103 protein-coding genes and 2 pseudogenes (2 of these 105 cut by a window edge) are annotated in these 115,343 nt (G+C 49.8%); 30 read left to right on the forward strand and 75 right to left on the reverse strand.

Annotated elements, in window-relative coordinates:
- The 3 genes from rpiB to GI364_RS23445 all read right to left on the reverse strand — a co-directional run.
- Positions 1-191, reverse strand: partial view of a ribose 5-phosphate isomerase B gene (gene rpiB, locus GI364_RS23435; protein WP_198851569.1) — the 5' portion only. It extends 268 nt beyond the left edge of the window; only the first 191 of its 459 coding nucleotides appear in the window; the start codon lies at positions 189-191; the stop codon falls past the left edge of the window.
- A gap of 30 nt (positions 192-221) precedes the next feature.
- Positions 222-716 carry a low molecular weight protein arginine phosphatase gene (locus tag GI364_RS23440; protein ID WP_198851570.1) on the reverse strand — a complete coding sequence of 165 codons (495 nt, stop codon included), beginning with the start codon at positions 714-716 and terminating at the stop codon, positions 222-224.
- Between the two features lie 186 nt (positions 717-902).
- Positions 903-1,460 carry a manganese efflux pump MntP gene (locus tag GI364_RS23445; protein WP_233095933.1) on the reverse strand — a complete coding sequence of 186 codons (558 nt, stop codon included), beginning with the start codon at positions 1,458-1,460 and terminating at the stop codon, positions 903-905.
- 122 nt (positions 1,461-1,582) lie between these two features.
- Here GI364_RS23445 and GI364_RS23450 point away from each other — a divergent pair, with 122 nt between their 5' ends.
- A complete protein-coding gene (locus tag GI364_RS23450; RefSeq protein WP_198851571.1) occupies positions 1,583-3,205 on the forward strand; it encodes a GDSL-type esterase/lipase family protein in 1,623 nt (540 codons plus the stop codon).
- Positions 3,206-3,283: 78 nt separating this feature from the next.
- Here the strand turns inward: GI364_RS23450 and GI364_RS23455 are convergent, their stop codons facing one another.
- Positions 3,284-4,330 carry an L-threonylcarbamoyladenylate synthase gene (locus GI364_RS23455; RefSeq protein WP_198851572.1) on the reverse strand — a complete coding sequence of 349 codons (1,047 nt, stop codon included), beginning with the start codon at positions 4,328-4,330 and terminating at the stop codon, positions 3,284-3,286.
- Positions 4,331-4,455: 125 nt separating this feature from the next.
- The gene (gene spoIIR / locus GI364_RS23460) at positions 4,456-5,277 is read right to left on the reverse strand and encodes a stage II sporulation protein R (protein ID WP_233095934.1); all 822 of its coding nucleotides are present in this window, start codon (positions 5,275-5,277) and stop codon (positions 4,456-4,458) included.
- A 260-nt stretch (positions 5,278-5,537) separates the two neighbouring features.
- Here spoIIR and GI364_RS23465 point away from each other — a divergent pair, with 260 nt between their 5' ends.
- On the forward strand, positions 5,538-6,737 hold the full coding sequence (locus GI364_RS23465; RefSeq protein ID WP_198851573.1) for an aminotransferase class I/II-fold pyridoxal phosphate-dependent enzyme: 1,200 nt from the start codon (positions 5,538-5,540) through the stop codon (positions 6,735-6,737).
- A 1,267-nt stretch (positions 6,738-8,004) separates the two neighbouring features.
- Here the strand turns inward: GI364_RS23465 and prmC are convergent.
- From prmC to rpmE, 3 genes are all read right to left on the reverse strand, one after another.
- Entirely contained in the window at positions 8,005-8,916 is a 912-nt protein-coding gene (gene prmC, locus GI364_RS23470) for a peptide chain release factor N(5)-glutamine methyltransferase (RefSeq protein WP_198851574.1), read from the reverse strand.
- 138 nt (positions 8,917-9,054) lie between these two features.
- Entirely contained in the window at positions 9,055-10,125 is a 1,071-nt protein-coding gene (prfA, locus tag GI364_RS23475) for a peptide chain release factor 1 (protein ID WP_198851575.1), read from the reverse strand.
- 192 nt (positions 10,126-10,317) lie between these two features.
- Complete coding sequence (gene rpmE / locus GI364_RS23480) at positions 10,318-10,536, reverse strand: 50S ribosomal protein L31 (protein WP_198851576.1); 219 nt, start codon at positions 10,534-10,536, stop codon at positions 10,318-10,320.
- Positions 10,537-10,891: 355 nt separating this feature from the next.
- On the opposite strand from rpmE, the gene GI364_RS25215 reads away from it, so the two are divergent.
- The gene (locus GI364_RS25215; protein ID WP_255524530.1) at positions 10,892-11,020 is read left to right on the forward strand and encodes a hypothetical protein; all 129 of its coding nucleotides are present in this window, start codon (positions 10,892-10,894) and stop codon (positions 11,018-11,020) included.
- Positions 11,021-11,265: 245 nt separating this feature from the next.
- Here the strand turns inward: GI364_RS25215 and rho are convergent, their stop codons facing one another.
- The 3 genes from rho to GI364_RS23495 form a co-directional block, all read right to left on the reverse strand.
- Entirely contained in the window at positions 11,266-12,597 is a 1,332-nt protein-coding gene (gene rho / locus GI364_RS23485) for a transcription termination factor Rho (RefSeq protein WP_198851577.1), read from the reverse strand.
- 208 nt (positions 12,598-12,805) lie between these two features.
- Positions 12,806-13,771 (reverse strand): class II fructose-bisphosphatase, encoded by a 966-nt coding sequence (gene glpX, locus GI364_RS23490; protein ID WP_198851578.1) that lies wholly within the window; start codon positions 13,769-13,771, stop codon positions 12,806-12,808.
- Between the two features lie 107 nt (positions 13,772-13,878).
- The gene (locus GI364_RS23495) at positions 13,879-14,205 is read right to left on the reverse strand and encodes a hypothetical protein (protein WP_198851579.1); all 327 of its coding nucleotides are present in this window, start codon (positions 14,203-14,205) and stop codon (positions 13,879-13,881) included.
- A gap of 305 nt (positions 14,206-14,510) precedes the next feature.
- Here GI364_RS23495 and GI364_RS23500 point away from each other — a divergent pair, with 305 nt between their 5' ends.
- Positions 14,511-15,662 carry an aminotransferase A gene (locus GI364_RS23500; RefSeq protein WP_198851580.1) on the forward strand — a complete coding sequence of 384 codons (1,152 nt, stop codon included), beginning with the start codon at positions 14,511-14,513 and terminating at the stop codon, positions 15,660-15,662.
- Positions 15,663-17,035: 1,373 nt separating this feature from the next.
- Here the strand turns inward: GI364_RS23500 and GI364_RS23505 are convergent.
- The 15 genes from GI364_RS23505 to GI364_RS23575 all read right to left on the reverse strand — a co-directional run bounded on the left by GI364_RS23505 (position 17,036) and on the right by GI364_RS23575 (position 32,733).
- A complete protein-coding gene (locus GI364_RS23505; protein WP_370541813.1) occupies positions 17,036-18,157 on the reverse strand; it encodes an N-acetyldiaminopimelate deacetylase in 1,122 nt (373 codons plus the stop codon).
- A gap of 13 nt (positions 18,158-18,170) precedes the next feature.
- Positions 18,171-18,881, reverse strand: a complete 711-nt coding sequence (gene dapD, locus GI364_RS23510) for a 2,3,4,5-tetrahydropyridine-2,6-dicarboxylate N-acetyltransferase (RefSeq protein WP_198851582.1) — start codon at positions 18,879-18,881, stop codon at positions 18,171-18,173.
- 89 nt (positions 18,882-18,970) lie between these two features.
- Entirely contained in the window at positions 18,971-19,618 is a 648-nt protein-coding gene (gene fsa / locus GI364_RS23515) for a fructose-6-phosphate aldolase (RefSeq protein WP_198851583.1), read from the reverse strand.
- Between the two features lie 102 nt (positions 19,619-19,720).
- Positions 19,721-20,584: a 3-keto-5-aminohexanoate cleavage enzyme gene (locus GI364_RS23520; protein WP_198851584.1), complete on the reverse strand. Its 864-nt coding sequence runs from the start codon at positions 20,582-20,584 to the stop codon at positions 19,721-19,723.
- Positions 20,585-20,628: 44 nt separating this feature from the next.
- A complete protein-coding gene (locus GI364_RS23525) occupies positions 20,629-21,060 on the reverse strand; it encodes a 3-aminobutyryl-CoA ammonia lyase (RefSeq protein ID WP_198851585.1) in 432 nt (143 codons plus the stop codon).
- 104 nt (positions 21,061-21,164) lie between these two features.
- A complete protein-coding gene (locus GI364_RS23530; RefSeq protein WP_198851586.1) occupies positions 21,165-21,527 on the reverse strand; it encodes a response regulator in 363 nt (120 codons plus the stop codon).
- A 250-nt stretch (positions 21,528-21,777) separates the two neighbouring features.
- Positions 21,778-23,406, reverse strand: coding sequence for a CTP synthase (locus GI364_RS23535; RefSeq protein ID WP_198851587.1), 1,629 nt, complete (start codon positions 23,404-23,406; stop codon positions 21,778-21,780).
- A 147-nt stretch (positions 23,407-23,553) separates the two neighbouring features.
- Positions 23,554-24,114 carry a DNA-directed RNA polymerase subunit delta gene (gene rpoE, locus GI364_RS23540; protein WP_198851588.1) on the reverse strand — a complete coding sequence of 187 codons (561 nt, stop codon included), beginning with the start codon at positions 24,112-24,114 and terminating at the stop codon, positions 23,554-23,556.
- A 162-nt stretch (positions 24,115-24,276) separates the two neighbouring features.
- The gene (gene meaB, locus GI364_RS23545) at positions 24,277-25,224 is read right to left on the reverse strand and encodes a methylmalonyl Co-A mutase-associated GTPase MeaB (RefSeq protein ID WP_198851589.1); all 948 of its coding nucleotides are present in this window, start codon (positions 25,222-25,224) and stop codon (positions 24,277-24,279) included.
- 81 nt (positions 25,225-25,305) lie between these two features.
- A complete protein-coding gene (locus GI364_RS23550; RefSeq protein ID WP_198851590.1) occupies positions 25,306-26,451 on the reverse strand; it encodes an acyl-CoA dehydrogenase in 1,146 nt (381 codons plus the stop codon).
- A gap of 103 nt (positions 26,452-26,554) precedes the next feature.
- Positions 26,555-27,694 carry an acyl-CoA dehydrogenase gene (locus GI364_RS23555; protein WP_198851591.1) on the reverse strand — a complete coding sequence of 380 codons (1,140 nt, stop codon included), beginning with the start codon at positions 27,692-27,694 and terminating at the stop codon, positions 26,555-26,557.
- A gap of 50 nt (positions 27,695-27,744) precedes the next feature.
- Complete coding sequence (locus GI364_RS23560) at positions 27,745-28,527, reverse strand: enoyl-CoA hydratase/isomerase family protein (protein WP_198851592.1); 783 nt, start codon at positions 28,525-28,527, stop codon at positions 27,745-27,747.
- Positions 28,528-28,599: 72 nt separating this feature from the next.
- On the reverse strand, positions 28,600-29,454 hold the full coding sequence (locus GI364_RS23565) for a 3-hydroxybutyryl-CoA dehydrogenase (protein ID WP_198851593.1): 855 nt from the start codon (positions 29,452-29,454) through the stop codon (positions 28,600-28,602).
- 26 nt (positions 29,455-29,480) lie between these two features.
- The gene (locus GI364_RS23570; RefSeq protein WP_198851594.1) at positions 29,481-30,665 is read right to left on the reverse strand and encodes an acetyl-CoA C-acetyltransferase; all 1,185 of its coding nucleotides are present in this window, start codon (positions 30,663-30,665) and stop codon (positions 29,481-29,483) included.
- Between the two features lie 76 nt (positions 30,666-30,741).
- A complete protein-coding gene (locus GI364_RS23575; RefSeq protein WP_198851595.1) occupies positions 30,742-32,733 on the reverse strand; it encodes a heterodisulfide reductase-related iron-sulfur binding cluster in 1,992 nt (663 codons plus the stop codon).
- 850 nt (positions 32,734-33,583) lie between these two features.
- Between GI364_RS23575 and GI364_RS25555 the strand changes: the two are divergent.
- Both GI364_RS25555 and GI364_RS23590 read left to right on the forward strand, forming a co-directional pair.
- A pseudogene (locus GI364_RS25555) lies at positions 33,584-35,449 on the forward strand (hypothetical protein).
- 26 nt (positions 35,450-35,475) lie between these two features.
- Positions 35,476-36,192: a hypothetical protein gene (locus GI364_RS23590; protein ID WP_198851598.1), complete on the forward strand. Its 717-nt coding sequence runs from the start codon at positions 35,476-35,478 to the stop codon at positions 36,190-36,192.
- A 769-nt stretch (positions 36,193-36,961) separates the two neighbouring features.
- Here GI364_RS23590 and GI364_RS23595 read toward each other — a convergent pair.
- The 4 genes from GI364_RS23595 to ltrA form a co-directional block, all read right to left on the reverse strand.
- Positions 36,962-38,449, reverse strand: coding sequence for an IS66 family transposase (locus GI364_RS23595; RefSeq protein ID WP_198851599.1), 1,488 nt, complete (start codon positions 38,447-38,449; stop codon positions 36,962-36,964).
- A gap of 68 nt (positions 38,450-38,517) precedes the next feature.
- Entirely contained in the window at positions 38,518-38,877 is a 360-nt protein-coding gene (gene tnpB / locus GI364_RS23600) for an IS66 family insertion sequence element accessory protein TnpB (RefSeq protein ID WP_198851600.1), read from the reverse strand.
- Positions 38,877-39,197 (reverse strand): IS66 family insertion sequence element accessory protein TnpA, encoded by a 321-nt coding sequence (locus GI364_RS23605; protein ID WP_198850609.1) that lies wholly within the window; start codon positions 39,195-39,197, stop codon positions 38,877-38,879. The genes tnpB and GI364_RS23605 overlap by 1 nt, the downstream gene beginning before the upstream one ends.
- Positions 39,198-39,443: 246 nt before the next feature.
- Positions 39,444-40,880, reverse strand: coding sequence for a group II intron reverse transcriptase/maturase (gene ltrA / locus GI364_RS23610; RefSeq protein WP_255524695.1), 1,437 nt, complete (start codon positions 40,878-40,880; stop codon positions 39,444-39,446).
- Here ltrA and GI364_RS25560 point away from each other — a divergent pair.
- The 3 genes from GI364_RS25560 (at position 40,844) to GI364_RS23625 (ending at position 43,728) form a co-directional block, all read left to right on the forward strand.
- Positions 40,844-41,152: a DUF5372 family protein gene (locus GI364_RS25560; RefSeq protein ID WP_198850774.1), complete on the forward strand. Its 309-nt coding sequence runs from the start codon at positions 40,844-40,846 to the stop codon at positions 41,150-41,152. The genes ltrA and GI364_RS25560 overlap by 37 nt on opposite strands.
- Positions 41,153-41,170: 18 nt before the next feature.
- Positions 41,171-41,533 carry a DUF6788 family protein gene (locus GI364_RS23620; RefSeq protein WP_198851602.1) on the forward strand — a complete coding sequence of 121 codons (363 nt, stop codon included), beginning with the start codon at positions 41,171-41,173 and terminating at the stop codon, positions 41,531-41,533.
- 152 nt (positions 41,534-41,685) lie between these two features.
- Positions 41,686-43,728, forward strand: coding sequence for a recombinase family protein (locus GI364_RS23625; RefSeq protein ID WP_198850776.1), 2,043 nt, complete (start codon positions 41,686-41,688; stop codon positions 43,726-43,728).
- Between the two features lie 20 nt (positions 43,729-43,748).
- Here GI364_RS23625 and GI364_RS23630 read toward each other — a convergent pair whose 3' ends face one another.
- From GI364_RS23630 to GI364_RS23725, 21 genes and pseudogenes are all read right to left on the reverse strand, one after another.
- Positions 43,749-43,958 (reverse strand): hypothetical protein, encoded by a 210-nt coding sequence (locus GI364_RS23630; protein WP_198851603.1) that lies wholly within the window; start codon positions 43,956-43,958, stop codon positions 43,749-43,751.
- 882 nt (positions 43,959-44,840) lie between these two features.
- Positions 44,841-45,221 carry a retropepsin-like aspartic protease gene (locus GI364_RS23635; RefSeq protein WP_198851604.1) on the reverse strand — a complete coding sequence of 127 codons (381 nt, stop codon included), beginning with the start codon at positions 45,219-45,221 and terminating at the stop codon, positions 44,841-44,843.
- Positions 45,202-45,465 (reverse strand): hypothetical protein, encoded by a 264-nt coding sequence (locus tag GI364_RS23640; protein ID WP_198851605.1) that lies wholly within the window; start codon positions 45,463-45,465, stop codon positions 45,202-45,204. Before GI364_RS23640 ends, GI364_RS23635 begins: the two co-directional genes overlap by 20 nt.
- Before the next feature lie 482 nt (positions 45,466-45,947).
- Positions 45,948-46,259: a GNAT family N-acetyltransferase gene (locus GI364_RS25565; RefSeq protein ID WP_370541814.1), complete on the reverse strand. Its 312-nt coding sequence runs from the start codon at positions 46,257-46,259 to the stop codon at positions 45,948-45,950.
- 11 nt (positions 46,260-46,270) lie between these two features.
- A complete protein-coding gene (locus GI364_RS25570) occupies positions 46,271-46,510 on the reverse strand; it encodes a GNAT family N-acetyltransferase (RefSeq protein ID WP_370541815.1) in 240 nt (79 codons plus the stop codon).
- A 103-nt stretch (positions 46,511-46,613) separates the two neighbouring features.
- Positions 46,614-47,126 carry a GNAT family N-acetyltransferase gene (locus GI364_RS23650; protein ID WP_233095936.1) on the reverse strand — a complete coding sequence of 171 codons (513 nt, stop codon included), beginning with the start codon at positions 47,124-47,126 and terminating at the stop codon, positions 46,614-46,616.
- Positions 47,127-47,262: 136 nt separating this feature from the next.
- Complete coding sequence (locus GI364_RS23655; RefSeq protein WP_370541816.1) at positions 47,263-47,994, reverse strand: class I SAM-dependent methyltransferase; 732 nt, start codon at positions 47,992-47,994, stop codon at positions 47,263-47,265.
- A 149-nt stretch (positions 47,995-48,143) separates the two neighbouring features.
- Positions 48,144-48,578, reverse strand: coding sequence for a YybH family protein (locus tag GI364_RS23660; protein ID WP_198851606.1), 435 nt, complete (start codon positions 48,576-48,578; stop codon positions 48,144-48,146).
- A gap of 285 nt (positions 48,579-48,863) precedes the next feature.
- Positions 48,864-49,406, reverse strand: coding sequence for a cysteine hydrolase family protein (locus GI364_RS23665; RefSeq protein WP_198851607.1), 543 nt, complete (start codon positions 49,404-49,406; stop codon positions 48,864-48,866).
- Between the two features lie 344 nt (positions 49,407-49,750).
- Positions 49,751-50,323, reverse strand: a complete 573-nt coding sequence (locus tag GI364_RS23670; protein WP_198851608.1) for a GNAT family N-acetyltransferase — start codon at positions 50,321-50,323, stop codon at positions 49,751-49,753.
- Positions 50,324-50,728: 405 nt separating this feature from the next.
- A complete protein-coding gene (locus GI364_RS23675) occupies positions 50,729-51,271 on the reverse strand; it encodes an alpha/beta fold hydrolase (protein ID WP_198851609.1) in 543 nt (180 codons plus the stop codon).
- 45 nt (positions 51,272-51,316) lie between these two features.
- Positions 51,317-51,694: an NAD(P)H-dependent oxidoreductase gene (locus tag GI364_RS23680; protein ID WP_198851610.1), complete on the reverse strand. Its 378-nt coding sequence runs from the start codon at positions 51,692-51,694 to the stop codon at positions 51,317-51,319.
- A gap of 233 nt (positions 51,695-51,927) precedes the next feature.
- Positions 51,928-52,113: pseudogene (locus GI364_RS23685) on the reverse strand (GNAT family N-acetyltransferase); the annotation flags it as partial.
- A gap of 30 nt (positions 52,114-52,143) precedes the next feature.
- Positions 52,144-52,899, reverse strand: a complete 756-nt coding sequence (locus tag GI364_RS23690; protein ID WP_198851612.1) for an alpha/beta fold hydrolase — start codon at positions 52,897-52,899, stop codon at positions 52,144-52,146.
- Positions 52,865-53,584, reverse strand: a complete 720-nt coding sequence (gene ric / locus GI364_RS23695) for an iron-sulfur cluster repair di-iron protein (RefSeq protein WP_198851613.1) — start codon at positions 53,582-53,584, stop codon at positions 52,865-52,867. Before ric ends, GI364_RS23690 begins: the two co-directional genes overlap by 35 nt.
- Before the next feature lie 70 nt (positions 53,585-53,654).
- Entirely contained in the window at positions 53,655-53,900 is a 246-nt protein-coding gene (locus GI364_RS23700) for an amino acid decarboxylase (protein ID WP_233095937.1), read from the reverse strand.
- 224 nt (positions 53,901-54,124) lie between these two features.
- Entirely contained in the window at positions 54,125-54,841 is a 717-nt protein-coding gene (locus GI364_RS23705) for a pentapeptide repeat-containing protein (RefSeq protein ID WP_198851614.1), read from the reverse strand.
- Between the two features lie 15 nt (positions 54,842-54,856).
- Positions 54,857-55,180 (reverse strand): PadR family transcriptional regulator, encoded by a 324-nt coding sequence (locus GI364_RS23710; RefSeq protein WP_198851615.1) that lies wholly within the window; start codon positions 55,178-55,180, stop codon positions 54,857-54,859.
- Between the two features lie 175 nt (positions 55,181-55,355).
- On the reverse strand, positions 55,356-56,804 hold the full coding sequence (gene odhB, locus GI364_RS23715) for a 2-oxoglutarate dehydrogenase complex dihydrolipoyllysine-residue succinyltransferase (protein ID WP_198851616.1): 1,449 nt from the start codon (positions 56,802-56,804) through the stop codon (positions 55,356-55,358).
- A 2-nt stretch (positions 56,805-56,806) separates the two neighbouring features.
- The gene (locus GI364_RS23720) at positions 56,807-59,704 is read right to left on the reverse strand and encodes a 2-oxoglutarate dehydrogenase E1 component (protein WP_198851617.1); all 2,898 of its coding nucleotides are present in this window, start codon (positions 59,702-59,704) and stop codon (positions 56,807-56,809) included.
- 175 nt (positions 59,705-59,879) lie between these two features.
- Positions 59,880-60,023, reverse strand: coding sequence for a hypothetical protein (locus tag GI364_RS23725; RefSeq protein ID WP_198851618.1), 144 nt, complete (start codon positions 60,021-60,023; stop codon positions 59,880-59,882).
- Positions 60,024-60,561: 538 nt separating this feature from the next.
- Here GI364_RS23725 and GI364_RS23730 point away from each other — a divergent pair.
- The 4 genes from GI364_RS23730 (at position 60,562) to GI364_RS23745 (ending at position 65,786) form a co-directional block, all read left to right on the forward strand.
- Complete coding sequence (locus tag GI364_RS23730; protein ID WP_233095938.1) at positions 60,562-61,173, forward strand: Crp/Fnr family transcriptional regulator; 612 nt, start codon at positions 60,562-60,564, stop codon at positions 61,171-61,173.
- 394 nt (positions 61,174-61,567) lie between these two features.
- Positions 61,568-62,236 (forward strand): DNA-binding response regulator, encoded by a 669-nt coding sequence (locus GI364_RS23735; protein WP_198851619.1) that lies wholly within the window; start codon positions 61,568-61,570, stop codon positions 62,234-62,236.
- 1,153 nt (positions 62,237-63,389) lie between these two features.
- Positions 63,390-63,815, forward strand: a complete 426-nt coding sequence (locus tag GI364_RS23740) for a PaaI family thioesterase (protein WP_198851620.1) — start codon at positions 63,390-63,392, stop codon at positions 63,813-63,815.
- A 207-nt stretch (positions 63,816-64,022) separates the two neighbouring features.
- Positions 64,023-65,786 (forward strand): class I adenylate-forming enzyme family protein, encoded by a 1,764-nt coding sequence (locus GI364_RS23745; protein WP_198851621.1) that lies wholly within the window; start codon positions 64,023-64,025, stop codon positions 65,784-65,786.
- Positions 65,787-65,971: 185 nt separating this feature from the next.
- On the opposite strand, the gene GI364_RS23750 is transcribed toward GI364_RS23745, so the two are convergent.
- Positions 65,972-66,919 (reverse strand): ABC transporter permease, encoded by a 948-nt coding sequence (locus GI364_RS23750; protein ID WP_198851622.1) that lies wholly within the window; start codon positions 66,917-66,919, stop codon positions 65,972-65,974.
- Positions 66,916-68,046 (reverse strand): ABC transporter ATP-binding protein, encoded by a 1,131-nt coding sequence (locus tag GI364_RS25575; RefSeq protein WP_198851623.1) that lies wholly within the window; start codon positions 68,044-68,046, stop codon positions 66,916-66,918. The genes GI364_RS23750 and GI364_RS25575 overlap by 4 nt, the downstream gene beginning before the upstream one ends.
- Positions 68,047-68,614: 568 nt before the next feature.
- On the opposite strand from GI364_RS25575, the gene GI364_RS23765 reads away from it, so the two are divergent.
- On the forward strand, positions 68,615-69,208 hold the full coding sequence (locus tag GI364_RS23765; RefSeq protein ID WP_255524696.1) for a peroxiredoxin: 594 nt from the start codon (positions 68,615-68,617) through the stop codon (positions 69,206-69,208).
- 218 nt (positions 69,209-69,426) lie between these two features.
- Positions 69,427-69,654, forward strand: coding sequence for a hypothetical protein (locus GI364_RS23770; protein ID WP_198851624.1), 228 nt, complete (start codon positions 69,427-69,429; stop codon positions 69,652-69,654).
- 46 nt (positions 69,655-69,700) lie between these two features.
- On the opposite strand, the gene GI364_RS23775 is transcribed toward GI364_RS23770, so the two are convergent.
- From GI364_RS23775 to GI364_RS23795, 5 genes are read right to left on the reverse strand one after another with little or no spacing between them, the layout of a single operon-like run.
- A complete protein-coding gene (locus GI364_RS23775) occupies positions 69,701-70,408 on the reverse strand; it encodes a hypothetical protein (protein WP_198851625.1) in 708 nt (235 codons plus the stop codon).
- A complete protein-coding gene (locus GI364_RS23780; RefSeq protein WP_198851626.1) occupies positions 70,408-70,983 on the reverse strand; it encodes an ATP-binding cassette domain-containing protein in 576 nt (191 codons plus the stop codon). The genes GI364_RS23775 and GI364_RS23780 overlap by 1 nt, the downstream gene beginning before the upstream one ends.
- A gap of 48 nt (positions 70,984-71,031) precedes the next feature.
- Positions 71,032-71,745, reverse strand: coding sequence for an alpha/beta hydrolase (locus GI364_RS23785; RefSeq protein ID WP_198851627.1), 714 nt, complete (start codon positions 71,743-71,745; stop codon positions 71,032-71,034).
- Complete coding sequence (locus GI364_RS23790; protein ID WP_198851628.1) at positions 71,742-72,596, reverse strand: NAD-dependent epimerase/dehydratase family protein; 855 nt, start codon at positions 72,594-72,596, stop codon at positions 71,742-71,744. The genes GI364_RS23785 and GI364_RS23790 overlap by 4 nt, the downstream gene beginning before the upstream one ends.
- 46 nt (positions 72,597-72,642) lie before the next feature.
- Positions 72,643-73,173, reverse strand: coding sequence for a GNAT family N-acetyltransferase (locus GI364_RS23795; RefSeq protein ID WP_198851629.1), 531 nt, complete (start codon positions 73,171-73,173; stop codon positions 72,643-72,645).
- A gap of 132 nt (positions 73,174-73,305) precedes the next feature.
- Between GI364_RS23795 and GI364_RS23800 the strand changes: the two genes are divergently transcribed.
- Positions 73,306-75,351 (forward strand): molybdopterin-dependent oxidoreductase, encoded by a 2,046-nt coding sequence (locus GI364_RS23800; protein WP_198851630.1) that lies wholly within the window; start codon positions 73,306-73,308, stop codon positions 75,349-75,351.
- A 153-nt stretch (positions 75,352-75,504) separates the two neighbouring features.
- Here the strand turns inward: GI364_RS23800 and GI364_RS23805 are convergent, their stop codons facing one another.
- From GI364_RS23805 to speE, 12 genes are all read right to left on the reverse strand, one after another.
- Positions 75,505-76,182, reverse strand: coding sequence for a hypothetical protein (locus tag GI364_RS23805; protein ID WP_198851631.1), 678 nt, complete (start codon positions 76,180-76,182; stop codon positions 75,505-75,507).
- A 277-nt stretch (positions 76,183-76,459) separates the two neighbouring features.
- Positions 76,460-77,311, reverse strand: coding sequence for a lysine 5,6-aminomutase subunit beta (locus GI364_RS23810; RefSeq protein WP_198851632.1), 852 nt, complete (start codon positions 77,309-77,311; stop codon positions 76,460-76,462).
- Positions 77,308-78,894, reverse strand: a complete 1,587-nt coding sequence (locus GI364_RS23815; protein WP_233095939.1) for a lysine 5,6-aminomutase subunit alpha — start codon at positions 78,892-78,894, stop codon at positions 77,308-77,310. The genes GI364_RS23810 and GI364_RS23815 overlap by 4 nt, the downstream gene beginning before the upstream one ends.
- A 184-nt stretch (positions 78,895-79,078) precedes the next feature.
- Positions 79,079-80,803, reverse strand: a complete 1,725-nt coding sequence (locus tag GI364_RS23820; RefSeq protein WP_198851634.1) for a MutS-related protein — start codon at positions 80,801-80,803, stop codon at positions 79,079-79,081.
- Entirely contained in the window at positions 80,800-81,858 is a 1,059-nt protein-coding gene (locus GI364_RS23825; RefSeq protein WP_198851635.1) for a lysine 5,6-aminomutase reactivase subunit KamB, read from the reverse strand. The genes GI364_RS23820 and GI364_RS23825 overlap by 4 nt, the downstream gene beginning before the upstream one ends.
- Before the next feature lie 105 nt (positions 81,859-81,963).
- A complete protein-coding gene (ablA, locus tag GI364_RS23830; protein ID WP_198854191.1) occupies positions 81,964-83,307 on the reverse strand; it encodes a lysine 2,3-aminomutase in 1,344 nt (447 codons plus the stop codon).
- A 138-nt stretch (positions 83,308-83,445) separates the two neighbouring features.
- Positions 83,446-84,489 carry an L-erythro-3,5-diaminohexanoate dehydrogenase gene (locus GI364_RS23835; protein ID WP_198851636.1) on the reverse strand — a complete coding sequence of 348 codons (1,044 nt, stop codon included), beginning with the start codon at positions 84,487-84,489 and terminating at the stop codon, positions 83,446-83,448.
- A 2,352-nt stretch (positions 84,490-86,841) separates the two neighbouring features.
- Complete coding sequence (locus GI364_RS23840; RefSeq protein ID WP_233095940.1) at positions 86,842-88,584, reverse strand: sigma-54 interaction domain-containing protein; 1,743 nt, start codon at positions 88,582-88,584, stop codon at positions 86,842-86,844.
- A 50-nt stretch (positions 88,585-88,634) separates the two neighbouring features.
- Positions 88,635-89,102: a small, acid-soluble spore protein, alpha/beta type gene (locus tag GI364_RS23845; protein WP_198851637.1), complete on the reverse strand. Its 468-nt coding sequence runs from the start codon at positions 89,100-89,102 to the stop codon at positions 88,635-88,637.
- On the reverse strand, positions 89,068-89,616 hold the full coding sequence (locus tag GI364_RS23850) for a YwiB family protein (protein ID WP_198851638.1): 549 nt from the start codon (positions 89,614-89,616) through the stop codon (positions 89,068-89,070). The genes GI364_RS23845 and GI364_RS23850 overlap by 35 nt, the downstream gene beginning before the upstream one ends.
- Before the next feature lie 164 nt (positions 89,617-89,780).
- Positions 89,781-90,656 (reverse strand): agmatinase, encoded by an 876-nt coding sequence (speB, locus tag GI364_RS23855; RefSeq protein WP_233095941.1) that lies wholly within the window; start codon positions 90,654-90,656, stop codon positions 89,781-89,783.
- On the reverse strand, positions 90,653-91,486 hold the full coding sequence (gene speE, locus GI364_RS23860; protein ID WP_198851639.1) for a polyamine aminopropyltransferase: 834 nt from the start codon (positions 91,484-91,486) through the stop codon (positions 90,653-90,655). Before speE ends, speB begins: the two co-directional genes overlap by 4 nt.
- A 134-nt stretch (positions 91,487-91,620) precedes the next feature.
- On the opposite strand from speE, the gene GI364_RS23865 reads away from it, so the two are divergent.
- Both GI364_RS23865 and GI364_RS23870 read left to right on the forward strand, forming a co-directional pair.
- A complete protein-coding gene (locus tag GI364_RS23865; RefSeq protein ID WP_233095942.1) occupies positions 91,621-93,657 on the forward strand; it encodes a transglycosylase domain-containing protein in 2,037 nt (678 codons plus the stop codon).
- Positions 93,658-93,704: 47 nt separating this feature from the next.
- Positions 93,705-94,892 carry a pyridoxal phosphate-dependent aminotransferase gene (locus tag GI364_RS23870; protein ID WP_198851640.1) on the forward strand — a complete coding sequence of 396 codons (1,188 nt, stop codon included), beginning with the start codon at positions 93,705-93,707 and terminating at the stop codon, positions 94,890-94,892.
- A 614-nt stretch (positions 94,893-95,506) separates the two neighbouring features.
- Here GI364_RS23870 and GI364_RS23875 read toward each other — a convergent pair.
- Positions 95,507-95,722 carry a hypothetical protein gene (locus GI364_RS23875; protein WP_198851641.1) on the reverse strand — a complete coding sequence of 72 codons (216 nt, stop codon included), beginning with the start codon at positions 95,720-95,722 and terminating at the stop codon, positions 95,507-95,509.
- Positions 95,723-96,201: 479 nt separating this feature from the next.
- Between GI364_RS23875 and GI364_RS23880 the strand changes: the two genes are divergently transcribed.
- Positions 96,202-96,966 (forward strand): SDR family oxidoreductase, encoded by a 765-nt coding sequence (locus tag GI364_RS23880; protein ID WP_198851642.1) that lies wholly within the window; start codon positions 96,202-96,204, stop codon positions 96,964-96,966.
- A 189-nt stretch (positions 96,967-97,155) separates the two neighbouring features.
- Positions 97,156-98,115, forward strand: coding sequence for a hypothetical protein (locus GI364_RS23885; protein ID WP_198851643.1), 960 nt, complete (start codon positions 97,156-97,158; stop codon positions 98,113-98,115).
- Between the two features lie 99 nt (positions 98,116-98,214).
- Here the strand turns inward: GI364_RS23885 and GI364_RS23890 are convergent, their stop codons facing one another.
- The gene (locus GI364_RS23890) at positions 98,215-98,667 is read right to left on the reverse strand and encodes a hypothetical protein (protein WP_233095943.1); all 453 of its coding nucleotides are present in this window, start codon (positions 98,665-98,667) and stop codon (positions 98,215-98,217) included.
- Positions 98,668-98,776: 109 nt separating this feature from the next.
- Positions 98,777-99,805, reverse strand: coding sequence for a CapA family protein (locus tag GI364_RS23895; RefSeq protein WP_198851644.1), 1,029 nt, complete (start codon positions 99,803-99,805; stop codon positions 98,777-98,779).
- Positions 99,806-99,958: 153 nt separating this feature from the next.
- On the opposite strand from GI364_RS23895, the gene murF reads away from it, so the two are divergent.
- The 4 genes from murF to GI364_RS23915 all read left to right on the forward strand — a co-directional run bounded on the left by murF (position 99,959) and on the right by GI364_RS23915 (position 106,554).
- Positions 99,959-101,065, forward strand: a complete 1,107-nt coding sequence (murF, locus tag GI364_RS23900; RefSeq protein WP_198851645.1) for a UDP-N-acetylmuramoyl-tripeptide--D-alanyl-D-alanine ligase — start codon at positions 99,959-99,961, stop codon at positions 101,063-101,065.
- A 171-nt stretch (positions 101,066-101,236) separates the two neighbouring features.
- Positions 101,237-101,860 carry a uridine kinase gene (gene udk / locus GI364_RS23905; RefSeq protein WP_198851646.1) on the forward strand — a complete coding sequence of 208 codons (624 nt, stop codon included), beginning with the start codon at positions 101,237-101,239 and terminating at the stop codon, positions 101,858-101,860.
- A 71-nt stretch (positions 101,861-101,931) separates the two neighbouring features.
- Positions 101,932-103,167 (forward strand): aminopeptidase, encoded by a 1,236-nt coding sequence (locus GI364_RS23910; RefSeq protein ID WP_198851647.1) that lies wholly within the window; start codon positions 101,932-101,934, stop codon positions 103,165-103,167.
- A 174-nt stretch (positions 103,168-103,341) separates the two neighbouring features.
- Positions 103,342-106,554, forward strand: a complete 3,213-nt coding sequence (locus tag GI364_RS23915; protein ID WP_198851648.1) for an MMPL family transporter — start codon at positions 103,342-103,344, stop codon at positions 106,552-106,554.
- 200 nt (positions 106,555-106,754) lie between these two features.
- On the opposite strand, the gene GI364_RS23920 is transcribed toward GI364_RS23915, so the two are convergent.
- Complete coding sequence (locus tag GI364_RS23920; RefSeq protein WP_198851649.1) at positions 106,755-107,822, reverse strand: Kelch repeat-containing protein; 1,068 nt, start codon at positions 107,820-107,822, stop codon at positions 106,755-106,757.
- A gap of 341 nt (positions 107,823-108,163) precedes the next feature.
- Here GI364_RS23920 and GI364_RS23925 point away from each other — a divergent pair, with 341 nt between their 5' ends.
- From GI364_RS23925 to GI364_RS23950, 6 genes are all read left to right on the forward strand, one after another.
- Positions 108,164-110,053 carry a glycerophosphodiester phosphodiesterase family protein gene (locus GI364_RS23925; RefSeq protein WP_198851650.1) on the forward strand — a complete coding sequence of 630 codons (1,890 nt, stop codon included), beginning with the start codon at positions 108,164-108,166 and terminating at the stop codon, positions 110,051-110,053.
- A gap of 178 nt (positions 110,054-110,231) precedes the next feature.
- Positions 110,232-110,426, forward strand: coding sequence for a DUF3311 domain-containing protein (locus GI364_RS23930; protein ID WP_198851651.1), 195 nt, complete (start codon positions 110,232-110,234; stop codon positions 110,424-110,426).
- A gap of 6 nt (positions 110,427-110,432) precedes the next feature.
- Complete coding sequence (locus GI364_RS23935) at positions 110,433-111,902, forward strand: sodium:solute symporter family protein (protein WP_198851652.1); 1,470 nt, start codon at positions 110,433-110,435, stop codon at positions 111,900-111,902.
- Between the two features lie 229 nt (positions 111,903-112,131).
- A complete protein-coding gene (locus GI364_RS23940) occupies positions 112,132-112,527 on the forward strand; it encodes a GntR family transcriptional regulator (protein WP_198851653.1) in 396 nt (131 codons plus the stop codon).
- Entirely contained in the window at positions 112,524-113,243 is a 720-nt protein-coding gene (locus tag GI364_RS23945; RefSeq protein WP_233095944.1) for an ATP-binding cassette domain-containing protein, read from the forward strand. Before GI364_RS23940 ends, GI364_RS23945 begins: the two co-directional genes overlap by 4 nt.
- Positions 113,240-114,979 carry a hypothetical protein gene (locus GI364_RS23950; protein ID WP_198851654.1) on the forward strand — a complete coding sequence of 580 codons (1,740 nt, stop codon included), beginning with the start codon at positions 113,240-113,242 and terminating at the stop codon, positions 114,977-114,979. The genes GI364_RS23945 and GI364_RS23950 overlap by 4 nt, the downstream gene beginning before the upstream one ends.
- A gap of 18 nt (positions 114,980-114,997) precedes the next feature.
- Here GI364_RS23950 and GI364_RS23955 read toward each other — a convergent pair whose 3' ends face one another.
- Positions 114,998-115,343: the end of a hypothetical protein gene (locus tag GI364_RS23955; RefSeq protein ID WP_198851655.1), read on the reverse strand. 602 nt of this gene lie beyond the right edge of the window; 346 of the gene's 948 nt are visible here — the last part of the coding sequence; its start codon lies beyond the right edge, outside the window; it ends in the stop codon at positions 114,998-115,000.

Consider the following 115,343-nt stretch of genomic DNA (forward strand, 5'->3'; position numbering starts at 1 on the left):
ATCAAAACACCTCTATCGTACTCACCTGAGGCAACGCCCTTCGCAACCTGAACCGCAAAGTCAGGATAATCAACGGAATCTTCGGAGTAGGTTCCGACATCAGTGAGTTCAAAACCTTCCTTTTCCAACATGGGCAGGAGTAGTTTTTTCAATCTATAGCCTGCGTGATCGCTGCCAATTCCCACTTTCATCGATTCCATCCCCTTACTGTTATTTGCTTTTTACTTTGTACCTGTGTCGGGCCCTGTCCCGTTCAGTCTATCAATCAGCAAATCAATGTATTTATTGAGCTCTGCGGCACACTGTTTATACTCCTGCTTGGAACCGCCAAATGGGTCTACGATATCATATCGTCCCGCGTTCTCACTGTCCGTATCCGCACCCATCGCGAACTTAGCGAGTTGATGAATTTTGGATGAAAACTCGGGAAAGTGTGCCAGAAGGTCGGCGCGGTGACCTGCTGTCATTGTAAACACGTAAGATGCGGAAGCAATCAATTCGGGGCTCAATTGCTGTGAATAATGGGCCGATCCGTTAATCCCCAGTTCATCCAGCGCCCCAACCGCGTGTTTTGACATAGGCATCCCCGGGGCAGCAAATAGTCCTGCTGACGTTACCGTCCAGCTCAGGCCCTTCTGTTGTAACTTTTGCTGCAGTAAAAAAGCCGCCATCGGACTGCGGCAAGTATTACCCGTACATACAAACACAATATGCATAAGGGTCAGACCCTCCTGTCTCAACCAAGCCCGTTTCAACTAAAATTGTCTAAACCAAACGAGACGCAAGCTCCTAGTCACAAAGCGCAGCAGGCTCATGACCAAAGCCACTCTATCCAAGTCATTTCCGCAAGACTTTTGCTGTCTACAGTATAGCCCTTGTCAAAAACACCATGCAACAGCCTGCTACTTTATAAGAAAATGGATTCCGAATCCAATCAGAATTGCAGCACCAAGCAGTTCTCCGTATTTTCCCGCCAATGAAGTTACTCTTTTCCCCAACCACAGTCCAAGCAGGCACATCATCGAGCCGATTATCCCGAAGGACAGAACCGAGACAACGCCGAAAGCTGTACTCCGCAGACCAAGACTGAATCCAACTGAGAGTGCGTCAAAAGAAACTGTGAGAGAAAATATAGGAATTGCAAGGGAATGCGGATTAAAGGACTTCTCGCTTTCCCCCGAGAAGAGAGTAGAATAGACCATGTGAAGCCCAAGCCCAATCAGCAATAACGCGCTGAACCACTGGGCAACCTGACCAAGGAGGCCTTGTACGACCATTCCTGCGACAAGCCCAACGGATGCCATAAAGACATGGGCAAGTCCGATATTTGTCACAAGCTGCCAGGCAGTGTCGCGTTTGATACCTTGAAGCCCCAGACCGACGGCGAGGGAAAAGGCATCCATACCTAATGCCAGTGACATCATTAGAATTTCGAGTAAGTCATGTATGTGATTTAGCAACCTTATCCCCCTTCGCCAGCTTTCGGATTGTCAGGGGCCGAATCGACCAAAGAAATGGGCAGCGCCATCCTCTTCCAAAATGTATGCGCCTGTCCACGTGGACATGATTGGGGGAACAAGAAGTGAACAAGAGCCCACACAACTCGACGAATCGTTTTTTGACACACTCTGTGGCGAAACTCCTGTTGGCGTCTGTCGTTGTTTCATTCAGTGTGTCTGCCTGCGGGCAACAAGCAACGCCTCAATCTCTGACGCTGTCCACCAGCCCAAGCAATGCTAAAAATCAAAACGAAGGTGTGAGCCTGGTCAGCCTTGGTGACTCTATTACGTTTGGTGAACATCTGCCAGGGTCAAAGCTTCCTGTTGTACCAGGGAAACAGGGCACGCCGTCAAAATATGCCTATCCGTTTCTAGTGGGCAAAAAAGAAAAGTGGAATGTTCATGATTTAGGGATGGCGGGATATACTTCTACGCAACTCTTGAGGTATATGAAAAATAAGAGAGTGAAGCACGATTTGCGAACTGCGGACGTTGTAACCGTTGATATAGGCAGCAACGATCTCATTGCCGCCGCCTACAATATTCTTGAACAGATGTTTAAAGATCCAAGCAACACTTCGCCTCAGACCCAACAAGCGATATTTGCGAAGGCACTGAACAACTATGCCAAGAAGCTCCCTGAAATTATTACCCAAATTCGAAAACAGACCGATGCTCCGATTATTCTCATGACCTTGTACGATCCGTTCCCCGCCGGCAGCTCGCTCCACGAAATCACGGAACCTCTGCTGGCCAAAGCCAACCATATCGTCCTGCAAACAGCAGTCGAACACAACTGTATGCTCGCAAACATATACAGCCTCATGAACCACCATCAGAACGAACTGGTTCGTGTGAAGAGCAACGACATTCACCCTACGATTGCCGGACAAGAAGCCATTGCCAATGTCGTTGAGAACGTCATTAACAACGCCCAAAACTATCGGCCGGAGCAATATGTCTACACAACTTCAGACCTCAACATCTATTCACATCCGCATCCGTCTACGTCACCCGCCGCAACCGTTACGGCAGGGCATCTGATTCAGGTCATCGGACGCAAGAAAGACTGGCTCCGTGTTAGGACAGCAACCGCACAGGTCGGCTATGTACAAAGGACAAATCTACAATTGATTGACTGGCCCTGGCCTAGACCCAGCCACCTCGGCCCCATTTTAAACAACGCGGCAGACAACAATTCCGGGGCCACAAGTCAACAAACACCGTCTACAGCAGTTGACTCAGGCCAAATCCATGTACAAATGAGTCCTTCCATTAAGGGATTTCGGTTCCATAACACCATTTATGCATCTCTGAGTCAGCTTGCAAAAGCGATTGGGGCCAATCTCCAGGTAGGAACAGAGAATCAGACAATCGATGTTCAGACGATTTTACAGAGCGGAATTAAAGGGTGGGTAGATACACACAAGACACCGCCTGTGCTGCATTACTTTTGGCCGATGTACGAAAGTCCCGACCAAATAACAGGGAAAGGAGATTACAATGTGCATTACACCGCGACCGGCACTACCCAGTTCGTCCAGTTGCAGCAAACGGATTATCTCCTTGAAATAGACGGTGAACCAGTCCGGCTAAACGCTCCAGTCATCCAGTTGGGGCAAGGACAGTTTCTTAATTCCGGGCAGAACCTGTATGTCCCGGTATACGAATTCTGGAAGGCCCTCGGCGGCAACACCAAGCAGTAAGGCTTTCCGATGGGCCTGCGAGGCCGTCCGCTCAGGCTGTCCGCTCAGGGCCGTCATAGAATTCTTTATATGGAGCCGCTATACTTCCTTCACTCTGCCTTCGGCCGCTTTTCCCAAGCGGTTCATTAGGGCAGCCCCCATGTCCGTATTGGGTACACCCTGTACCAAGACATGGCGAACACCCTGTCTGTCAAATTCACGCAGGAGGCGATACAGTTCACGGCTGAGCGCACCTATGTAAGACTCCCCTTCCGGGGGTTTCCACGATTTTACTCGGCCAGTAAAATCCCTCTCCGAAATGACTGCAATTTCCGCGCTGTTATAGTCGTCAATGAACTTCATCATTTCTACCAAGATCCGTCCTGAATCGCCATACCAGACGTGCACCTTTGCTTCAGGAGCATAGTGCCGGTACTTCATTCCAGGTGACTGGGGCGATTCACCTGAATCGCTGGAAGCTAGGTTTTCAGCGTACACGACGGGGATTTGCAGGGCATCCTCCAAAACCTCGCGGGTTATGTGCCCGGGGCGGTAAATGACAGCGTGATCGTCGAAGATCTCAGCCACAGTGGATTCAAGGCCCACGCTGCAGGCACCGCCATCAACCACACCGTCGATAAGGCCGTCCATATCCTCAATGACATCCGCGGCCGTAGTTGGGCTGGGCTTGCCAGACTTATTGGCACTTGGAGCCGCCACTGGACATCCTGCCGCTTCCAGAAGCTTCAGTGCCGCGGGATGGCGCGGAATACGCACACCCACATTGCGCAAGTTTGGATGGACACCTTCGGCCAAGGCGCTGTTTGCGGGAAGGAGCAGAGTGAGTGGACCCGGCCAAAATTGTTCCATTGCGACTTTTGCGGCCTCGGGAAGAGCGGTTTCCTCATCCATCACTTGATGTAACTGTGAAACGTCTGCAATATGTACGATAAGCGGGTTGTCCGCCGGGCGCTGCTTCGCCTCAAAGATTTTCAGTACGGCTCGCTGATGAAGGGCATTGCCTCCCAAGCCGTACACAGTTTCTGTGGGAAACGCTACGAGACCATCGTTGCGCAAGATATCTGCTGCTCGGCTTAGGTCCTCCGCCTTCCATTCCTGTTCTTCGGAAATATGCCACACTTCCACAGTGGGTTTGCCTCCTGAAACGGGACTGCCTGCTATGACAGGATCCCTGTAAAATCATACTGGTTATAAGCTCTATCATCATACTGGCTGTAAGCCTCTATTGTCATAAATCGTAAACATATGCTCTAAAACCATTGCTTAACGGTCTTCCATAGTTCTTCTCCGTAGTCTACGGACGCCAATCGAACGGCTACTTTCGTGGGTTTCCCCTGTAAGTTTGGAACTGTAATTGTTTCGAGCGGCGGCAGGTCCGGAAAACCTCCTGTGTTTGGCACCGCATCTCCATCTGCTATATCTACGAAACACAAGGGCGGAAAGAGCACACACCACCAGTTCTTGCCCTGTCCCTTCCCGAGAATAAAGCGGAGAGCCTTATAGTTCCCAGCAGGATAGACGCGGTTCCCGTAAACCTTTGTGGGAAAGGGGACTTTCCCTACCTTCGCTTTCACATCGTACCGGAAACCGTGCTGATGAACAACCTGTACGGCCAGTGACTTGAGTGAAGGTAGGTGATTGGTAACAATTTTCTGAGCCTGCGCTTCAGTGGTCGCACCTTTTATCAACTTGGCAACTTGAACAACCACGGCGTTTCGCACCTCACGTTTCAACTGCTGGTCTGCCGCGCTGTCGCTGTTGGCAATGATGCGCAGCCGCAAGGCGTTTTTGGGGATGGGGGCGTCGTGTGGAACGGCGGGATCGACCTGGGAACTCACCGTTAAATCCGCCGGCTTGGATGCTTGAGCCTGCGACGATATTTGCTGTTTAGATGTTGGGGGTGTGGCAGACCGGACCTGGCCTGTTTGTACCCGACCAGCAACGCCGGCGGCAGATGACCGCAGCCCAGCGACCGCAGTCTTACTGATATGGTTCATTGTTTCAAGTATATGTCCACCACCCGCCAAAACCGCAACGACAGTTACAAACGCGATGAGCCTCTTCCATCCCATGTGGTTTCCCCTCCTACCATGTCTAGCAAACAGTCTGCCCACGAAATGATAGGTTTAAACGCGTTGATAGAGTTTGTTTTTGGATTATTTTTGGGGTGGTTTTGGCGGTGGTTCTGGTGGCGGTTCTGAGCACGATCTTGGCGGCGGTTGATAGAGTTCATCCGGCTGTTTATAATTTAGTGAATAATTCTGACGACTAGTTTTGCGGGGACATCAAGTTTGCGCAGACACCAAGTGTTTTGAGATTGAGGAGGCTGCATATGAATGTTCCGGTATCGCGCCGTGTTCACCAATTGACAACAGGAATCTTTTCTGAGCTGGCTGAGAAGAAGAGAGCAGCTAAAGCCTTAGGGCAAGATGTTATCGATCTGAGCATAGGCAGCCCGGATCTCCCCCCTCCTGCCGAAGTTCAGAAGGCACTCGTTGAGAACGTCAAGGACGGGTCCCAGTTCGGTTACACGCTGCGAGGGTTACCCGAATTTCATGAGGCGGCAGCAGACTTCTATTATCGCCGGTACGGTGTTCAAGTCATGGCGGAAACAGAAGTACTCCAACTGATGGGGTCTCAGGACGGCCTCGCTCACTTAGCCACCGCACTATTGAATCCAGAAGATGCGGTTCTTGTGCCCAACCCGGGCTATCCTATTTATGAAGCCAGCGTTCATATTTCCGGTGCGCAACTGATTCCTATGCCACTCCAAAAGGAAAATGGTTTTCTGCCTGACTTGAAGTCACTTGCAGAACAGGACCTGAGCCGAGTCAAGCTGATGATTCTGAACTACCCTGGAAACCCCGTGACTGCGCTGGCTAACCGGGAGTTCTTCGTAGAGTTAGTCGCGTTTGCGCGGCGCCACAACATCGTGGTTGCCCACGATTTTGCCTATTCTGAACTTGTTTTCGACGGCAAACGTCCTCTGAGCCTCTTGTCTATCCCAGGCGCCAAGGAAGTAGCTGTTGAGTTCAATTCACTTTCGAAGACATTTAACATGGCAGGATGTCGAATTGGCTATGTGATGGGAAACCAGCATATCATCGGGCTGTTGGGGAGACTCAAGTCCCATATTGATTATGGGATTTTCGAGCCCATTCAAAGAGCGGGAATTGCAGCATTGCGCAGCTCGCATACCGTATTGGATCGACTTGTACAACAGTACGAACAACGGCGCAACACGTTGATAGGCGGGCTGCACGAAGCCGGATGGCCAGTACCGCGATCAGAAGCCACCATGTTTGTCTGGGCACCCATTCCCAACTTGGTCGGGCGACAGGCTCCTTGGACCTCCCGTGAATTTTCCTTCGATCTCCTTGAAACCACGGGAGTCGCTGTAACCCCCGGCAATGCCTTTGGCAGTCTGGGAGAAGGTTATGTCAGAATAGCACTTGTCCAACCGGAGCAACGGTTGGCAGAAGCCGCCGCGCGCATCAATTTGTTTTTGGACAGAGCCCGAGCAGCAAAGTGACGTTGACAAAGGCATCCCCCAACGAGCTGATTGGCGGTGAGCGGAAAGGTCCAGATCCGCTGCGCGAGCGACGTGGGGAGCCGCGGGCCGGCGGATGACGGCAGGACGGGGATAGCTGGTCAGCGAAGAGTCATTGGAGTGCCGAAAACAACTGAACAAGAAGGAGAAGAAGGAAGATAAACGGGATAACCCGTTTATCCACCCTCCAAGGTAAAAAAGCAGCGGAAATGGACCAGATTCCTTTTAGCGCAGAAGCTCACCGCCCAGGCTAGCCAATCTGGAGCCCCGGCCTTCACAAAACAGCCACAAAGCAACCTGCTATCCGACGCGAATGTGGCGGAACTGTGTCGGGAGGCTCAATGAGGGGTGTAGAGCAGAAAATAGCGATCCCACAAGTGCTTATGTGAAATAAACCTGTCGCTCGACGGAAATAAGCATTCGAGAAGAGCTTATCACCCCAAAATCCTCCGAAAACGGGGGCAAAACAACAGATAAGCTTGTCTCAAGCGCTTATTTCGACCGAACAGCTTCAATGTCAGCAAATAAGCTCCTCTCGGATCTCTATTTGACGGCGACTCTTGCCTGCGACTCCTCTGAGATGCCCCTTAGCAGAGAGTCATTGGAGTGCCGAAAACAACAGAACAGGAAGGAAAAGAAGGAAGATAAACGGGAACCGTTTATCCACCCTCCAAGGTAAAAAAGCAGCGGAAATGGACCAGATTCCTTTTGGCGCAGAAGCTCACCGCCCAGGCTAGCCAATCTGGAGCCCCGGCGTTCACAAAACAGCCACAAAGCAACCTGCTATCCGACGCGAATGTGGCGGAACTGTGTCGGGAGGCTCAATGAGGGGTGTAGAGCAGAAAATAGCGATCCCACAAGTGCTTATTTGAAATAAACCTGTCGCTCGACGGAAATAAGCATTCGAGAAGAGCTTATCACCCCAAAATCCTCCAAAAACGGGGGCAAAACAACAGATAAGCTTGTCTCAAGCGCTTATTTCGACCGAACAGCTTCAATTTCAGCAAATAAGCTCCTCTCGGATCTCTATTTGACGGCGACTCTTGCCTGCGACTCTTGCCTGCGACTCCTGCCTGCGACTCCTGCCTGCGACTCCTGCCTGCGACTCCTGCCTGCTCCTCTGCTCCTCTGCTCCTCTGCTCCTCTGCTCCTCTGCTCCTCTGCTCCTCTGCTCCTCTGTTCCTCCCCGCACCACCCGACACCGGGCGCTTCCACACCGCCCACGCCCGGAAACCGAACTCACGGCAGGTCAGATGACACCGCGGCTTCCAGCGACAATTCGCTCAATACCCCGCAAATCTGCCACAGTCCAGAAATGCCAGCCATTCCACTTTCCTGACTCCTTGAAAGAGCGAGATACGACTTCCGCCTGGCCTGCTCCGACTTCCGCAAACAGCGCAGCCGATCCCGGAGCAAACACCCCTTGCCCCATCTCAATAAGCCGGCGGTAAAAGTCCAAACCCTCAACCCCGCCGTCAAGAGCTGTTTTCGGTTCAAAGTCTCTTACTTCGATATCGAGAGAATCTAGTTCACCTGTTGGAATGTAGGGAGGATTGGTGACAAGAACATTGAATTGAATGTTCCCGGAGCGCACCAACTCAATTCCGTCGCCGTAATGAAACGACACCTCTGCACCAAAGGATTTCGCATTCCGTTGTGCGATGTTCAGCGCAGCTTCAGACACATCCACAGCACGCATTTGAATCCCCGGACACTCCAGTTTCAAGGTTACTGCGATAGCACCACTTCCGGTCCCTACGTCGACAACTGCTGCGTTTCTATGGTGATTTGTTATCCACTCTTTAGCGGTCTCCACCAGCCACTCCGTTTCCGGACGAGGAATCAAGCAGCCTTCGTCCACGGCAAACTCTCTGCCGTAAAATCCGGCACTACCTGTGATGTACTGAAGTGGAATACTATTTGCCCGATCTCGTACGGCCTCCGCAAACCTCTCAGCCACACCCGCTGGGATAGGTTCCGAGAGCCGAGACAAGAGTTGTACTCGATTCCAGCTTCCTGCCCATTGCAGTAACATTTCAGCCTCTGAACGCAAAATAGACTGCCGGTGTTCTGTTTCCTGCATGGCAATCTGACTCTCGTTTAACAACAATGAGGAAGCCCAACTGAGGGCTTCCCCGATACTCCAAGTTTCTGCGCTCACAGGAATTCTCCTTACTCAAACGCGATGAAACCGCCGGTTGCTTGAAAGCGCTCCAATCACGGTCCAATCCCGTATACTTCATGCCCTCTCATGCCCTGCAGTACCTCAGCAAAACACAAGTCATGATGGCTTTCTGGCTTATCCTTCAGCTACTTCCAACATTTCTGCCCGATCTGCCACAATCAGACCTTGCACGACTTCCTCCATGTCTCCGTCAAGGAAGCTTTCTAATTTGTGTATCGTCAAACCAATTCGATGATCCGTTACACGGCTCTGAGGAAAGTTATAGGTCCGGATGCGCTCGCTTCTATCTCCCGTTCCTACCTGGCTCTTTCTGTCCGCGGCCAGCTCCTGCTGCTGTTCTTCCTGGAACTTTTCAAAGAGCCTGGCACGAAGTACCTTCATGGCCTTGTCTTTGTTTTTCAACTGTGACTTCTCATCCTGGCACGACACCACAATCCCTGTTGGAATGTGAGTAATGCGAACCGCGGACTGTGTCGTGTTGACACTCTGGCCGCCTGGACCTGTGGCACAAAAAGTGTCGACGCGCAGGTCTTTCTCATACACTTCAACCTGAACATCTTCGACCTCTGGCAGAACAGCCACTGTAGCTGTAGACGTATGAATACGCCCGCCTGACTCCGTAACAGGTACTCTCTGCACCCGATGCGTTCCACTTTCAAACTTCAGACGACTGTAGGCCCCTTTTCCCTGAATCGAGACAGTTACCTCTTTAAAGCCTCCAATGTCTGTATAGTGAGCATCAATCACTTCGAGTTTCCAACCTTGGCGCTCAGCATAGCGGGTGTACATACGTAACAGATCCCCGGCAAACAGTGCCGCCTCGCCTCCGCCTGCTGCTGCACGGATTTCTACAAACACGTTCTTATCGTCATTGGGATCCTTTGGCAGCAAGAGTAACTGCAATTCCTCCTGCAAACGTTCCAATTCTGCTTCAGATTCCTCTATCTCGCTCTTTACAAATTCCTTCATTTCACTGTCCAGTTTTTCCTGAAGCATCTCTTTTGCTTCACTTAACTGATTCTCAACCTGCAAATAGCGTCGATACGTTTCAACCGTAGGCGCTATATCAGATTGTTCCTTCGAGTATTTCCGAAGTTTATCCGTGTCTGAAATGATATTGGGATCGCAGAGCATTTCACTGAGTTCATCATAGCGCTGCGCTATGTTTTCCAATTTGTCGAACAACCCTTACACCTCCCTACCCTCACCGTCCGGACGAGCACAAGGACGCCTTTCCAACAATCCAGAATCATAATTACCCAGCACAACGACCCGGATTGCTGCAGAGCTATCCGGGTTCAGCAAACAGGGATATTACCGAACCGTCACAAATAACATGACGATACCCAGCAATGCCCCTGTAACGTTTTAAGTTGGCTACTCTTGCTCTTCCTCTTGCTTCAAACCGTACTTCTTGTTAAAGCGTTCCACACGACCGCCTGCATCAATAAATTTCTGCTTTCCGGTAAAGAACGGATGGCATTTGGAACAGATTTCGACGCGCAGATTCTCTTTCGTTGAACCCGTTTCGAAAGTCTCTCCGCAAGCGCATGTGACCGTCGTAATATGATAATCCGGGTGGATTGCGGTTTTCATTCGTTTCACCTCGTTCTGGCAAACTTAAGACACTGCGAAACATTATAACACGTAACCGCGACTTTTGCCATCCAAAAAACAAAAATAAAATTAGAATGACACCAGCCGCTCAATTGCCCTAGAAACTGTCCTGCCAAGAAAGCGGCCCCTACCGGGAGCGAACCTCACCGAGGCACCAAACCTCACCGAGTGACCGCCTTATGGCAGCCTCATCCACCTGGCAGTACAGACCGCGTGTCATTAAACAGACACATACAATTCCCCATGCTATATGGATATATTCCGTCCAATGTTGGGATAAAGTCCTCAATCTCTTACTCTAATGGTGAACCATCAGAGAGGGGAGGTGCTGCATTTGAAAGTCAGGTGGATGCCTTTAGCGGGAACTCTGGCAGTCGTTCTCACATTTGCACTAATTCTGGTTGTATCGCCACATCGCTTGGAACAACCTGATTGGCTGGCTGCGTTTGCATTGTTTCAGTAATTCGGCTGTGAAAATGTATCCTTAATACGTTGGGCTTGTACAGCACGACAAGCAGTTCGCCGTTGCGCTTGCGACGGTGCCGCGCTGCAGTGTGTAATCAAGAGAGCAGCCGTGGGCAAAATATCAATCAGCGGCCAGTGATACCGTTTTACAGAGCTGTACGTGGATTCTTGTTGAACATCATACCTGATATGATATTTTGACCTCTGTGAAAAGCGAAGGAGTTGCACAATAATCCAAGCGCTCTATGCCTTTTTTTCTCTGGCGACGGGCGCTTCTTTCTTCTCTCGCTCCTTGTGATTCGCTTCCTTGTGACTTGTGTCCTTGTGATTTGTATCCTTGCGCAATTCCAGACTTTCCAGGAACTCCTGGTTCGTCTTATAATGCCTGAACTTGCGAATGAACATCTCGGTGAAATCCGGGTTTTCTCCCATCGATTTCCGAATGGCCCATACGCGTTCCATTTCTGACTTCTCCTGCAGCAGTTCTTCCCTGCGCGTTCCTGAACGGCGGATGTCCAGTGCCGGGAAAATACGCTTTTCTGCCAAGCGTCGCTCCAGGTGAAGCTCCATGTTGCCTGTTCCCTTGAATTCTTCGTAAATGACATCGTCCATACGCGATCCCGTTTCAATCAAAGCAGTAGCCAAAATCGTAAGACTGCCGCCCTCTTCGACATTTCGCGCGGCGCCAAAAAAGCGTTTGGGCCGGTGGAATGCAGCGGGATCGATACCACCTGACAGGGTTCGTCCACTCGGAGGAACCACCAGATTGTATGCACGTGCCAATCGCGTAATGCTGTCTAGCAAAATCACCACATCTCGCTTGTGTTCTACGAGCCTGAGTGCGCGTTCCAGTACCAACTCGGCAACTTTGATGTGATTCTCCGGAACTTCATCGAATGTCGACGCCACCACTTCGGCCTGTACAGACCGCTGCATATCCGTCACTTCTTCTGGGCGTTCGTCGACCAACAACACAAACATATGGGTGTCAGGATGATTTGCGGCTATGCTGTTCGCAATCTCCTTTAACAGCAGCGTCTTACCCGCTTTTGGCGGAGCCACTATTAACCCGCGTTGACCAAATCCAATGGGAGAAAAAAGGTCAATGATGCGTGATGCGATGTGATCCGGTGCTGTTTCGAGAATCATCCGTTGTTGAGGAAACAACGGTGTAAGAGCGGGGAAGTGAAGTCGTTCCGCAGCTTCCTGTGGACTAACTCCGTTGACGGCTTCGACATGCAACAGTCCGAAGTACCGCTCATTTTCCTTCGGCGGTCTTACCTTTCCGGAGACCAAGTCACCGGTTCGTAAGTCGAACCTTCGAATCTGCGAGGCAGCCACGTAGATATCTTCACCGCTGGGAAGGTAACCAATGGGTCTTAAGAACCCATATCCATCCTGCATAATATCCAGTACGCCTTCTGCAAACATCAGTCCGTCTTTTTCCGCTTGTGCCTTAAGAATTGCGAAGATGAGTTCTCGCTTTTTCATCGTGCCGTAGTATGGTATCTGGAACTCTTTTGCTAGTTTATAGAGTTCCGTCAACTTGAGTGGTTCTAATTCCCTTAAGTCCAATAGGCGTCCCCCACAATCTGCTATGACGCTCGCGGTTCTTCCGCCTAGTTATGTTCGCCCGGTGGGCGTAATAAAAACTGCGAGCCGTCTGCATTATATCATGTTTACCCAGCCAATTCGATTCTATGCCCAAAAAATCTAGCTTGTGCACGATTTTTTTGTACAATTCGAAACAAATTGGCTGAGCCCCATAGAAATTCTACTTGTTTTATCCCTTAATAATGGATTTTCTGTTCAAATCATGAAGTGCTTCGACAAAACGGACGGTTCCTGTCTTCGCACGCATGACAAGCGAGTGCGTTCGCGCCTTGGATTTGCCCATAAAGCGCACACCGCGCAGGAGTTCGCCTTCTGTGACACCCGTAGCGGCAAAGATTGCGTCGTCGCCTTTAACGAGATCGTCCAAACTCAGAACCTTGGTTACATCCGTAATGCCCATGTCCCTGCAGCGCGCAAGCTGGGCTTCGTCTTCGGGGAGCAAACGGCCCTGCAAATCTCCCCCTAGGCACTTGAGGGCTGCTGCAGCAAGTACACCTTCTGGTGCGCCGCCAGACCCAAACATAATATCTACGCCTGTATCCTCAAAGGCTGTATTGACGGCGGCTGCCACGTCCCCGTCAGTAATCAGTTTAATTCTCGCACCCGCTGCTCGAATCTCATCAATTATTTTCTGATGCCGGGGCCTGTCCAAAAGCACAGCAACCACATCCGAGACGTCCTTTTGCCCTGCTGCCGCAACAGCTTCCAGGTTTTCTTTCACAGATGCATCCAGACTGACCTTGCCGCGGGCTTTAGGTCCGACCGCAATCTTGTCCATATACATATCAGGAGCATGGAGCAAGGTCCCCTCCGGTGCGATTGCAACCACCGAAAGTGCGTTCCAGAGACCGTTTGCCAGAATGTTCGTGCCTTCAAGGGGATCGACCGCAATGTCTACTTTCGGCAGCGAACCCGTTCCTAGTTTCTCCCCAATATACAGCATCGGGGCCTCATCCATCTCACCTTCACCAATCACAACCGTCCCGTCAACTTGAATGGTGTCGAACATGAGACGCATCGCTGAAGTCGCAGCATCGTCAGCTTCCATCTTCTGTCCCCGTCCCATCCAGCGTGCGCAACTCAGAGCTGCTAACTCTGTGACACGAACGACTTCGAGTGCGAGTTCGCGTTCCATTCCATCGCATCCTCTCTACGTTGGTCTTAAGAATACTGATAAATACGCCGACAATAGTATATCACGTTTACTTAATTATGCTACACTATTAAGACCGCTTGGTAGCCTCAAATTTCTCTCTTCACGATATCCTTGAAACGCCCCTTGGGAATGCCCTTGCGAATGTCCTTGGGAATGCCCTCGAAGAGGTCTTTGCGAATGTCCTTGGCAACCTCCTTGACAAGGTCCTTGACAGTGTCAAATTTCTCTTTGCGTTTTTGTGAAATGTATCCTAGTATGTTGAATGGAGGTGACCCAAATTGGCACACAGTCATTGGGAGTTTGACAGCGTTTGTCCACATTGTGGCAAAGTGAATCACGGAAAATGCCCTGTTGGTGAAAAGGTAGTTCTCGTTCACTGTGAGCACTGCACGCACTCGTACGACTACGTCCATGTAATTGAAGAGCCGCATGTAGTGGAAGATCAGGACAACAACTGACTCACATTACAAAATGCTCTCAAGATAGAGAGTAGATTGGGTACCTTCGATATGCCTAATACCAAAACTAAGATGAGACCTGGATTTTCATCCAGGTCCTTTTGAGTTTGAGTCGTCGTGGTAACAGCTGTGCTATAATGCCATGAAACAAACACAAGCTATCCAGACGAAGACGAGTTACGGAATGGACGTCCCAACAACTGGCACAAGCACCTGCGGACGCATCTATCTGGACGAGCTGCATTAGGAGGAAATTATCTTTGAGTCCTGCATTCAGCCAAAGGGTAGAACACATAAAAATTTCGGGCATTCGCAGATTCTTTAACCTGGTGCAACAGTATCCAAACGCCTTATCTCTTACAATCGGACAGCCTGATTTACCAACTCCCCTTCACATCAAGAGCGCTGCTAAAGATGCCATCGATGCGGGATTCACAGGCTACACCACCAACGCGGGAATTCTGCCGTTGCGGACTGCTGCTGCACAGTACGTTAGCCGGTACGGATTACGCTACGATGGTAAATCTGAGGTGATTGTGACTAACGGAAGCACAGAAGGTATCGCCATGGCTTTCCACGCTATCCTCGATGCAGGGGATGAAGTCATTCTCCCCGGGCCCGTATACCCGGGCTATGAGCCTCTAATTCGGCTGTGCGGTGCCATACCAATTCACATTGAGACCCGCGATACAGGCTTTCGCCTGCATCCTCGTCGCATCCTCGAAGCAGTAACGCACCGAACCCGCTGCGTAGTCCTCCCCTATCCTTCAAACCCTACCGGCGTACAGCTCGAATATGAAGAGATGGCAGAGTTAGCGGAGGTGCTGAAGAAGCTAGATGTTTTTATCGTGTCTGATGAGGTGTACAGCGAACTTGTCTATGACAAGCCTCATACATCCATCGCAGCCTTTGAAGGAATGCGGGATAAAACCATTGTTGTCAACGGCTTGTCGAAAAGCCACGCTATGACCGGGTGGCGCATCGGACTCACATTTGCGCCCGCAGACATTACCGCGCAGATGCTGAAAGTCCATCAATACCTCACCTCATGCGCCAGCAGCATTAGTCAAAAGGCAGCCCTCGAAGCTTTAACGGAAGGCATCACTGATGCCGTTGCCATGCGCGCCGAATACAGCCAACGCAGAGATTTTGTCTATCATCGTCTCACACAAATGGGCCTCGAACCTGTCCACCCCGGCGGTGCCTTTTACATCTTTCCTTCCGTCGAGAAGTTCGGCCTATCCTCCGAAGCATTTGCTCACAAATTGCTGTCCGAAGCTGGGGTCGCCGTAGTGCCTGGGAATGCCTTTTCTGAAATGGGAGAAGGTTACGTCCGAATATCCTATGCCGTCAGTATGGAAATACTTAAAGAAGCCCTCCACCGGATGGAAAACTTTCTCCGAAAGCTATAAACGCGTAGCGGGAGAGCGGGAGAGCGGGAGAGCGGGAGAGCGGGAGAGCGGAGGCTGAGCGGAGGCTGAGCGGAGGCTGAGCGGAGTCGGCCAAATAAGACTTTCGGAGGAGCTTATTTCGGCGGTTTCCGGTGTAAGTAGCAGAATAGCGATCCGGGAGGAGCTTATCTGTAGCCAAGGCATCCCGAACCGGGGTGCATAGGCGAGATAAGACTTCCGGAGGAGCTTATTTCGCCGGTTTTCGGTGCAAATAGCGGAATAGCGATCCGAGGGGAGCTTATTTGCGGCCAAGGCACCCGAACCAGGGTACGCAGCTGTGCAAATGCTCGCGGCGGCGGGGCCCCGGTCTCGCCATCACTGATGGAGTCGAGGATAAGCGTTTGAAAAACGCTTATCTTCAACATTTGCGGGTACGAATAGTAAATAGCGATCCGGGAGGAGCTTATCTGTAGCCAAGGCATTCCGAACCGGGGTGCATAGGCGAGATAAGACTTCCGGAGGAGCTTATTTCGCCGGTTTTTGGTGCAAATAGCGGAATAGCGATCCCAGACGAGCTTATTTGCGGCCAAGGCACCCGAACCAGGGTACGCAGCTGTGCAAATGCTCGCGGCGGCGGGGCCCCGGTCTCGCCATCACTGATGGAGTCGAGGATAAGCGTTTGAAAAACGCTTATCTTCAACATTTGCGGGTACGAATAGTAAATAGCGATCCGGGAGGAGCTTATCTGTAGCCAAGGCATTCCGAACCGGGGTACGCAGCTGTGCAAACGCTCGCGCGGGCCGATCCTGAATCAGCAGCGATTCGGTTCGGGGGCGACACTCGTTCGTTGTCACGCTGGTTAGTGATCCTTTTGATCCTTATCATGATGGCCTCCACATGATAGTGATCCATTCGATAACTATCATGTGGAGGCCGCCTGACATAGTGATCCCGTTGCTCCCTATCATCCACACTCCATTTTGCCGTTGCCGAGATTAGTGTCCATTTATGACACTAATGCCTCAGCTAAGGGGCCATTAGGGATCATTGCGATCACAATTGCATTGCCTCTCCGACAATAGGGATCTTTCGAGGCACTAACCGCCTTACGGTAACCATAACCGTACCATAATCGTACCGTAGCCTTACATCGCCGCCGGGCAGCCACCTCTACCCGGCATCTTGCAACTGCAACGTCATAAGCGTCCAGTGGAGTCAGTGCAATGGCATCAACAGAGAGAAGAATAAAGGGAACGCATCGAAGTACAAGATGTCGGTTACATCTGCTCCACCGATGAACAAATTCATACACTCTCTCGAACTTGACCTCCTCAATCTCAATCTCAATCTCAATCTCAATCTCAGCGCGACAGCTTAGCAACGGCGGGTCAAGGTCAAGGGTTGCGGCTTAGATGTCGAATGTAGCCGGTGACAACTCGAGCGGCCACTTCCACGGCGTCTTCTGACGGATTCATCTTGGAATGATGCAAACCGTAGGGCGTATCGACGCCAAGCCAAAACATCATACCTGGAATCTCAGCCAAGAAGTAACCGAAATCCTCACCGGTCATAGCTTCCTGGCAAACCACCAACTCGGCTTCGCCTGTATCTTGAAGCCATCTCATGAAGTCATCCGTTACGTTCTCGTGATTGTAGACCTGAACGTAGTTTGAACCATAATCCACCGTGGCTTCGCACTGAAATCCAGCTTCTATGCCCCGAAGAATGCTGTCGATGCGTCCCTTTATTTTTACCATCGAATCTGCTGACAGGGTTCGAATGGTTCCTTCAAGTCTTGCGCGCTCAGCGATGATATTCTGCCTTGTGCCGCCGATAATCTTCCCCACTGTTACCACCGCTGCGTCTAACGGATCGACGTTGCGTGCTACTACGGACTGTAACTGGGTTACAAGATGGGCTGCAGCTACCACCATATCGTTAGACCGGTGCGGATAAGCCGCGTGGCCGCCTTGCCCAACAAGGCTTATCCACAACTCGGACGTGTTGGCAAACAGGATGCCGGGTCTCGTCGCGATGGTACCCACGGGATATTCCGGCGCTACATGAAGTGCCAGCATAACGTCTGGGCGCAAATCAACAAACTCATCACTTTCGAGCATGGGTTTTGCGCCCCCCGGTCCTTCCTCTGCCGGCTGAAACACAAACAGGACATTGTCCTCTACCGGGTTTGTCACTATCTCTGTAAGGATGCGAGCCGCAATGGTCATATGCATGTCGTGACCACAAGCATGCATCATCCCCTCGTGTTTCGAGGCGAATGGGAGACCCGTATGTTCGTCCACAGCCAGTCCGTCCATATCAGTTCTGTATCCGATTGTTTGCTTGGGATTCGTTCCCCGTACGCGAACAAAAATACCAGTGCGCCATGTCCTGATTGTAAGGCGTTCCTGAGGTAACGATTCAATGTAGTTCAGGAGAAAACGCTGAGTCTTAAATTCTTCAAAACCCGGCTCAGGAATTTGGTGCAGCGACCGGCGAAATTGAATCCAATCCACCTGCGCTGTCACCTTATAACTGCCGCAGTTCTTGTTTAATTTCTACTTTTGCCTGCACCCGCGCGTCAATTTTCTTCAGTACACGCGCAGGAACACCGGCTACAACGGTTTGCTCAGGCACATCTTCAGTTACAATGGCCCCAGCAGCAACGACCGACCCTTTGCCGACAGTGACTCCCTCAAGAATCACAGCGTTGGCACCTACCAACACTCCGTCTTCAATAATCACGGGTTTTGCCGAGGGTGGCTCAATCACTCCCGCTATGACAGCTCCTGCACCAATGTGGCAATTTTTTCCGATGGTGCCGCGGCCGCCTACCACAACGTTCATGTCAATCATTGTACCCTCGCCAATTTCCGCGCCGATGTTGATGGAGGCTCCCATCATAATGACGGCGTTATTTCCAATTATTGCACCCTCCCGAATAATTGCTCCGGGTTCGATGCGTGCCTGAATGCCTTTGGTGTCCAACAGGGGAATGGCAGAATTTCGCCTATCACTCTCAACTACATAATCCTCAATCAGGTTGGTGTTTTGGTCCAGGACAGGTTGAACATCCTTCCATTCGCCAAACAGAACACCTGTGTTTCCATTGAAAAATGTCTTGACTTCACTCGGAAATTCCAATCCAGCCAATTCGCCTTTCAAGTAAACTTTGACCGGAGTCTTCTTTTCACTGGTCCGAATGAACTCAATAATTTCGTTCGCGTCCAAAGTCGTCATTCCCCTTTCACCGCTTGCTATCCCGTTTTCTCCTCTTTGCCTTCGCTGCTTCCCAATCCTTCGTACTTCTCAATCCTTCGCAACACTGCCTACTTTTTCTGAACTTTGCTCCAGTCTGCCAGGAAGCGCTCAATGCCTTGATCGGTCAACGGGTGCTTCGTCATTTTGTCCAGGATTGTGTATGGACAGGTGGCAATGTGAGCACCTGCTTTTGCGGCTTCCGTTACGTGCATTGGGTGACGGATACTGGCGGCAATAATTTCAGTATCGATGTCATGAATGTCGAAAATCATGTTGACATCGCTAATCAGCTCTATCCCGTCAAAGCTGATGTCGTCCAGTCGACCAATAAACGGACTCACGAAACTGGCTCCTGCGCGCGCTGCCAGTAAGGCTTGGTTCGCGCTAAACACCAGTGTAACGTTGGTTTTAATGCCCTTCTTGGCAAAGGCGTACACTGCCTTTAAACCTTCCGACGTCATCGGAACTTTGATGGTGATGTTAGGGTGCAATTCTGCCAAGGGAAGTCCTTCTTCGACCATGCCTTTGGCATCCAGACTTACGACTTCTGCACTGATTGGGCCGTCGACGATTTCAACGATTTCTTTGAGAACCTGTACAAAGTCTCTGCCCTCTTTGGCAATCAGGCTTGGATTCGTTGTGACACCGCTTAAAATTCCCATCTCAGCTGCATTACGAATCTCATCTACATTGGCTGTGTCAATAAACAGTTTCATACATGTTCACTCTCCTACTCCTGTTTTTCTGAAAGAATCCGTTTCAAAATTCGAAACGGATTGTAACGGGTACGGGCCAAAATGTATTCTATTGCTGCTTTCTTAGGTGGTACCCTTTCCCCCTATCATACCATCTGCCGTGGTATCTGTAATCCGGGGAATCCCAAGAATTGCTCTTGCTTCGTCCGGTGACGCCACTGGCCGATCCAGTTCTCTCGCGATACGGACAACCCGCTCAACAAGTTGGGCATTACTTTGGGCCAACTCGCCTTTTCGATAGAAAATATTGTCTTCGAACCCGACACGTACGTGTCCACCAAGAGTGACAGCCAAGGCGGCCATGGGCAACTGATGACGACCAATTCCCGCAACAGACCAGGTGGCATCTGACGGAATGGATTCAGTTAAGAAGAGCAGGTTTTTCGCGGATGCCGGCAATGCTCCAGGCACCCCCAACACAAAGTCAAAGTGGAAGGGCGGCTCGACGAGGTCTTCCTTCGCCAACTGCATGGCATTTTTAATCATACCCGCGTCGAAAATTTCAAATTCTGGTCGAACACCAAACGCCTTCATCTCAACAGCGAAATTCTTCAACGTCTGCCAGTCGTTCCGAAAAACCTCATTTCCAAAGTTGACGCTTCCGCACGTTAATGTTGCCATTTCCGGGCGTAATGATACTGGCTGAAGACGTTCCGGAGTGTCCATCCAGACTGCACCGCCCGTTGAGACTTGAACGATGACATCGCAGCGCTTGTGAATGGCTTCAATGGTCTCTTTAAACCGTTCTTTATTTTGCGTAGGTTCGCCGCTGTCAGTCCGTACATGTAAGTGAATAATACTCGCCCCAGCCTGACGACAGGCTGCAGCCGCTTCTCCAATTTCATCTGGTGTTACTGGCAAATGAGGCTGGTCGCTTTTTGTTACTTCCGCTCCGACCATTGCTGCTGTTACAATCAGTTTTTCCAACAGACATCCCCGCTTCCGCTGGTATTTCCCTTTTGACCTGCAATTTACTTTTCTTTAAACCGCTGTTTTTCGGCTGGTACCACGCAAGTTCCCGTGGCTTTTGTAACAATAATCGGCTGAGAGAGTACTTGCGCAGCCGATGGAAAAGCCTCGTCTATGTTGGCCTCAATCACCTTGTAAGCCGTGAATGTCATCTGTCGTGAAGTGTTCCCATAACGTGTAATTTGTCCTCGTGCTTCTATGTAGTCTCCAGCGTAAACAGGAGCTTTGAACTCAACGTTGTCGTAGGCAACAAACAGTCCCTCGTCGCCGTCAGAGTGAATCAGTAATTCTGTTGCCACATCGCCAAACAGAGACAACATTCTGGCGCCATCCACCAGACGTCCTCCGTAATGCGCGTCAGCATCGCTCATACGCAGACGAATCACACTCTCATAACCATCGTGTTCGCTCACACCTATTACGCCCTTTCTCATTTTAAATTTCCCTATTAAAACAATGTTCTCCCAGGCCGCAAGTGCTCATCAGCCCAGTAGAGGGCAACATAAAGAAAAGCGGGTGAAGCTAAGCCGCACCCATTCTACGCATTCAGTTGAGCCTTTACTACCTGTCTCAATTCATCGATGTCAAAAGGCTTTGTAAAATGCGCCACAGCCCCCATCTCCATGGCTTCTTGAATCAGATCCAATTCGCCGTAGGCGGTCATCATCAGCACTTTCGCTGTGATTTCCTTTTTTCTTAGATTACGGAGAATTTCCAGCCCGTCCATACCTGGTATCTTCATATCCAAAAGAATCAAATCAGGGCGTTCTGAAACTGCCAGGTCCAGTGCGAGAGAGCCGTTGTGGGCCTGATATGTCTGATAGCCCTCCTTACTGAGTACTTCTTGAAGAAGCACACGGATACCAAGCTGGTCATCCACAATCAATACTTTTTTTGCCAAGACGTTCACCTTCTCGAAGGAAAAATCTGAGTATGTTATGTAAACAACCTCTACTATGACTAGTAAAGTCTGGCCTTGACCAAGTATTCGCTGTGTGAAATCTGAATTCCTGCAACTAACTTCACGAGAAAGAAAAAGACGCATGGAACGAGAATGTGCTCGAACCATACGCCTGTCCAAAAAAATTTCTATTTATCCCGGAATTGATTGGCCGCCAATTGAGCGACAATGAATTCTGATGAAATACATCTTATAAAGCCGTTTCAGAAGCTTTCAAGGTGCCAAATTGGTAACGCAAGGAAGCTGCTACAAATTCTCGGAACAGCGGCTGAGCACGGTTTGGCCGAGACGTGAATTCGGGGTGGAACTGGACGCCGACATACCACGGATGCTCTGGAACTTCGACAATCTCAACGAGTTTCTTATCGGGGCTCGTTCCGGCAATGTGCAGGCCTGATTCTTCCAACTGAACCCGGTAGTTGTTGTTAAACTCGTACCGATGGCGGTGGCGTTCACTGATTAAATCGGACTGATAAGCTTCTCGCGAGCGGCTTCCTTGGGTAAGGGCACAGCTGTACGCGCCCAACCGCATGGTACCACCCATATCCTCAATGTTCTCCTGTTCCGGTAAGAGTGCAATGACAGGATGAGGAGTAAAGGGATCGATCTCGCTGCTGTGAGCACCAGACAGCTTGGCCACATTCCTGGCATATTCAACGACTGCCACTTGCATACCAAGGCAGATGCCAAAGTACGGAATTTCCCGTTCACGTGCATACTGCGCAGCAACAATCTTACCCTCAATGCCCCTGTCGCCAAATCCGCCTGGTACCAAGATGCCGTCCACACCCGCAAGCATCTCAGGAGCATTGTCCGCAGTCAAGTCTTCAGAATGAACCCACTCAAACTCGACTGACGTATTGTTTTCATAACCACCGTGATTGAGTGCGGCCATAACACTGGCATATGCATCCGGAAGCGCTACGTATTTTCCTACAATTGCTATTTTAACAGTGTGTTTGAGTTCCTTGATGCGGTTCACCATGGCTTTCCACTCGTCTAGACTTGGAGGCGCCGTGTTCATTTCAAAGTGCTGTAGGACAATCTCATCGATTTTTTCTTCATGAAGCATCAAAGGAACTTCATATAGCACCTGTGCGTCTCTCGCTTCGACGACCGATTCAACATCTGTGTCACAGAACAAGGCAATTTTCTTTTTGACATCGAGGGACAGGGGGACCTGAGTTCTGCAAACAACAATATTCGGATTGATGCCGATGCTTCGCAGTTCTGCCACACTGTGCTGCGTTGGCTTTGTCTTTACTTCACCTGTCATCTCCAGGTAGGGAATTAGGGTAACATGGATATAAAGGACGTTTTGTCTGCCTACTTCGTTCTTCATTTCTCGAATCGCTTCAAGGAACGGCAAGCTTTCGATATCGCCAACTGTACCGCCAATTTCTGTAATGACCACGTCTGTTTCGGGATCGGCCGCTTGAATGATACGCTCCTTAATTTCGTTTGTGATATGCGGAATCACTTGGACCGTACCGCCCAGATAATCGCCTCGGCGTTCCTTTGTGATGACTGTCCAATAAATCTTACCGCTTGTAACATTATTGTTAGCTGTTAGGCTTTCGTCGATAAAACGCTCATAGTGCCCTAAATCCAAGTCCGTTTCAGCACCGTCATCTGTTACAAACACTTCACCGTGCTGATATGGACTCATTGTGCCGGGATCGACGTTAATATACGGATCGAATTTTTGAATCGTAACCCTTAAACCGCGATTCTTCAGTAATCGCCCCAGCGAGGCAGCAGTGATGCCTTTCCCTAAGCCGGAAACCACTCCGCCTGTAACAAAAATAAACTTCGCCATGCTCGCTCCTCCTCAAACTTGTCCCAAAAGGGCCATTCCAACGCGTCTGTCTGGCATACAAAAACAGCGTTCTGGCAAATACCAGAACGCAACTGACACACTTAGAAAGCATATCCTAACGGGATGTATCAGATAATCTATGAAGTTTTACAGCGATTCGTCCTCGTCTTCACTTTCATCTTCTTCTTCGTCGTCATCATCGTTGTCTTCATCATCAGAAAACTCACCATCGTCATCATCCGAGAAGTCTTCGTCTGATTCAGAATCGTCGTCCGCGTAATCGTCGTCGTCCGATTCGGAATCATCGTCCAATAATGGCGACAGTTCGTCATCATCGCTGTCGATCTCTAATTCATCCGTGTCATCCAAACCGTCTTCATCGTCATCACTAAAGGCATCCCCGGATTTACGCACAAAGCGCTTGCTGGTGAGCGATTTCTCTTGAGTTCGATCTGCAGGATACCAACGCTTCAAACCCCAGACATTTTGACCCAGGCACAGAAATCGTCCATCAATGTTGAGTTCTGTATAGACGCGTGCGATGACGGCCATAGCCTCGTCTTCAGTCATTCCACGCAGGTCTTGAATTTCCTTCATGAGATCGCGAAAATACATCGGGTCCTTCGATTGCTTAAGAACCTCATAAGCCAACTCGACGAGTGCCATGTTCTGAATCTCATTCTGTGACTTTGACAGCGCAACTGCCATCGAAAACTCCTCCTCAAAAACTGGTCAGAGGGCCTTTCCCTGCCCCTGACTATATCTATCCAACTGGTTCTAAAATAATGGTTGAAGCATGAACACCGAGGTAATTCGTGTGTGTGCAGAATTTTAATACGTGCGACATTATAGCACAATCCTTTTGTTTCGTCACAACTGTTTCCAAGGAAAGTTTGTCAGAATGTTTTCTGCACTTTGATAGGGGTCCTGACTCAAGTCTTCCTCCAGAATCCTCTTCCATTCTGTATCTTCTTTTGCCCGCTTCCTGACATACTCTGAGAGCGCTGCGTCAACCAGTTTCAGCGTCTCATCCCGGTGCCGGTTGCGTCGGCGCTGTTCCCAGAAACCCGACTCATGCAAGTGCTCATAGTGACGTGTCAAAGCCTGCCACAGTTCTTCCATCCCTTCTCCTGCTACGGCCTTCGCTGAGACAATAGGCGGAAGCCAGTTTTCACGCAGGAGTGTTTTCTCGTGAAGCATCAACCGGAGCTCCTGAATCAGTGTATCTGAGCCAGGCAAATCTCGTTTGTTGACAAGAAACAAGTGGGCAATCTCCATAATACCAGCCTTTGCAGTCTGTACATCGTCACCGGCACCCGGGGTCAGTACCAATACAACAGAATCTGCCACCTGCATCACGTCAAGTTCAGCCTGCCCCACGCCGACCGTTTCCAGAAAAATCACGTCACAGCCTGACGCTTCGAGTACATACAGCATTTCGCGCGTGGATTTCCCGATGCCTCCGAGGCCGCCCCGACTCCCGACGCTTCGAATGTACACGCCAGGGTCTGTGCTGTGCTTCGTCATGCGCACCCTGTCTCCGAGCAAGGCACCACCTGAAAATGGACTTGACGGATCGACAGCAAGTACACCCACTCGCAAACCTTGTTTGCGGACAAAATCTATCATTTTGTCTACCAGTGTGCTTTTCCCTGCCCCGGGCGATCCCGTAAAACCAACGACTTGCACCTTCCCGCTGTATGTATACAGGGATTCCAACAGCGCACGTTTGTCTGGGGCATTGTTATCAATCAGAGTCAGAGCCCGTGCCACAGCGCGGGGCTCCCCTCTTAAAATCCGGTTAAGCAGCGGGTGCATATCGCCCGTCACCCTTTCAAATGAACCTGTTGATGAAACTGTTGCTAAAACTGTTGCTAAAACTGTTGCTAAAAAAGTTTATCACGATTCCTTAAGCACGAGACGGGCAATAACCATCCGTTGAATCTCATTGGTTCCTTCGTAAATCTGTGTAATTTTGGCGTCTCTCATCATGCGCTCCACAGGGTACTCGCGAATAAAACCATACCCGCCGAAGACCTGGACCGCTTCAGTCGTCACCTCCATGGCTGTATCAGAAGCAAATACCTTGCTCATGGCAGAGGCTTTTCCGTACTCATGACCGTTTGATTCTCTCCAGGCTGCTTGATACGTCAGCAAACGGGCTGCCTCAATTTTGGTGGCCATGTCTGCCAGTTTGAACTGTATTGCTTGCTGATCTGCAATGGGCTTGCCGAACTGTTTGCGCTCTTTTGCATAGTCCCGCGCCAATTCATAAGCTCCCTGAGCAATTCCCAACGCCTGGGCAGCAATCCCGTTTCGTCCGCCGTCGAGCGTCATCATGGCGATTTTAAAGCCAAAGCCTTCGTCGCCCAGACGATTCTCAACAGGGACCCGGCAGTCTTCGAAGATTAATTCCACAGTGGTGGACGCTCGAATACCCATTTTCTTTTCTTTTTTCCCAATCGAAAATCCTTGCATACCTTTTTCAACAATAAATGCAGTGATTCCGCGCGATCCCATTTCGGGATTGGTCATAGCAAACACCACGTACACATGAGCCGGACCGCCGTTTGTGATGAACACTTTGCTGCCGTTCAGGACATATTCATCGCCGTCCCTGACAGCAGTCGTACGCATCCCTGAAGCATCCGATCCCGATCCGGGCTCCGTCAACCCATAAGCCCCAATCCAACTGCCTTCAGCCATGGGGGTCAGATACTTTTGCTTCTGCGCTTCCGTTCCAAACTTGTAAATGGGCCAGCCAGCCAAGCTAGTATGTGCGGACAATGCGACTCCAGTGGAGGCGCAAACCCTGGACAGCTCTTCGACAGCGATGACATATGCAAGGTAATCCATACCTGCGCCGCCGTATTCCTCCGGCCAGGGAATACCAGTCAGTCCGATATCCGCCATTTTCTGAAACAGAGCTTCATCAAACTTCTCTGCTTCATCGCGTTCCGCCGCCGTAGGTGCTACCTCCTTGTTCGCAAAGTCCCTGACCAATTGACGAATTTGTTCATGTTCTCTGTCCAGCATAAAATCCATGCGATGAACTCCTCTCTCTTTCGCTCTGCAAGCGCTCAGTTTAAGTGGCCGATGTAAGTTCTCGAAATGGTCCACTTACATGGTTGATACAATTGCTTTCAATCTAGTTGTTCAATTGTCTTGCGATGACAATTCGCTGAATCTGATTGGTTCCTTCATAAATCTGTGTGACTTTTGCATCCCTCATCAGCCGTTCAACGTGGAAATCCTTAATATAACCGTACCCGCCGTGCAGTTGAACAGCATCGGTGGTTACCTGCATGGCCGTGTCTGAAGCGAACACCTTTGCCATCGAGGCTTCCTTCGTGCAGTTCTTGTTTTCTCCTCGCAGTATGGCCGCATGATAGACCAGCCACTGTGCTGCCTCCACTTTTGTCGCCATATCTGCCAGCATAAATTGTACACCTTGAAACTGAATGAGTTCGTTGCCAAATTGCTTTCGATTACGCACATATTCGTTGGCTGCGTCAAGACCGGCTCTCGCAATCCCCAGAGCCTGAGCAGCAATGCCAATTCGACCGCCGTCAAGCAGCCTCATTGCAATGGAAAATCCCTGTCCCTCTTCACCTAAACGGTTTGCGACAGGTACTTTTGCGTCTTCAAACAGCAGTTCACAAGTGGCCGATCCGTTTAACCCCATCTTAGACTCTTTCTTACCAACTCTGAATCCCGGTGTATCGCGTTCGACCAGAAACGCAGTAATCCCTCGGTTTCCCCGAGCGGGCTGTGTCACCGCAAAAACGCAGTAGACATCTGCTTCGCCAGCATTGGTGATAAAAACTTTACTTCCGTTCAGCACATAGTGGTCTCCGTCTAGCACAGCCTTTGTGCTGATGGAACTGGCATCAGAGCCTGCGTTCGGCTCTGTCAGTGCAAATGCTCCCAAGAACTCACCGCTGGCAAGTTTAGGAACATACTTTTGTTTCTGTTCCTCCGACCCAAAGTAGAGTATTGGAAACGTACCCACAGAGGTGTGAACAGCTAAAATGACACCCAGTGCGGCCGACGCATAGGAAATCTCTTCAATTGTATTGATGTAAGTCAAAAAATCGGCACCTACGCCCCCGTACTCTTCTGGTATCGGAAGCCCCATAACACCCAACTCACCCATTTGACGAACGAGATCGCGAGGAAACTCGTCTGTGGCATCAATTTCTGCAGCTCGCGGCAGGATTTGCTCACGGGCAAAGTCACGAACCATTTCCCGCATCTGCCGCTGTTCCAAAGTGCGTTCAAAATCCATGTGTTTCCCCACACTTTCTCATGTCTAAACTCTGTTATCTGCTCCGAAAGTTATTTGCCCCTAAACTCAGGTTTCCGCTTCTCCACAAACGCCGTCATACCCTCAGTCTGGTCTTCTGTACCAAAGGCTAGGCCAAACCAAGCAGCCTCCATTGACAGTCCTTGAGTCAGGTCTGCTTCAGCCCCTTCGTAGACGGCTTTCTTCATCCAATTCACTGCCTTAGGAGCAAGCTTTGCCAGTTTTTGAGCGAGTTTTTCTCCCCTCTCATGCAAGTCATCTGGTTCAGCTACCTGTGTCACAAGACCTATGGCAAAGGCTTCATCGGTATCCACCAGATCTCCTGTCAGCAACATGGAAAGGGCTCTGCCCTGTCCGACGATACGGGGCAGACGCTGACTTCCGCCAAACCCGGTAATCACGCCAAGCCCAATTTCCGGTTGTCCGAACTTAGCCCCCTTCGCCGCAATTCGGATGTCACAAGCCATGGCTAGTTCCAGTCCGCCGCCAAGGGCATAACCTTGAATGAGCGCGATGGTCGGACAGTGAAGTTGTTCCAATCCCCGAAAAGCCGTCTGCCCTAACTCTGAGAAACTCTGCGCCTCGACTGCGGTCAGGTCCTGCATTTCCTTAATATCTGCACCTGCAGCGAAAGCTTTTCCTTCTCCACGAAGAATGACAGCCCGTACTTCAGGTGTTTGTTTTAACATTTCCACATGTCTTAAAAGTTCCTCTAAAACCTGCCGGTTGAGTGCGTTCATCTGCTTGGGACGCTGCAACGTCAGGGTTGCTACGGGACCCGCAACCGACAAAGTAACCGCTTGTTCGAGAGCCATCAAACAGCCTCCTTTTCGTATTCAATCTGATGTACCTGTGTGACTGTGACGATTTATGCAGTGCAAACCGGTTTATTCGTAAACGTAGAACCCTCGGCCAGATTTTTTGCCGAGCCATCCCGCTTTAACATACTTGCGAAGCAAGGGACAAGGCCGGTATTTGGAGTCGCCAAATCCCTCATACAGCACTTCCATGATGGCGAGACACGTGTCGAGTCCGATGAAATCTGCCAAAGTCAGCGGCCCCATGGGATGGTTCATCCCAAGTTTCATAACTTCATCAATGGCTTCAGGCTCTGCTACACCTTCATAGACACAGTAAATCGCCTCATTAATCATTGGAAGCAAAATGCGGTTTGAAATAAAGCCGGGAAAATCATTCACTTCCACAGCGGTTTTTCCCATTTTTACAGCCAAGTCATGAACTGCTTGATACGTGTCATCCGCCGTCGCCAAGCCGCGAATCACCTCCACCAGCTTCATGACTGGAACAGGATTCATGAAGTGCATGCCGATGACTTGAGTCGGGCGCTTTGTTACTGCTGCAATTTCTGTTATGGGAAGAGACGATGTGTTAGACGCCAAAATAGCGTGGGCTGGCGCAATCGCATCCAACTGTTCAAAGATCTTCACTTTGATTTCCATGTTCTCAGTTGCAGCTTCAACCGCCAAATCGACGTCTCGACTGTCGTCGAGGGAAGTAGACAGTGTAATGCGCGACAAAACGTCTGCTTTTTCCTGCTCTGTCTTGCGTCCCTTTTCAACATCCCGCGTGAGATTCTTCGTGATTGTTTTCAACCCGCGTTCAGTCAATTCTTCGTTTATGTCATTCAGCACCACAGTCAATCCGGCTTGCGCCGCCACTTGAGCAATTCCGCTGCCCATTTGGCCTGATCCAACTACCAACATTTTCTTAATATCGCTCATTTTCTCCACCTCTTGACGGTATAGTGTTAGGCTTTCGGAACCTCAACCAAAACAGCGTCACCTTGTGCTGCTCCACTGCAGATTGCGGCGATTCCCAATCCGCCGCCGCGGCGCCGAAGTTCATAAATCAGAGTGCTGAGAATACGTGCCCCGCTTGCACCGATAGGATGTCCCAAGGCTACTGCACCACCATTCACATTCACCTTTTCCTCATCCCAGTTCAACATCTTTCCAGCAGTAAGTGCTACGGCTGCGAACGCTTCGTTGACTTCAAACAAGTCGATGTCACTCAGCTTTTTGCCGGTTTTATCCAAGAGTTTTTGGATAGCTAATCCGGGTGTTGTTGCAATATACGCGGCCTCTGCAGCTACCTCTGAATAGCCGAGAATGTAGGCCATAACATCACGATGAGTTGCCCTGGCATACTCCTCCGACATCACCACCAATGCGCCTGCCCCGTCATTGACTCCCGGAGCGTTCCCGGCTGTAACACTTCCGTCTTTTGTGAACACAGGTGAAAGCGCTGCCAGCTTCTCTAAAGAAGTGTCTCTTCTCGGCGCTTCGTCCGTATCCACGACAACAGTCTCTTTCTTCTTTTGCACCTCTACCGGTACAATCTCCTCGCGCATCCTGCCCGAGTCAATTGCAGCAAGCGCGCGCTGATGACTGCGAAGAGAAAACCTGTCTTGTTCCTCCCGGCTAATGCCGTATTCACCTGCAACTCTGCTTCCTAGTACAGCCATGTGAACATTGTGAAAAGCACACTGGAGGCCGTCATGAATCATTAAATCAATGACTGACCCGTCACCCATCCGCTGCCCCCATCGCGCTCCTTGTAGGATATAGGGAGCATTGGACATACTCTCCATTCCACCTGCAACTGCTGTTTGTACATCGCCTGCTCGAATCAAGGCATCCGCCAATGTAACCGCCCGCAAACCTGAGGCGCAGACCTTATTAATCGTGAGACTTGGTGTCTCCCAAGGCAATCCTGCCAGTCTGGCGGCTTGGCGTGAAGGAATCTGCCCTTGCCCGCCTTGCAGAACCATGCCCATAATCACCTGGTTTACCTCTTCTGCGTTCACTTTAGCCCGGGACATGGCTTCCTGAATCACCAATCCGCCGAGTTCGACTGCTTTTTTCGGAGCAAGAGCGCCGCCAAAGCGTCCAAACGGTGTACGAGCTGCACTGACAATTACAGAACGTGTCACTTGTTTATCTCCTTCCTGACATGCCAAGGACACCGCTCCATCGGTGTCCTTGCAGGTTTGTAAACTATTATCGTTGCTACTTATCAATAGACATTGCCAATAGTTCAATGACATCATAGGTACTGATGTTCTCTTCTTCTCCCTTAGCCTTTGTACCGTCAATCATCATTGTCATGCAGTAGGGACATGCTGTGCCAATTACGCTGGCGCCAGTTTCCATGGCCTGCTCTGTCCGCATGACATTAATGCGGGTTCCTGTCTCTTCCTTGAACATTCCTCCGCCGCCTGCACCACAGCACATGCTCTTGTTGCGGCTTCGTTCCATTTCTACAAGCTTGATACCTGGAATGGACTCAAGAATGTAGCGGGGTGCGTCGTATATATCATTATACCTGCCCAAATAGCAGGAATCATGATAAGTAATGGTTTCACTAATCGTTTTCTCTGGCTTCAGCTTTCCTTCCTGAATCAGTTTCGCTGCAAATTGTGTGCTGTGCAAAACTTCTTCAGCTTCGAATCCGAAGTCTGGATATTCATTCTTAATGGTGTTGAAGGCATGAGGGTCTGTAGTAATAATCTTTTTAACTCCGTATTCGTTAAACAAATCGGCATTCGCCTGTGCGAATTCCTGATACAAAAATTCGTTCCCCAGTCTTCGAGCAGAGTCTCCGTCACTCTCTTCTTCTTCTCCCAAGATAGCGAAGTCAACGCCCGCCGCCAACAGAATCTTAGCGAAGGCCTGAGCAATTTTTTGATTACGTTGGTCAAAGGAAGCCGCTGTGCCTACGAAGAACAGGTACTCTGCTTTACCGTCGACTTCTGCCATTGTCTGGACGGGTAGGTCTTTTGCCCAAACCGCACGCTCCTTGCGGCTGACGCCCCATTCGTTGGACTGCCGTTCCAAGTTTGAAAAGACCTTGTTTACGTCAGGGGATGCTTTGCCTTCGGTTAGAACCAGGTAGCGGCGCAGGTCAATGATGTCAGAAACATGTTCATTGGCAACCGGACAAGCCTCTTCACAAGCTCGGCAAGTTGTACAGGCCCAGACCTCCTCTTCACTAAAAACATTGTTAAACAGCGGTTCTGTAGCAGGTTCTGCCATCTCCTCAGCACCAGCTGCCATTTGTGCTAACATCCCGGGTCCTTGGTCTACTGCCGCGTGTTTCATTTTAAGAATCAGGTATTTTGGTGAAAGCGGCTTGCCGCTGAGTGTCGCCGGACAGTTAATGTGACAGCGTCCGCACTCTGTACAAGCAAAACCGTCTAAAAGCTGCTTCCATGTAAACTGTTCAATCCGGCCCACTCCAAACTCCTCAATACTCTCATCTTCCAAATCCAGTTTGGATAAGCGCCCTGGTGAATCGAGACGGCGAAAGTACCAGTTCAACATGGAACCCATCATATGTGAATGCTTGGAACGCGGAATTACATAGAGAAAGGTAAAGATGCTTAATACGTGCAACCAAAATGCAACTTCCTTAATCGCTGTTAAGGCTCCTGTGGACAGTCCGCCAAACCAGGTGGCAATGGCACTGACAACCGGTGAAGCCCAGCCTGGATTATGGTGTGTCAAAACCATATCTGCACCTGTTGCAAACAGATAAGTCAGTACAATAATCATAATCAAAACCAAAATAAAGCCTGCCTCAAAGGATTTCGACAGGCGCATGGGCTTAAACACGTATCTGCGAACCAGCCCTACAACAATGGCCGCAAAGACGAATAGGGACAGAACTTCCTCTATAAACAGATAGACTGGGGACAATGCCCAGGGGAAGTGCCAGTTGGTCAAGTTGTAGACCATAAAATCGAGATCGCCGAAAACCAGAACAAGAAAGCCCCAAAAAATAAAGAAGTGTCCCAGCCCTGACGGTTCTGCCAACACCTTGCGTTGAAATAAGACGTTCGTCACAAAACTCCAGGCCCGCTGTCCCTTGCGGTCAGTTCGACTTGGATCAGGGGCGCCGGCCAGTACGTATTTTCCTCTGTCAAGAACGGCCGATGCAAACAGCCACACAGCCACACCCAGCAACACAACGAAAAGAATATCCTGGATGACATACCACATTGATTGTTCCCTCCTAGCAAAATTATAAAGAGGTGTATGAATCCGCTTCCTTACTGTAAAAACCGCAGTATCTACCAACCGGTCGGTTCATAAAATAACATAGCGATAACCTAGAACAGGATACAACACTAATACAATTCTAACATACCATGAACATCTGCCTCTGTGAACCATGGAACTTGTGGCAAATTCGAGTCACGTCCGTCTTCCGTAACTGAATTCTGGCTAGACTCACAACACGGGTATCTTGTATCCTAAAAAGAACAGCCATGTGCAGACAGTTTATAAATTGTGTAGGCATTTCTTAAACGTTTCAATCACAAGGATGGTAGCATTGGAACTTATTCCCTTTATCCATCAAAAAGTCACAGCTCCGCCCGCAGGATCGGCCATTGTTCCTCGTTCCCGACTCTATAACATGTTGAGCCAAGGGCAACAGAAACTGGTTGCTGTGGTGGCGCCGGCAGGCTATGGCAAATCCGTTCTTCTCGGAAACTGGGTGCTCAGGTCAAATGCTCAAGCATGTTGGTATTCCCTAGATGCAGCGGACAATCATAGGGTGAGTTTCTTACACTACCTCATTGAGAGTGTTCGAGTTCAATTCCCTTCCTTTGGTAAATCACTGATAAAACAACTTCACACATCTCAACCACAGATTGAACAAATTCTCGTACAGTTTATTCGAGAATTGTCTGAGTTAAAGAATAAAATCCATCTGATTTTGGATGATTTCCATTTCATCACGAATCCTGATATACATCGTATCCTTCACTATTTAACTATATATTTGCCGCAAAACACTAGGCTTATCGTAAGCAGCAGAACACCGTTGCCAATCCCGCTTACAAAAATGAAGCTTCACAGCGAATTGCTGGAAATCACTGCAGAGGAACTTGCATTCAATTGGGCGGAGGCTGCTCACTTACTGCAGAATTACCACCTGCCTACAGATGACAAGCAGACTAGAGACATCGTGAGAAAAACAGAAGGGTGGGCTGCCGGCATTCAGCTCATCTCTCTTGCTCACCAGCAGGCACGATTTCTAACTCATAACTCAACCAAGATATTGAAGCAGGATGTCCATAATTACCTGTTTGAAGAAGTGTTCCAGGGCCTGCCTGCTGACACACAGGAGTTCTTGCTCGACACTTCAATTCTCAGCCAACTGGAAGAGAGCCTTTGTAACCACGTAACCAAGCGTTCAGACAGCCGTCTCCTGTTTGAACAACTAGTCGAGGATAACTTGTTTCTGATATCTCTGGATGACCAACGTCGTCTGTACAGATATCATCATCTGTTTTCTGACTTCTTGCAAAACAGACTGATGCACACCCACCCGGAGAATATCGACGGGTTACACCACCGGGCTGCAGAATGGTACCAATCAAAACAGTTCTACACAGAAGCACTCAACCATGAGTTGTTGGCAAACAACTCATCAGAAGCCTGTACACTCCTAACCAAACTAGCCCCTGCAATGTTAAAACAGGGCAATGCAGAAGAGTTCCTAAATATCATTGGCAAAATCCCTCCTGATGCAGTACAATCTTCGCCGTTTCTTGTGATTTATTACTGCTGGGCCTTGTTTCTCGGCAGTCGAACAGATGAGGCTGTAAGACACATCTCATCTCTGGAAAACCAGATTGACACGGGGGCATTTTCCCAGGAGGACAGTCATGCACTGCTGTTGGAAATATGGCACTTTCACGGCCATATCAGCTTTCTGAGAAAGAATTTCGACGATATACTGAAATATCGCTTGAAAATTTCAGATTACCTTCCTTACGAGAGCGAAATCTTAAAGACCATCGACTTCAATCCAAATCACATGTATTTGTCGAGAGGATTCTTGGGGAGTTATGGTGATTTCGCGTGCTCGTCTGCCTTTTTTACAAAGATTGATGAATATATGAAACGAGGATTCCCACTTGAAAACCCCATATTAGGGTTACTTACTGGATATCTGGGTGAATTGGCGTTTGAGAAAAATCAACTGGACCGCGCCGAAACCCACCTTTCCCAGGCCATGCAGATTGGGCAAAAGGAGAAACTGGCTGGAATCTACATTCCCAGCTTTACAGCATTCCTTCGCCTAAAAAAACTCCAGCATCCAGCATATCCAACTGAAAGCGCCATCAAAGACCTCAAGCAATTTGTCACTGATTGCGATATGCCGCAATGGCACTTATCTCTGGATGCGTTCCAAGTTAGGATGGATATGAGGGACGAGAAGGAAAGTGATCTTAAAGACTGGATTGCGCGAACAAAGCTGTTGACCGAATAAACCATTACACTGGAACGCGAATATGAATACTTGACCCTGTTACGAGTTTGGATTGCACTGGACACGAACACGGATGCCGCAGCCCTTATTGATCGCCTGTATATCGTGGCGGAGAGTGAACACAGGTTTGGTACGATGATTGAATTGTTATTGTTGAAATCGATGGCGTTCAGCCAGCAAAACCAGCCGGGAGAAGCCAAATCGCTTTTAGCGAAAGCACTGCATCTCGGTAAGAAAATGGGTTGGTTTTTAACCTTTGTTTTTGAAGGGTATGACTTGTTTCCGATTTTTGTACAACTGTTGGCTGAAGAAATCAATGAGTCGATAAAAGACTATACTTGCTGCATTGTTGAGTCTAAGTATTTACCTGATAAATACATCGATTATTGGCAAAGGTTTTGGATTTCAGAATGTAATACAGAGACGCTGTAGCAATGCAAAGAGGAGGCACGTGGGATTTGAAGTTTGTAAAATCATCAATGATTCCATTGGGAACGGTCATTGGTCTGCTCGCAGGGTACTGTGGTATTCCCGTCCCAATCCCCGGATACTCAAATAATTGGCATAATTGGGTGTGGAACCAGCCCTATGGGTTCTACGTCGCCTCCATCATACTCTTGGGAGCTTTAGGCTGGTTAGCGGGAGTGTTTTTTCACTCTTGGATATGGAAGCATTCAAACAGTAAGTCAATGATGTGGGTGACAGGAATTTTGGGCATAGCGTTATTGCTCGGAACAATAGGTGTTTACCGTCACCATGCTTACAACGAGAGCATCAAGTGGACACAGATTAACCTTGGATTCGTTCGAACGCTGGATGCCTCAGAGGCAAATCTGAGTCCATCTACTCCCAACAAGGATCGATCAATTGGAACACAAATAATTCAGGCCGGATCTGATATGGGGTCTGGTGATAATTTCAAATCACCTCAATACCCACTGCTGGGTCATGTAGCGAGCGCTTTGTCTGAAGCTGGATACTATATGGTTACTCAGCAAGACAAAAGAAAGTTTCGTGAATCCATTGCGTTCGTCAATGACGCAGGATCTATGATTAAAAATGTAGTTGGAAATCAGCAAAGCTATCCAAACAAAACAAAACATTTTCAGGAATTATTGAAGAAAATCAACAGCGAAATACCGAAGGATTTCGATAAAAGCTGGGAAGCCAATTGACCGTTCCCTTGCAACTTGTCCTTTTTCCCAGGGGCGCTTCGTACGCTAGCCTTGGTGTCCTATTGGCGTGAGTAGTTTCAATATCACCGCTAAAATACTGTTTACAAATAGTAAAGTTGGTAACCGATTTTCTGGCTTCAAGCAGCTCAACATCTGTCGACGAATAGTAGGATCGACAGCAAAAGTATATAAACATACAGTAAAATGCACCATTATCCACTGTGTTGTGCTTGTACTTATGTCGTTAAAGCCCCCTTGTGTTCAAGAAGACCAACTACTTACGATGGTCTTCAAAGTACAACACAGTCCAATTATTGCGAGCTATTTGCTTCAATGTTCGCCTGATAGTACTGTCCAGTCGATGTTTCCAAAACAACTGTCTTGGATGGGCTTTTTCCTTGGACTTCAAACACGGCAATTACACCTGATACAACTTTCCCATGATACGAAAACTGACCAACCTTTTTGCCATGATCAGTCGGGTCGGTCGTTTTCACTATCTTATATGGATGATGGTTCCAATCCAAAACGGTACCTATGGAAAAGTTCATCTGTGGCTGAGAGTGGGCTCCGCATCCCGACAGTCCTAATATCACAATGGTTAGAGCAATCAGTTTTTTTCATAGTGTAGCCCCCTTTTTCAACATTGACGTTCGCAAAGTGGTTTGAGTGTAAGCGTCAAACCACGGACACATTGCAGCATCATGCCACATCTGCCAGTATTGAAAAGCCCCACCGGCTAGCCAGCGGGGCTGTTGTATAGGGTTGTCTATCGACGATGTCGGACTTGTTCCGGCAAGCCGTCGGACCAAGGTAACAGGGTCGCCAGTGAATCTTCAACGGTCTCGTCGAGGTTAGGCAATTGTTCAAAAAGGTATTCGAGATAGGCAAACGGGTTCAGACCATTTTCTTTCGCTGTTTCCACGATGCTGTAAGCGACAGAACTGGCTCTGGCTCCGCTGGGGGCGTTACTAAACAGCCAAGACCGTCTTCCGAGAACGAAGGGTTTTATGGAGCGTTCCGCACGATTGTTATCTATCTCCAGGTTCCCGTCTTCCAGAAATGTAACAAGCTTCTCCCATTGGTTCAAGCAATAGTTTACTGCCTCGCCCAAGGTACTCTTGGGGAGTACATTGTCTTTCTGGGTATGAAGCCATGCTGAAAAAGCGTCGAGAACAGGTCGACTCTGTTTCTGGCGCTCCTTGTACCGTTTCTCTGTACTGGCGTCCTTCAGTCCACGTTCGATCTTAAACAGTTTATTGCAGAAGTCCAATCCTTCTTTGGCAGCCGTTGGACCTTTGCGTTTGCCTGCAGGCAAAGCTTTCAAAGCCTCATCAAATTTGCGCCGTGCATGACTCAGGCAACCCGACAGTCTCACATTGGGAATGTCATTGTACCCGACATAACCATCCACGTGCAGATATCCATGAAATCCTGCCAGAAAGTTCATTGGATGTTCTCGTCTGCGTGTTTCCTGGTAGTCATAGAGAACAATGGGAGGTCCGTCCCGTCCACTGCGGTATAGCCACATGTAGGACTTGCTCTCTGCAGCTCTCCCAGCTTCGTGTAACACTTGGACCGTGGTCTCGTCTGCGTGGAGATACGTTCTTTTCAACAACTCTTCATGCATGCGCTCATAGATTTTGGCCAACCACTGATTCGCTCCATATAGAACCCAGTTGGCCAGCGTCTGCCGAGACAGCGGGATTTTCTGACGCTCGAACTGTTGTTCCAAGCGATATAATGGCATGCCTTGTACGTATTTCTTATCCAGAATGTAGGCCAGCGTCGATGGGGAGGCCAAACTTTTCGGAATCACCGGCTCTGGCATCTGCGCAGGAATGATCTTCAGTTCTCGTCGAGTTTCTGTGCTCATTTCATGTGTCGGATTGCCACAACAAGAACAGATCTGCTCCTCCTCAGGCAGCCGATATTCAATACGCTCCACAGGCAGGTCTTTGAGTAGCTCTTCCCGTTGGCCAGTTTGCTTCTTCTTTCGTTCGTACGTGATGGTTTCCTTTGGCTCTTCCGGGGTAGGGTCTGCTTCCGACTCTGCCTCATTAAACAGCCGTGTTTGCAATGCGTCCGGATTCGTGCGTTCGCTGGATGCACCAAAACGCTTATGCTGAGCAAGACGGAGTTTCTCTTCCAGCCACTCTACCTTAGAATGTAACTCATCGTTTTTGTGCTTTAATGTTGTATTTTCATGCTGCAAAGCAGCGACCTCTTCTGTGGTCAAATCAGGTGATTTACTCATGCTATATCACTTCGACAAAACCTCAGAAAACCCTTGTTGTGACAAGGATTTTCGTGCTTTTTATCTAACTAAATGATGGTCCTTGCTTTCACTTTCGGATGTGCCTTTTTCTGGTGGACCGATAGCCCATCCAGAAGCCATCGCAACTCCCGCTGACCCATGACAATGGGACCCGTATGAGAGGCATCCGGCCACTGAAACCGGCCTTTCTCCAACCGGCGATAATGAATCCAAAAGCCGTTATGCTCCCAGTGCAAGACCTTGAGTTTGTCACGGTTTCGGTTACAAAAGACAAAAAGACAGGGCGAAAAGGGGTCCAGCTGCAGAACTTCCTTCACCAGAACAGAAAGCCCGTCTATAGATTTCCTCAGGTCCGTAGGTCCTGGTGCTAAATACACACGCTTCTCCAGGTCAAACTCACCAAACATTATTCCGCCAACACCTGAACAACCTGTTTGAGTAGTGAGCGGTTGAACCCGTTATGTACTTCGACGGACGCCGCCCCCACGTGAACAACGAGTGCTGGTTCGGCGTCCTCTACCGAGTCCTCAACCTGAACGGATAGTAGCTTTACTCTGGGTGATGCAGTGGCATTGGTGGACGTCTCCTTGTCGAACTTCCGAGCCCAACGACGGAACTGTTTCACGTCGAGGTTGTGCTCCCTACACCAGGCCGCCGCGGTTTCACCACTTTCTCGAAACTCTTCAACAAGCTTTCTCCAATGATTTCGCACTTCTTCTCTGGACATAAAAAAACACCCCTCCGATTGGTTTGAGGTTATTATCTCTCCCCATGAATCCTACGACGAGGTGTGCTAGGTTTTACGCTTACGTTTGAGTGACGACGCTCTGTAGAATAAGCCCGAGCCGACCCACCCCCAGAGGGGGGTAGTTTGACGCTCGGACTCTTCCCCGAACCGGACTTGCAACTTTCACCGCATCACGGCTCTCCATTCAAAGTAGTTGTGTTTGCACGCATTAGGACGACCCGTTGGTCAGTTACGTATGCGCTGCTGTCGCATTTGCCTGTAGCATGAAATGCACGAAGCAACAAGATTGTCTGGTATCAATTCCCTTTGAGATGAGCGTTTTCCTACTGGCCTCGGTAGGTAATCGACATGTACATTTCGACGAATCAGCTTGCATCCACAGATGCTACATCGGCTGTTTTGCCGTTGTACAACGTGCCGTCTGTAGTGCCCCCAGTTCTTGGACAGTCCATATAACCTCTGAATAAATTTGGCTTGTTGTACCTTCATCGTCTCACGGAGCTTCCGGTTTCCATCTAGCCATTCTCGGTCTTCGACTACATAAGGATTCTTTTGTGAGCACTTGTCTGGATACTCTATCTTGTAGAGCCCAAACTTATCGAGCATATGCACATTGCCGTCATCATCTCTAAACCCAAAGTTCTTCGCCGTTGACTTCCGGTGGTGCGGGAGAGCAGCCTCATTGTATCGGTACTGAAATCGCCGAGCCACAACACCTGGTGGTTCCCGTGTTCTCTGTTTAAGCCTGTGAAACACAAGCCACCAGAGATAGTAGTCGAGGGTAAGAAAGGTGTCCTTTGCGTTCCCTCGTCGGAAGTATTCAGCGAATCCTCGAATCTTCTTGTTTAGAAGCGCAATGGCAGCTGTGCCAGGTGCTATCTGTAGTGCCTTTGAGTCCTTAGCTAGCGTGTTTCTAAACCGCTGAATCGCCCTTCGACTTGGCTTGGCAAGGACTCGTGTCTTTCCTTGCCGTGTCCATCTTCGAATGTTAAATCCGAGGAAATCGAACCCCTCGTCCGCATGTGTGACGAGTGTTTTCTCTGCGGACAGCTGGAGCTTGAGCTTCTCCTGAAGGAATTGTGCAACTTGAGCCTTCAGTAGCTCAGCATGCTCCTTACTTCTACAGAGAATCACCGCGTCATCTGCATACCGGACAATGTAGCAGGGGATTGGCGACTTGCTCCGCTGGTAAGGTGAGAGAAACTCGTACTTGCTTCCGATGAATCTGTCCAGTTCATTCAGATAGATATTCCCAAGGATTGGACTGACGACTCCACCTTGTGGAGTGCCTAGTTCTGTTTCCTCAAATTCTCCTCTGTAAACCAGTCCTGCCTTAAGCATACTGCGGATGACTCGGATGAGTCGGCGGTCAAAAATCGTCCGTCGCAGAATGCTAAGCAGGATTTCATGGTCTACGTTGTCGAAGAATCCCTTAATATCGAGCTCTACAACCCATTCGTAACGGTGCCTGCCAATGAGAAAGCGGACTCTTTCAATGGCGTGGTGCGTACCGCGGAATGGTCGGAAACCGTAACTGTGTGGGTGTTGCTTTCCTTCGTAGATTGGTTCCAAGATGCTGCGGACAACGTCCTGGGCAACGCGGTCGACGATAGTGGGGACGGTCAGTGCAAAATGCACTTCAGCCCAATTCTCTTTCGGAATCTGTAACTATCACTCATCCATTTCATCCACTCCATGGGCAGACCTTTACTCTGCTCAAAATCAAACACGTCAATGGGATCCCACTGTATTCACTTCAAACAGACTCCAGTGTAATTTGTGTTCCAGAATCCTGGACGGACCGGCATCGTCCTCAGGATACTAAGCCAGTCACACCATTCAACGGGTTGGACTTAAAGGAATTAGTTGAACTCCTTCGGAGCTTAGATGATTCCTCTGTCTCAACAGCGAATTTAATTGACAATTCCAAATGAAGGAGGTAATTTCTTCTTATGAACACTACTGATAAGAATAAGTCACCTAGAAGATTTAAATCTGTTCCTTCTCAGGAACTCAAAGAACGAAAACTGCAACTATTGAAGGCGTTGCCACCTATGGGCCATGTTCTCCGCGGTTCCCTTATCACTCGGCAGGTGAAGTGTGGCAAGCCAACCTGTCACTGTGCTACTGGCGCTGGTCATAAAAGTTTGTACTTGTCATCTTTTTACCATGGTAAAACCCATATGGATTACGTTCCTGCAGCCTGGGAGCAGCAGGTACGAGCCGGACTTGAAAATTTTGAGGTCGCACAGGACATTCTCTCGGAACTGACTGAGCTCAACCTGGAACTACTTCGACGCCGAGATAACGAATAGTTCATCGGCCTCGTCGGAGGGGATATTAGTGACTAGTTCAGCATTAGCCGCATTGGTCGGAAATGATGCACAGAGCGTGGACGAGCTCATCACGGTCGTCGCTGGGATGGTGCGTTCGTGCCTTGCGGCAATGCATGAGGAGGAACAAATTCATGACGACAATACCGTCGAAAGTTCACCCAGAACACCTGAAGAGAACAGCGATTGTGTACATTCGTCAGTCGACCATAGCCCAAGTTCGGTTTCACCGGGAGAGCACGGAACGCCAGTATGCCCTTCGGGAGAGAGCTCTCACCCTAGGATGGGCTTCGGAACAAATTCAGGTGATCGACGAAGACCTCGGAATTTCAGGGTCTGGCCGTTCTCAGCGCTTGGGCTTCCAAAACCTTGTGGCTCAAGTCTCACTTGGCGAAGTTGGCGCCATCTTTGGTCTGGAGATTTCCCGCTTAGCACGTTCTTCAGCAGATCTACTGCGTCTGCTCGAACTCTGCGGATTATTCAACACAATCGTAGTGGATGAAGACGGCATCTACGACATGCGAGATTTTAATGACCGGTTAATTCTCGGCTTCAAAGGAACCATGAGCGAAGCAGAACTGCATTTCCTGCGTGCTCGGCTAATCGGTGGCAAGAAGAACAAAGCGAAAAAAGGTGAACTCCGCTTTCCGCTGCCCGTTGGATATGTGTACGACACCACCGGACAGACAGTTTTGGATCCGGACGAAGAGGTCCAAACTGCTGTTCACAATGTATTTCATGCATTTCGTACGACAGGCAGCGCCTACGGCGTAGTTCAGTTCTTTGCCCAAAACGGCCTCCGGTTTCCAAAACGAGCCTACGGTGGTGCTTGGGCTGGAAAACTCGTTTGGGCAACACTGAACCACAGCCGAGTTTTAGGGATCCTATACAATCCTGCATATGCAGGGGCCTATGTATATGGTCGGTATCGAGACCAAAAGCGCGTGAATCCACAAGGACTGTTTATTCATCACACCGTGCTCCTTCCCCGTGAGGAGTGGGAAGTTTTCATTCCAGATCATCACCCAGGCTATATCACGTGGGAGGAATATGAGAGAAATCTAAAGCAGCTACATTCGAACCGTACCAACCTTGAGAAAAGCGGAGCAGCACGAGAAGGCACAGCTCTACTTCAAGGACTCGTTATATGTGGAAAATGTGGTCGCCGCATGAGTGTACGCTACACCAGCAACGGAGGAATCCATCCACATTATGAATGTAAAGGGCGGTGGGAACACGGACACCGCGCCACTTGCACTACCGTGCCGGCGTTGAAAATCGACCAAGCTATCTCAGAGCGTCTGTTGCAGGCCATGCAACCCGCTGAATTAGAGCTTGCTCTACAGGTAATGGACAAACTGCTGCATGAAGAAGATGATGTAGATAAGGGCTGGAAGTTATCTCTAGAACGAGCACGCTACGAAGCAGACCGAGCGGAGAGGCAATACCAACAGGTAGAACCAGAAAATCGCCTAGTAGCGCGTAGTCTTGAGGTAAGATGGAACGAAAAGCTCGCCGAATTGGCAGAACTTCAGGAACAGTACACCCAGTATGTAGATCGACGTAGTTGGCGGCCTACAGAACACGACAAAGCGGAGATTTTAAGCCTTGCGAAGGAATTACCTCGAATTTGGTCCAAATCATCCACTACACCCAAGGACCGCAAACGCATTCTTCGCCTACTCGTTGAAGATGTGACCATAGTTGCTGAGGCAAGAAACCCGAATGTCCGACTTGGCTTGCGCTGGCGCAACCAACATTGCGAAGAACTATGGGTGCGTAAGCCGCTGCCACCACATATAGCAACGAAACATTCATCTGAGACCGTTGAGCTCGTTCGCAGGTTAGCCGAAACGATGATAGACCGCCAGATTGTAAAGTATTTAAACGAATCAGGTATACGCACATCAGGTGGCAGGATGTTCACGCTTGACTCCATCAAGTGGATTCGCTACGTACACCGCATTCCTGGATATACTTCACAACGCCGTGGTTTATCCGTCAAACAAGTTGCGGAACGACTCAAAGTGACTTCAGGGGTTGTCTACTACTGGCTCAACCGTGGCATTCTTACGGGCACGAAAGTGGCTCCAGGCTGTCCATGGGACATTCAACTAGATGACCGAAAGGAGGTCGAACTGCGCAAGCGAGTCCAGGAATCTAGCCATTTAAATTAAGCAGCATACTATGAATTTTGTTAATAGCGCTCTAAGTCCAAAACCTTATTGGGAGGCATGTAGTATGAATTCACCGTCGGTATACCGAGCGGGCGCTTTTCTTTGGGCTTGTTGTGCTTCGGGATAAATACTCTTCGTACCGAACTGGATATGTACGAGTGGAGTGCATGTTTGACTTCTTCCCGAAGTTGCTGCCTTGCTTCCTGCGTGGTGTAATCCTTCTTCGTCATGTTATCTACTCCGGGTGTAAGCGCACCTGAGTTACTGAGGACGTTCTCAATTGAATTGTCAATCCAGACATTCCATCTCAGCAGATAATGCAGTCTTGAAAAAGGTCGTTGTTCCAAAGATTTTCGTGCAAGGCGCGTTTGTGTTTCGAACCTCTTTCTCTCCTGTACGGAGGATTGAGTGATGGTAGAAGAAATCGCAATCACTCCCGTTTTGGGGAGTCCTACTTTACTTGCGCGCACCCTACTTCAAACTGGAACCCTTCGCCATGTAATGGGCTTTCCCCATCTCCGACTACTACGGTTCCTCCGTCCCGACGCATTCACTTCAACGTAGCTGTCCATCCCAACCGGGACGAATGAGTCGGTTCCCATGTTCACTGTGTACAGTCTCGTCTGCCTTAGGTCGCCACTATACGCGGGGAAGATTCAGGGAGGTTATACCTCTGTACCAGCCTGACCACCGGACAGTCCGGGTCATGACACCAAGCGACAGGATGCCATGCTCATTCCACCCACTCGTATCATCCGACGATTTCGAGTGTTGCAGTTGACCACGCTTCAGACATGGCTTTGCTTTCGCTGACCATAGCAGGTCTCCGAGGCTAGCCCTGCATCTTGGGAGGTCGGTTCTCCCTCACAGGTACATTGTTAGATGGGCTTCAAACCCTGGGTGTGCTCGGACCCAACGCATGCCATCCTAGCCGTGGCAGGATGAGGTACCTGCCAGCCGCAGAGATCGCGGCATCTATATACAGCGCCTCATGGCGCACGTCGCTCTACTGCCCAAAATACGCCACAACCAACAAAATGCTCAATTCCATAAACATACAAAAACCGCCAGATAAGCTCCTTTGGCGGCTACAGAAATTTATATGAATAACATTATTTTTGGTAAAGCTCCATCGCGTCGAGATCTATAACAAAGCGCCCCGCTGTCAGTAGGTCTGCACCCAACAAACCGTTGATCCCAAAGTGGGCGTCAAAGTTAGCAAAATCCAAGTTTACTTCCGAAACTTTAAACGTTCCAAATTCAACCGAATCAATCTTCTTACGGATTGAGCGCTCCACGCCACCGATACCATGCATGACAACAATTTCATCGTCTATTTCGCCATAAATACCTATATCATCTACGGCATCCATCGAGATTACTGAGTGACTTGCACCAGTATCAAGAACCAATTGGTCAATGGTTCGGCTCTTTCCTCGAAATGTCAACGTCATTGTGACGAATAAAAGACCATCAATTGGGTCGATCTTCAACTGGTGACCTCCTAAAACCCACACGAGACACGACTTCCATAACCAATTCAGGCTTGCTCGTATGGTAGACATAGTTTGCGTCTCTAGATTTCAAAAGTTCCCTGGTAGCCTCTTTCGGATCTGGTATGGGGCGAATAACCGCCATTTCATCTACATACAACTTGTTGCCATGCTGATGGGACTTTATCGCCTGTACAAGCACAAATTGATTCGGGAATAACTCACGAACCTCGGACCACAACATGAGTAATCACCACCCATTTCACTCGCTATGGCAATTATACCATTTACCTTAAAATACAGGTTCGGCTTGTGTAGCATAATTACTTACAGAATCCAGAAAATTACTTGTGAAATATTTATTCATGGAACAGCAGAAAATCCGTCCTATTTAAGGCTCAATGAAACATCCATTCGGTAGTCAAAAAAATAGCTACAAATGCCAAGAAGATCAAGATAGATCCGCTGTAAAATTTCGATGTAAACCCGGACTTTTTGTCAGAAGTCTTTAACCCCCATAGACTGGTTGCTAACAATCCCACTCCACTCATAAAGACAACGAAAAATAGTCCCATGACAAGCGACCCTGTAATCCCTATGGACATGCCCACAACCGCCTTCCCCGATTAACTCAGCTCTTCTGCCCGCTTGTTCAAGAAGCCCCAACGAAACGAATTGAGTATTTATGCAGTTACTGGTACACCGCTCAGAGGCCGTCCCGTGAACTTATGAACGCTTAGCAGCATGCCCAGACCGATACTCGTCCTCCAATATGCTCATGATAATGGTATCGTAGTAGGTGTTATTGTAGTAATGTGCGTCTCTGAGAACTCCCTCCCGCTTGAAGCCAACCTTCTCATAAACATGGATAGCTCTCTCATTAATCGAATAAACGTCAAGATCAATGCGATGCAAATTCAAAATGCCAAATCCATATTCCAACATTATAGCCGTAGCTTCAGTCCCGTACCCACGTCCAGCCAATTGTGTATTAATAGCAATCCTAAAGTTCCCACTGCGATTCTTAGGGTTGTCCATATCCGTTATGGCTACATCGCCGATTCATCGTTATCCTGTAGGAATATCCCGAACTGAACCCTTGTATCATCTTGGACTGTTGCATCGATATAGTTTTCGATTTGACGCCTTGTGAACGGTCGCTGTGTACCAGTTAAACGCCGACCTTCTAGGTCATTATTTACATATTGGTAAAGATCGGTTGCATCTTGAGGCTCAAGACAACGTAGATAGACTTTTTCGCCCTGAAGGTACTTGATTGCTTCAGACATTTAATGACACTCCTTTAATACGGTCTTCTTGAGTTTAACTGCTCCAATGCGCAATAAGTCTGAAACTTGCTTTCTGCTATGTAAATGTAGAATCGTCACACTGTCATTGCGGAATTGCTGCCTCCAATAGTTGGACAGGATACCCTATTTCACCGAATATTTTTACCATCGTGTAATAGGTACTACCAGGGGGATAGTCTTGGATTTCACCTACAACCTTATATTGGTGTAGCTCATAAAATGTTCGTGCCTGAAATTCAAATGTAGTTAGCAGTACCTTTGTTGCACCCTTCTCCCTAGCGATCGTCTCTACTTTATTGAGTAAGAGTGTACCTAGACCTTTGCCACGACATCCTTCACTCAGCCAAAAATCGTGAATCTCCAGCCAATTCCAATACACTTCGGCTGAAATTCCGCCAATCCAACGGTTATCGTCATCGGATACGATAATGGTAATTGGTTGAACCGAACCCTCTCTCCGTGCTTCACGATGATGAATTGAATGATCGTTATTGTATTCTCTTATCTTTTGCTTCAGGAAGGCTGAAAACTCTTCTCTTTGTTCTAAAGAAACATCTATGGAATAGTTCGTGGTTATCTCCTCACTCTTCAACAAACCCTATAGTCTCAGAGTTGCAAATCTGAAACGCATCTTTATGCATATATCTACAGGGCTTTCACTTTTCGAGACCCTGTGTCTTAAATAACTGATTACTCCTTGTAGGCCGAAATGAACAAAAAGAGGGGAATTCTCAGCCTTCGAACGTACTCCTCATGGTCCAGTTGAGACGGTGAGGGGTGAGATTCGCGAAGCGATTTGACCACCAATCCCGCTTTTTGAACTGCCGAAAAATAGTCTTCAACTGTGCGGTGATACTTGACCACCGTACCACCAAGCCATGGATAATTACGCTCACCCGTCTCAAAGTAATTGTCAACGATCCAGTCCGCTCTTCGTTTGGAGCCTTCTTTACTTCGGTTACAAGAAGTGAGCACGGGGTGCTCGACTGAAAAACGAATCGTCCGCCTGGAACAAGTGTTTTATAGACGTTTCGAAAGCATTCCTCAACGTTTTCGACATAGTGGAGTGCGAGGCGAGACACCACAAGGTCGAATGAAGCTTCTGGATAGTTCCAGTCCTCAATCGAAGAGAGAATGATTTTCCCAGATGTGCCTTCTAGCGTATTTCGTCCAGATTGCGCCATGTTTTTGGAGCCTTCTAGCCCAACATACCGACGGCAGCCGAGCTGGAGGGATGACAGACCAAAATCGGCGTTTCCACAACCAAGGTCGAGTATTGCACAATTTCTCACATTGCCAATTAATTCCGCAAGGATTGGTTTTTCAATAGTGTCGTTAGGGTTTTGTGACCATGTTCTATGTTGCATATAGGTGCTGAACACTGACGGCTGATCGTAAAAATCTGACCCCCTATGAACCATACCATTACCTCCATTCACAACATATACAACTTTAAGGTTCATTCATCTTCTTGAGCTTTTCTACCCCACAACGTAATATCCATAAAATATCAATACTGAATAATTATACTTTGACGACACCGACTCAGACCCTCGCCCCCCTTTAATGATAAAGGGCTCATGCAGGTTTCGCACGAGCCAATGTACTAAATTTACTTTAAGTTGAAAATGCCCTTCCCAGTTTCCATACTTAGTGGCAATGATGAGTGTTCATGTGTTATTGTCCAAGATTCATTTTCTTTTCTTAAACCGAAGGTAAACCTATTTGTCATCTGACGAAGTTTCTCTCCAGATGCATTGTAGGCTGCGTACAGAACATTACAATGAACGAAAGCGAGACTTGGATTTTCCTCCACTACCACATCATTAAAGTCTACCTTAAGTAATACACCCTCATCATTTAAGCCATTAAACCACCCGTTCACACTTTCTTTCCATCGGGAAACGCCGATGCACTCCCAGTCTTCCCAACAATCATAAATATGGACATCAGCCGCGTATGCAGATATAAATCTCTCCACATCTGTCTCATAAACGGCGGAACTATAATTGGCCAAAACATCCTGAATGTTTGCAAACCTTCTCATGAATTCATCTCCTCTTGTCAGACAAACCCCACGGTAGTTATATCAGTACATTCGGTATAGTCGATATTGCAGATAACTGCCCTGGTCCAGCAATCGACCTTTGCCGTAAGTGAATAATCATCCAATTCAATCGGACCGGGGGTCCTGGACTTAAGCTCTCTAGATTCCCAGAAACCCAGTACGTCCTCGGGTTATGACAAGTGTTTTCAAAACGTGTGACGTACCATTTCATATGTGTGCAAGAGACAGTCCCAGCATAGAAGAAGAGCCCTGAAGGGCTCCTCCTCAGTTTGAACTGACTACCACTCGTCTCTTTATGTCGTCTAACGGTTGAACCTCAATCACGAACTCATGATTATCCAGTCCATGAAGATTCGCGTTGTGGTATTGAATAATCTTCGTTGCAGATAGTTCATCTCGATCCGATGTGGAATGTGCGTCTGCGACCAGTGTCACATGGTAGCCAAGTGAAAATGCATGTCGACAGGTAGTGTCCACACAAACTTCCGTCTTGAAGCCAGCTATAAGCACATGTTCCACCCCGCGAGACTTCAAATACTCATCCAACCCTGTCCGAAAGAATGCGCTCGTCGATGTCTTATGAAACACTACATCGGCTTCGGCTGGTGTAATTTTCGGATGAATGACACTCTGAGTCGCGTCTCCTTGACCAATATCATCATCCATAATGTAAATCACTTCCCACCCAGCTTGGTGGGCTAAGGTTAGAACATTTGCAATCTGATGCAACACTTGATCCTTGGCATGTACATTCATGCCGTCTACTAAGCCTACTTGACCATCCACAATTAACACTGCCGTTTTCAATACGTAAGTCCTCCCCGTTGGTGATTTGTAACCAGCACCAACGGCAGGAAGTCGAATCAGCTTGTTACCCGACCATCCCATCGTTGGACACTGGTAATCCCTAAGACTGCTCCATCAGCTTGAAATCGCGCCATGTGTCCCACCTCCTTAACTCCATGCTTTTACCATCGTCTTATTATAACTCTTAAAACACTCAGATAACGACATTAAATCCGATTTATTGAGAGAAGTCATATTGACCTGGCCTGCCCTTAAGTCCCACAGTAGCAGCGTAACACCGCCGCATTTTTATGCAATCGTCGCGCCATTACGCTTGCTTCCTGGGGATAATGCTCTTCGTTTGTTCAGCACGGTTTGCCGTTTAATTGTTGCCACTTTTCACGGCGCAACACATATTCTCTTTCCATCAGTTCTGAATCGTACTTGGGATTGAAACGTGGGTACAAACGAGCAAGTTCAAAACCTGCACTCTCCATGGATAAACAGGAGTTTGTGTTTAGTTCCCATGCTGACGCACGTATTTCTTCTACGCCGAGGTCTGTAAATGCATGGTCGTAAACGAGTGACCTTGCCTCCTTAGTGTATCCTTTTCTCCAATAAGGTTTTGCAATGCGTTGTGCGTCAAATGTCACTAGGCGGTGTTCGTCAGATATAAACGGGACGCCAATCCAGTATATCCCGACCATCTTATCTGTTTTGGACTCCCTGATAGACCAAGCAAAAATATCAGGATGATTTGCATAGGTTGCTAAAACAACATCCCTAACTTCATCTACATCAATCGGAATGTGGTTAGCTGTCCACAAATGCATATCGGGCTCTTGCATTGCCTCAAACCATTCTGGAGCATCTCCGTCAACATCGATTGGGCGAAGTGTCACACGTTGTCCTTCGAAACTCTTCATTGGCGTACCCATAGGTTCCCTCCACGTGGAATTCTTACGCCGCTCTCCTGCCTCAAGGGTCTAGGAACGACACCATTTTGCCTTTGAATATTCATGCAGAAAAATGAATGCGTCTCAGGCATTTACCGTGATCAACGAGTTGCTGCGAAAAACTCTTTCGCGATGGAGTTGATTTCGTTGGGTTTCTCTACAACACTCCAATGGCCACAGTCCTCAATCTCATGCAGTCTTGCGTGAGGTATATACCTTATAATCAATCTTTCTATCTCTCTCGGTGATAAAATGTCCGCGCTTCCTTGCACAATGGTGATTGGAATGTCACTGAGTCTGGCCACGCATTGAGATAAATCGTAATGAGATATGATATCTTCGCTGATGAGTTGATTTGCGGTAGCATTCATTGGGTAAGTCGTTTTTTTAGTCAGCGTCTCTTCCGAATACATAATAAGGGTCGAGAATATGTAGTACGCTTTCGAAGTTTTTATTCCCCTTACGTAGTGCCCTGTCCACCCTAAACAGTCTGAATTTGTCCCTAAGAGAAAGTCTACGGAACAAATTACCTTTGAACTTTTTGAAGCCTTCAGATGTAATACCAATAGCAGCAGTTAAGAAAATCTTGTTAATGAGTTCTGGATGTCGCGTAGCATATAGCAGTGCAAGCATTGATCCCCATGATTCTCCAAAAAGGCTGATTTTATCGAGACCTAATTCTGTCCGTAACAACTCAAGTGTCTCCACTTCCTCTTCCATTGAGTATTGGTCACTTCGCTCAGACTTGCCGCAGCCTCGCTGGTCATATAATACCAACTTAAACCCCTGCGCCATTGGCAAAACGTGTGGAAGAAAAAATCCATGCTCACTTCCTGGACCGCCATGAAGAAAGACGATTGGTTCACCATCCCCAATAATTTTCGTATACACTCTTTGACCATTTAAGTCGATGAAGTTCTCAAGAGTCACGCTTCGCCCGACCTTCCCCACATAGTTTTCTAGGATGTTGCTCAATTAGACTGACCCATAGTGATAGAATCCGGAAACCTCTTTACTGTCTTTAACCCCTGCGAACATAAATCGCTTCACCGGATGCAAACCGCAAACCTTAAGCGTCGCAGGACCTATCGCTTCCCATTCAGCGCTACTTCGCCAAAACTTTACATACCACCATGGAGAATCAATGGTATACATCACCCATGCCGATTTGCCGCGTAACAAACCTTTTGGTGGCAATCCTTTGTATTCGTAAGCAAAACCGGCAGCCAAAACTCTGTCAAAAAAGCCTTTCAAAACCGCTGGTGCTCCGTACCACCATACTGGGTAAATAAAAATCAGATGGTCAGCCCACACGATCAGATCAAGGTAATTAGCGGTCTCCAGATCATACATATATGACCAGTACGTTCATTCGTTTAAGTCTCTCCCTGCTTATTAAGCGCTATTAGTCTATACGGGAGATTGCCAATTAGACCTAGTATTAATTGAGTGAACCTTGCCGTTACCCCGAGTAACCCGAGGATCTCCAAATTGTGTAATCATACAGTCCCATTGCGTCAATTGGCTGAATTCTTGCCCTCGTTAGAAGAGAGCGAGGATGCTTAACCGATGCCCCTTGAACACGCTTACAAATGGAGCTTTAGACCTTCGTGTGAAGCTGTAAAACCAAGTCGTTCGTAAAACCTCAAGGCGTCTGGACGCTGTTTGTCTGTGGTCAATTGTACGATATGACACCCTCGTTCCTTCGCTCTTTGTATTGCGTATTGTATTAGCTGACTCCCCAAACCTTTACCACGCTCGCTTGATGTCGTTTTTGTCCGCTTTCCCCCTCCTTAGATTCCTTAGGAGTGTAAGGTTGCTAAGAAGTTTGTCACATGCGGAAGCACAAGGTCACTGCGCGTGAAACTGGAGGTGTGATTCAAGCTTGGCAGCGCAACCAAGGTGGCATGGGCTATGTGATGGGTGCACTCCTGAACTGCCGGGTATCGGGAATCTGCCTCTCCAACGAGCAGTAGACAGGGCATGGCCATCGTCTTCTGAACCTCATTCAAGGCCGGCCGTTCCTGTGCTGCTGCTGCAAGTGCTTGGAGGTCATTCGCCAACACTTGTGGCCTTAGCTCTGGCGGTACGTGTTGTTCCACCACATCCTCAAGGGACGCAATAAATGCATCGGAGTCTGTGCCATCCACCTGCCGGAAGGCTCCCCAACTGCGATCAGCATACGGATGCGCTCCATTGATTAGCAAAGCATGGATCCGCTCCGGGGCATATTTCGCCATTCCGAACCCAATCCATCCCCCCATCGAGTAACCAAAGAAGTGCGCCCGTTGAATCTGCAGCGCATCCAGGACGGCAACCACATCTCCGACGAATCTTCGCAACGTATAGTCTGCTGCGTCATGCGGTTTGTCACTGGCACCATGACCGCGGGCATCAATCAAAATGCACTGGTAGTCTCGGCTCAGTGCTTGGACGTAACCAAACTGTAGCCATGCCTCCAGATTACTTGTAAAGCCGTGGTGCAGCACAATTGGCTGTTCTATGCTGTTTCTAATTGTCAAATTATGCCGAAGCCTGGAGTGCTTCGAGCCGTACAAAAAGAATGTTGTTCTCCAAGTGAATGTGTTTGAATAAATCCGTTTCAAGTTCTTCCAGTTTACGAAACGTCCGCTCGTAAGTCCGACACCCGTCAGCAGGCACTGTGAAACCCTCTGTTACTTTTCTGATTTCCTTAATCAGATTTCCTGCATTATCGTGCTCTGCATTTAGTTCCTCATTTAATTTAATGGTCTTATCCAGCAGTTCTGCACTGGGGTTAGCCTCATACTTCTTAATCAACGGGAAGACTCCTGTCTCTTCCTTGATGAGGTGTTCCTCCAGTTCCATCTTGAGAGAATGAAACAGGCGGTGAACCTGGAGCAGGGTATCGCCATGGTTCTCACCGTGGACCCGCAGAATCTTGGTAGTCAACTGACTTAGTACGGGTAGCTCCTGGTGGAGGTAGGCGTGGTGTGTGTTGACGACGTGATCGACTAATTGATGAAAGGGAGCCTCTGTCCAGTCCACCGTATCAGCATCGGCTGCTTCGTTTTGTTCGAACGCTTGATTCAGTTGATTTAGAACTTCCTGTGCAAGCAAGCCCTGTTCCTCTGCTGCTGCTGACAAAGGTCTGTCCCCTCCGCAGCAGAAGTCGATGGATTGCTCCTGCAAAATATCCCCCGCCTTTGGAAACTTTGCAACAATGTCGCCGATTTTATCCGTCACTGCAAATGTCATTATCATCTGTCCCTTCTCTGATTTTTATTTTGCTTGGCTCTCTTCTCTCCACTGCCCATTTTCTAATGCAATCTCGTTACATTTTCACTGCCATGAGTCTAACGTGGGCTGCGCCCATTTGGTTCACCACCACGTTCAGTCCCATACCTTCCAATGCGTTGATTAAGGGCTGCGTTCTGTGGGGTACGTGAATCTCTACTACCGTATTGGGCGGAGCCGTGTCAACGACTTGGAGAATCTCACCGCGAGGATGATGACCTTGCATTATCAGCTGACGAACGTCCATCGTAATGTGATTGTCTTGGCGTACGACTTCTACCACTTTGAGTCCCTCCTTGATTGCTGTGGCATCTTGTAGGTTCATCTTATGGCAATTCGCAGGTTGACTCCTTGACGCAAATCAAGTATTGAAAAAAAGTGAGTGGAATTGTGACAATCAGGGTTGAAGAAAGGAGCTTGGAAATGCAGCAGTTCCTTGAAACAAAACGAGGGCGAGAGAAATCCCGCCCGTTGAGGGTCTACATATCCCTAGCTCTCTTGATTCTTTTACTCCACCGTGACATTCTCAAGCTTTGCACCGTAACCTTGGAGAATGGCATAAGTCAGTTTGTCCATGACTGCGCCGTCAAAATCTGCCTTCTTCACGTTTGTTTTAAACGACACGTTCATAAGCGTCGCATTCTTAAATGTCGTCCCCTTCAGTCCTGCCTTATTAAAGACGGTCTGGTTTAAGGTCAGTCCATCAAACGATACAGATGAAAGATTTGAGGAACTGAAATCTGTTCCATCGAGCCTTGCGTCTTTAAAACTGGCTCCTTTAAGGTTTGCAGCCGTTATTTTCGTTCGCGTGAGGTTTGCACCGTCAAATTTGACATTTTCCAAATTGCTGGCCTTAAAACTGCTCTCTGACAAATCGGCGCCGCTAAAGTCCGAATTTCTTAAGTTGCTGGCATTAAACTTTCCGTCATGTACAGTAACTTGTCGAAGGTCAGAGTTCTCCAGATTGCTCATAGACAAATTCATACCAACTGCCTGTTGCATCTGTCTGGAATTCTCACCAATGGCTCCAATGAGCTCTGACACTTCTCCAATTGAATTAACGGTCATCTCCAGTGCGGTCTCATCGTCGTACCCTTCTTCCTTCAAATCTTGCATTCTTTCTTGCAAATTTTGAAGGAGCTCTTCTTTCAACTCCACCATCGTTTTCAGTTCTTCGTGAGACGAAAAGACTTTGTCGAGGTGCTCCCTTAATGTATCCGTCATATTTCATTCCCCTTCTTAAATCAGGTTGTTTAAGATCCGTTGCACATTTTCCCAATTGCGCTTGTTCTGTTCGTAGGTATCTTTGCCTTTACTCGTAATGCTGTAGTACTTGCGGCGTCCGCCCTGAGTCTCGTCGCCCCAGTAGGATGTGATGGCCTCCTCTCGTTCCATTCTCTTTAACGAGGAATACATAGTGGCTTCCTTCAACTCGTACTCGCCATCAGAACCAGCTGACACAAGTTTTGAGATTTCATAGCCGTATTTGTCCGTATCCATCAGTAATTTGAGAATGATGGTATCAATATGTCCTCTAATCATGTCTGAGGTCGTTGCTGCCATGTGTATCACCTCTTTGCGTATAACATATATCATATTACTATGTATGTCAAAGTACTTTGATGCAGATGTATGTGCTGCAAACAAAAAGAGCTGTCGATAAAATCGACAGCTCTTGACGACCACGCAAATGCGCAAGACTTGGGCCTCACCACATAGCCCGCGCAGCCTTCCGCGACTATCCCTGCAGCAACAGCCGCTCTGGGTCCTCTATCATCTTCTTGATGGCCACCAGGAAACTGACGGCTTCCGAACCGTCCACAATGCGGTGGTCGTAGGACAGTGCCAGGTACATCATTGGTCTGATTTCCACATTCCCGTTCACAGCAACCGGACGCTGTTGAATCGTGTGCATCCCCAAAATACCTACCTGCGGTGCGTTCAGGATTGGTGTTGAGAAAAGCGATCCGAATACGCCTCCGTTTGTAATCGTAAACGTCCCGCCCTGAAGGTCGGAAAGAGCCAGATTATTGGCACGTGCCTTTTTGGCCAAGCCAGCAACTTCCTGTTCAATCTCGGCAAAGGTGAGTCTATCCACGTCCCGTACAACAGGTACAACCAGTCCGCCCTCCGTGGACACGGCGATACCAATGTCGTAGTGGTCCTTCAAAATCATATCCTGACCGTCAATCTCCGCATTCAAGCGCGGGAACTGCTTTAGTGCACCTACAGCAGCCTTTGAGAAGAACGACATGAAGCCCAGGCCGATGTCATGCTCTTCCTTGAAGCGTTCTTTATGGCGCTTGCGGACCTCCAGCATGTTGGTCATATCTACTTCGTTGAAGGTTGTGAGCATCGCCGACTGCTGTTGTACTTCCACCAGTCGTTTGGCAATGGTTTGGCGGCGGCGCGACATTCGTTCTCTTTTTTCATCCGATCTCGTTGCACCCTTCACACCAGCACCACCCGCTGCCGGTGTCGCTGCCTTGCCCGCAGTTCCGCCTTGTTGGGACGGCGCTTGCGGCTGCGGCTGACCTGCTGCAGATTGACCCTGACCTTGGGCGGGCTGTGCCCCCTTGCTTGCCTGCCGCAACACATCCGCTTCTGTAATCCGACCCAGACCACCGCTGCCTTGTACATTGGACAAGTCAACGCCTTGTTCCTTGGCTAAGCGCCGGACCGCGGGCGTAGTATGAGGCGGCACGGACCCGTCAGGTGCTGCAGCACCGGCGCCGGAACCTGCAGTCGTTTTGCCAGCGTCTGCTTTATCCCCCGCGTCTGATGAAGTCTGTTGTGCCGGTTTCGCCTCTGCTTCAGCTGACTCGGTGTTGCCGTCCGCTGCACCGCCATTGTCTGAAGCAGTCGAACCGTCCCCAGGGGTTGCCCCGCGATTGTCCGAACCGCTGCTGCCGTCAGCCCCTGCACCGGCATTACTGCCGCCAGCAGCGTTTTGTCCGGCGGCAATCGTTCCAATAGATGCACCAACTTCCACCGTATCTCCAGGCTCTACCGATGTACTTTCCAGAACACCCGCCTCTTCTGCCATAACTTCAATGTTCACCTTGTCTGTTTCCAGTTCAGCAACTGCTTCACCCAGTTCCACAGCATCACCAACACTCTTCAGCCACTGAAGCAGGGTACCTTCGAGAATGGATTCGCCCAGTTCAGGAACCTTAATTTCTCCCATCTTCAATCCCTCCTGTCATATCCGCCTGCAGGATGTTCTGCTGCTAGTGTTTGGTCCATCAGTCGTCCCTGTCTGCTTTTGTGTACATTTGCGCTGCCTTCAGCCGGACTTGATTGCTCCGACCTCCCTGAATAGTACACAGGGATGTTTTCTCCGAACAATTCCTTAAGTCGAGGCTCAACAAAGAACCACGATCCCATATTTGCAGGTTCTTCCTGCATCCAGAAGACTTCTTCCAAGTTGGGATAACGGTCCTGCAACTGCTTCAAATGCTCCCACGGGAACGGATAGATCTGTTCTAACCTGGCAGCTGCAATCCACGCGGGAACCCCGCCCTCGTATTCGCGAAGAGCAGCGGAAAAATCTACACCGACTTTTCCTGAAGATAAAACAAGACGGGTTACAGAATCTGTGTTTTCAACAGTCGCATTATCCATCAACACAGGTTGGAAGGAACCTTCCGTTAACGCCTCGCGGCTCGATACCACCTGTTGATTGCGAAGCAGGCTTTTGGGGGTCATGACAATCAGCGGCCGCGGCAAAGTTCTCTGCATGACTGCTTGGCTGCGCAACAGATGGAAATACTGAGCCGCAGATGTCGGATTGACAACGCGCCAGTTGTGCTCGGCTGAGAGTTGCAGGTACCGCTCCAAACGTGCGCTCGAGTGCTCCGGACCTTGCCCCTCATAACCGTGAGGAAGCAGCATGACCAACCCGGAGGGCTGTTTCCACTTTGCCATGCCAGAGGCAATAAACTGGTCTATAATGACCTGACCAGCATTACTAAAGTCACCGAATTGGGCCTCCCACAGCACAAGTGCATCCCGGGCCTGCACACCGTAGCCGTATTCAAAGCCAATGACAGCCGCTTCGGACAACGGACTGTTGTGGAGTGCAAACGACACCTTTGCCTTATCCAAGTGTTCCAGAGGACTGTAGCGCAACCCAGTCTTTGCGTCGTGGAGCACTAGGTGTCGCTGACTGAATGTGCCCCGCTCTGAATCCTGACCTGTCATCCGAATCGGTGTGCCTTCAGTCAAAATAGAACCAAATGCCAAGGCTTCAGCATGTGCCCAGTCGATTTTGTCATCATCAAAGGCTTTTCTGCGCCGCTCCAACACACGTTGCAGTTTGTTGTACACTGTAAAATCTGAAGGTCTGGTTAAGAGTGCTTCATTAATCTCCTTTAAAACCTCCAGAGATACACCAGTTTTCGGCGCTTGCTCTTCAATGATCTCGCCAAACTCTTCTTCCTCTTGAGATTCTTCTTCACGTTTCACTTTTTGATGCGCTTCTTGAAGCTTCTTTTGTACCTGCTCTGCCATATGCTTCGTTTCCTCTTCGGAAACAATGTCTGCAGACTGCAGGATTTGGGAATAGATCTGCCTGACGCTGGGATGGCCGTTGATTTTCGTATACATGCTGGGCTGCGTCGGCATCGGGTCATCCATTTCGTTGTGGCCCCAGCGTCGGTAGCCAACGAGATCGATGAGAAAATCCTTGTGAAATTGCTGCCGATAAGCATGTGCAAACAACACCGCGGCAATACAGGCCTCCGGGTCATCAGCCGACACGTGCACAATCGGTATTTCAAAGCCCCGTGCCAAGTCGCTGGCGTAGCGGGTGGAGCGACCCTCATCTGCATCTGCCGTAAAACCAAGCTGGTTGTTGGCAATGATATGAATGGTACCGCCCGTCTGGTATGCGTCGAGACCGGACAGGTTGAGTGTTTCAGCAACAATGCCCTCACCCGGAAATGCTGCGTCGCCGTGGACCACGATGGCCAGGGACTGATTAGCATCCTGCGTCGGCTGTCCCCCGTGGCTTCTGTCATCCTGCTCCGCCCTGGCGAAACCCTCCACTACCGGGTTGACGAATTCCAAATGGCTCGGATTGTTGGCTAAGACCAAATGTGCCTCTCGTACCCCGGCTTCCTTTACATCGCGCCGCGCACCCAAGTGGTATTTCACGTCGCCTGACCACCCGTAGTTGATGCCCATTGAACCTTCCGACGGCACCAACTCCTTATTCACGGAGGTGTGAAACTCTGAAAAGATGGTCTCATAGGGCTTGCCCAGAATGTGCGCCAGCGTGTTTAAGCGTCCGCGGTGAGCCATGCCCATCATGACGCTCTTGGCTCCGCTTGCCACAGCCTCTGTAATCAGCCTGTCGAGCATGGGAACCAGCATATCTACACCTTCGATGGAAAAACGCTTTTGGCCAACGAATGCACGCTGCAAGAACTTTTCCAACTCATCGACATGAATCAGTTGATTTAGTAAGTCTCTCTGGTCAGCTTCAGACAGTTTCTCGCTGCCCTCGCTCATTTCCACTCGCTGACGAAGCCACTCCGCTTCTTCTGAGTTATCCACATGGGCGAAGTCAAAGGCGAGAGACTGCGTATACAACTGTTTTAAACGCCGGACCGCGTCCAGAGCCGTAGACACCGCAGACGGAGCATCGTGCCAGACGTAACTGGCCGGCATGTTGCTTAATTCAGCTTCAGACAGTCCATAATGAGCCATCTCCAGCACTGCCACAGGATTCGTCTCTTCTTTCAACGGATTCGTCCTTGCAGCCAGATGGCCATACTCTCGCAGATTCCGAGCCAGTTCCTGCGCCAAGCTCACCTTTGTTATATCCACCGCCGCAGTCTGAGCCGCACCCGCAATCTGAGCCGCACCCGCAGACGGCGCTTCTGAAGAAACCCCTGCCTGACCTGGTACCTGGAGCGGCTGCCATGCCGTGTCCGGCGGAGGTCCCCACTTTTCAAAATAGGATCGATACGCATCAGTGACGGAATTGGCATCTTTAAGGTACTCATCATAAACTTCCAGAACATAGGCCAAGTTTGGACCCGAGAGTTCAGCCCACGGTGCCAAATCTTCATTCTGCTGCATCAGTACCGCCTTCCTTTACACCTCAAATTCCAATTTTCGTTGTTCAAGCCTGATTGTTCAAGCACAGTGACTACTTCGGGCGCACCAACTACTTTGAGTGCACCAACTACTTCGGGCGCACCAACTACTTCGAGTACACCAACTACTTCGAGTACAGCAACTACTTCGGGCGCAGTTAGCTGTAGGAGACTGCAACTATTCCCAGTACTAGTTGAAGAACAATGACGGCAACACCTAGGACCACAATAGTGTTTGCCAGAACTCCCGGAAGTAACACAGACTTATTCCTATGGTACAAAGGTTGATCCTGTTCTCTCATTTTCATCCACTCCCTCTTCACATGTTCAGCTTTATCTTTGCCCGAATCAACTGTCTGCTTAAGTTTAAAGTTGCAGATTACAATATCACCTTGACGAAAATCAAGATAAAGATCAAATAAAGCAATTTTTTGATATTTAACACCAAAACAGGAGTTTTACAGGTGTCTTAGCTAGTCCAAGCTGTGCTGGGGCTGTAACTCCAACGCTCAGCCTGGGTCTCGCTGCAGGTGTAATCCTATCCCTGACCATATCCCTGACCCTAAACGCGGTCTCAGTCGCGATCGCCGTCTGCGCGCTCCCTTACTTCACTCAGGGTCGTTCCAACTTGTCTTTCACATGTACCACTCAGGTGTGATGTATATCACCTGGTTTTCCATCCAACCGTTTTATACTGAATGACAACAAGTTACTTGTAGAAACGAGGGATGAAAGGTGTGTTGTGAAGGAAGTTACTGTGAGGGAAGTTGCTGCTCAACTGACAGCCCGTGTGTGCGCCGCGTTCCGATATTTGCTCATCTCAACAATCACGAGGTGGATTTGCTGCAAGCATCCATCAAGTCCATTTCATATCGCAAAGGAGATTATATTTTTCGAAGTGATGAGCCATCCGATACACTGCATATCGTGAATTACGGGGCCGTTAAAATCTTCACTCTCTCTGAAGCCGGCAAAGAGCATATCCTGCGCTTTTTATTTCCTGGGGATTTTGCCGGGCAGTTTGCGATGTTTCAACAACAGCGTCACTATGCCAATGCTGTAGCTCTCGAAAACACGTCAATCTGCCACATCCACAGAGATGATTTAAAAAGAATTTTGGAATCCAATCCAGAGATGACCTATAGATTTATGGCCGCCCTTACGGAACGACTGCGTGAAGCAGACGAATGGGCAGGGGCCATTAGCATGCTTGATGTAGAAAGCCGCTTAGCAAAGACCCTGCTTTTGTTTCGGCAAAAGCATGCACTCGGGGATATGCTGGAACTTCCCGTTACAAAACGCGATTTTGCATCCCTGATTGGTATAACACCAGAAACACTAAGTCGGAAGCTGGCAGTCTTTGAAACGGAAAACATCATTGAATTAAAAGGAAAAAAAGGCATTAAACTCATAGACCCAAGTGCCCTTGAAGAGTTGTCGGGCGCCGTGTAAACAGGCCGCTGACGGGCCACTGAGTGAAACCGCAATTAAACCGCCGGACGCCGGGGGCGGAATCGAACGAATTAAACGAAATCGAATTGGGTTGAGCCAATCGGACTGAGCTGAACTGAACCGCGGAGAGAGGGCGGCCAGCCGCCCTCTCGCACTACCGCTGACGCCAGGCTGACAGGTCCCCATGCTGCGCGCCAGGTGCAACATCACGACCAGTGTTGGGCAAACGGATCCTCATACGGACTCCACATGCCGCCGTCAGTCGCGACATCACGACCAGTGTTCGGCGGGCCGATCCTCATGCGGATTCCATAGCAAATTCTCCTTCACCTCATGGACAAAGATGCACGGGACAACTAGAGTCATGGCATGACGATAGGTTAGGGGCGATCTCGTGGACTTCCACAATTCGTATGATAATCTCCTCAGTCGGCAAAAACAGAGTATTGACGCGGAAGTTGTAATCAGCCGCAAGTCCAGTTCGCAGCACGCAGAACGAGCATTTTTAAGAAACGTCTGGTGGCCTGCATTTCAAAACTTTGACGGACTGCATCCAGAATACGAAATTCTTGACTTTAACGAGGGGCGCAGGCATATCGATTTTGCCTATATTCAGCCTCATTTTCGAGTCGCCATCGAGATCGATGGGATCGGACCGCACTGGAGGGATATATCCCAAGAGAGGTTCAGCGATCATTGCAATCGCCAAAATCATCTTATCATCGACGGATGGTACGTCCTGCGATTCACCTACATGGATGTGCAGCACAGACCAAGGCTCTGTCAACGCACCATCCAGCAACTTTTGGGGAGGCTGTCAGGCGATGCAGCCAGTGCAGTCAATCAACTCCCTCTCATAGACAGAGAGATTGTCCGCTTTGTCTTGGGTCGGCCGTTCCCCGTCACGGTCGCAGAAACAGCCGCCCACATCCAACTGAAAAGACACGCTACCATTCGCCATTTGAAGCTATTGACTGACTCCGGCTGGCTTGTACCAGCCAGCGGTACCCGACGAGTCCGCACCTACCGGATCCACCCTTCCTATGCAGATGTGCGATTGTAGGGATTGCGGATGCTGGGATGCGAGGCTGGGATGCTGGGATGCTGGGATGCTGGGATGCTGGGATGCTGGGATGCTGGGATGCAATAGGGATCCTTTCTCTCACTAAGACACCACCGCCAATCGTTTAAGGATCCCATTGATCACTATCGCGGATTCCGGCCCAGGGATAGTGATCCCATCGATCCCTATCATGAAGCTGTTGCTGGCTCGCGACTCACATTAGTGATCGTTTGTGACCTTATTATTTCGAGCCCCCACTTGTTAATGATCTCTGCGATCACTATCGCCGGCGAGCCCTGTCAATAGGGAGCTTTCCGATCACTATGTGGGAGTCAAAAGCGCTAGCAGGCCCCCTGCCGGTAGACCGACCACCACCGGGACGCCGGGACGCATGGGACGCCGCGACGCGAGGCTGGGCCGCAATAGGGATCCTTTCTCTCACTAAGACACCACCACCAATCGTTTAAGGATCCCATTGATCACTATCGCGGATTCCGGCCCAGGGATAGTGATCCCATCGATCCCTATCATGAAGCTGTTGCTGGCTCGCGACTCACATTAGTGATCGTTTGTGACCTTATTATTTCGAGCCCCCACTTGTTAATGATCTCTGCGATCACTATCGCCGGCGAGCCCTGTCAATAGGGAGCTTTCCGATCACTATGTGGGAGTCAAAAGCGCTAGCAGGCCCCCTGCCGGTAGACCGACCACCACCGGGACGCCGGGACGCATGGGACGCCGCGACGCGAGGCTGGGCCGCAATAGGGATCCTTTCTCTCACTAAGACACCACCACCAATCGTTTAAGGATCCCATTGATCACTATCGCGGATTCCGGCCCAGGGATAGTGATCCCATCGATCCCTATCATGAAGCTGTTGCTGGCTCGCGACTCACATTAGTGATCGTTTGTGACCTTATTATTTCGAGCCCCCACTTGTTAATGATCTCTGCGATCACTATCGCCGGCGAGCCCTGTCAATAGGGAGCTTTCCGATCACTATGTGGGAGTCAAAAGCGCTAGCAGGCCCCCTGCCGCAGCGCGATCGAAGGCCCACGCTGATTTTCAGGTTTGTACTTTTGATAAGTTTGTCTCCCTCAGTCCGCATCATGTAAAGTAGTATGTACAATTTAGTATTGAGGAGATGGCACCTTTGGGAACTTCGAACTGCTTCGTGTGCGGACCTGAAAATCCATTTGGGCTTCATATGCACTTTCATCAGAAGGATGAAAAGGCTGTTGCGGAATTTATCTGTGAGCCCCGTCATTGCGGCTGGCCTGGTATTCAACACGGCGGCATTACCAGTTCTATTTTTGACGAAGCCTGTGCCTATGTTCCATTTTTTCGAGGACTCGTTGCCATGACGGCCGAATTAAAAGTCAACTATTCCAATCCTATTCACGAAGGAGAAAAAGTAACGGTTACGGCATGGCCCATTCGTACTACAAAGCGGCTCTTGAGTGTACAGGCAGAGATTACTGATACAAATGGCGTCGTCCGAGCCCGGGCGGAGGCCAAGATGATGGTCCTTACGGACAGGCAGATGGAGCAAGCAGGAATGGCTGAGTCCCCAATCTAATCCCACTTAGAATTATCCTCAGCTTTGCCAAAACCCGCGCACCCTGACCTGTTCGTCTGACCTGTTCGTCTGACCTGTTCGTCTGACCTGTTCGTCTGACCTGTTCGTCTGACCTGACCTGTCCTGTCCTGTCCTGTCCTGTCTTGTCACTTGTCACTCACCAAATTCCCCTAATATTCTGTTTTTATTCCAAGGAGAGATGACCACATGTTAAAGGCCGCTGAAAAACGTCGACATGACATAGAACAACGGTTCCAAAACTGGCCCAGACGCACTGTAGCAAGGCACTTTCAGGAGCAGTCGAAAGCGTACGGTGAACGCCCGCTGATTCTCACGCCAACCGAGGAATTCAGCTATGAAGAAGTCTGGAATCAGGCATGGAGTCTGGCAAAATCATTGATGGCGCTTGGGGTCAAACGACGGCAACATGTTGCTGTACTGATGGCCAATGAACCTGAGTTTGTATTTCTGTATTTGGCTGTTTCTATCGTCGGCGCTGTGTGCATCCCCATCAATACGATGCTGAAACGAGATGAACTGAAGTATCTGCTGGAACAATCCGACAGCGAGTGGTTGTTTATCCACCAGATGGCTGGAAGCGTAAACCACGGCGAGACTGTCTCACAACTCATGGATGCTCAACCTGGAACTCAAACTAATCAACCTGGAACTCAAACTAAAAAAACGGCGATTCAACAGGTGGTTTGCATTCCAAACGGTGGGAGCGGCTTGGATTCCCGTTTTACCTTGTGGGATGAGTTTGTATCTATGGGAGAGGCGACGCCGGACAGCGAGGTGCAATCCCGCTTCGACAGCTCAGGTTATCCGGATGAGGTGGCGAATATCATTTATACGTCGGGATCGACCGGATTGCCCAAGGGAGTCATGTTGACACACGACATGCTGCTGCGGTGCTCGTATTCCACTGCACTGAGCAGAGCTTTTCAAGACGGCAGGCGCATCTACACGGGGCTGCCGTTGTATCATGTGTTCGCGCTGGAAGAGGGCCTCTTGGCGGTGTCTTTTGCGGGCGGATGCGTTATTACAGCCTCCAACTTTGCCCCGGGTCAGTCGCTGGAACTGATAACAAACTACAAGGCCAATGATTTCTTGTGCGTCCCATCCATGTTGGTGGCGATGCTTAACCAACCCAACGTGGAGGACTATGATTACTCCTCCCTGCATTCGCTGATGTGTGCTGCTGCCCCGGCGCCGGTGCCAGTGTGGGAGCGTGCGCTGCGTATCTTTGGTGTGAGCGAAATTTGTACAGGGTATGGGGGGACGGAGGTGACGGGATCGACAGTGCATACTGAAGTAGACGATCCCGTCGAAACAGTGGTCACACGAGTCGGCCGCATCAAGCCGGCAGGGAGTACCGGATTGTCCGAATTTGGCGGTGCCAACGTGGAGTACAAAGTTATTCATCCCGAGACAGGAGAAGACCTGAACAAAGACTCCATCGGCGAACTGACAGTGCGCGGCAACATTGTGACGAGAGGCTACTACAACAAGCCGGAGGAAACAGCGGCTAACATCGATAAAGACGGCTGGTTAAAAACGGGCGATCTCGGTCGCATCGACGAACAAGGCTACATCGAGTTCCTTGGCCGCAGCAAGGATGTTGTGAAGGTATCCGGAGAAAATGTGTCACCCAAGGAGATTGAAGAGGTCATAACCCGCCATCCTGCTGTAGCGCAGGCGTATGTGGTTGGTGTCCCTGATAGGATGACAACAGAAGCAGGTGCTGCATTTATTGAATTGAAACCCGGAGAAACCTGTTCGAGACGGGAAATGATGAAGTGGTGCCAGAATCATTTGGCAAGATTTAAGGTGCCTCGGCACTACTGGTTTGTGGAGAGCAGTCAGTGGCCCATGACGGGATCGGGGAAGATTCAAAAATTTAGGTTGAAAGAGCTGGCACAAGAAAGACTCGGCGCAGATAGTCAGGTCACCGAAAAGACGCCGCAGTAAAACTTAAGACCGACGAGTGTGGAATGTCGCGAGTTAAATTATAAGAGGGAAGCCGTCAAATGCGGCTTCCCCTGATGTTTTGTTCCCCGACCTGTTTTGTTTCCGGCTTGTTTTGTCTCCCGGCTTGTTTTTTTCCAGGCTTGTGTTATTTCCCGACGCACGTATGCCCTGCGTCCAAATCGTCATCAAGTATATGCTACGTCGCGGCGAACAAAGAACAGCCACGCCAGCAGGTTCATCACAACAAAGTAGGCAATGACCATTGTGAGCGAAAAGCCTAAGGTCAATCCTTTGACCATGGGGCCGTTCACAACAAACTGAGACAAGTCGCTGTTGGTAAACAGAATATACTTGACCCAATGGTAGCTCAGCAGTGCCTGCACCAACACTCTGCCTACAACGAACGCCAGCAAGGAGATGGTGATAGCCAGAGCGCTGCTTCGGAATATACTGGATATCATGAAGGCAATCGTCGCCATCAAAATGAGTTGCACTAGCATAAATCCATATTGCATCAGCAAATACGCCACTGTCGGCATGTGTTGGATGTGCTGGTGCGCATCAGTATAAAAAGTAGGCGCGTCGGCACCGGTGAAACCGAAGAACAGTCCGCCAATAATGTATGACGCCACAAACATAAAGGCGGTTGCAAAGAGCCCAAACAACAGCATAGAAGTAAACTTTGCTGCCAGCACCTTGGTTCTGGTAGCGGTCTGCGTGAGGAGCATTTTGATGGTACCTGTACTGAACTCACTGGCCACAATATCCCCAGCAACGACGAGAATGAACGCGATGAGCAGGGTAGACAGGTTCTTGGCCTGTGCCGCAAACTTCCATCCCGTCGTTTGGTTGGGGTTGATGTTGTGAGCAATATCGTAGTTATTCATCTGGATTTGCGCTTGTAAAGATGACACTGCCGAAGATGACATGTGCTTCTTATTGTGACTCAGCGTTTGTTCCAATTGAGTATTCTGTACTGTCAAATTATGTTTCCAATTACTTGATGTCTGGTGCTGGTGCGTAAAAATGAGAATCGCGGCCAAAATTAGCGCGGCGACAAGAAACCCCATCATTATCCAAGTGCGCTTTCTCCGATAGATCTTCATGTTTTCGTTTCCAATGAGTTTCATCATTTCACTGCACCACCTGTCATCTCCAAGAAGGTTTCTTCCAGAGTTTTGCTTAGGGTTTGTACGCCGTAAATGCGTACTCCCTGCGAGTCGAGGGCGTGGACGACATCCGGAACTTGTTCCCGGGTTAAAAGCATCTGAAGAACTGCTGTTGCAGTCGATCCCGGTTCTACTTCCGGCACAGTTGCTCCCGCCGCAGTTGCTCCCGCCGCAGTTGCTTCCGGCACTGCGTTCTCTGTGGCAACGCCGTCCGGCGCAGTGGCTTCGGACACAGTTTCCTTGAGCGTTGCGCTCTCCGACACTGGTCTCTCGGAGGCAACACCTTCCGAAGCGTGGTTAGCAGCACTGAGTTTGGTATCTGTCTCCACTTTGAGGTCAGGAAACGCCTCTGTGAGAATTCTGCTGGCGACTGCTGCATTGTCGACTTCAATCACAACAGGCTGCTCCATGGCACTGTCTAACTGCTTGTCACGGATAGAACGAACGTCGATGAGTTTGCCCGATTGGATAATGGCAACGCGATCGCACATGAGTTCCATCTCTGACAACAAGTGGCTGGAAACAATGACGGCGATGCCTTCGTTGGCCGCCAGGTTTCGGAGGTAGTCGCGAAGTTCTCGGATTCCGGCGGGATCGAGGCCATTGGTAGGCTCGTCCAAAATGATGACGTCGGGACTACGAAGCAAAGCCTGTGCAAGTCCGAGCCGCTGCCGCATTCCTAAAGAATAGGTTTTCACCTTATCGTGAATGCGGTCTTCCAGTCCCACTTGCTTGACGACTTCCATGATGCGATCCTGGGTCACGCCGTTGGACATGTTTGCGTAGTGCTTCAGGTTCTGAAACCCTGTGAGAAATTTGTACATCTCTGGGTTTTCAACGATTGCCCCGACATGGCTCATAGCAGCCTTAAAGTTGTTGCGAACATCGTACCCGGCGATGTGTACATCACCCCGTGTAATGGAGATAAGGCCTACCATCATGCGGATGGTCGTCGTCTTCCCTGCTCCATTGGGTCCGAGCAAGCCAAAAACCTCACCCTTAGGGATATCAAAGGAAAGGCTGTCAACAATGGTTTTTCTACCAATCTTTTTTGTCAAATCTCGAATTTCGACAGCTGTGTTCGAAGTCATCTGCGTTCTCCTTATCTGCTGGTTAATCGACGGACTTTACACCCGTTATACGGTCTACATGAATGGATGGTTCACTTTGACTTTGGTCAGACAATCACATTGTAATGGTCGAATAGAGACAGAGCGCTGCGCCTCCTTTTGTTCCTCCTCTTTATTTGACGCCGGAAATTCGGTATTCACTGCAAACAATTTGAAAATTAATTTCGATATAAAGTGTTATCGAACATGTTGACTCCATCGTTACCAGCATCGTTGACGGCATCCAAACGAATCTGCAACTTTACTTTACACGTAGACTGTTCGCCTCTAGCACATGAGTTTAGTATTATTCTTCCCAAAATGGAAGAAGAATTACCGTCTGCTTATTTCTTCAATTTTGATACATCTGGCTAAACCTTCATCAATTTTATTTACTTCTACGCCACCGTGGTCTACAACCATACCCCTCCCCCGCCGCGCTGGGCCTTAGTCACGACGTCACCCATCTGCATACACTGATCAGAACGAATAATTGATGTAATGGGGGAACGATGCCGTGACGGACCAAGGAAGTTTCGGACAGAAGTCGATTGTCTTATCCTCAACCTATCCATCACAAGGTTGTGTGTCTCAGGGTGATGCAGCACCTGCATTTACTGCGGATGCTTTTGCAAAGGGAAAACAGCGGGAGGTTAAATTAGAGGATTACAGAGGTAAGTGGGTCGTTCTTGTCTTTTATTCAAGTGACTTTACCTTTGTCTGACCGACAGAACTGGCTGCGGTCGCAGTCATTTATCCGAGGCTGAAAGAACTGGACGCCAAAGTCCTTGCTATAAGCACAGACAGCATCTACAGCCACAAAGTGTTTAGTGAAACCTCTCCCTCAATGCAGCATGTAAGCTATGCCCTGTTAAGCGACAGAAACCACCGCATCAGCAGAAGTTACGGTGTGTTGAATGAGGAAAAGGGGACGGCAATGAGATCGACCGTAATTATCAATCCTGAAGGGCTCATCGAAGCGAAACTGGTGTATCCATCTCAGGTCGGAAGAAACACAGCAGAAGTCATTCGTATTTTAGAAGCACTGCAGTTTAACCGACAATCAAACTTGGGAGCACCCGCAAACTGGGTGCCTGGTAAACCAGGCATACCCATCGACATTTCACACGCAGGTAAAATATAGAAGCAAAAGCACTTAGCCACGGCTCATGTCGAGCTAAGCTGATAATAACGACTGGCTAAAACTCACAAACCCTATAATCCAGGACATGGCCCCACATCATTGTTTTGGAGAAACCAGGACTGCCTGATGGTTTTGCCATCAGGCTTATTTTGTCCTACAGTCTGCGACTGAATGTTTGCTAAAATAAGGACAAGACAGTTTTCCGGGAGCTGGTTCAAGTGGTGATTGCAGCCGTCATTTTTTGGATTGTCTTTTTAGGAGCCGCAGTGTATCTCTTTAGAACAGGACGAATGAAACCCTATGAGCTTGTTGTGTATATCACTGGCTTGGTGGGCGGCACCCTTATGACCCTTGCGGGAAAAAGTGCGCTCGGTTACTTTGGAGTTTTCTTGTTCACCTTATTTATGTTGTGGGAATTGGTACGAACAGTGAGAGAGAAAAAGTAATGGCGATGTCTGGACAAGGATGAGCAGACACTGCCTACCTGCGTGCCTACTTGAACGTTCTTGTGCCAACCGTTCTAATAAAGACGAGTAACAGAACTGCTGTGTAAATGAATCCCCAGGCTAAAGCCAAGATGTGTTGCCACACAGGAAAAGCCGACCATTGTGAAGCGACGGCGACAATTGGTGACACAGGAGGAAGCAGCCATGGAATAACGTGGACTGGCAGTGGCAGAGAGCGGACCATTTGCTCACTGCTTACTGCTAAAGCGGCTGTAAGTAAAGCCACCAAGACGGCGGTTCTCTTCTTTGCAATGAGGCTCTGTGTAAAGTACAGACCAATTGCTGTGCCCAGCAGTGCCATTGAGATGTTCTCAATGAATGCAATCGACATCTTACCTACTGTCAGCGATACTGCGAAACGCTGCAGCAGGATTGGATAAAGAAGCGAGCAGGCTGCGGCAAAAAGCCCCAGTAATATCGCATAAATGACTTTGCCAACAAGATATTTTTGAAGACTGCCCATGTGCAGAACTGTAATTTGCTGCTGTGTCGGATGTTCAAGATTTGTAAAGCCGTAGGCTAACCACAGGGATGCCAGGAAGACCCACATCCCTCCAAAAGAATAACTCTGCAGAACATGGTTCGAACTGTCGCTGTAGACAATCATGAGTGTTGCAAAGAGAAACAGAACGGGCGCTGTATACAAGTACGAGCGTAGATAGTAGCGGTGGATGTATCCTAGATAGTGTGTCATCAGTTTATACCTCGGGCGGACAGAGGGTTGAGAGACAAAATGGTTGCATTCAACTGCAATAATTTGTGCAGGACCTCATCACTCTTGCTGCGCGTCACATGAAAAGTGGTTCTGCCGTTTTGTCTCTTCATCCAGACCACTCCAGGAATGGTATCCAAAGACGCTGTATGAGTCTGCGACGGCACGTGAGCTTGAATGACAATGACCTCTTCGTCAGCGCTTTTCTGATTCAGGACATCGGACAGAATGTTCCCCTCATGGATATGTACGACCCGGTTTGCTAACAAATCTACAAGATGAGAGTATTCCAGCGGTGAAAATCGGAGTTTTGGAAAGCGTGCGGGTACGAAACCAATTTTGAGAGAATCCGGAGACACCCGTCTTGTTCCTTCAGATACGGGCTCCAATCCAGATATGATACGCAAAAGCGTTGTTTTCCCGGATCCGTTCTGCCCGACAACGGCTAAAGACTGAGGAGAATGAAGGGACAAAGAAATGTTACTGAGGACTGTGTTGCCTCCAAATTTCTTGGTTATGTTATCCAATCGCAAGATTACCTGGCCGGGAAAATTCACAGTGCCGCCCCCTTGCTGGACTTTGTTAGAAACAGCTCCATCTACTTTTCAGCAGCAATGAGATAGAAACGCTGTTACTTTGGAAATCACTGTGTCTGATTCAACATCTAAACACACGTGGTGACGCGAACGCGGAAGCTGGTGAATCTCGCGATGAGGTGACTGCACACTGTTATACACGTATTGCGAACTTTTGGGATGAATGACTTCATCCATGTCACCCTGAATAATACAAACCGGGACCGTCACCTTGTACAGAACTTGCTTTGCTCTTCGAACCACGCTTCCAAACTGGACTACACTGCTGGGAGGCGTGACCAAAAAACCGCTGGGACGCTTGCGCAGATACTCTGATTCCTCACTGGAAGACTGAAAGTGGCCCTTTAGGAAAACCTTTGCTTGTCGAAGCAAGAGTTCAGGGCTGGCATAATTCAAAGCCGGTGACAGCATGGTCAGCGAGGCAATGGGCTGTTTGCTGGCCAGTATTGCGGCAATAAGAGCGCCCATTGAAAAGCCGATGAGATGGACCGGCCCCCGCTCTAGAGCCTCTATGACAGGTTTTTCTGCGCTGTCAATCCACTGGTCTGCCGAGACCCCGCTGAGGCCAGAGTAGGTACCGTCGTGCCCCGCCAAGTGTGGAACGGACACGTGATACTCCAGCTCACGCAGTGCTTCAGTCAGCGGAGCCAACTCAGTTGGATCCCCGGTAAACCCGTGCAGCAAAACACAGTATTCCTCTCTCACAAGGTTCGCCTGCCTCATTGTAGACTCTCGCTAAATCCTAACTCCCAACTGGGATATGTCGGTCTCCATCCATATTCTCTCCTGGCCTTTCGATTCGATGCTCCCCGTTCCCAGCCTTCACAAGTCTGGCTTACAGGGGGCATAGGTGCACCTAATGCCTTTGCATACACTGGAACCCACTGTGTTCCAGGAGCAGGATTATCATCTACTATATTTACAGCACCGTTTGGCCACTGCAACGCTTCAACAGCAGCGTGTGCGGCATCCGCAACATGCAGGAAGGACTCAATGCCGGGCGTGGCCGTAAGTTCCCCTGCAAGTACTTGTTGGGCCGTCATTTCATCTTTGTCATACCAAGTACCGGGTCCATACAGTTTCCCGTAACGGAGTATCACGTATTGCGGGAGTTCTGAAACTGCGTGTTCTAAAGCGGTCACTCCACGGACGAACCGCCCTCTGGCACCATCAGCCTCACTGTCAAGGGCATCTGCTTCCACTGCGAGACCGTCTCCTAGTGCATAGGCCCATGCAACACTCTGCGCAACGATGTGATTGACTCCCGCTCTAAGACACGCATCTACAAGATTTCTTGGACCCTCGATTCGCACTCTGCTGTTCTCAGCAAAGTCCATGTCACTGAGAGCCGTGAGCTGATGCATCACAACATCGGGTCGAACCTCTCTCAGTACAGCAGTAAGGCTTTCTAAGTCATAGACATCTGCCACCACTGCACGGGCGCCAGTCTTTTCAATGGAAGCTGCTTTCTCAGTCCGTCGTGTTGTTCCGACCACTTGATGACCGGCTTGAACTAACATAGGCAGCAGCAGTCTTCCGACTGCACCCGTTGCTCCCGCAATAAATATCTTCATGAGGCTCCTCCTTGTGGCTGGTCTGCTCTTCAAAAGTGTTCTGTCCTTATGTACAGGTGGCATAGACAAGCACATCTTGTCCATTTCGCTTGATTTCCTTTTCGAGCTTCATGCCAATGTGCAGAGCGACTTTCCGTGATCCGGTGTTTCCGGGCTGAATGAGAGATACGAATCTGCTGTTCTCCAACTCCTGTGTTCCATACTCCTTTAGTCTCGCCGCGGCTTCAGTCGCATAACCTTGCATCCAGTATTCGCGAGCAATCCAATATCCTATCTCCAGTTCTATGGCATCATCCACAACTTGCAAAACAATCCCAGCGTGTCCAATTGCGGACCTGTCCGTCTTTCTCTCAAGAATCCTCAGTCCCATCATCTCTCCGGTTGCATACATGTCGTAAATCCGGCTTAAAAAAGTTCTAGCCTCCGCCTTGTCCCTTACCTGGCCGTTGCCAATGTAGCGCATGACTTCGGGATTTGCCAGCAACGCTTCAAGAAAAGGCAGGTCTTCGTCACAGTATCGTCGGAACACAAGCCGCCGTGACTCTAGTTCTGACCTTGAGTCTGTAGACGACAACATTCATCACCTCCCGGAGTTCGTTGTCTATGCTGCTGTCAAAATCATTCCTTTATCGGTCATCCATCTGGCATCCTTGGAACCGTGTCTTAATTATAATAGAATCACTTACAACAGTCCTAAGGAGGTTGTGCATTGTCTTCATTTGCTCATAAACAGGATGGTGTTTTTCCTGCTGTTTGTTCATTGGACTGCCCGGATCAGTGCGGTCTGCTCGTTCATAAAAAGGACGGAAAGATTGTCAAAGTGGAAGGGGACCCAAGCCATCCGGTGACGCAAGGACACATTTGCAACAAAGTGCGTCAACTTCCTGAACGCATTTATGACAAAGATCGGCTGCAATACCCGCTGAAACGTATCGGCAAGAAGGGTGAAGGCGTGTTTCAACGCATAACTTGGGATGAAGCAATTGCGACAATTACCGCTAAATGGAAAGAACGGATTGAAAACCAGGGTCCGGACAGAATCCTTCCCTATAGTTTTTACGGTAATATGGGTCAGGTACATGCTGAAGGCATGGACAGACGTTTCTTCAACCGTCTTGGTGCCAGCCGTCTCGACCAGACCATTTGCAATTCTGCCGGCAGCGCAGGCTACGGGTACACCATGGGTGGAAGCTTCGGTACTCCGCCGGAAGATACCATCCATGCAAAGCTCTTTATCTTCTGGGGGATTAACGCAGTCAGCACGAACATGCACCAGGTGGCAATTGCTGAAAGAGCGCGCAAGCACGGTGCTAAAATCGTTGTCATCGATGTCCACAAAAACCAGACAGGAAGATGGGCAGACTGGTTTATCCCAGTTCTACCTGGAACGGATACAGCCCTCGCACTTGGTCTGATGCACGTTTTGTTTGAGCAAAACTATGTGAATGAAGGCTTTCTTAGGGACTACACCGTGGGCTCTGAAGAGCTTCGTCATCACGTAAAGCAGTACACACCAGAAATCGTTTCGAAGCTTACCGGTGTACCTGCTGCGAACATTAACCGACTGGCCGCACTATATGGCGAGACGCTGCCTTCGTTCATTCGGATTGGCAACGGTCTGCAGCACCATGACAACGGCGGTATGGCCGTACGTACCATTGCGTGCTTACCTGCGTTAACAGGCCAGTGGCTGCATCAAGGCGGAGGCGCCCTGAAGGGGAACTCTGGCTACTTGCAAACGAACTCCGTCAACCTGCAGCGTCCACACTTGAGAGCAAACAAGCGAACTCGAACAGTGAACATGAATCAACTCGGGGACGCCTTGTTGTCTCTCTTGCCGCCGATTCTGTCTCTGTACGTGTACAACAGCAATCCAGCCATCGTGGCTCCGGAAGGCACAAAGGTAAGACAGGGTTTAATGCGGGAAAATCTGTTTACCGTTGTTCACGATTTGTTTGTGACGGAAACCGCAAAATACGCCGACATCGTACTTCCAGCAACGTCTTCCTTTGAGAATACGGATTTATATACCAGCTACTGGCATCAGTACATGCAACTGCAGCAGCCCGTGGCAGCACCGTATGGTGAATCCAAGTCGAATTCAGATGTCTTCCGGCTCCTCGCAAAGGCTATGGGCTATGATGACCCGGAGTTCGATGACACAGACGTTGAAATGATTCAACAAGCCCTAGACAACCCTTCGAATCCCAGAATTCAAAACATCACCTTCGATGAACTTCGCGCTCGCAACTTCATGAAGGCCCAAAGCAAACCGCTGTTTCCAGGCAGGTTGCCAACGCCAAGCGGGAAAATTGAGTTGTATTCAGAACAAATGGCGCGGCACGGGTATCCTCCGCTTCCCACGTTCAAACCTCTGATACAAGACAGCGATGCTCCGTACTTGTTTGTACCGGGTCCAAATCACCACTTTCTGAACACTACCTTTGCAAACAATATGCTGCACCAGCAGTTGGCAAAAGAACCGAAACTGTATATGAATGGTCAGGATGCGGAGAATGCGGGTATTAACGACGGCGATGTTGTTTCCGTCTACAACCACCGCGGCATCTGCACCCTGACTGCAGCCGTGGGGGAAGATGTGCTGCCAGGAGTCGTCGTGAGCCAGGGGCTTTTTGCAGAAGGAGCAGAAGGCGACAATTTGGTCAATACGCTTACACCTGACCGTTTGGCAGATATGGGCGGAGGGGCCACGTTTTTCTCGGGCAGAGTCTATGTCGAAAAAATGGGAAAGTAGCTTCGCGATCCAGCTTGAAATCAGGAGTGAATGTGAAGAAGGACTGATTAGCGGGCAACATGCACAGACAGTTTTGTTCCATCCAGGGAGGCGGGCTCAGCAACCTCTACCCGCCTCGGTTCCATTTATGCTCTCGTTGAACTGCAGTATCGTTTAAGCCTTGGCTTTGCGCCGACGCCTCAGGTACACAAAAGCACCGCCGGCCAAAATGACCGCTGGCAGAATGCCCGCATAAGGAACTTCCGGCATCTGACCCGCTGGCGTTGTCGGCCCAATGGAAATTGAACCGCCTCCGATATTCGGATCGTTGGAGAAGTACATTTCGTCTTCACCTTTGTTGTTATTCTCACCGTGCCCCGTAGAATGATTGAAAGCTACTGGGCCGGCTTCAATTGTGTAGCTTCCATTATTGACTTTCGACGGCAAGGTAAATTTATACACAAACGGTGCTTTGTTGCTAGAGCCGTCCACCTCTGTGCCTGTCACACTGAAAGTAGGGTTGCTCGTATCCCACTTCCCGGGATCGGCTTTAAACGGGCGCGGCGGATTGAAGAAGTTAAAGGTCAGGTGTGCTGGCGCATTGACCTCGTTCCACAGCTTCGACTTATTACCTGGATTGGTCAACTCAATGTAGTAGGTACCGCCCCACTGCAATGCAGAGATTGGCGCTGTCGAAGTGACACTTGAGCTGTTGTATAAATCCAAATTGCCTTCGCCGTTTCCTCCATTATCCGCCAAAGCAGTCTGCGTTAACGCTACCATCGTACCGGTCATCGCCATAGATAATGTAATGTTTCGAATGATTCGAAGCCTAGGCTTTGCCTGACTCATATTGCCGTTTCCCCCTCTCCCCCAGTGCATCTTCAAGCATCCACTCAAGGGCAACTTTTGCGTCAAGAATACCACATGTGCAGTCAGTTAATTACTAAAATTGTCACATTTAAAGATATCTTTAACTAATTAAAATACAAAAATAGGATCTGAATCCAAATTGAATCCAGACCCCGCCTTGATCTTCATTGCTATGAAATTTGGGGAGTTGAGCATGGGCAGCGCACTTCTCGTTTCTTTCTCGTTATTTGCAGTTTCCAGCTATCCCAGGTTCCGGCTATCCCAGTTTTCGGCGCAGCATTTCCTGCACAACGAAGGAAGCCACATCCGGTGCCAGAGTGCCCGGGCCAAAGCCGGCATCATAACCGAGTTCAAGTGCCAATTCGTGCGTGATGCGCGGTCCCCCTGCTATCAACACCAGTTTCTCCCGCAAGCCTTCCGCTTCCAACAGGTCCGCCAACCGACTCAGGTTCTCGATGTGCACGTCCTTCTGTGTGACAATTTGAGACACCAAAATGGCATCGGCTTTTAGCTCAACGGCCTTTTTCAAGAGTTCGTGATTTTCCACCTGACTCCCCAGGTTGTATGCGTTAATCTGTGGATACCGTTCAAGCCCATACTCCTGGTTGTAGCCTTTCATGTTCATGATGGCGTCGATGCCGACGGTATGTGCGTCGGTCCCCGTGCAGGCACCAATGATGTTGATCTTTCGTCCAATCTTCTCTTCAATAAACTGATTGATTTGATAGTAGTCCATTTTTTCGGTGTCCACTTTGGCAACATGAATGCTGGAGTAATCAATGGCGTGCTGTAGGTTTCCGTACATCACAATGAAAGTGAAGTTTTCACCGATGTCTTCGTGGTGAACCACCGCAGGGTTCGCAAGCCCCATCTTTGCTCCGAGCTGCCGTGCGGCTTCGACCGCTTCCGGGCCATCCGGCACAGGCAGTGAAAAGCTTAACTGGACTTTGCCGTCGTCCATGGTATCCCCGTATGGCTTGACTCTCGTCAAGTCCACCTTTGCAATCTGGTCTTTGTAGTTTGCTGCGTTTACTCGGTCACCACCCGCTTCGACAAAACCTGATGATTTCCCTAAGTTCACATCCGACTTCGCATTGAATGGATTCATGCCTGCACCCCCGTCTTGGCTGGCTTCAACCCCAACTGTTGTCGCAAGGCTGTTTCAAACGGGTTAAAGTAGTCTTCCGATCTCGGAAAAACACCCGCCAAGCCCTTCCCCCCGTCAAAAGCCCTTTTCACATCAGCGAACACACCTTGTGCCAGTGATTCAAAAAATCCTTGTTTCAGGATGCCTTCGAGCATTTCGACTGCATCATTCAAGACCTGGTGAGCGCGCTGCACTATCCGTCCATCCGCCTTGAACTCAATTTCATCCCCCAAGTGCCGCGCATTGTTAAAGACATACTTGGCATTCTCTACCGCCAAATGCCTGTCATAGAGCAGAGGTGTATGAATCTGCTCCGTCATCATGCCAAGCAGTTGAATTCCCTGGTGTGTCATAATTCCCACCATGTTAAACAATGCATCCTGAATATGCCCGCGAAAGATGTTTCCCGTCATGTACTTTGTAGGAGGCATGTACTTGAGCGGTGCATCCGGAAAAATCTCCCGTGCCATCTGTGCTTGTGCCAGTTCATACAAGAATCCGTCTTCAAGCTGCGGATTCATTTCAAAGGCGTGCCCCAGGCCCATTTGCTCTGGCGGAAGTCCAGCCCGAAGCGCAAACTGCTCATTGATAAACTGGGAAGCCAGTACCGTGTGTGCCGCCTCCACCGCATCGGCTGTAGTCAAATAGTTGTCTTCGCCTGTGTTAATCATAATGCCGGCAAAAGAGTTGAGCATGCGGGAGAAGGCTTGATCGACCAGTGTTCTCTGCATATTGATATCCCGGAACAAAATGCCGTAGAGCGCATCGTTCAACATGACGTCGAGACGTTCCATGGCACCCATGGCGGCAATCTCAGGCATACACAGCCCGGACGCGTAGTTACACAAACGAATATAGCGGTGCTCTTCTTCGCCAACCTCGTCCAGCGCCTCTCGCATGATGCGAAAATTCTCCTGGGTTGCAAATGTTCCGCCAAAGCCTTCTGTGGTCGGGCCGTATGGAACGTAATCAAGCAAGCTCTGTCCAGTACTGCGAATTACGGCGATGATATCTGCTCCCTGTCGGGCTGCAGCCCTCGCCTGGACAATATCCTCATAGATGTTGCCTGTAGCCACAATGACATAGACGTAGGGCTGCTCGCCTTCACCGAGTCGGTCTATATACCCATCCCGGGTTTGGCGATTTCGCGCGATTCGCTCCAGGCTTGTTTCGGCCAGGTCCCTTCCCTTTTCAAGCACTTCTTCCCGCGGACTCAGAGGCAGTTCCATCAAGTCCACCGTCTCTGCTGCAACTGCCTCTGCCAGTTCCTGGGCAGTCAGACCGGTTTGGAGCATTCCGTTGATAAACCAGGTTGATATGCCGGACTCGATGCGCCCTGCGGAGTGAATACGCTGGACCACAAGGTTGGCAAAAGGGATGCCGTCCTCGTCCACACCGTCCACACCCAGCAGGCGCAAAGCAGTCCTTTCCACAGCCACGGTCGATCGCGCTGCTATAAACTCATCCACCTGCTCCGCAATGCGACTAGCCGCCTCTCGTGCCCGCCTCACCACACTCTCATCCAAATGCAGTTTCGACTCCACTGTTGATTCCTCCCATCCAGTTCCGTTCAAGCTCAACATCCGTCTACATCTATTGTGCGCCCACATTCGCCTACATCTATGTCTGCGCCTACATCCGTCCACAGCTATGTCTGCGTGCACGCGGGTCTTGTCAGAAGCGTCACCGCGCGCCCGTTTCACTTCCTCAATCTGCTCCCGCTTGGCTTCAACTCTCTCCAGCCTCTTTTGAGGAGCCCCGCCCCTCACGATACCGTCGACTCTCTTGTAAAATCTCTCGCGGCAATCCAATCCAATCAGCCACTTGGAGCCCTTCTTCAGACCATACGGCGGTATCGATGCGTTCGACTCTGTAATCCATTGCGTCCGCCAAGTACTTCATTCGATTAGAAAATTCCACATTTGACCCCCCTGCCAGAGGAGTGAGCCCGGCTTGACGCAGCCCCCGGACACGAAACTGAGTGCATCCCGGCTCTGCAGACGCCTGCGGAAAATGAGTGGCGATAATGACTGAGGACTGCGTGTTGCGGTTCGGCAATGATTGCCGCAAACTGCGCAAAGTCCCCACAACCAACGCTTCTCCCTCAATTGGATTCGTTGATTTCGCCGGTTCGTCGAAGCAAATTAGTGCTGTTTCACCTGTCAAGAGAATGTCCCATGCGTCCTTGATTTGCCTGACTTCTGTCCCAAAGGAACTTAGACCAGATGTGCTGTGTCCAGACGAAGTGCCTCTCGTATCTCCATTCGTGTCCATACCGCTGCTCTCGCCCGCGTAAAAACGCACCCGCTGGAACAGGTGAGTTGCAAAGCGCTTCGCAGGTACAGGCAAGGCATACTGTGCACAAAGCTGGCATAACGCAAGTACCGACATGGCCACGGTCTTGCCTCCCATGTTTGAACCGCAGAGAACACTGGTACCTGCCGGCACTTCCCAGTTCAAGGGAACGTAGGTACGCCCAGCACTTTTCAGACGGCGTTCAACAAGCGGATGAACTGCTTCCTCGACCGCAATGCTCTGTGCTGCTTTGGGCACAGAGGCAATGCGCCACGACAAGAACAAGGCTGTTTTACTGACTCGCAAATCGATGTGAGCAATCTGATGTACAGCGGCCTGCCACGTCTTTGAAGCTTGCCGCAGTGTTCTGCTGAGACGCAGCAGGACCTCGTCAGCCTCCTTATCCATTGCCAATCGAACGTCGTCTCTCTGATTTTGAAACGCACGGACCGTGTCGGTTGTCTCCACTTTGAATACCGATTCGAAGGGGGTTTCCTGAATCCAGTCTGCGTTTGCCAGCTGTCTGAGGCTGGCTGCTGCGTCTCGTTGTTGCGGAAGCTGGCACCGAATCACGCCCTCCTTGTCGGGCGCAATCCCTGTTTTCTGACGCCACCATTCACGCCAAGCATGAACAGCCTGACTGAGACCGTGTTGTGCCTCAGCCAGTTTTTTCGCATTGTCGCGGTAGGTGTCCGACGCAACATGGTGAATGGAGAAACTCTTATCTGAGACATTTCCAAACGGCTTGAGCAGTTTGTCCCACATGCTTGAATCCCATATCCCTGCCAAAACAGCCTTCCAGTTGTCAGACAGAGTTTTTCCGTAATACGCGAACTGCTTTAGCAGCAATAGTTCCCTAGGTGAGAACACAGATGCCTGCTGTGTCATGGCTGCGTTACGAATATCCGGCAGCTTTTCTAACTGGCTTTGCAGGACATCGACTTCCGTCTGGCTGAGCGCCTTGATGTCGCCCTGAAGAACCTGCATGCTTTCTTCCCAAGCCTTCTCCTCGCCCGGATGAAAAGGTTTTAACTCACGCTTGGCATCTTGTCCGTAAGGTGTGACGGGCCGCCACTCTTCCCACAGTTCATCCCAGTTCAAACTATGGCGGCTGCCGCTGTCCAAGAACTCACTGACAGAGCGAGAGTGCGAGTTCATAGTACACCGCCTCTACTTACAGTGCCTCTATTTACGGTGGCTGCTGTGGCTCTAGCGTTTAGCACAGGGATACCTGGGGCCAGTTCAGCGATGGCTGCGACGAGCGTCTCAGACGAAAGGTCGTATCCCGTGATACTGTGCGGGTTTACGGTAATGGCTGCCACCGGTACCTGCCGCCAGACGGAAAGCCTGTGCCCGTTACGGAACCACCTTTGCAGGGCTTCACGCCCCGCCGTAACTTGTGCAGGATGGGCAGCAACCAGTTCAATCCCCCGGGGTTGGCTCCGGAGTCCTTGCAAAACTTCATCCGTCACAGCACCGGGGAGCCACAAGGCTTTGACTTGAGTCGGCCAACTGTGATGACTAGACAATCCCAACACACCCTGGTGTCGTGGAAACTTCACGACTTCCGATCCCGTCCAGATACCGATATCTCCCGCCTCTACAACTGCTTGCAGGCGCTTGCGAATGGACATAGTGACTTCAGGCAACTGAAACCTCAACAGAAAGGGTCTGGCTGCGGCTGCCACCCGGTCTGCGCTGGTACCCAGAACGGCACCCACGGACAAAACCACCGCGTCGACTAAGTCTGGTGTGGCAGCGGCAACGCGACTGAAGGCCCCATCCACCAGACATATCTCAGCACCAAGCGCCTGGAGCATGGGAACAACCGTTTGAATGTGGCGGCGCTGACGGACTCCTGCCAGCACCACATGACCTGATGTTTCGGTTCGAGCAATGAGAATGTTACCTAAAGGAGAACTGATGCCTGTGTCCTCAATGTACTCAAATACGGCCTCTGAGGCTTCTAAAGCAGCTTCGGCGGACGCCACCAAAGTCCCGACAGGCGCATAGACAGGAGGCTTTTCCACGCCAAGAATCGTGTCCAAGCGTTCCCCGTCCAGCCCAATACTGCATAGCCCCAGAGTCATATCATCGCTTATCGCTGTCGAGATAAAGGCATTCATAGCCGTTGTCTTGCCAGCGTGTTTGGAGGCGCCGATAAACGCGATTCGATTCCACGCCTTTGCTTTGCACTGCGCAATCCAGTCCATCACTGGCACCTCCTGCTGTAGTTATCGCGAACACGGCTAACACAACACGAACTCTTAGGGACGCATTGGAACTCATAGAAACTCTCAGGAACTCAGTGCAGCGCTCTACTCGTGTCTTGGCGCTCTTCTCAGTGCATCCTTGTCTACATTTTTATCCAGATGCTCTCTGTCATCACGCCGTTTTAGCTTCGTTGGCTCCAATGTCAAATCGACGTCATTTAACAGTCGAGCCACGCCAATCAGTTCGTCTTTGTCTTTGGATTTATCGTGATCGCAGCTGGGAGGACATCCCTGGTCCTCATAAGTTGGCTCGTGATAGGTGGTAATGACCCCTTCAAAGTTGCGCAGAATCACCTTGCCGTGACCTTGAGAAATCAGGTACTGCGGTCCTACCGGAATCTTTCCGCCGCCGCCGGGCGCATCCACAATGTAAGTCGGAATCGCGTAACCGGATGTATGACCGCGCAGTTGCTCCATAATTTCAATACCCTTGGAAACGGTTGTACGGAAGTGTTCAATGCCTTCGGACATGTCGCACTGATAGAGATAGTAGGGTCGAACGCGAATCTGTACCAGCTTGTGCAGCAGTTTTTTCATGACGTGCGGGCAGTCGTTGACACCACGCATTAACACTGATTGGTTGCCCATCGGGACCCCGGCATCCGCCAGTTTTTCACAGGCTGCGGCCGCTTCCGGCGTGATTTCATCTGGATGATTGAAATGTGTGTTGATCCAAACCGGATGGTACTTCTTCAAAATGCGGCAAAGGTTGTCTGTAATGCGCTGCGGAAAGACCACAGGTGCTCGTGTTCCCAGGCGAATGATTTCAACATGTGGAATCTCACGCAGTTTCCCGATGATGTATTCAAGAATCCTGTCGTTAACCAGCAAACCGTCGCCGCCGGAAAGAAGGACATCGCGGACTTCCGGCGTCCTGCGAATGTAGTCAATGGCTGCATCCAACTGCGGTTTTGGTACCGCATGGCCCACTTGACCGGAAAAACGCCGCCTTGTGCAGTGCCGGCAGTACATCGAGCACTGGTTGGTTATCAGAAACAGGACTCTGTCAGGGTAACGGTGTGTCAGACCCAGCACAGGCGAATCCTCGTCTTCGTCCAGAGGGTCTTCCATGTCCCAGGGCGATCGCTGCATTTCATGAGAAATCGGTACAGCCTGCATGCGAATCGGTTCCGTGGGATCATCGGGATCCATCAGCATGGCGTAGTAAGGCGTAATCCGCAGCGGAATGGACTCACGGACGTTGGCAACACCGGCTTCTTCTTTCTCTGTCAGATTCACGACTTGACGCAGTTCATCAACAGTATTGATGGTATGGGTCAGTTGCCATTTCCAATCGTTCCACTGCTCGTCAGTCACATCTTTCCACAGCTCAATGTCGCGAAAGTGACGCTGTTTCTTCCCGTAACGGTGAACTACCTGATTTTCCATAATACCCATTTGAACACCCTCCTTGAAATCGTTCGGTTTGGAATCTCCATTCGAGTCGCAGGTCTCGAGTACCTGATTTCAGGTGCCAGTTCTCAAGTACCAAATCGTTTCGCTACGCAGTAACGCTACATCGCAGCTTTATGCCATAGCGGCAAACTTCTGTTCGAAAACCTGCCTCAGCTCAGGGGACTCCCGCAACAGGTCTAGAGCCAACTCCGCATGTCCGAGGCAGTAGCCGTTGCCAATGACCATATCCACATCTTTACCTACACCTTCAGCACCCAAAGCAGCAGCAGTAAAGCTGGTTGCCATGCTGAAGAAGTAGACCGTACCTCTGTCTTTGGCGCACAAAATTGACGACATTTCCGTGTGCTCCACGTTGACGCAGTTAATGACCACATCTGCCAGTCCTCCGCCAAGCGCGTTCTCTACAGCCGCGAGTACATCCGCAGGCTTGGTGGCATCCAAATTCAGCACCTCATCTGCCCAGCCCAATCCCCGCAATCGTTCGCAAGCTGCTTCGCCATACTCCACAGCAATGACCTTGCCGTTTCCAGCTGCCAACCGAGCTTGGCGCAGTACCGTCATTCCTGACTTCCCCCCAGCCCCGAGAATCACCACACTGTTGCTTTCCTTCACTAACCGTGCGGTCTGTGCTGGTGCGCCGCAAACGTCAAACACAGCCAAAGCCACCCGTCGGGGAAGATCACTGGGCAACTTCGCAAAGATACCGCTTTCAAACAGAATCGCCTTTGCTTTCACATGGACCTGTGCATTCTTCATGTCGATGTCTCTAATTTCCTCAATAGCAAGAGGTGTTAATGACAGAGAGACCAGTGTCGCAATCTCATCACCCACTTGAACGTCAGTCCGGTTGCGGATTTTTTCACCCATCTCTTGCACACGTCCAATTAGCATCCCGCCCGATCCCGTCACTGGATTGTGATGCTTCCCCCGCTCCCCCACAATCCGCTCCATGATGTCCTTCACTTGCTTCGGGTCGTCTTGTGCTTCCCTGCGAATTTGCGTAAAAGAAGCCGAATCAATGTTCAACACATCCACGTCAATCAGAATTTCGTTGTCGTAACACACCATTTCGTTGTCGATTTTCCATGCTGCTTGCGGCATAACTCCAGCCGGTTCAATGACACGATGCAATCCATATTTGTCTCCCTGACGCACACAACCACCTCCTGCACATGAACACTCCCTGGCCTCCCTCACCATGAAACCCATACTATGCCGTACATACCGCACACCAATGACCCGATGGGAGACCCTCAGATGAAAGGCCCTTTGATGAAAGGCCTTTTGATGAGTGGCGGTGGGCCTCAGGTGCAAGCCCTCGGATGAGTAGCAAATGAGTGGCCCTCGAATGAGCAGCCCTTAATGCGTAGGCCTCTGGTGCAAGCCCTCGGATAAGTAGCAAATGAGTGGCCCTCGAATGAGCAGCCCTCAATGGGAGTGTGTAACTCGTGTTTCATTGTTTCTCTCTTGTTTATTGAAGCAAGTTCTATGCCAAGTATTTGGTTAGTCGTGATGAACAGGTAATTTATTTGTGAGTGGAGAGTGCTTCGCCGATGTCCACGAAGCTTGAATCGGGACATTGCCGTGGATTAACGGTCGATTGTCCGTTGAGTGACAAGTCGACCACACAAACGTCCAATCCGCGAAGCAGTGGCTTTTGGCCTGAAGGGTGGATAAACGGGTTATTCCCGTTTATCTTCCTTCCCTTTTTCTCTCTTTGCGATGAGTTCGAATAAGGGACAGCGGAACCGCCGGGATTTAACAAAACATCAGAGGGGAAATTGCATTTATTACCTTTAAATACCATTATATCCAGTTCAATAGGCAGCGGAACACTTGCGAGCTGCCGATGCAGGCCGTTTGTTCGTGACGCCAGTTGGTTAAGGATCCTTTTGCTCCCTATTCCAACGCACGCCAAAGAATAGTGATCGCTGCGATCCCTATCACCAACAGGCCGTCTAGAATAGGGATCCCGTTGATCCCTATCACCTATGCCCCATTCTGCCGCCTCCCACATTAGGGATCTTTCATGACACTAATGTCCCCGGCACGGAGCATTAGGGAGCTTTGCGATCACTACCGCCGTGGTCCCGCACCATTAGGGATCTTTCCGATCACTAACTGCCGACCGACCCCGACCCGCCCCCGGTCCGGTCACCCTGCCGCCGCTACTGGCAGCCTACGATGGCCGCGGGATCAACGGGATCAAGCAAAATATCAGCGGTAAAGTCTCATTTATTAACTCCAGTTACCATTATATCCAGCTCAATGCGCAGCGGAACACTTGCAGGCTGCCGATGCAGGCCGTTTGTTCGTGACGCCAGTTGGTTAAGGATCCTTTTGCTCCCTATTCCAACGCGCGCCGAAGAATAGGGATCCCGTTGATCCCTATCACCTACGACCCATTCTGCCGTCTCCCACATTAGGGATCATTCATGACACTAATGTCCCGGGCGTGAGGCATTAGGGAGCTTTGCGATCACTACCGCCGTGGTCCCGCACCATTAGGGATCTTTCCGATCACTAACCGCCCGCCCGGCCCCGGCACGGTCACCCCACTACTCGCCCCCGCCGCCGCTACTGGCAGCCTACGACCGCACCGGGATCAACGGGATCAAGCAAAATATCAGCGGTAAAGTCTCATTTATTAACTCCAATTACCATAATATCCAGCTCAATGCCCAGCGGACCTCTTACGTACTCCAGATGCAGGCCGTTTGTTCGTGACGCCAGTTGGTTAAGGATCCCTTTGCTCCCTATTCCAACGCGCGCCAAAGAATAGTGATCGCTGTGATCCCTATCACCAACAGGCCGTCTAGAATAGGGATCCCGTTGATCCCTATCACCTACGCCCCATTCTGCCGTTTCCCACATTAGGGATCATTCATGACACTAATATCCCCGGCACGGAGCATTAGGGAGCTTTGCGATCACTACCGCCGTGGTCCCGCACCATTAGGGATCTTTCCGATCACTAACTGCCCGCCCGGCCCCGGCACGGTCACCCTGCCGCACCCGCTGACAATACGGGCAGCCTACGACCGCAACGGGATCAACGGGATCAAGCAAAATATCAGCGGTAAAGTCTCATTTATTAACTCCTGTTACCATTATATCCAGCTCAATGCGCAGCGGAACACTTGCAGGCTGCCGATGCAGGCCGTTTGTTCGCGACGCCAGTAGGTTAAGGATCCTTTTGCTCCCTATTCCAACGCGCGCCGAAGAATAGGGATCGCTGCGATCCCTATCGCCAACAGGCCGTCTAGAATAGGGATCCCGTTGATCCCTATCACCTATGCCCCATTCTGCCGCCTCCCACGTTAGGGATCATTCATGACACTAATGTCCCCGGCACGGAGCATTAGGGAGCTTTGCGATCACTACCGCCGTGGCCCCGCACCATTAGGGATCTTTCCGATCACTAACCGCCGACCGACCCCGACCCCGGTCCGATCACTAACCGCCCGACCGGCCCCGACCTCGGTCCGTTCCTCTCCATCCGTTCACTCAATTTTCACTATGCGGAGAAATGCCAGCCTGTTTTAAGCGATACTGCAGTGTTTGTCGAGGCATACCCAGTCGGGCAGCCGCTCTCTTTACATTGCCGCCCACTACATTCAGCGCCTGTATGAGGACAATCCGTTCAAATGCCCCTGCCATCGTTGGGAAATCCGGTTGCGCCTCAGATTCCGCGTCAGTCCTGAGAGTATCCCAAAATGAATCCATACCGAATGATTGCAGCAATTCCGCCCACTCCGGCATCGTCGTAGTGTCAGTGTGATAAGGACGCAAAGGCATGTTACGCAAAGAGGATGCTGTTGCCCAAAAGTCGGCACTCGTACCATCCGGCCGATCCCCTTGGTTACGCGTCACCCCTCCCTGCTCCCGCGCTCCGCCAGCCCCTCGGTACTCACCGTACTTCCCAGACTCACCGTACTTCCCAGACTCACCGTACTTCCCAGACTCACCGTACTTCCCAGACTCACCGTACTTCCCAGACTCACCGTACTCCCTGATTTGAACCGGCAACACCTTCCGGGTAATCAGGCCAGAAGATACGAGGTTCATGGCAGCCTCGACCGCATTCTCCATTTCTCGAACGTTACCCGGCCAGGGGTACTCCTGGAACAGTGCCAAAACCTGGTCGTCAAACCCCTCTACCTGAAGCCCAAAGCGACCGTTCCACTTTTCCAAAAAGTGTTGCAGCAACAAGGGAATATCCCCCTGACGTGCCCGCAGTGGCGGTAAGTCCAGCCGGACCACATTGATTCTGTAGTAGAGGTCTTGTCGCAGCGTTCCTTTCCGAACAGCAGTTTCAGGCGGCTGATTCATGGCCACAATGACCCGAACACTGATTCTGCGCACCCGTGTGTCGCCGACCCGCAAGATTTCTCCTTCCTGCAAGACCCGCAACAATTTTGCCTGAAGTTCCAGCGGCATGGACTGAATTTCGTCGAGAAACAGTGTCCCTCCGTTGGCTAGTTCGAACAGCCCTTCGCGATCACCTGCACCTGTAAAACTACCTCGAACCGTACCAAACAGAATCCCTTCCAACAGGGAGGCTGGCAACGCGGCACAGTTCAGGGCCAAAAACGGCTGCTGCCGCCTCGGACTTGCATTGTGGATTGCCTGCACCATCAATTCCTTGCCGGTCCCGGTCTCACCATAGACCAGTATCGGGGAAGCCGTTCTCGCAGCCATTTCGGCTCTGTTTTTCATGTCTTTCAGTTGTTCGTCATGGGTAAGAATTTGTGAGAACTGATAGAGTGCCTGTGCACCGTCAAGTGCACTGTCATGTAGGCCGTCGACTGTTTTTGCATTTGAGGACTTTCTTCGTTTCCCTACCACTTGTGCCTGAAGGCTCAGAACCTGCTCAGAGAGCATCTTTAGCTGTGTTAGATCCTTTGCGATTTCTAAAGCGCCAATCACCGTCGATCCAGACAAAATCGGCAGAGTCGTATTAACCGTGTGCACTTTTACACCCAGATAGTTCGTGTAGGTTTGGGGCTTATTTGTAATGCCTGTGCCGGTTTCCAGTACCTGAAGCAGCGTACTGCTATCCGAACGCAAGGATGGGAAGACAGACAAAACATGTTTGCCAATAACGTCTTCCTGCTTCAACCCGTCCATTCTTCCTGCCGCCCGATTATAGACTAAGGTTACGCCTTCCATATCCACGGCGTGAATGCCTTCGTCAACGGTATCGAGGAGGTTCAAGAGCCATTCTTCGCCTGCACTAAACACAGTCATAAAAACACCTCGCTTTCTCCATTATACGAAAGCAAGGCCCTCTTCACGAGTTATTTGTGCTTATTTTTCGGCACATGCCGAATTTTCAGCAGATGTTGAGTCCGTTTCTGCAGCAGAGCGCCGAATTTTCCGCACTGCGCCGTAGTTGCCTCCCCGAGTTCCCCTTGCACGATTTTTTCCATCCCAAGTTCCTGTGCAACTTCAAAGCGAATCCGTTCCATCAGCTGCCGTTTGTCCAGACCTGCAAGCATGTCTTCTTGATCTCTGTGATCTCTGTGATCTCGTTGTTCTATATGATCTCTTTGACCCCTTTGTTCTCTTTGTTCTATGTGATCTCTCTGAACGCTTTGTTCTCTTTGTTCCGTCCGGTCTCTGCGCTGTTGCTGCGGCGGCCCGTCCCAAGCTTGTTTGAGTCGTTGCTTCCGGTCTTCTTGGTGCAACGACTGCTGCAGCCCTGGCTCCCTAGATGCCTTTGACTTGAGTTTATCCACGTCCTCCAAGGCTTTCCTGGTGCTCATACAAGCCCTCCTTGAAAAACCGGATTTGTGTTTGGACACGCTGGAGTTCGCCCGACAGGTTGAGACTGTAGTCCATCTTGATGAGGCCTTGGTCTGATGCCATAGACACATCCAAGCTGTGGGTATCCGTCATGACATCGAGGGTTAAAGGACCGGTCTGCAGGATGCTCGTAAACTGTTTGCCTGCTTCGAACTGATGCCGCCATTCTGCCGCACCGCGTCGAATCCATGTCAGTACATTACCTTTTACGTGCAGAACTGTCTTTATCTCATTAGCTAGTTCGTCGCGATTGTGCGGATCATCTTTGCCCTCATAGATAAACCAGTCATCGCGCTCGCCTTGCCGAACCCAGTGAACGTTCCGCCAGAGCTCTGTCTCTGCGGCTTCTGAACTCTCCGTCTTGTCATTCGCTTCAACATTTGCAGTATCCATTTCACCAACACCGGAACGTGTCCATCTGGTCCACTCCAACACGACCCTGTCTGCCGCTTGTAAATGACGGCTTGCCTCCAAGATGTTCCACCTCTTACTGTACGTTTATGCTTTTCCTGCAGTTTCCTTTCACCTTGCAATAACTCAATTTACCTTTTGGTCATTGCCTTTCGTCATTGCCTTTGTCTTGTGTCCATTCGTGTTGCCTTCAGCTTCGTCAGGTTTGCTCTTTGCACACAGGTTTGTTACTTGACAAACGCCAGCAGGGCCTCACGCACAAGCTTGGATGCCAGAATCTGTGTTTGTTCTGTTGGGTCAATTTGCGGTGCAACTTCCACCAAATCGAAACCGACAACGTCCAGCTTCTGCAACTCGGTCATGGCTGCAAAGGCTTCCCGCGCATCAATTCCGCCGTGTTCGGCTGTGCCTGTGCCGGGTGCGTAAGCGGGATCGAAAACGTCTATGTCCCATGTCACGTACACTGGCTTCCCTTGTAATTCATGCAGACTTTCGCGCAAGGGCTCCAAGAGATGAAACGGATGAAAGTGTGTGTGTTCCCGGGCCCACTGAAACTCCTCTCGCGTCCCGGAACGAATGCCGTACTGATACACCCGGTTGGGGCCAATGAGATTGCAAATATGACGAATCACCGTAGCGTGGGAGAATTCCTCTCCTTCGTAGTCTTCCCGAAGATCGGTGTGCGCATCAATATGGATCAACCGCAGGTCTGGGTATGCCTGGGCCGCGGCTCGGATTGAACCCCAGGATACTAAGTGTTCACCGCCGAGACCGAGCGGAAACTTGCCTGCCGCGTAGAGTGATGTCACGTACTCGTAGATCTGCTCAACACTCTTTTTGGGATTCCCGAAGGGCAGGGGCAAGTCGCCGGCGTCAAAATACGAGATATCAGCAAGGTCCTTGTCCAAATACGGGCTGTACTCTTCCACCCCGATGGAGACTTCGCGGATGCGGGCAGGTCCAAGTCGGGCGCCTGTTCGAAAAGACACTGTCCAGTCCATGGGCATGCCGTAAATGACAGCTTGTGCGCTGTCAAAGTCGCTTCCTGCACCGATATATACGTTCCCGCTGTAAGCAGGGTCGAAAGGGCTGTTTGCTGTCACGATTGAATCAACTCCTGGACAAATGGAGGCAATGCAAATGCAGCCTGATGGACCTCCGTTGAGTAATACTTCGTACCTGCTACTCTGCAGGCAGAGGCTTGATGGGGGTCGTACTGCTTACTGCCCATGGTGAAACTCCACATGCCTGTGGGATACGTCGGGATGTAGGCCAAATACAAATATGAGTTTTTAAACACTTCACCGATGTCCCGAGAGGTTTTCTGGATCAGATTTGCATTCATAAACGGTGACTCTGTCTGTGCCACCATTATGCCGTCTGGTTTCAAGGCACGGTGCACCGCGTGGTAGAAATCTTTGGCGAATAAGCCTACTGCGGGACCGACGGGATCGGTGGAATCAACCAGGATGACATCGAACTCCCCAGCATGGTCGTTCACGTATTGAATTCCATCCGTCACCTGCACATCCACACGCGGGTCGGACAAACCGCTGGCAATGCCGGGAAAGTACTCCTTGGACGCCGCAACGACGCGCCCGTCGATTTCCGCCAGAACGGCTCTTTCAACGGACTCGTGCTTCAGAATTTCGCGGATAGCACCGCCGTCGCCGCCGCCAATCACCAATACGTTTTTGGGATTTGCATGCGTGTGCAGCGCCACATGGCTAATCATTTCGTGGTAGACAAACTCATCCCTGTCTGTCGTCATGACGCAGCCGTCAAGCACGAGCAACTTGCCGTACTCTGCAGTTTCGTATACATCGAGGGATTGAAACTCCGTCTGCTCGCTGTGAAGGGTTTTATTTATCCTTAATCCTAGTTTCAAGTTTGAATTCTGCTGCTCTGTAAACCAAAGTTCAGATCTTGTCATCCGTACTCCTCCTGTCCTCGCATGGACCAGACAACAACTTGTCCATGGGGTTCCCGTATTATACCAAACCTGCATGAGATAAGTCGCTGCGGACATACTATTCCCGGATTACCAACACAGGGGGTCGCATTCCGATGTCTTCCAATCAGCCTGCCATGAATCCTTCTTTACCCAAGCCAAAGCATTGGTGGAAGCACAGCAAAGTCCGCAACTGGATTGTGTTCCCGCTCCTCGCAGGATTTGCTGGAGCAGCCGTAATTATTACCAGTCTACGCATCACACCGTTACCGTCGGTGGGACTCATCGATCCGACTGTACTCGACGACGCGGCGGGAAATGAATTGGCTGAATGGACGATTCGCGGATCACATTCAGAACAAGTCCCCCTGACCGACATTCCGCTTTCACTGCAACAGGCTACCATAGCGGTGGAAGACCGGCAATTCTATCGTCATCATGCATTCAATGTAACGTCTATCGGCCGCGCACTAGCAGTAGATTTTCTCCACCACAACATTGTGGAAGGCGGGTCAACCATTACCCAGCAACTGGCGAAAAACCTTTATCTAAACCAGCAGCGAACCGTCGTGCGGAAGTTGAAGGAAGCCCTGTACGCCATGCAATTGGAGCTGCACGAATCGAAGCATACCATTCTCACACAGTATTTAAATCTCGTTTATTTCGGACATGGTGCTTACGGTGTTCAGGCTGCCAGTGAACTATACTTTCATAAGCCCGTCTCTGAGTTAAATCTGGCTCAGTCTGCAATGCTGGCCGGGTTGCCCAAGGGACCTGAACTGTATTCTCCTTTCCGGAACCTGACAGCAGCCAAAAATCGACAGTACGATGTACTGCAGAGTATGGTGCGAGGCAGGTACATCACACAAAATGAAGCAGACAAGGCGTTTCGACAGCCTTTACACTTGTCTCACGTGCACGATCCTTTACAAAAAGCTCCCTACTTCACCGCCACCGCCATCCGGGAAATGCAGCAGCGGTTTCACATCTCCCCTGACTACCTGTACAGAGGGGATTGGCATGTGCAGACAACGCTCGATCCCGTTTTACAAAAAGCCGCAGAACGCGCGGTTGCCAGCACACTGCCGAAACAGGGGGACCTGCAGGCCGCGCTCATTGCAATGGATCCCAAGACAGGTGCCATCAAAGCCATGGTAGGCGGTAAAGAGTTTGACAAGAGTCCCTACAACCGGGTGTTTGCGCAGAGACAACCGGGATCGACCTTTAAAGGAGTCCTTTACACCAGTGCACTTGAACATGGTTGGTCCCCCGCAAAGCGCATCAACAGCGAGATGACAACCTTTCTCTATGACAATGGCAAAACCTATACGGTTCACGACTACGGCGATTTTTACGCACACAGACCCTTGACACTGAAGGAAGCCATCGCGCGCTCAGACAATGTCTACGCAGTGACAGCCAACCTCGAGGTAGGACCTGATGAAGTCATTCAGACCGCTCGAAAGATGGGGCTGACCACTCCTCTCAAGCCATACCCGGCCATGGCTTTAGGCGTGTTTCCGACCAGTCCGCTGCAATTGGCGGCTGCCTACAGCGTTCTTGCCAACGGAGGCAATACGGTTGACCCATACACAATCTCCCAAATCACTTCGCCGTCGCTGAAGCAGCCCTTAAATGCAACCCGTGAACACCAGAACGTGGTTTCACCTGATGTTGCCTTTGAAATGAGCGATTTGCTCCGCAGTGTGACGGAACCCGGGGGTACGGCTTATCGGGCACGCAAGTATTTGCACGGTCCGGTTGCCGCCAAAACCGGAACCACCAACACAGATGCCTGGACAGTAGGCTACACTCCCAATCTAGTCTGCGCAGTGTGGGTGGGATACGACAACAACAAACCGCTGTCGATGACCGAGGCCCATTTGGCAACACCCATCTGGGGTAAGTTTATGGGGACGGCTCAGCAACGAGATCCCGCAAAGTGGTACACTGCACCGCCGCAACTGGTGGAGCGCACCATCGATCCAGCGACAGGCAAACTTGCCACTTCAGCATGCCGGGACAGAGAGACAGACTACTTTGTAAAAGGAACAGAACCTACAGATTCCTGTCCTCTCCACCCTGTCATTGAATCTTCAGAAAAAAATCACTGGTTTTCACTATTTCCGGGCTTGTTTCACGGGACACATTGACTCCTCTATGCTAAAATTGTGGAAAAACCACTGGAGGAGATAATTTCGTGGAACATCGCCTGTCCAATCGAGTGCAAAGCATATCGCCTTCAGCCACAATCGCCATTGACACAAAGACGAAGGCTCTGCTGCGTGAAGGAAAACCAGTGATTAACATGAGTGTCGGAGAGCCGGATTTTGATACGCCGAAAGCCGCAGCATTTGCAGGCATGAAAGCCATTGCTGACGGCCACACGCGCTACACACCTGCACCCGGCACACTCGATTTACGCAAAGCCATTGCAAAAAAACTGATGGAAGAGAACGGTCTTCAATACGCCCCTGAGCAAATTGTGGTTTCGTCGGGAGCAAAACACTCCCTCTTTAACGTGTTTCTAACGATTTGCAATCCCGGCGACGAAGTCGTCCTGCCAGCCCCATACTGGGTTTCCTACCCGCAGCAAATACGGATGTCCGGTGCCAAACCAGTCGTTGTACAGACCGAAGAACAAAATGGCTTTAAGATGACAGCCGCTCAGTTGAGGAACGCCATTACGGATAAGACAAAGGCTGTTCTGCTGAACTCTCCGTCCAACCCAACAGGCGCCGTCTACTCTGAAGCCGAGCTTCGAGAGTTGGGTGATGTCCTGCGCGAGACAGACCTGTACATCGTAACGGATGAGATTTACGAACGGCTGGTGTACGACGTAGAGCACATCAGCCTGGCGTACCTGTATCCAGAGCTATTGGACAGAACCCTGCTCGTGAACGGATTTTCCAAGGCATTCGCGATGACCGGATGGCGTCTTGGCTATGTGGCAGCTCCTGCTGACATCGCCAAAGCCATGTCCAGCTTGCAAAGCCACGCAACCGGAAATGCGTCCAGCGTCTCACAGCAAGCCGGCATTGCAGCTTTGGATAACTTTGATGAGAATATGGTGCGGGAGTTCCGCCGCCGGCGCGATCGGCTGGTACAAGGACTCCGAGACTTACCCGGAGTCAGTTGCCTTGTTCCTGATGGAGCTTTCTACGTGTTTCCGAACATCTCAAAGCTTCTCGGACGCCAATTCAACGGCAAAACCATTGACACCGCCACCACCTTTGTCGAGTTGCTGCTGGAACACGAAATGGTATCAGCAGTCCCAGGAGATGCCTTCGGGGCACCGGAAAATGTTCGCTTTTCCTATGCAACTTCCTACGATAACATCGAGACCGCACTTACCCGCCTAGGCCACTTCGTTCAGCAAATTGGCTGACGATGTAAATGCGTTCGAGTTGAACAATGACTAAGGGAAAGAAAGCCCGGGCACGACAGATGCCCGGGCTTTGTGGTGTGTGGGGCGGCGACTTGGGGGCCGGGCCCTGGGGGCTTGAGGCGGCGGATCGGAGGCCCGGCGGGCCCATAGGGATCCCAATGATCACTATGAGCTGACAGGCCCAAACGATAGTGATCCTTCGGATCACTACGGCACCCACACGTCAGAGCATTATGTCGCAAATGATCACTATTTGTCACGAGCCTCCGCTAATGTAGTGGAAATAGTGCGCAAAACGATCCCTATGGCGGACCCGCCTAGCGAAATAGTGCGATATGCGATCACTATTATCCACGGTACTCTGAAATAGTGCGATATGGGATCCCTATCGTTCGGCGACCCTTCTGAACGCAGCCCGTCTCAATGCAGCCCTTTTCTATAGTCGTTCAGTCGTTCAGAGGTTTGATACTCACTGAAGTACTTGAGGAAGGTGGATAAACGGATAATTCCGTTTATCTTCCTCCCTAAGCATCCTCCTGTTCAAAACCGTAGGCATTTCTCTGTTCTACACCGTTTGCACAATCGCAAAATCCTTGCCTGCTGATTGGGGATAACTAATGGATTTCTCCCTCGGGATCGGTCCATTGACCATCATTTTGAATCTTGATGAGGCCTTCCTTGTCGAGTTCCGTCATAACTTCAAAAATGCTGTCTCGCTTCTGCTCTGGCAGAGCTCTGACAAACTCGTTTATGTCCCGTTGCGGCACTAGATTGACAAAATGTACTCCGCCATACTTTGCATACATAGAACGCTGGGTGTTGGGATCCATATGCGCCCTCCTCACGTCAAAATTCATCCGCCTAATGCTTCTCCATAATGCTTCGTAAATCAACTGAGCGTACTGTGAATCAAATGACAAACTTACAGACTAACGCTAGTCTGTGCGCAGAGAAAAACCATTATACGGCGGCAACACGTTGATCCAGCGTATCGCCTTCGGTTAAATCGCCGCCTGTCCATCCGTTTGCGGCAAAGCACGTTCGCTACCTCATTACATACCACATCACATACCTCATCGGATTATCATGAGTGGAACTGGGGATGCAATTCACTAACGCAATTTACTAACGCACTTTACTATTTCACACAATGTTCGCTTTTTAGGCGTTAGTTGGTGCTTTACGATTTGAATTCAACGGAGGATAACGATACGGTGGTTATAGTACCCGTGTTGTCTGATGCAGTTCGAGATTTCGAATTTCCGCTCGTCAACTGAAAACCGTTAAATCGGTACTGGAGGGTCTACACATGCAATTACAAAACAAAGTTGCAGTCGTGACAGGCGCCGCTTCCGGAATGGGAAAAGAAATCGCCATGTTGTACGCCCAAGAAGGGGCCAAGGTTGTTTTGGCGGACATTGCAGAGGAATCATTGAACAGTGTTGCGAAGGAAATACAACGGCTCGGCGGTACAACAACCAGTGTTGTATCGAATGTGGCTAAAGAAGCAGACATTCAAACGATGATTGATACGGCTGTGAATGAATTTGGTTCCCTTGATATCTTAGTGAACAATGCTGGCATAATGGACAAGATGACCGCTGCGGCTGAGCTGACGGACGAACTTTGGGAGCGGGTATTTGCAGTTAATGTAACCGGTCCAATGCGTGCGATTCGCAAAGCACTCCCACTAATGATAAAACAAGGCGGTGGAGCTATCATCAATGTGGCTTCAGTTGGCGGATTATTCGGATCTCGTGCGGGTGCCGCTTACACTGCCTCTAAACACGCTGTTGTCGGACTCACAAAGAACGTTGGGTATCAATACAGTAAACTCGGTATTCGCTGCAACGCAATTGCACCAGGTGCAGTTGAAACAAACATTGGGGCTGATTTAGCCAATGTGGACCCATCTTCACTGGGTCTCCAACAAGCCATGATTGGCATAGGTGTAAATCCTCGTACAGGCAAACCGGAGGAGATTGCCCGCGTAGCACTGTTCCTGGCTTCAGATGACTCCAGTTTTATTAATGGAACCGTCATCACAGCTGACGCTGGCTGGACAGCATATTAAACATTACCGCCGAACCCCGCATCGTCATACAAACACCGCATCTTCATGTCCTGCGGTTCATGTGAGAGGGAGTGCAGCGCACTCTCTCTTTAATATTGCCCCCCATCCCGCCAACATCTTTCACCAAAACGGTCCTGGTTCAATACATTAATAGCGAGAGGAATGCCCGGAACAGAGGGGGTGAAGAATGTGCACAGGAACTATCATTCCACTGGCACACGCGTCCAAAAACTGAGGAAAGAACTGAGGGAGTTGGACCCAGCGCGGGCTGACTATCGGAATTTGCGGATGAAACTAATAAAAGACATTGAGCTAGCAAAAGCGAATCAGCCCAAATCGCAAAAGAAAACATCAGGACGAAGCGGACGCGTTAGCTCCAAAGGAAAAACTGCGTCATCCAGAAAGAGAGCAACATCCAATACTGCTGCTTCATCCAAATCCAAGGCAACTTCTTCAGGAAAGAAAGGAAAAGGGCTGAGCGGCTTGTTAAGCTCTGAGAATATTCAAGAATCGCTGAAACAAGTGAACAACCTGCGCGGTCTGGTCAAGAATGGTCTTGGTTACTTGCAGCAAGCCGACTCGCTTCTGGAGACATTGTACGCAACTTCAAGCAGTCTGAAAGATACGGGCGTGCTGGATAAATTGATAAAGCAAAAAGGCAAGAATCTGACGACGGAAGACTTCACCAATATTCTTGTAGCGCTAATGAATTCACCTGTTGGCGGACAATTATTAGGGGGAGGAAAATCATCAGACGAATCATCAAAATCAGGGTCGGGCCATCAAGACGAGAAAGCCGCGGCACAAAACGCAAGTGAGAACCAGGCGGCAACAGCCAGCCAGGGTGTCAACACAAATGGGAACCAAGGTTACACACAAGGTCCCCAGCAAGGATATGCACAAGGGCAGCCTGTCCAGCCGGGATATATGCAACCGGGAATGCAACCGGGAATGCAACAAGGATTTCAGGGCCCACAGTACCCACAGCAGCCAATGCAACAGCAGCCGCAACAACCACCGCAACAACAGCCCCCGCAGCAGCCTGGGGGAAATACAAACCAGCAAACGGGACCCTATCCGCCCTACAATCAAGGCATGCCGGGACCCATGCAGCAACCTCAGCCTCCGCAAACCCCTCCGCAGCAATGAGCGCCCACTGGCTAGCGATAAACAGCAAAAAGACAACAATAAAAGCGGCTGCACAGCCGCCGCTTTCTTTACAGGCGGGTCGAAAAGACCCGACCTGTGTTATTTGGATTTTGGCACATACTTCTTGATTTCCTTCAGTGTCTTGTCGTCAACATTTTGGCCGTATTTATTCACAATCTCATCTACGCTGGAGTTCGGACCATGCTTGGTTGCGTCCTTATATGCGTTTACGAACTGTTTAATCCGTTGATCCGGTACTGGCAGACCCAGCTTGTCGGCAAAATTCTTTGCCATTTTTTCAACCTGGTTCGGATCCTGCCATTCATCCGGTTTGACACGTTTCACGTCATCCAGAATCTCAAATATGGCTCTGCGTTTGCCGCTTAAGTTTTGCTTTAAGTTATCGAATCCAGATTGCGATTGCTTCGCCTCTTGCTGTCTTGAATCCGGCTGTGCTCCGGCTGATGCGGGTTTCTGTGTTGACTGGGTCCGTGCTTTTGCAACTCTGGCACGGTTAGCAGTCCGGTTTCGTTTCACCGGCTTCTTTGCCACACTATCCCCTCCTCTTCAGATGTCCGCTCCAAGAGGAGCCTCACCATACTGTATGGTTTGACTTCAAAAAGTGCGCCTGCTTTAAGCCAAAAACAGGCATTTGCAGCGCCTACTTTACTTTGCCTCTCAAGTGCCGCAGCGTATTGAGGTGAATTCTGCGCAGTGCCAGTTCCGATTTTGCATATGGCGCGGTCGGTATGACTCGATACTTCCCTGGACCAGCAATACTGCGTTTTTGCACCCAGGTAGGAGCATAGGCGATTCGCCGAAGATTGACCGTACCGTCAGCTCCTTTTTCCAGGGTCAAGCGGACAATAACGCCAATATCGGCGTACCTGTTGCCCATCATCCTGTCTGATATGAAATTTCCCAGTGAATAGATGGCAAAACGCCGCTTTGTCCGGCCCCACTTGTCCGTCACGGTCTGAATGGAAGCAGGCTGGAGGACGTGCGGGTGTGCTCCCAGAATAATGTCTGCACCGTGGTAGAACAGCGTGCGCACAATTTGCTTTTGCCGCTGGTTTGGGTAGCGATAAAATTCTTGTCCGAAATGCAGCGAAACTACAACAGCGTCACAACGTCCGTGCAGCGCGTTTAAGTCCTGTATCATCCGCTGCTGATGAATCCGATTCACCAGCCACGGCTTGCCGCTTGGCACTGGAATATAGTTTGTTCCATAGGTGTATGACAGGATGCCAATACGAAAACCGTTAGCGTTGTAAATGAGCTGCTTTTGAGACTCCGCTTTTGACCTAAAGGTTCCCGTATGCTGTATACCAGCCTTATCAAGGACGTTCAGGGTGCGTCTGAGTCCACTTTCACCGCGATCCATGCAGTGATTGTTGGCAGTCGTCAATACATTGAAACCAACTCGCCTGAGTGTATATGCCAGTTCGTCTGGACAATTGAACCGCGGATATCCTGTTTTTGGATTCCGCTTTTGGTAGACCTGTTCCCTCCCGGACAGTGTCGTTTCCAAGTTCCCTATGGTTAAATTTGCTTGCCTTAGAAGCGGTGCGGCTTTTGCAAACATAGGGTCAAACAGATAGCTGCCCTGTGCTGTGTCTCTTGCAGCCTGTATTTGTGACCCCCACATCAGGATGTCACCAACAGCTGCAATGCGCAGTGTGCGAGGCATAGAAATCCCCCCTTTTTCACCTTGCATTGCAGTGTATTCCCCGCTCCGAGAAAGAGCGTGTTTCATTGCCTACAGTGGAGTATCCAGCCCACTCACTTTCGCCCTTCAGCCATATGCTGGATTACCAGTCTATGCAGAATGCAGGTGAGCAGAGTGGCGACTTCACTCGGTTTAAAGAAGCCAATGATTGCAATCACAGGAAGTGCGGGTAAATCCACAACGAAGGAAATGCTCGCGGCCATCCTTAGGAGAAAGTGGAAAGTATTTAAAACTCCGGCGAATCACAACCTTTATTCGCATACGAGGAACTATGCCAAACAACTAAAACGGGGAAGCTACCGTGCGGCAGTGCTTGAATACGGGTTGTCTGCAAAAGGCCACATACGGCTGCACTGCCAAGCAATTCGGCCGGATATTTCAATCGTAACGAATATCGGAACTGCCCATCTAGGGAGTTTTGGCGGTGACATCAAAAAGCTGATTCGGGCAAAGTCTGAGATCATCCGCTACATGTCGCCGAGCGGTATGGCTGTCTACAACATTGACGATGCCAACAGTCGCGCTATGCCCAAAGGGAACTTCCGGGGTACGCTCGTGACTGTCGGTATTCAATCCGCAAAAGCAGATTACAGAGCCCAAAACATTAGTTACGGCAAAGGCGGGATGAACTTTTCAGTGAAGATTGACGGCACAAGCCAGCGTTTCTTCATACCGATTTACGGACGCCATCAAGTGTACAACGGCTTGTGTGCCATTGCTGTGGCAAGTCGGCTAGGCTTTACCCCGGCAGAGATTCGGGCTGGGTTGCGCAACTATACGCGAATGCAAAGCCGGTTGACGGTACGGCGTGTACCAAGCGGTGCATTGGTCATCGACGATACCTACAGTGCTAATCCAAATGCCGCCAAGGCTGCAATCGACGTGCTGTCGGCGATTGGCGGAAAGAACAAGGTTGCTGTACTGGGGAATATGCTCTCGCTTGGACAATATACTAAAATAGGCCACCGGGGCGTAGGCAGCTACATCGCAAAAAAGCGTGTCACGTATTTGTACACGTACGGAAAGTATGCTTATCAAATCGGCAGCAGCGCCGTCGCGGCCGGGTTCAACAGCAACCATTGGCGTCATTTTACATCACGACCTGCATTACATCAGTCACTTCGAAAGCACTTGCAGCAAGGGACAACATTTTTGGTAAAGGGATCGCACGCGACCAATATGAAACAAACTGTGCTCTATCTGGTACGCAGCAAGAAATAGCTGAAAACTCATATCAGTCTATTTGTCTGAAATTTGAAGACACAAACGGAATTCTGTATACTCCCTAGGATGTTGCAGGTTTTGTAGACACTGTCCCTCATGACTCGCTGATAGTGACCCGATGCTTGGGACAGTTGCTCTCAGAGCCCTTTTATTAGGGGAGTGGAAGCTATGTTGACTGTGGGGATTGCGGGCGGTACGGGATCGGGGAAAACCAGTGTTGCCAGCTCCATCGTAGAACACCTTGGGGAAAGCGTCGTAACGCTAATACCGCAGGATGCGTACTACAAGGATTATCCAAATCTGTCCCCGGGCGATCGATCCCGTTTAAATTACGACCATCCTGACTCATTTGACACCGAATTGTTGCATTTGCAAATCGAGCAACTAAAGCAAGGACAAGCTGTGCAGATGCCTGTCTACGACTTTTCAACACACAGGCGACACCAAGAGACCATACTTGTTCCTTCCCGACAAGTCATCATTCTTGAGGGAATTCATGTACTGGTGGACGAGCAGTTGAGAGACGCTATGGATATCAAAATCTTTGTCGACACAGATCCGGATGTGCGGGTTCTGCGAAGAATGCTGAGAGACGTCAAGGAACGCGGACGCAGCGTGGATTCGGTGTACAGCCAGTACTTGCAGACAGTGAAACCGATGCACGATGCGTTTATTGAACCGTCCAAGCGCTATGCAGACCTGATTTTACCGGAAGGCGGAGAAAACCAGATTGGCATTAGTCTTGTGGTAGCGCGCATTCAACACTTTTTGCATCCATTGTCCAGCAAATGACATTGTGTTTACTTTACGGCTGTGCTGATTCATAATTTTAATTGGTGAAGTAAAATGAAGGAGGATGACATGTGTCTACTTTACAGGAGCTGCAAGAAAAATACGCTGAGTTAATCCTGACAGTTGGTTTGAATTTGCAACCCGGACAACCTGTTTTACTCGAATGCCCTCTTGAATTAGTGGATTACGGTCGAACCCTGGCACGCAAAGCCTACGAAATTGGTGCCGGTCGCGTTCACGTAGAATGGATAGATGAAGAAATTCGTCTCATTACATTGGAGCACTCAAAAGCAGAGTATCTCGATAAATCTTATTACTGGCGCGCCAAAATGATGGAGTCTTTCCATGAGGAAGGCGGTGCGTTGCTGCAGGTATATGCTCCCAACCCCGACTTACTCAAAGATGTAGACCCACAGCGCGCTGCATCTCTACAAAAATCAAGCGCTGTTGCGATGAACAACTTTAGAAATAAGATTCAAAACGGGCAAATTAACTGGTGTCTGACCTCTGCCCCGACCAAGGAATGGGCCAAGAAAGTCTACCCGGAGCTGAACGAAGAAGAAGGCATGAAAAGACTGTGGGATCAAATTTTCTACATGACACGCGCCAACCAAGACAACCCCATTGGTGCCTGGGAACAGCATTTGGCTACACTAAAGGAAAAGGTTGAAACCCTCAATGAAAAAAAGTTTAAATCACTCCACTATACGACTTCTGAAGGAACAGACCTGACCATAGAACTCCCGGAAGGACACATCTGGTTAGGCGGTGGCTGGGACCCCAAAGGACAAATTCCCTTCGTTCCCAACATCCCGACAGAAGAAGTCTTTACTATGCCTCACCGTGAAGGCGTGAACGGTGTTGTCAAAGCCACACTCCCCTTGAACTACAATGGTACGCTCATCGAGAATTTCTCTTTGACCTTTAAAAAAGGACGCATTGTAGATTTCAGTGCCGAAGCTGGCTACGATACACTAAAGACCTTGATTGAAACAGATGACGGTGCACATTACCTTGGAGAAGTAGCGCTGGTGCCCTACGATTCTCCGATTTCAAATCTACATCAGATTTTCTTTAACACCTTGTTTGACGAGAATGCCTCCTGTCACCTGGCTATCGGGGCCGCATATCCAACAACCATTGAAGGCGGCACTGACTTGTCCAGAGAACAACTGCTGGAGAAAGGTGCCAACAACAGTCTTCAACACGTTGACTTTATGGTCGGTTCAGCAACCTTGAACATAGACGGAATGCTGCAAAGCGGAGAAACCATTCCTGTCTTCCGCGATGGAAATTGGGCATTGTAACCCGATTTAGAAAAGCCAAATTCCCAAAGATATTTTGATTGGATTTGTGTCAGGCCGAAACTCTCATCGGTCTGACCTTTCCTGCGTTTTACGCGGGAATCAATGTTTTATCAGGCGCCAGTCATCAAACACCCTTGTACTAGGTCCAGATAAACATGTAAGGAGAGAACAGCCGTGTATAAAGCATTAGGGCGTATTGTTTACCGACTGCGGTGGGGAATTATCGTCGTCTGGCTGGCTTTCATTGTCCTGGCTGTAACGTTCCTCCCAAGCCTCAGCGGTGTAGTTGCACATACCAAAACTAACTTCGTTCCAAGCTCCTCAAACTTTGTCCAAGCCCAGAACATGTTGAAGCATGTTGACTCGAAGCACCAGTCTACAAGTTCAGCCGTCGTTGCCATTCATAGAAATGGCAAGCTCACATCCAAAGACAAGTCCTACTTTAAAGCGCAGTTGCAGAAATTATCGTCCAGCAAGGGCCGCTACGGACTGAGCGCTGTCACGGACCTGTACAACACAGATAAAAGCGTTTCAAGCAACTTCGTGAGTAAAAACGGGACGACGGAAATTGCCTTAATCGGGTTCCCGAACGCGTCCGTAAGTCAGGCAACAAAAACCAGCCTGCACCAGGTGAAGGAGGTCTTTTCTTCTCCGCCGACGGGATCGAAAGTGCAAATGACAGGTGATGTTCCGATTGAACAGGACAACATTAGAATTTCCATGGACGGCGTGAAAAAGACATCTCTGGTGACCATCACGCTGGTTCTATTAATTCTATTGGTTGTCTTTCGGTCCGTGGTAGCCCCGTTTGTGACGCTCATATCCATTGGGCTGTCATTCATTCTGACTTCCTACGTGGTTGCGTGGCTCTCCAAATTTGGCCTGCCTGTCTCAACCTTCACGCAAACCTTCCTGGTTGCAGTCATATTCGGTGCCGGAACAGACTACTCGATTATCATCATGAACCGGTTTCGAGAGGAACTCGCCAAGCAAAACGGCGAAGTCGTTCCGGCCCTTGCAGCTTCCTACGGTGCCATCGGAAAGACGGTGCTTTTCAGCGGACTGACCGTATTTGTGTCATTCGCAGTTTTGTATTTTGCCCATTTTGGACTCTACCGCACGGCTGTGGGCGTCGCCGTCGGCGTTGTCATCACACTGCTGCTGTGTTTCACATTTATCCCGGCTATGCTTGGGATTTTGGGTAGATTTCTCTTCTGGCCGCGCAAGTCGGTCACAGGCAATACGCACAGCCAATCGCGCATTTGGGGATTCACAGGCCGTACCGCCACTCGCCACCCCTGGTTGACCATTTTGGCGCTGATTATTGTCTTGCTGCCGACAGCCTTGTTGTTTACCAACAAGCGTACTTTTGATCCCATGTCGGATATTCCGGGCGCACCGTCAGTCAACGCGTTCCACACCATATCCAAGGCGTTTTCACCTGGCCAAGTCATGCCCACAAGCATCGTGCTGCACACGAGCCAGAACTTGCGCTCACCGCAAGGACTGACAACGATTGAATCAATATCAAAGGCATTGAAGAAACAAAGCGGTGTATCCCAGGTTGACAGTGCTACCCGTCCGACAGGAAGCGTAATTAAGGGATTCCAGATTGCCAATCAAAACGCCTCTGCTGCAAGCGGCTTGAAGAAAGCGAACAAGGGACTCAGTTCTGTGTCATCCGGATTGCAGACGACGGTTCAAAAACTCCAGTCCGGACAGTCCGGCGTAAAGAAGCTGTCATCTGGTGCTTCACAAGTATCCAGCGGATTGGGGCAACTGCAAACTGGCATAAACCAAATGGCCACAAGCTCCAGCAAATTGGCAACAGGTGCGCAGACGGTGAATACCGGGGCTAAGCAGTTTGAGTCGGGTCTGAATCAGTACACGGCCTCTGTCAGCAAAGTGAATCAAGGCGCAGACTCTCTGGCTAAAGGCTTACAGGAGTACGCAGCCGGAGAAAACACTCTTGCGTCGAAGTTGGGCCAATTTGCGCAACAGCTAAGCCAGGGTCAAGCACAGCTCGTGAACACCATCAAAGGAATGATTCAGCAGGACCAGGGTTCCAATCCCGTTGCCGCAGCACAGTTAACTGCTCTCCTCAAGGCTATTGAGAGCCCGCAAGGACTGAGCGCAGCAACTGATGCAGCCTCCAAGCTGAGCCAAGGTGCGCAGCAAGCCAACGGCGGACTTGGCAAGCTTGTCCAAGGGGCCAACAAGCTCGCGTCTGGAACAAGCCAATTGGCAGACAACGGAAGTAAACTCAACTCTGGAGCCAGCGGGATTGTAAACGGAACAGCACAGGTTGCGCAAGGCACTTCCGCCCTGAGCGGCGGCCTGCAAAAAGTGGATAGTAACGTGCCGCAGTTAACGGCGGGAAGCCAGCAGATAGCGAACGGGCTGCAGTCGTTTGTCGGCAGCTACAACAAACTGCCGTCCGGACTCACATCCATGCGAAAAGGCGTCGATTCTGTCCACAGCGGGGTGGGCAAGGTTCAGTCGTATTTGCATGACAGCAAAGTGGCTCAAAGCAAAGGAAACCCTGGTTTTTATGTGCCCAGCAGTTCAGTGAACTCAAACAAGGACCTACAGAAAGCTATGAACGCCTATATTTCGAAAGACGGGCACACAGCAAAGTTTACGGTCATTCTGAAGAGTAACCCGTATTCCAACACAGCCATCAAAGAGATACCGAAACTTGAGCAAGCAGCTCAAGCAGCTTTGAACACAAGCCCAATTCACAGCGGCAGAATCTTGGCCGCCGGTACCAGTGCACAGCAGAATACACTGAATCGAATTTCGACGAATGACTTTGTTCGCACTGTGATTCTGATTCTCGGCGCCATCTTTATTTTGCTGATGTTGATGCTGAGGTCCATCGTGACGCCGCTCTATATTATTGCGTCACTGGCGTCCACGTACTTTGTTACAATGGGTGTTTTACAGGAAGTATTCGTGAACATTCTCGGTAAACCGGGACTCAGTTGGGTCGTCCCCTTCTTTGGTTTTCTGCTGTTGGTTGCCCTCGGGGTGGACTACAGTATCTTCCTCATGACGAGGTTTGAAGAGGAATATCGAGAATCGGGATCGTTCTCTCAAGCCATTTTGTCTGCCATGAAAAACATGGGTAATGTTGTGTTTTCGGCAGCCCTGATTATGGCTGGAACATTCGGATCAATGTTGGCAACGGGTGTCACTTCACTGGTTGAAATCGGAAGTTCAATTATCATTGGTCTTGCAATCTACGCACTGGTGGTTCTGGCGTTCTTTATTCCTGCTTGTGCCACTGTCGTCAACGTGGGTCACTTATGGCCATTCCAGTCTCGTGAGAAGGATGACTCAAAATCAGATAAACACAGCCTTTCCTCCTCTCCCATCGAAGGCTAGACAAGGTCGTTAAAGCGGGAGAGACAAGGCCGCTCAAGCTTGAAAGCAAAAAGAAGTCGCCTCTTGGTGGAACCAAAGCGTCGATGAGACGCAGCCATAGAGACGACTTCTTTATCTATGCGGAATAGGAAGCAGAATAGGCAAAAACAGCAAAAACAATCAAGGGCGGCCACAGCAGTCAGCCGCGAATAGATAGCGGTCTACCAGGTAATCTCATAGACCTTCGAGCTGATTTGAGAGCCCGATGCGTTGGTTTTTCCTCCAGCAATAAATCCTCTTTTGCCCTGTTGGGTATACCCGAAATCTGCGAGGGGACCCGGCAGTTTGCCAACCACTTTCGTCTTTCCAGTTCGGATGTTAATGGCAAGGATGTTTCGGATGGGCACCCCTTTTTGGTTTTCACCGCCAGCCACCAGCAGGTAAGAACCGTCCACAAACAGGGCTGCCTTAGCAATTCCGTAGGCAAGCTGGACAGGAAGCTTTTGAATTCCCTTTTGAGGAGACCAACTGTACACGTGGGCACTGAAGCCCTGGTGGTGTGTTTTGCCGCCGGCTATATAGATCTTCCCGTTGCCTGCAGCCACCGCAGCGTATCGAAGCCCAACAGGCATAGCAAACATTTTGGTCCCCTGCAACACCCCGTTAGTGATTGAGAAAAATTCAGTGCTTTGCCGATAAGTATTCCCGTCATACCCGCCGACTCGCACAATTCCCTGTTTTCCCTTCCACTTAAAAGGGACTGCAGCAGCATCAGACAAAGGAGACGAGAGCTTCCCAACCGTCTTCGCCGTTGCTGAGTTTTTTGACAATTTGACAATCGTATTATATGACACAGCTTGTCCTCCGCCGAAAACATACAAGTCTGACCCTAAATAGGCGGCCGCAGCATCGTGGGTTCTTACAGCCAAATGGCCAATGGATGCCACGCTGGGCTGTAACCTGTCTATGTTCGTGACAGAAACACGTCCCGTATAGCCACCTATGGAAACAGGACCGCTGCCTGACAATGCCAGAGTATTTCCTTCCACACCGTTGGGTAAGTTCCCCAAAGGCCTTATGCTGACTGTCGGCCAAGGCTGTGCTGCTGAAGAAGCAGAACCGGATTTCGTTGAATTTCCCGAATTTGTTTTTGTCGAGTTGGAAGTTGTTTGATTTGAACTGGACTTCTGTGGTGACGTTCCTGTATTCCCTTGGCCGTGTGTGCCACAGCCCGAAATCAGTCCTACCTGAATAAGGGATACAGCAGCAAGCATTGTTTTTCTTTTCAACGTGGGCCTCCTCGAGCAATTTGATTGATTTTTGATGTTCCAGTTTCATGCTAAAACTGCTTGAGGACAAACCTGATGGAGGGTGGACTACCCACATCTTTTCATATTCTCACATATCGTGCAACAAGAATAAAAGTTACTATATTTGATCTGACACAGACTGCTGCTCCTTCAGCGGTACAGTCTTATGATTGTCAAAAAACAGACTTTTTTCGGAACTCACCTAACTCGCTTTCCGGTATACTAGAACAGAAGATTTGCTAAGAAGTCTGGGGCGATTCGAACACACTAAGTCGCCGGCACTTAGCAGTCGTTCAAAAAATCGTTCTAGGAGGATCGCGGTGTACTCCACTCCCTTGCTCATCACCCTGCAACATGCCCTTTCTTGGATTGGCGTCCCTGTTCTGCGGGCTATTTCAACTCTTGGCGGATTTGGACTATTCCTGATTGTCATTCCACTTATTTATTGGACTGTGAACCGCAGTAAAGCTCATCATCTTACTTTAACTCTGTTGGTTTCAATTTGGTTGAACGCTTTCCTCAAAGATATGGTTGCTATCTCCCGTCCCGTGGCCACGTCTACCCTGCACGTTTTTGTCCAGCCGTTGACCAATGGCTTTCCCTCTGCCATCGCTCAGAACGGCACCGTGTTTTGGGGCACTTTGATGGCTTTTATAAAATCTGTTTGGTTTCGCATTTTCGGATTGGTTGTCATCATCTCAATAGGTATATCCCGCATCGCCGTTGGAGCGGATTATCCGACAGATGTTCTCGGCGGATTCATTCTTGGACTGATGTTGTTGATTGGATTTTCCTTTCGCCGCAAACACCGAGACCCCGAGAAAGGCACGATTCAAAAAGAAGTACAACAAAAACAGCCTGCTGTCGGCCGAAAGTTGCTTTTGTTCGCCCTTATTTCACTATTACTTATGTTCCTCGACACAGCCTCTACAGAGTACGCGTCCCTGGGTCTCTTGTTTGGCTGGCTGGCTTCGAACACATATGCTTTGCAGCACTTTCCATATCGTGAAAAAGCGCCAATCGGAGTTCAGGCTCTTAAGGTTCTCGTGGGGTATGCAGGCATGGCTTTCCTTTTGCTTGTTAATGTCCGGTTTGTCCCCGTTGGTTTACCCGAGTTTCTAGGTTTTGCCCTTGTCAGTGTGTGGGTAACACTCGGCGCTCCCTATCTATTTCAGCGCATGGGCCTTGCTCCCATCCCGGGTACGGCGACAGGTGCAAAGCATGACAATGGACGACCCAAGCAGCTAAGGGCCGTGGCAATAGCTGCAGGCATAGACGTCGCCGTTGTCACGCTGTTGACCCTGACTGCTGTCGCGAACATCGGGGGAACACACGAGACTGTTCCAGCCTTTGCCGATGCGGACAGCGCAGTCGCGCAATCCTCACCGATAACAGAACAAGATGGACTGGATGTAAAACACACATCCCTTATCGGCCGCCCGTTTGCAGTTCTTGGACACCGCGGTGATGCAGCAAAACTGCCGCAAGAGACTTTGCCGGGTTTCCGTCAAGCCGTGAAACTGGGTGTCGACCTGTTGGACTTAGACGTACGCTTAACCAAGGACCATCACTTTGTTCTGCTGCACAATCCCACGGTCGACGCTACGACAAATGGTCACGGTCCCGTGTCAGACATGACGCTGAAACAGGTGCAAAGCCTGGATGCCGGCTATTGGATGACAACGGACGGCGGGAAGACCTATCCGTTTCGAGGCAAAGGGATTCACCTCATGTCTCTCACTGGATTTTTCAAGGCATTTCCACATCAACAGGTAAACATCGAGATAAAAAATGACTCATACACCGCGGGATCGGACTTGGCACGGGTTATTGCTGCAAGTCATGCCGCAAATCGAGTGATTGTCGGTTCCTTCTATCAATCACCCCTTGACTCGTTCCGTAAACACCTCCCCACTGCTCGAACGATGTTGTCGAAACACGAGATGATTCAGGCCTATGTATGGGCACACCTTGGCCTGGAAGCCTACTATACCCCGCCGGGGAATTTCGCAGAAGTACCTGAAACAGAAGGGCCCTTAAGAGTCGTCACTCCAGGCTTTGTCGACTTTCTCCACCAACACGGTGTAATCGTCTATGTTTGGACGGTGGATGACACAGCTTCTATGAAGAGATTGATGAAGATGGGGGTCGACGGCATCATATCAGACAACCCAGGATTGCTCCTGCAAACGGACACAAAGGGGGTGTAAAATACTCATCCCCCGCAAAAGAAATAAACACTTGCATTTTTGGCGTGACTTGAAAATATGATAACTATCATATATATTTCAATATACCCGCCATGGTATTGTTCAGGACTACATGTATGCGATTGCATTTTCCTGGCGGAATGTTTTAGTATATTCAGATAGAACAGGAGGTGAGAACGTGCGCGGATTCCTCATGATTATCATTCTTGTTGGAAATATCATTATAACGCCCTTCGTTAATCATTTGCACCCCGTAGTTTTCGGAATGTCCTTTTTCTTGTTCTGGTTTCTTATCTGGATGTTCATTACACCGCTGTTGACTTGGTGGATTTACGCGATTGATAAACGAAAAGAAGCGTCCGAAGGGAGGTAAAAGAAGTTGACCGCTTTACTTACTACCGCCGTAATTATCTTAATTGTCGTAATCGTCGGTTTCTACGCTGGACGCAATGCCAAGTCCAGAAGCAGTATTGAAGAATGGAGCGTCGGCGGCCGAAACTTTGGCGGACTGCTGGTGTGGTTCCTTGTTGGTGCTGATATCTACACGGCATATACCTTTCTTGGACTGACAGGATATGCCTATAAGCTGGGAGCGGCCGCATTTTTTGCTGTACCCTATGTTGTGCTCGCTTACCCGATTGCCTATTTTATTCTGCCAAAAGTATGGGGGTATGCAGCGAAGTATCACCTCACAACACTGGCGGATTTTGCAAGAGAACGTTTTCAGAGTAAAGGCTTAGGCATCCTTGTTGCTCTTACCGGTATCGTCTTTCTGATTCCTTACATCGACTTGCAGTTGCTCGGTATTACAGGTGTGGCTGAAGTAGCCGGTAAAGGTACGTTCGCCAATCCTCACGCAGTTGGTATTGGTGCGCTGATTGTTTCATTTATACTTGTGGCACTCTATACCTATTTCAGTGGTCTCAGAGCTCCAGCATGGACGGCTCTCATCAAAGATGCGCTGGTTTGGATTGTTATCATTGTCATGATTATTACCATCCCGGTTATGCTGTTCCACGGATGGGGCAATATGTTCCATACAGCAGTCACCCAGTATCCGAAGATGTTGACACTACACTCTGGAGCACATGACAGCTGGTGGTTTATGACAGCAGCTCTGATTTCCGCATTGGCTCTGTTCATGTGGCCCCACGCTTCGACTGGTGCACTCAGTGCAAGGTCGGCAGAAATTCTGAAGAAGAATGCAGTCTTTCTTCCGTTCTACAACATCCTGCTTTTTTTCATTACTTTCTTAGGCATTGTGGCCTATATGAAATTGCCGCATAGTCAGACAAAAGGCTACGCTAATGTCATTTTGCTCCACCTGATTCAATACACGTACCACAACCCGTTTGTACAGGGCCTCATGTTCGCCACGGTTGCTTTGGCCAGTTTGGTACCTGCCTCTATTATGGTACTCGCAGCCAGTAATCTGTTTGCGACAAATATATTGAAGGACTGGCTCATTCCGAACATGAGCTCAAAGAACCAGACATTGGTTGCCCGATGGTTTGTGTTTGTCATGACTGCTTTGGCCCTTGTTTTCGGCATTCTGTTCCCCAACCAGTTGATTTCACTGCAACTCGAAGGGACCAGTGGTATGGTGCAGATTATTCCAGCTATTGCCTTGGGAATCTTCTGGCGCAGACTTTCCCGCCCGGCTGTTATTATTGGGCTTGTCGGCGGTATTCTGATGGTATTCTTAAACCACTTTACGTTCCACATTCACGGTTATGACGGGTTCTGGGGCCTTTTGGTCAACCTCGTTTTAGTACTTGTTTTGAACCCCTTGTTCCAAAAGGATGTCGAGCGAAACTTAGAGACAAACAAAATGATGATGGAAAGCTAAAACGTAGAGACCACCGTCATACTGAAAAATATGCAGCCTTCCCATAAACCTGTACAGGTCGATACAACGGATCTGTACAGGCCTGAGAAGGCTGTTTTTTTGCTCCCTCCCTTGCAAATTCTCATGACATCGTGTATTACTAAGTGTATTAATTGAATTAATACACTTAGTTCTTGTCGTGCATCCTGAATGACACAGAGTGACGGCAGCAGCGATTGGAGTGACACGTGTGCCAGGACGAGAAACGTGGGTTCCCCCGCAGACTAATCTGGATTCCTCCAAACCTCTCTACGAGCAGTTTGAAGACATTGTGCGCTCAAGTATTGCTCGTGCGGATTTGGTTCCCGGTCAGAGACTTCCGTCTGTCCGAGATTTCGCTGCACACTTTCGTGTCAATCCAAACACGGTCATGCGCGCCTACCAGAACCTTGAGCGAGAAGGCTTTCTTGTGACCTTTCGGGGCCAGGGAACCTTTATTGCCAAGGACGAGCGAGTTATCGAGAGAAGCCGGCGAGCGCTGGCTCGAGCCGCCCTCTATCAGTTGCAACGTGTTGCAGCTTCAATGGGTATGTCTGTCGATGAATTACTGAGCCTTGCCAGTAAGCAACAAGGAGATGAAGAATGACCATGTCCAATCAAACGTTGAAAACACCCGCAATTGATTGTGTCGGAATTGACTTCAGCGTTGGCAAGAAGACAATTTTGAGCAGTATTACGTTTTCCGTACAGCCCGGTGAGATTGCAGGATTGTTGGGTCCTAATGGTGCAGGCAAGTCGACTTTGTTGCGGATAATCGGGGGGATTGCGCCGCCAAATCAAGGGCATGTCAATCTGTTTGGAAAACGTGCGGGGGTCTCAACGTTGGCCGATACAGCACTCCTCCCTGATAGAGGCAAACTCCCGGCCTGGCTGACCTGTTCGGAATGGATTGGATATGCAGAAAGGATCTATCCCGATTGGGATCGTCATCGCGCTGACGAATTGACAGAAAGCTTGGAGATAAAGCTGGATAGCAAAATCATGTTCCTTTCCAGAGGTGAAGAAGCCCGATTGCAACTGATGACTTGCCTCGCTCGCAAGGCCCGGGTAGTGTTGCTCGACGAGCCGTTTGCAGGTGTAGACTTGGTCTCCAGACGGCGAATTGTGAATTCTGTTGTGAAGGAACTTGCTGAAAACAACCGGGGCTTTCTCATTGCTACCCACGATGTGTTAGAAATGGAGAATTTGTTCGATCGCGTCATACTTATCGGTCAGGGACAAATCAAAGGCGATGGTCTTGTCGAAAATCTGCGTGAACAAGGGACCTCCGTTGAAAAGTACTACAGGGAGGCATTCGAATGAACATAACACAGAGGGACAGCCACAGGACCAATTCAAAATCGCCTGCGCTCGCTAGTCTATGGCTGCTGACACGCTTTGAATACGGTAGAAACACAGTCCGACTGTCTAAGTCGAAAGGAAGGTCTCGCCGTTTCCTTTTTAGCAACCGCACTTGGTTCACTCTCGCTGTCATAACCATTGTTTTCGGCATCATAGCATCCTCTGCTCTCAGCAGCCCTGAGAAACTGCCAGCAATCATCTGGATTCCCTGGGTAGGTGCAGCTATCTCGTATGTCACATCCACCGCTTCCGGGACTATCAGTACGCGACAAACAGACTGGTGGCTAAGTTATCCGTACCCGCGCTGGATGTTAGTCCTATCAAAGTGGATGGCTTCCACCATTCTGGGATTAAGAATGTTCGGTATCATGGCAACCTGGGGCTTTTTTGTTTACATGGTAGCATGGACGATTCATCCGCACAGCTGGATGCCGACAAAGGACCTCTTGTTGTTTGTGGCCCTGCAAGTGCTCACCGTGGTGATTTACCTTCCGGTTTTGAGCGCTGTTGGAACGTTTTCTCTTGCTTTGGCTCGCGGTATCGCTCGAATCTTTCAGTTCCTAGTCTCAGCGGCACTTTGGGGTTCTTTTGTGGCGAGTTTTGCTGTAATGAATGTTGCAAAAACCAATAATTTCTCTACGATTGTGCAAGGCGTTGGCATCCTGTTTGCCGTCGGCTGGCCAATCTCAATCTTGCTGCTGTGGGTGACTTCGCGCAGACTGCAAACTCTGGCAGGCACAGTCGGGAAAACTCCCCTCTTCCCTGCTCACACTGCTCGCAGTCAGATTACCGACAAGACCCGAAACAAGACCGGAAGTAAAACCGGAAGCAAAACCGAAAACGGCTTGTCCACTCATTCCGTTGACAGCCGTACAACGCCGAACAAAGCGCAACAGCCAGCACTGCGCTGGATTCGCCTTTATGAGAAGTTCTGGGGTAAGCGTACGACCTCGAGCGGCGCAGTATTCTTGCTCCATGCAAGTCAAATGCGCTGGTTTGGAAAAGAATCTGATTTGCGTGCCGCAGGAACGGCGGCCATAGTGCCAGTACTGGGATTTATATGTGGAGTACTGCTCAATTCGCAACGACTGCTGCTATACGTTCCGGCAGCATCCTTGCTCGTGGCTGCATGGATTCTACTTTGGACAGGTCTGTCCTTGTTCCAGCGCAATTTGCGTAAGTCAGCAGGCTGGGTGCTCAGTTTCCCCGTATCGCGGGCGTCTTTAATTGTTACATTGTCTTTGTCAACATGGATAAAACTAGCAAGCTTTGTCGTGGCAGGCGAAGCAGGACTGTGGCTTGGAATCTGGACACGAACCCTGTTCAGTCCTCTCTCCGGAAACACCTATGCACTATCTGGGCTGGTAATGGTAAAAGCATTGTTCGTTTTCGTTACGCTCTTACCCATCTTACAAATCATATTGCAGACCGCAAGTTATGCGCTACAAGGGTGGTGGGCACTACTGCAACTGCTTGTCTACGGAGGTCTCGCCGGTCTGTTTATCCTGGCTTGGGTACACCGAAAAAACTGGTTGTTCCCTAATCTGCAAACAGGCGCACAACCCGCCGCTTATTGGATAATCCTCGTACTCACAATTATCATTGGATATCCTCTGGCAATATGGTTCGTGAGGTCTGCTTCGAAAAACTTGCACCACATCTACTTGGGCACTTCCCTGCACGATTACATGGACTGACACAAACGGATTTATAGTTCAAGCCTTTTCCACCAACTGTTTTCGTTCTCTTTTCAGACCTGCCACTTGTTGTTTGAGTGTCACAAGTCTCGCCTGTACAGCAGTAACCAGCCCATCAACTTGTTGATACTGTTCATCTACTTGTGATGCAGTCTGTTTAATGTGATTCTGCACCGCCCAATCCACAAAGAGTCCATCAAAGAAATAGTCGGCAAAATGCATGAAGCCGCCCTGATGTATATCTACCGGATTGCTTACGTTCTCGTCCAGGTCTTGCAGTTCCCGCTGCAAACGGCTGAGAGCGTAACTGGCGTTGTCCATTTTTGACTGAGCGCTATCCATGTGACTACGCTTAATCATAGTC

The organism is Alicyclobacillus sp. SO9, assembly GCF_016406125.1.
In the GTDB taxonomy this organism is placed as follows: domain Bacteria; phylum Bacillota; class Bacilli; order Alicyclobacillales; family Alicyclobacillaceae; genus SO9.

Coding starts and splice junctions, on each gene's coding strand:
- GI364_RS23550 (WP_198851590.1), bottom strand. CDS start 26,451: ATGGATTTTATGCTGGACAGAGAACATGAACAAATTCGTCAATTGGTC.
- GI364_RS23720 (WP_198851617.1), bottom strand. CDS start 59,704: ATGCAGCAGAATGAAGATTTGGCACCGTGGGCTGAACTCTCGGGTCCA.
- GI364_RS25575 (WP_198851623.1), bottom strand. CDS start 68,046: ATGACTTCGAACACAGCTGTCGAAATTCGAGATTTGACAAAAAAGATT.
- GI364_RS23465 (WP_198851573.1), top strand. CDS start 5,538: ATGAATGTTCCGGTATCGCGCCGTGTTCACCAATTGACAACAGGAATC.
- dapD (WP_198851582.1), bottom strand. CDS start 18,881: ATGACGACTTTGGACGCGAACGAAATTATTGAGTTCATTCGGACCAGT.
- GI364_RS23845 (WP_198851637.1), bottom strand. CDS start 89,102: ATGAGCACCAGGAAAGCCTTGGAGGACGTGGATAAACTCAAGTCAAAG.
- GI364_RS23630 (WP_198851603.1), bottom strand. CDS start 43,958: ATGACGAAGAAGGATTACACCACGCAGGAAGCAAGGCAGCAACTTCGG.
- rpoE (WP_198851588.1), bottom strand. CDS start 24,114: ATGGCAGTTGCGCTGTCAAAGTCACAGAATGAGATTCAGAACATGGCA.
- tnpB (WP_198851600.1), bottom strand. CDS start 38,877: ATGTTTGGTGAGTTTGACCTGGAGAAGCGTGTGTATTTAGCACCAGGA.
- speE (WP_198851639.1), bottom strand. CDS start 91,486: ATGACAAGATCTGAACTTTGGTTTACAGAGCAGCAGAATTCAAACTTG.
- GI364_RS23555 (WP_198851591.1), bottom strand. CDS start 27,694: ATGGATTTTGAACGCACTTTGGAACAGCGGCAGATGCGGGAAATGGTT.
- GI364_RS23525 (WP_198851585.1), bottom strand. CDS start 21,060: ATGAGAAAGGGCGTAATAGGTGTGAGCGAACACGATGGTTATGAGAGT.
- GI364_RS23950 (WP_198851654.1), top strand. CDS start 113,240: ATGAACATAACACAGAGGGACAGCCACAGGACCAATTCAAAATCGCCT.
- GI364_RS23840 (WP_233095940.1), bottom strand. CDS start 88,584: ATGACTGTGTTTAGTGCAGGCGAAGAATGGCTCTTGAACCTCCTCGAT.
- GI364_RS23895 (WP_198851644.1), bottom strand. CDS start 99,805: ATGCCTCGCACACTGCGCATTGCAGCTGTTGGTGACATCCTGATGTGG.
- GI364_RS23750 (WP_198851622.1), bottom strand. CDS start 66,919: ATGATGAAACTCATTGGAAACGAAAACATGAAGATCTATCGGAGAAAG.
- spoIIR (WP_233095934.1), bottom strand. CDS start 5,277: ATGGGATGGAAGAGGCTCATCGCGTTTGTAACTGTCGTTGCGGTTTTG.
- GI364_RS23795 (WP_198851629.1), bottom strand. CDS start 73,173: ATGTTGTCGTCTACAGACTCAAGGTCAGAACTAGAGTCACGGCGGCTT.
- GI364_RS23605 (WP_198850609.1), bottom strand. CDS start 39,197: ATGTCCAGAGAAGAAGTGCGAAATCATTGGAGAAAGCTTGTTGAAGAG.
- glpX (WP_198851578.1), bottom strand. CDS start 13,771: ATGGAACGCGAACTCGCACTCGAAGTCGTTCGTGTCACAGAGTTAGCA.
- GI364_RS23535 (WP_198851587.1), bottom strand. CDS start 23,406: ATGGCGAAGTTTATTTTTGTTACAGGCGGAGTGGTTTCCGGCTTAGGG.
- GI364_RS23775 (WP_198851625.1), bottom strand. CDS start 70,408: ATGACACACTATCTAGGATACATCCACCGCTACTATCTACGCTCGTAC.
- GI364_RS25570 (WP_370541815.1), bottom strand. CDS start 46,510: ATGTCTGAAGCAATCAAGTACCTTCAGGGCGAAAAAGTCTATCTACGT.
- GI364_RS23495 (WP_198851579.1), bottom strand. CDS start 14,205: ATGGACGTAGTCGTACGAGTGCGTGCAGTGCTCACAGTGAACGAGAAC.
- GI364_RS23790 (WP_198851628.1), bottom strand. CDS start 72,596: ATGAAGATATTTATTGCGGGAGCAACGGGTGCAGTCGGAAGACTGCTG.
- GI364_RS23820 (WP_198851634.1), bottom strand. CDS start 80,803: ATGAACTCGCACTCTCGCTCTGTCAGTGAGTTCTTGGACAGCGGCAGC.
- GI364_RS23560 (WP_198851592.1), bottom strand. CDS start 28,527: ATGGCTCTCGAACAAGCGGTTACTTTGTCGGTTGCGGGTCCCGTAGCA.
- GI364_RS23620 (WP_198851602.1), top strand. CDS start 41,171: ATGAACACTACTGATAAGAATAAGTCACCTAGAAGATTTAAATCTGTT.
- GI364_RS25565 (WP_370541814.1), bottom strand. CDS start 46,259: ATGGACAACCCTAAGAATCGCAGTGGGAACTTTAGGATTGCTATTAAT.
- meaB (WP_198851589.1), bottom strand. CDS start 25,224: ATGCACCCGCTGCTTAACCGGATTTTAAGAGGGGAGCCCCGCGCTGTG.
- GI364_RS23575 (WP_198851595.1), bottom strand. CDS start 32,733: ATGTGGTATGTCATCCAGGATATTCTTTTCGTTGTGTTGCTGGGTGTG.
- GI364_RS23710 (WP_198851615.1), bottom strand. CDS start 55,180: ATGGCAGCAACGACCTCAGACATGATTAGAGGACATATTGATACCATC.
- GI364_RS23640 (WP_198851605.1), bottom strand. CDS start 45,465: ATGTTGTGGTCCGAGGTTCGTGAGTTATTCCCGAATCAATTTGTGCTT.
- GI364_RS23880 (WP_198851642.1), top strand. CDS start 96,202: ATGCAATTACAAAACAAAGTTGCAGTCGTGACAGGCGCCGCTTCCGGA.
- rpmE (WP_198851576.1), bottom strand. CDS start 10,536: ATGAAAACCGCAATCCACCCGGATTATCATATTACGACGGTCACATGC.
- GI364_RS23875 (WP_198851641.1), bottom strand. CDS start 95,722: ATGGATCCCAACACCCAGCGTTCTATGTATGCAAAGTATGGCGGAGTA.
- GI364_RS23825 (WP_198851635.1), bottom strand. CDS start 81,858: ATGGACTGGATTGCGCAGTGCAAAGCAAAGGCGTGGAATCGAATCGCG.
- GI364_RS23785 (WP_198851627.1), bottom strand. CDS start 71,745: ATGAGGCAGGCGAACCTTGTGAGAGAGGAATACTGTGTTTTGCTGCAC.
- GI364_RS23865 (WP_233095942.1), top strand. CDS start 91,621: ATGTCTTCCAATCAGCCTGCCATGAATCCTTCTTTACCCAAGCCAAAG.
- ablA (WP_198854191.1), bottom strand. CDS start 83,307: ATGGAAAATCAGGTAGTTCACCGTTACGGGAAGAAACAGCGTCACTTT.
- GI364_RS23625 (WP_198850776.1), top strand. CDS start 41,686: ATGACGACAATACCGTCGAAAGTTCACCCAGAACACCTGAAGAGAACA.
- GI364_RS23655 (WP_370541816.1), bottom strand. CDS start 47,994: ATGAACCTTAAAGTTGTATATGTTGTGAATGGAGGTAATGGTATGGTT.
- GI364_RS23565 (WP_198851593.1), bottom strand. CDS start 29,454: ATGAGCGATATTAAGAAAATGTTGGTAGTTGGATCAGGCCAAATGGGC.
- GI364_RS23805 (WP_198851631.1), bottom strand. CDS start 76,182: ATGAGTCAGGCAAAGCCTAGGCTTCGAATCATTCGAAACATTACATTA.
- GI364_RS23945 (WP_233095944.1), top strand. CDS start 112,524: ATGACCATGTCCAATCAAACGTTGAAAACACCCGCAATTGATTGTGTC.
- GI364_RS23745 (WP_198851621.1), top strand. CDS start 64,023: ATGTTAAAGGCCGCTGAAAAACGTCGACATGACATAGAACAACGGTTC.
- odhB (WP_198851616.1), bottom strand. CDS start 56,804: ATGGGAGAAATTAAGGTTCCTGAACTGGGCGAATCCATTCTCGAAGGT.
- GI364_RS23810 (WP_198851632.1), bottom strand. CDS start 77,311: ATGAATCCATTCAATGCGAAGTCGGATGTGAACTTAGGGAAATCATCA.
- GI364_RS23725 (WP_198851618.1), bottom strand. CDS start 60,023: ATGAGAGAACAGGATCAACCTTTGTACCATAGGAATAAGTCTGTGTTA.
- ric (WP_198851613.1), bottom strand. CDS start 53,584: ATGATAATGACATTTGCAGTGACGGATAAAATCGGCGACATTGTTGCA.
- fsa (WP_198851583.1), bottom strand. CDS start 19,618: ATGAAACTGTTTATTGACACAGCCAATGTAGATGAGATTCGTAATGCA.
- GI364_RS23705 (WP_198851614.1), bottom strand. CDS start 54,841: ATGACGGATACATTAAGGGAGCACCTCGACAAAGTCTTTTCGTCTCAC.
- GI364_RS23660 (WP_198851606.1), bottom strand. CDS start 48,578: ATGAGAAGGTTTGCAAACATTCAGGATGTTTTGGCCAATTATAGTTCC.
- GI364_RS23440 (WP_198851570.1), bottom strand. CDS start 716: ATGCATATTGTGTTTGTATGTACGGGTAATACTTGCCGCAGTCCGATG.
- GI364_RS23670 (WP_198851608.1), bottom strand. CDS start 50,323: ATGGGTACGCCAATGAAGAGTTTCGAAGGACAACGTGTGACACTTCGC.
- udk (WP_198851646.1), top strand. CDS start 101,237: ATGTTGACTGTGGGGATTGCGGGCGGTACGGGATCGGGGAAAACCAGT.
- GI364_RS23595 (WP_198851599.1), bottom strand. CDS start 38,449: ATGAGTAAATCACCTGATTTGACCACAGAAGAGGTCGCTGCTTTGCAG.
- GI364_RS23680 (WP_198851610.1), bottom strand. CDS start 51,694: ATGTATGATCTGGAGACCGCTAATTACCTTGATCTGATCGTGTGGGCT.